The following is a 110500-nucleotide window of genomic DNA, read 5'->3' as shown; positions in this document are numbered from 1 at the left end:
GGCGGCGAGGAATTCGCCATTTTCTTCCAGGGGCTGGACCAGCAGGCCGCCGAGCAGCAGGTGATCGCCCTGTGCCGCCGGGTGCGCGAAGACAGCGCCGAGTACCCGGTGACCATCAGCATCGGCCTGACCGCGGTGGCCAGTGGCGACACCCTGACCATGGCGCTGATCCGCGCGGACCAGGCGTTGTACGCGGCCAAGCACAGCGGCAAGGATAGGTTCGTATTGTGGACACGACAGTTGGTGGCGAACTGAACCGCCATCGCGGGGCAAGCCCGCTCCCACGATGTTGGACTACCCCCAAGAAACTGGACATCAATCCAACCTAGAACTGTCCAACTTTTGGGGGGCAGTCCACTGTTTGCGTGGGAGCGGGCTTGCCCCGCGATGGGCAGCATCACCCCGCCGGCAATCGAATCCTGAACTGCGCCCCACCCAGCGCCGACTGCGCCACGGTCAAGGTCCCGCCCTGCCCCTCGATGGCTCGCCGGCTGATCGCCAGCCCCAGCCCGAACCCGCCGGTATTGCGATCACGGCTACGGTCCAGGCGGTAGAACGGCTGGAAGATCCGCTCGCGCTCCTCCACCGGGATGCCAATGCCGTCATCTTCCACCGTCAGCAGGCAGGCGCCGTCGTCTTCCAGGCGCAGGCGCAGCAGCAGGCTCTCGTCGCAATAGCGCATGGCATTGCGCACCAGGTTCTGTACCGCGCGGGCGGTCAGCCTGGGGTCGAGCACGAAGCGCGGCAAGTCGCCCTCGCAGCGCACTTCCCACTGGATCCCCCGGCCATCGAGCTCCTCGGCAAAACTGCCGAGCACGCTGTCGACCAGCTCCAGCAGCGACACCTCGACCCGCTCGCGGGCCTGGTTGGCATTCTCCAGGCGGCTGTAGGACAGCAGCTCCAGCACCAGTTCATCCAGCTCGCGCACATGGCCGACCAACTCCAGCAGGCGCTTGCGGCTGGCCGGCGGCACTTCGTCGTACAGCAGCACCAGGCCGAAGTCGAGCCGCGTCAGCGGTGTGCGCAACTCATGGGACACGGCATTGAGTAGCTCGCGCTGCTGATTGAGGTGGCGCTCCAGGTCGCCGGCCATGGTGTCGAACACCCCGGCCAGCTCGCCGATGTTCGAGCGCGGCGGGATGTGCGTGCGCTCGGCCAGGTCGCCCTGGCCCAGGCGCCTCGCGGTCTCCTTCAGCCGCTCCAGGTCACGCCAGTGCGGCCATACCCACAGCAGCAGGCAACCGAGCATGGCGGCGCCGATCAGCACCGTCACGCCCCACGACAGCACGTTGATGTCCAGCGGGTCGGGCGGTGAGTGCAGGCGCACCAGCCACTGCTTGTCCAAGGGGGCCAGCACCGTTTCGTAGTAACCCCAGTCGGCGATCCGCACCGCGTGCTGGCCGTGCTCCAGGCGGGCCCGCTCTTCCTGGTCGAGGTCGGCCTGGTCCATCGTCAGCAGCTGCACCTCCAGCGGCGCAAAGGCCTTGGCCAACTCCTGCTCCACTGCAGGCCATTGCTCGCGCGGGGCTTGCTGGAACTGGCGCACGATCAACGACTGCACGCCCTTGGCCTGGTCCAGGTTGTAGGCCATGAAGCGCTCGTGGAAGGCGCCGACAATGGCATCGGGGATCAGCAGCAAGGCGCCGGCATAGGCGGCGATGATCACCAGGTACAGGCGCACCAGGATCTTCAGCATGGCGTATCAGTACTCCCACTCGACGCGGCTGAACAGGTAGCCCTTGCCCCACACGGTCTTGATCTTGCGCGCTTCGCCAGCGCTGTCGTCGAACTTGCGGCGCAGCTTGGAGATGGCCACGTCCACCGAACGGTCGGTGCCGTTGAACTCGATGCCGCGCAGCTGCTGCAGGATGCGGTCGCGGCTGAGCACCTCGCCGGCGTTGCGCGCCAGCACCACCAGCAGGTTGTACTCGCCGCTGGACAGTTCCACCTCTTCGCCACGCCAGCTGACCGTGCGCTCGGCCAGGTCGATGTGCAGGCCGCCGATGAGGATCTGCTCGCTGTCCAGGCGTGGCTCGTGGATGCTGCTGCGGCGCAGCAGGGTGCGCACCCGGGCCAGCAGCACGCGGGGCTCGCAGGGTTTTGTCACGTAATCGTCGGCGCCCATCTCCAGGCCCAGCACCTGGTCGTGGCTGTCGTCGCGGGCCGTCAGCATGAGGATCGGCAGGCTCTGCGACTCCTGGCGCAGCAGGCGGCACACCTGCAGGCCATCGAGGCCCGGCAGCATCAAGTCGAGGATCACCAGGTCCGGCTTGAGCTGGCGGAACGCATCCAGCACATGGTCGCCACGGGCGATCACCCGGACATGGAAGTCGTTGCGTTGCAGGTAGCTGGCGATCAGCTCGGACAGTGCGCTGTCGTCCTCGACCAGGAGAAGGTTGGGCATAAAGGGCTTTGACGAAGGAGTGAAGAGAGGCAGGATATCGAATCCTGCGCCGGGTGCCGCCGCTGCTTCACACTTTTTCACATACAGCCTACAGAGCTTAACAGCGCGCCCGCGAACGCTTGCCTTAGCATAGGCCCGATCAACCCTGGAAGATCCGTATGTCCATTTTGAGCACTTCGCGCCTGCGCCCCTTGGCGCTATTGGCGCTGTTAACCCTCTCGCTTGCCGGTTGCGATGACGCTGCCGAGCAGGAAGACCAAGCGCCCGTGTCGCAAGTGCGGGTAGAAACCCTGCAGTTGCAGGCGCTGGCCATCAGCAGCGAACTCAGCGGGCGCATCCTCGCCCCGCGCACCGCCGAGGTGCGCGCCCGGGTAGCCGGGGTGGTGCTCAAGCGGGTGTACCGCGAAGGCAGCGACGTCAAGCAGGGCGATGTCCTGTTCCTGATCGACCCGGCGCCGTTCAAGGCCGACCTCGACAGCGCCCGCGCTACCCTGGCCAAGGCCGAGGCCACGGTTTACCAGGCCCGCCTGCAAGAGCAGCGCTATCGCCAACTGGTCGACGACAAGGCGGTCAGCCGCCAGGAGTACGACAATGCCCGCGCCAGCTTCCTGCAGGCCGACGCCGCGGTGGCCGAAGCCAAGGCCGCCCTCGAGCGCGCCCGCCTCAACCTCGGCTACGCCACCGTTACTGCGCCGATCGCCGGGCGCATCGGCCGCGCACTGGTGACCGAAGGCGCACTGGTCGGCCAGAACGAGACCACGCCGCTGGCGACCATCCAGCAGCTGAACCCGATCCACGCCGACGTCACCCAATCTACCCGCGAGCTCAATGCCCTGCGCCGCGCGCTGCGGGCCGGCGAGCTGCAGCAGGTCGGCCAGGGCCAGGTCAAGGCCACCTTGATTCAGGACGATGGCAGCGCCTACCCGCTGCCCGGCAAGCTGCTGTTCTCCGACCTCAGCGTGGACCCGAGCACCAACCAGATCACCCTGCGCAGCGAGTTCCCCAACCCCGACCTCGACCTGTTGCCCGGCAGCTACGTGCGCGTGCGCCTGGACCAGGCCGTGCAACCCCAGGGCATCAGCGTGCCGCAACGGGCGATCCTGCGTGACAGCGCCGGCGTTCCCAAGGTGCTGGTGGTCGACCAACAGGACCGTATCAGCGAGCGCCAGGTGCAACTGGGCAGCGCCCAGGGCGACCGCTGGATCGTCAACGACGGCCTCAAGCCGGGCGAACGCGTCGTGGTCGAAGGCCTGCAGCACGTCAAGGCCGGTGACCAGGTGCAGGTCGACGAACAACCGGACGCACTCCCCATCGTCCAGCACAACGGCCAGTGAGGGCCTGATCCATGCCGCAGTTCTTCATTGACCGCCCGGTCTTCGCCTGGGTGGTCGCGCTGTTCATCCTGCTGCTCGGCGGCCTGGCCCTGCCGCAGTTGCCGGTGGCCCAGTACCCCGATGTGGCGCCGCCGCAGGTGGAAATCTACGCCGTGTACCCGGGCGCCTCGGCGGCGACCATGGACGAAAGCGTGGTCAGCATCATCGAGCAGGAGCTCAATGGCGCCGACAGCCTGTTGTATTTCGCCTCGCAAAGCAGCCTGGGCAGCGCCACCATCACCGCCAGTTTCCAGCCCGGCACCAACCCCGACCTTGCCCAGGTGGACGTGCAGAACCGCCTCAAGGTGATCGAGTCGCGCCTGCCGCGCCCGGTCACCCAGCAGGGCCTGCAGGTGGAAAAGGTGTCCACCGGTTTCCTGCTGCTGGCCACCCTCACCTCCGAGGACGGCAGCCTCGACGAGATCGCCCTGTCGGATATCCTCGCGCGCAACGTGATGAACGAGATTCGCCGGGTCAAGGGCGTGGGCAAGGCGCAGCTGTATGGCTCGGAACGGGCCATGCGGATCTGGATCGACCCGGCCAAGCTGGTCGGTTTCAGCCTCACGCCCAACGATGTGGCCGAGGCCATAGCCGCGCAGAACGCCCAGGTGGCGCCGGGCAGCATCGGCGACCTGCCCACCCGGCCGACCCAGGAAATCACCGCCAACGTGCTGGTCAAGGGCCAGTTGAGCACCCCCGAAGAGTTCGCCGCCATCGTGCTGCGGGCCAACCGCGATGGCTCGGCGGTGACCGTCGGCGATGTTGCCCGGGTCGAGATCGGCGCCCAGGAATACCAGTACGGCACCCGCCTCAATGGCAAGGCCACCAGCGCCTTCAGCGTCAAGCTGGCGCCAGGCGCCAACGCCATGGAAACCGCCACCCTGGTCAAGCAGAAGCTCGATGAGCTGTCGCGCTACTTCCCGGCCGGGGTGAAATACGACATCCCCTACGACACCTCGCCGTTCGTCAAAGTGTCGATCAAGCAAGTGATCAACACCCTGGTCGAGGCCATGGTGCTGGTGTTCGCGGTGATGTTCCTGTTCCTGCAGAACTTGCGCTACACCCTGATCCCGACACTGGTGGTGCCGGTGGCGCTGATGGGCACCTTCGCGGTGATGAACGCACTGGGCTTCTCGGTCAACGTGCTGACCCTGTTCGGCATGGTGCTGGCCATCGGCATCCTGGTGGACGACGCCATCGTGGTGGTGGAGAACGTCGAGCGGATCATGGCCGAAGAAGGCCTGCCGCCCAGGGAGGCCACGCGCAAGGCCATGGGCCAGATCAGCGGCGCCATCGTCGGCATCACCCTGGTGCTGGTGGCGGTGTTCCTGCCGATGGCCTTCATGAAAGGCTCGGTGGGGGTCATCTACCAGCAGTTCTCGGTGTCGATGGCGGTGTCGATCCTGTTCTCGGCGTTCCTCGCCCTGAGCCTCACCCCGGCGCTGTGCGCCACCCTGCTCAAGCCCATCGGCAAAGGCGAGCACCACCAACGCAAAGGCTTCTTCGGCTGGTTCAACCGCCGTTTCGACGGCATGAGCAACGGCTACCAGCGCTGGGTCACCCACGCCCTGGCGCGCAGCGGCCGCTACCTGCTGGTGTATGCCGCGCTGGTGGGGGTGCTGGTGTATGGCTTCAGCCAGTTGCCCAGTGCGTTCCTGCCCACCGAAGACCAGGGCTACACCATCACCGATATCCAGCTGCCGCCGGGCGCCAGCCAGGCGCGCACCATCGAAGTGGCGCGGCAGATCGAGGCGCACAACGCCGAAGAGCCGGGCGTGGCCAACACCACGCTGATCCTGGGCTTCAGTTTCTCGGGTAGCGGGCAGAACGCGGCGCTGGCCTTCACCACGCTCAAGGACTGGTCCGAGCGCGGCAGCGACGACAGCGCTCAGTCCATCGCCGACCGCGCGACCATGGCCTTCAGCCAGCTCAAGGACGCCATCGCCTACTCGGTGCTGCCACCGCCGGTCGACGGCCTGGGTGAGTCGAGCGGCTTCGAGTTCCGCCTGCAAGACCGCGGCGGCATGGGCTACAGCGAACTGATGCAGGCCCGCGACCAACTGCTGGAACAGGCGCGCAAGAGCAAGCTGCTGGTCAACGTGCGCGAAGCCTCGCTGGCCGAAAGCCCGCAGGTGGCGCTGGAAGTGGACCGCCGCCAGGCCAACGCGCTGGGCGTGTCGTTCGCCGCCATCGGCGAGGTACTCAACACCGCAGTGGGCTCCAACTACGTCAACGACTTCCCCAACCAGGGCCGCATGCAGCGGGTGGTGGTGCAGGCCGAAGGCGACCAGCGCAGCCAGGTCGAGGACCTGCTGAAGATCCATGTGCGCAACAACAGCGACAAGATGGTGCCCTTGGGCGCCTTCGTCACCGCCCACTGGCAGAGCGGCCCGGTGCAGCTGACCCGCTACAACGGCTACCCGGCGGTGTCGATCTCCGGTGAACCGGCGCCCGGCTACAGCTCGGGTGACGCCATGGCCGAGATCGAGCGCCTGGTGGCGCAACTGCCTGCCGGCGCAGGCCTTGAGTGGACCGGCCTGTCGCTGCAGGAGCGGCTGTCCGGCAGCCAGGCACCGCTGCTGATGGCGCTGTCGCTGCTGGTGGTGTTCCTGTGCCTGGCGGCGCTGTACGAAAGCTGGTCGATCCCCACCGCGGTGCTGCTGGTGGTGCCGCTGGGCGTGCTCGGCGCGGTATTGGCGGTGACCCTGCGCGGCCTGCCCAACGACGTGTTCTTCAAGGTCGGCCTGATCACCCTGATCGGCCTGTCGGCGAAGAACGCCATCCTGATCATCGAGTTCGCCAAGGAACTGGTCGACCAGGGCGTCGATGCCACCCAAGCCGCGATCCAGGCCGCCCGCCTGCGCCTGCGGCCGATCGTGATGACCTCGTTGGCGTTCATCCTCGGCGTGGTGCCCTTGGCCATCGCCAGCGGCGCCAGCTCGGCCAGCCAGCAGGCGATCGGCACCGGGGTGATCGGCGGCATGCTCAGCGCCACGTTCGCCGTGGTGTTCGTGCCGGTGTTCTTCGTGGTGGTGATGCGCCTGGCCGGGCGTGACCGGGCCAGGGAGAGCAAGCCAGTGGCCAGCGAAAGCTGACTGGACAAGCCCCTGGGTTGAATGAGAGGGTTCCCGGCATTGACTGCCCGGAACCCTTTTTCATGCCCGCTGCCCTGCCCCCCTGCTCGATCCTCATCCTCGCCGGCGGCCGTGGCCAGCGCATGGGCGGCCGCGACAAAGGCCTGGTGCCGTGGCGCGGCGAGCCGCTGGTGGCCCATGTGCAACGTGTGGTGCGTGGGTTGTCCGACGATGTGGTGATTTCCTGCAACCGCAACCAGGAGCTGTATCGGCCCTATGCTGATCAACTGGTTGGCGATGCCGAGGCCGACTTCCCTGGGCCGCTGGCCGGGGTGATTGCCGGGTTGGCGGTGGCCAGGCATGAATGGGTGGTGCTGCTGGCGTGCGATGCGCCCTTGGTTGATCAGGTGCTGATAGAGGACCTGCTGAAGCTGGCTGTAGAGCACGACAGTGCGGCGATGGTCCGTCAGGGGGGGTATTGGCAGCCGATGTTCAGTGTGCTGCCGCGGCGGGTGCTGCCGGTGCTGGAGCAGGCTTGGGCGGCGGGTGAGCGGAGTTTGCAGAAGGCGCTGTTGGTTGAGGCTGTGCAGGGGCTGGAATGTGCGGCAGGTGATCAGCGGCTGAGCAATTTCAATAGTCCTGAGTTTTTGCGGTGAAGTGATTGGGTTGATCGCCTTGGGGTCGCATTTGGGCGAACAGGTGCAAGGCGATAGATTTGCAGTGCCTATGAGATCGAGCGCCGCCCGCGCGGCGCATCGCGGGACAAGCCCGCTCCCACATTTGTTTCGGGCCAGTCTTTCCTGTGCCATTACCTGGTCCGCCTTGTTGGTACGACGCGGTTTTGGCGTGGTCGCTAATGCTGCTCCACATGACTCAAGACATGCACCAAGGCAGGCGCCGATACTTTCACAGAAATAATTGGCCCGAAACAGATGTGGGAGCGGGCTTGTCCCGCGATGCGCCGCGCGGGCGGCGCTCGATCTCATAGGCGCTGCAAAAACACCGGCGAGCACCCAGTGGCCATTACCCAATACCCCGCCCTGTTTCCATCGAACCACCTCAACGCGCAAGCTCCCCGATACTGATCTCACGCATCCGAAACTTCTGCACCTTCCCCGTCACCGTCATCGGGAACTCATCAACAAACCGGAAGTGCCTCGGCACCTTGAAATGCGCTATCCGCGCCCTCGCCCACTCACGCAGCTCGTCCTCGCTGGCGCCGTGCCCTGGGTGGAAGCGAATCCAGGCGACAATCTCCTCGCCATACTTGCTGCACGGAACACCGATCACCTGCACATCAGCCACCGCCGGGTGGGTAAAGAAGAACTCCTCCAGCTCGCGCGGGTAGATGTTCTCGCCGCCCCTGATGATCATGTCCTTGCTGCGCCCGACGATGCGCACATAGCCCTGCTCGTCCATCACCGCCAGATCGCCAGTGTGCATCCAGCCCTCGCCATCGATACTTTCGGCACTGGCCTTGGGGTTGTTCCAGTAGCCGAGCATCACGCTGTAGCCACGGGTGCACAGCTCGCCGATCTCGCCGCGCGGCAGCGTGTTGCCCTCAGCGTCGACAATCTTGTTCTCCAGCCGTGGCTGGGTGCGGCCGACACTGGTCACCCGGCGCTCAAGATCATCATCGGCGCCGGTCTGCAGCGACACCGGGCTGGTCTCGGTCATGCCGTAGGCAATCTGCACTTCACCCATGTGCATCTCGCCGATCACCCGGCGCATCACCTCGATCGGGCAGGTGGCGCCGGCCATGATCCCGGTGCGCAGGCTGGACAGGTCGAACTCGCCCCGGCGTGGGTGATCCAGCTCGGCGATGAACATGGTCGGCACGCCGTAGAGTGCGGTGGCGCGCTCTTCGGTCACGGCCTGCAGGGTCAGCAGCGGGTCGAAGGCGTCGTTGGGGTAGATCAGCGTGGCGCCGTGGGTCATGCAGCCGAGGTTGGCCATGACCATGCCGAAGCAGTGGTACAGCGGCACCGGTACCACCAGGCGGTCGTGCTCGGTGAGGCCGAGGCTTTCGCCGACCATGTAGCCGTTGTTGAGGATGTTGTGGTGGCTGAGGGTGGCGCCCTTGGGGAAACCGGTAGTGCCGGAGGTGTACTGGATGTTGATGGGGTCGTCCGGGCGCAGGCTGGCCTGACGGGCGGCCAGTTGCTCGCTGCCGACCTCCCCGGCCCTGGCCTGCAAGGCCGGCCACGGCAGAAAACCTGCTGGCGGCGCGCTGGCCAGGCTGATCACGCCACGCAGCTCGGGCAGGCGCTCGCAGGCCAGAGCACCGGGCTGGCTATCGCCCAGGCCGGGCACCAGCCCGAGCAGCATCGCGTGGTAATCGGAGGTCTTGAAGGCATCGGCGCAGATCACCCACCGGCAGCCGGACTGGCCCAGGGCGTAGTCCAGCTCGCTGCTGCGGTAGGCCGGGTTGATGTTGACCAGGATCGCGCCGACCTTGGCGCTGGCGAACTGGGTGATGCACCACTCGGCGCAGTTGGGCGCCCAGATGCCCAGGCGCTCGCCCGCCTGCACACCAAGGGCCATCAGTGCCCGGGCGTGCTGGTCGACCGCTGCGGCCAGTTGCCGCCAGGTGTAGCGCAGCTGCTGGTGACGGACGATCAGGGCCTCGCGGTCGGGGAAACGGGCGACGGTGGCGTCGAAGGCGTCGCCGATGCAGTGGTTGAGCAAGGGTTTGTCGGGGTTGCCTTGGGAATAGCTTGGCTGGGTCATGGGTATCTCTTGTAGTTCTGGTCTACCTGAACCATCGCCATCGCGGGGTAAGCCCGCTCCCACAGGGATCGCGCCAGCCCTTTGAATTGTGAGCAAGACAGTTGCTCCCACGTGGGAGCGGGCTTGCCCCGCGATGGGGTTACCTGACGAACACCTGCGGCGTGGTGGTCGACATGTCACCGCCTGGCAGCTTGATGTTCTTCACCTTCTCCAGCGTATTCGGGTCGAACACCGCCAGGTCATTGAAGGTGCCGCCCAGGTACAGCTTGTCGCCCGCCTTGTCGAAGGTCACGCAGTAGTAGGTATGTTCCAGATTGGCGGCCTTGACCAGCTTCTTCTGCTTGATGTCGTAGCGCGCCAGGCGGTTGAGCACGCCGTACATCTGGTTACCATCCTTCGGCGAGCGCAGGCCGGTGAAATACAGCTCGGTCAGCTCGGCGAATTCCTCGGTGTGGGCCTTGCCGGTCTTCAGGTCAATGCTCAGGTAGCCGTACAGCGGCTCGGCGGTGGCCGGGTCCTGCTTGGCATCCTTGAACTTGGCAATGGTGTAGAGCATCGAGAACTCATGCCGCGAGCTCTGGTGCGGCCAGAAGTACAGCACGTCAGGTGCGCTGTAGCCGGGGCGGTTCCAGTTGCGCAGCGGCAAGGCGACGGTGTATTTGCCGGTCTTCACGTCCATCTTGTAGATGTCCGGCCCGGCCACGTACAGGCTGCCGTCGTCGGCGGCGCGCATCAGGTACACCTGGCGCGGCATCGGGAAGGTTCGCACCGGCTTGGCGTCCAGCCCGTCACTGGTGCGGAACACCTCCAGGCGCGGCGGCTTGACCACGTAATGGTCGTTCAGGCGCTGGCTGGGGTTGACCGTGGCATAGACTTCCTTGCCGTCGGGGCTGATGGCGAAGGAGTACATGGCCTTGCCCACCTCGCCCGGCACGCTGGACAGGTTGGCGTGGAAGGTGGTCTTGCAGCTGTCCAGGTCGATGCCATAGATATCGGCAAAGTGGTTGTTGAGCACGTAGGCGGTGCGGTTGTCCGGCGCCATCATCGCCGTGCCCGGGCCAAACGAATCGGGCATGCGGCAGGTCTTGTACAGGGTGTCGCTGGCCACCTCGACCACATGCAGGTTGTTCGGGTAGTTGGTGGCGATCAGGTATTCGTGGCCGGCCTGCAGGGCTTTGCCTGCATCGTCGGCCTGGGCCGCCCAGGCGCAGGCCGTAGCGGCGACGCTAAGCGCGAGTTGCGCGCAGAATCCAGGTTTCATGCGGTTTCCCCTTGTCGTTCTATTTGTCTTTCGGGAATACGGTGCCGAGGTTGCGCCAGTCTTCGGCGGAGTTGGTCGCCTGGGCGTTCCAGTCCTGGTAGGTGCTCATCATGTCCGGCACCTGGGCCGGCCACCAGCAAGGGTCGGAACAGCCATACAGGTCGGCCTCCATCGGCTGGCACAGCGAGCTGACGCCACCAAAGGCGTCCACCTCCCAACCCGGGTCGGTGGTGGCGGTGCAGCCGGCCACGGCGCTCATCGCCAGCACTTCTTCGACGCGGTCCTCTGCGGCAGCCTGCTCAAGGATGCGCGCCTTGTTGTTCAGCGGTTTGAGGTGCTTCATGTCAGTGCGCCTTCCTGGGGGTGATGTAGCGATCGATGAAGGCCGGGTTGGCGGCCATGATGCGGCTGTAGACCTCGATGCCGAAGTCGACCCAGTCGCGCATCAGTTCGCAGTAGTGGTAGGTCGGGTGCTGCGGGTCGCCGTAGCGGGCGTAGCTTTCGTGATAGCAGCCGCCGGAGCACAGGTTGCGGATGCGGCAGCTGTCGCAGCCGGTGCCACTGCGGTCCAGGCGCTGCGACAGGAAGTCGTTGAGCTGTGCCTGCTTCACGCCCTGGTGCACGTTGCCGAAGGTCGGCAGGCTGGAGCCGGTGAAGCGGTGGCACAGGTTCAGCTCGCCCTGGTGGTCCACTGCCAGCATCTTCAGCCCGGCACCGCACGGCAGGGCCTTCTTGTGGCCCTCGTGGATGTCGGTGATCAACTGGTGCAAGTTGGAGAAGCCGATGTTGCGGTGCTCCAGCGCCGCCTCCAGGTAGCGCCGGCCGAGGGCCTTCATGTTGTCGAACACCTGCACCAGCTCTTCGCCAGTGAGGTTGAAGTCAGCCATGTCACCGGAGGTCACCGGGGCGAAGCCCACCTCGGCAAAGCCCATCTCGTTGAACAGGTGGTTCCAGATGGTCTCCACATCGGTGATGCCACGGGTCAAGGTCACGCGGGCCCCCACCGGCCGGCTGTCATAGCGCGACAGCAGCATGTCGGCCTTGCGCCGCACCACGTCGTAGGTGCCCTGCCCGCCCACGGTGATGCGGTTGCGGTCGTGCACGGTCTTGGGCCCGTCGATGCTGATGGACAGCCCGAAACGGTGGGCGTTGAGCCAGTCGACGATCTCTTCGGTGAGCAGCGTGGCGTTGGTGGTCATGATGAACTCCACCTGTTTGCCGGCCTCGGCGAAACGCCGCTCGCAGTAAGCCACCATATGCTCGATCAGCGGCCGGTTGGACAACGGTTCGCCGCCGAAGAACACCACGCTGTAGCGGGTTTCGTCGGGCGACTCCTTGAGCAGCATCTCCACCGAGGCCTCGGCGGTGGCGGTGCTCATCTTCTTGCCGGCCGAAGGCTTGTCGAGGTCTTCCTTGTAGCAATAGGTGCAGCTGAGGTTGCAACCGGTGTTGACGTTGAGCACCACGGTGTTGAGCGCCGTGCGCTCGACCTGCTTGAGGGCGATCTCCGGGGTCAGCGGCGAGCCGTCGCTGACCACTTCCAGGGCGATCAGCTCGAGCAGGGTTTCCTGTATGTCCTGCCCGTCGAACTGCTGGCCGAGCTGCTGCATCAACTCCTCGGCAGAGCAGCCTTGGCGGCGCAGGGTGTCGATGATGCCGCCGGTCACCGCATCGGTGGCGAACAGCGAACTGCTGGGGATATGGAACAGCATGCGGTCGGCATCCACCTGCACTTCGTGCAGGTTGCGTTCGACCAGGTTCAGTAGTGCGCCCATGGCGACCTCCCGATAATCGATTCGTCAGGTGTTTACGCGCTTCGCCTCTGCCCTCAAGGCAGCGGCGGGTTGTTCCAGCGCTGCACGGTGACGATCATGTGGCCCTCGCCGGTCTGGCCGCCGTCCGCCAGGGTGGCGATCACCTTCAAGTTGCCGGCGTTGTTGGTCATCATCTTGCGTTCAGGGTTGGGCCCTGCACCGCCAGGTACGAACACGCCGTCGGCCTGCATCTGCCCGGCGAACTTGACGTCTTCGTCCTCGACCGCCCGCTCGTTGAACGGCTCGACTTTCCAGGTGGCCGGCAGGTAGCCGATGCGCAGCGGCTGGCCGCTGGCGTCCTTGCCCCAGGCCTCGGCCTCGAAACGGCCCTGGACCTTGGGCACCGAAGCGCCGTTTTCGCCGATGCGGGCGATGGAGAACGCCGGCACCACCTTGACCTCGTCGACCTTGTCGTACACCGCCAGTTGCAGGCCCTTGAGCGCGCCCACCGACACCTCGCGCTGGCCGGCGGCGGCATCCTTGGCGGCACGCGCCTTGACCCGGATCAGCGTCGGGGTCGACTCCAGCACTTCGGTCACGGCCACACCCGCGCCCAAGTCCGGCTTGCCGGACAGGTCGCTGCCCACCAGGGTGATCTCGCTGTCGCTGCCAGCCTTGATGAAGGCCGGCTGCACCGCCAGCAAACGCCCTTGGCCAGCCTTGGCGGCGTTGAAGTCCAGACCGCGCTCGTCATGCTCGGCCTCGAACATGCGGCCCTTCATCTGCCCGTCGATGGCGGCGAACACCTGGCGCAGGTTGGCCTCACCGACCTTGACGTTGCCACGCCACTCGTAGCCGTTGTAGAGGATCGCCGAGCCGCTGCCGTTGAACGGCGTACCGTCGGCATAAGCCCCCTTGACCTCGACCTTGAAGGTGTCGCCCTCGCCTGCGCTGACACTCATCACCCCGCGCACATCGCCCTTGGCGAGCATATGGCCGCTGAACGCCCACTGCCCCACCAGCGCGTCGGCCTTGGGCCGGGCCTTGAGCCATTCGGCCCAGGCCGGGTTGTCGAGGGGGAAGCGCTTGGCCAGGTCCGGCACCATCTGCTTGAGGGCGATGTCCAGCCAGTCGCGGTCGCGGGCCTGGGCCTGGTACTCGAGGGACGGCCACTGGCTCAGGTGGAAGTTGACCAGGTGCTCCCATTCCTGGGCCGGGCGCCGTTGCAACGCAACCCGGGCACCGGAGTGGCAACGCCCGCACATCTGGCTGAGCTGATCGTCGAAGTGCTCGACGGTGTTGAGCCTGCGCTCCATGGCGTAGCGAACGCCGTCGGTCTCGCTGGGTGCCAGGCCCTGCTTGTCGGCCAGGTACTTGACCAGGGTGCGGCGGTCGTCGTCGCTGATCGAAAGGCCGTGCATCACCTGCATGCGGGCGATGCTCATCAGCCAGCCTTCGGGGGTCTTGCGCTGGTGGCTGATACGGCTGTAGCTGTCGTTGCCCTCGGGGATATGGCACCCCATGCACTTGTTCTGCAACAGGCTCGGGCCCTGCTCGGCCGCCATGGCCTGGGCGGACAGCAGTGCGGTGGCGACCAGCGCCAGTGTGCCCGCCTGCCGCCGGAGTCGAGTCGTCTTCAAGGTCAGACCTCCACGGTGTTGTTCTTATCGTTATTGCACGCTTGGGTACTGCGGTGTGCATGTGACAGTTGCGATACAGGAAGTGTGCCAGTTGCAGCAAAAATGTTTTGGATCAGTGAGTTGTCTGGGTTTTGCGGGTATGGACCAGCGATTGGGATTGTAGGTGAACGTCCCATTTCGCGACTGGGTGTTTCACCTTGAGACAACCGCCGGGGGCTGGCAATGCCAGCGCCGCCGTGCGGCCCTTTCGCGGCACAAGGCCGCTCCTGCAGGAGACCGCGATCCTCTGTAGGAGCGGCCTTGTGTCGCGAAAGGGCCGCAAAGCGGCCCCAGCGCCCGTGAATCTGTGTCACATGCCGTCTCACCCGATCTCAATATGCAACAGATCACCCCTGATTCCTTCTACTCCCAATCAGGCAAAAGCCATCGCTAGCTGGGCCTCACCCAGCATCTGAGTCCTTTGGCACGCCCATTGCCCCTGCCCTGCTCACAACCATGACAAGAGGCACCGCCCCATGCATTCCGAACTGCCGATCCTCCCCGCCACACGCGACTTCCTCGCACGCAAGCTCAGGATGCGCATCGGCGCCGACTGGCAGGACGCCGTCAGCGGTCGCACCTTGAGCTTTCGCAACCCGGCCACCGGCGAAGTCCTTGGCGAGGTGCCCGCAGCCGAACCGGAAGATGTCGACCGCGCCGTGCGCGCCGCGCGCCAGGCCTTCGACGATTCGGCCTGGAGCCGCACTCGCCCGCGTGAACGGCAGAACCTGCTGTGGCGCCTGGCCGACCTGATGCAGCGCGACGCCCAGCAGCTGGCCGAACTGGAATGCCTGAACAACGGCAAGAGCGCCGCCGTGGCGCAGGTGATGGACGTGCAACTGGCCATCGACTTCCTGCGCTACATGGCCGGCTGGGCCACCAAGGTCGAAGGCAGCACGGTCGAGCCTTCGCTGCCGCTGATGCCCAACGACCAGTTCCATGGCTTCGTGCGCCGCGAAGCCGTGGGCGTGGTCGGCGCCATCGTCGCCTGGAATTTCCCGCTGCTGCTGGCCTGCTGGAAGCTCGGCCCGGCCCTGGCCACCGGCTGCACCATGGTGTTGAAGCCCGCCGACGAAACCCCGCTGACCGCGCTCAAGCTCGCCGAGCTGGTGGATGAAGCCGGCTACCCGGCCGGGGTATTCAACGTGGTCACCGGCACTGGCCTGAACGCCGGCGCTGCGCTGAGCCGCCACCCGGGCGTGGACAAGCTAACCTTCACCGGCTCCACCGAGGTCGGCAAGCTGATCGGCAAGGCGGCCATGGACAACATGACCCGCGTCACCCTGGAGCTGGGCGGCAAGTCGCCGACCATCGTGCTGCCCGATGCCAACCTGCAGGAGGCCGCCGCCGGTGCTGCCACGGCGATCTTCTTCAACCAGGGCCAGGTGTGCTGCGCCGGCTCCCGGCTGTACGTGCACCGCAAGCATTTCGACAACGTGGTGGCCGACATCGCCGGCATCGCCAATGGTATGAAGCTCGGCAACGGTCTGGACCCGTCGGTGCAGATGGGCCCGTTGATCTCGGCCAAGCAGCAGGACCGGGTCACCGGCTACATCGATCTGGGTCGTGAACTGGGCGCCACCATCGCCTGCGGCGGCGAAGGCTTCGGCCCGGGCTACTTCGTCAAGCCGACGGTGATCGTCGACGTCGACCAGCGCCACCGCCTGGTGCAGGAGGAAATATTCGGCCCGGTGCTGGTGGCCATGCCGTTCGATGACCTCGACGAGGTGGTGCGCATGGCCAACGACAACCCCTACGGACTGGGCGCGAGCATCTGGTCCAACGACCTGGCTGCCGTGCACCGGATGATCCCGCGCATCAAGTCCGGCTCGGTCTGGGTCAACTGCCACAGCGCCCTGGACCCGGCGCTGCCGTTCGGCGGCTACAAGCTCTCGGGCGTCGGCCGCGAGATGGGCGCGGCGGCAATCGAGCATTACACCGAGCTCAAGTCGGTGCTGATCAAGCTCTGATCATTTACCTGTACCGGCCTCTTCGCGGGTAAACCCGCTCCCACAGGATCACCACAGATCTGAAAACCCTGGGGTCCTTGTGGGAGCGGGTTCACCCGCGAAAGGGCCGGCACATGCCACCCCAAAAACAACAACAAAAACATGGAGCACACCATGAGGCACACACTCGCCTGCACATTGGCCCTGCTGTTGAGCGCACCCGCCACCCAGGCCTACGAGCTGTACAACCACAACGGCACCACCCTTGATGGCAACCTCGAAGCGCTGTTCGGCATCTTCCACAGCGACGAAAGCTTCAACCAGTTCGGCAACCGCCAGCCCGGCAGCAGCAACTGGCGCGAGGGCTACGTCAAGTACGGCCTCAGTGGCAGCCAGGCCATCGCCGACAGCGGCGCGCTCTACGGCGCGTTCAGCCTGCTCAGTTCCGCCACCTGGGGCGATGGCGACGCCGCCGGTTTCACCCTGGGCGACGAACGCCGCACCGCCGTCGAAGACCTGTACCTGGGCTGGCGCTCCGGCACCCTGTTCCCGGCGCTGGGCGAAGACGGCATTGATATCTCCGGCGGCCGCCAGCTGGTCACCCTGGGCGATGGTTTCCTGATCCAGGGCGACCCGGTCAACGCCGGCAACGTCGACCTGGGCGCCAACTTCGACCGGGGCGGCGCCTACTACCTGGCCGCGCGCAAGGCCTTCGACCGCACCGCCGTGCTGCGCCTGGGCGGCAAGCAGGGCTGGCGCGGCGACCTGATGTGGCTCAAGTCCGACAACCACTTCCAGGCCGACAGTTCCATGGCCGTGGCCAACCTTGAGCATGTGGCCGACGCCGGCACCGTCGGCCTGAGCTGGATCCACGGCCTGGACGTGGACCGGCGCTACGCCGAGATCCTCGGCCTCGAGCACCGCGATGGCATGGACACGGTGAGCCTGCGCGGGCGCGGCAACCTGGGGGTGAAGGACCTGGAGCTGGCAGCGGAATATGTCACCCAGGACCGCACCGGCGGGCGTGAAGATGCGTGGTACCTGGAGGGCAACTGGACCTTCTCCGGCCTGCCCTGGTCGCCCACCGCCACTTACCGCTACAGCCGCTTCTCGGAACACTTCGACCCGCTGTTCTATGGCCTGAGCCGCGGCTACGGCACCTGGTTCCAGGGTGAGGTGGCGGCCAACTATGCCGGGCCGTTCAACAGCAACAGCCAGGTCCACCATGTGGCGCTCAAGGCCACGCCCCGTGAGGGGCTGACCGTGGGCGCGCTGTATTTCGACTTTGACCCACTAAGCACCGGCAAGAACAATCTCGGGGGACGCGAGCTGGACCTGTACCTGGAATGGATGGTCAACGAGCACTGGCTGATCAGCCCGTTGGTGGGGTTCTACAAACCTGAGCGCAATGCCGACAACGGCGGCGTGCAACTGGGTAGCCGGGATACCGGGACCTATCTGCAGTTGGTGGTCGGGACCTTCTTCTGACGATACTTCGGCGTTGCCTATGCCATCGCCATCGCCGGCTTGCCGGCGATGGGGCGCAAAGCGGCCCCTGGTTATCCGCGATAACCTTGCTCGCCCAGCCAACGCCGCACCATGGCCTGCGACTCATCGGCCAGCACCTGCTCCAGCGTGAGCCCCGCGCGCAGGCCGCGGACCACAGGCGCCAGCTCAACCCCTTGCAAGTGCCACACCCCCAACGGCTGGTCTGCCGTCACCACCACCTCGGCCTCCTCCACGAAGCCATCACGCAACACCGGCCGACGCTCCACCGTCACCGCGCTCCAGGCGGCCTGGGCATGGATCGGCTGCGCATCCGGCCACGTGCGGCGCGCAGCCCAGAACGCGCCCGACGCCCTTGCCTGCTCCTGAGCGTAGAAATCCCGGCCAATGCGGGCAAAGCGCAGGAACAGCTGCTCGATACGCTCCTGATGAAAACGCTGCGCCAGCGCGGCGCTCTCAGGCCGCTGCAACAAGGTGTTGATCACCACCGGCGCCTGCAACGCCGACGACAACGACTGGAAAATCCCATTGCCCGACAGCGGGTCTACCGCCATCGCCGCATCCCCCACCCGCAGCCAATCGTCGCCTGCGCAACTGCCGGCCAGGATCGCCGTGCTGCTGCGCGCATGAACCTGGGCAGGGGCGAAAGCCTGTTGATCGAAGATTGCCCGTACCTGCGCCGAAGTACGCCGGCGTTCGGCGCAATACGCCGCCAGCTGCGCCTTGCCCGGCAGGCTGGCCGTGCCGGCATCCAGCGTTACTTGCCAGTAGCAACGGCCATCGGCCAGCCGTGCCATCCACGCCCAGCCATCGTCCAGGCTCTCCACGGCCGAGGCCGCTGCCCCTGGCGTGCCCTGCCAGAGGTTCAGCAGGCTGACGGTCTCCGGCCCGCGCAGGCGCCCTTCGGCCAGCGGCGCCTGGCGGCCACGGGCCTCGACCAGAAAGTCGCCATGCACCACCTGGCCATCGTCCAGGCGCACCCGATGGCCGCCATCGCGCAGCACCTCGCGCACCCGGCCTTCGATCAGCTCGACCCCGGCCCGGCGCAGGTCGTCACGCAACGCCCGGTCGAAACGCTGGCGATCGAGCAAGCACTCCTGGTTCAGGCGCAGCTGTTCACCATTCCAGTGCACCTGCCGCTCAGCGGGGGTGGTGGCCTGGGCGAGTGCTGCGCCCAGCCCGGCATGCTGCAACCCATCGAGCACGCGCTGGGAAACCCCTTCTATGGCGGCGAAGCGGCGCCAGTCGCTGACCACGGTCACGGCGTAACCCAGGCGTCGCAACCCCAGGGCCGTGGCGGCGCCGGCAGGGCCCGCACCGAGTACCACAATGCGCGCGTCAGCCATCAGCCTGCCCCTTGCGCTCGGGGCCGGTGAACGCCGCGTGGTGTTTGAACCAGTGGATCAACGCCAAGTGTTCCAGCTCTGGCCGGTTGCGCAATACGCCAGCAACCAGACCGCTGAACGCGCCACAGGCAAGGCTGGCACCCGCCCCGCCGCTGGTGCCGACATGCGCGCCGAAATCGGCCTGGGCGGTACCCAGCCATGACCATTCACCCGGCGCACAGCGGGCATCACCCGTTACCCGAATCACCCCCGGGTAGCTTGCCGGATACACCGGTTCGCCCCGCGCCGGGCTTGCGGCACACAGCAGCACCCCGGCGGCCTGGGCTTCGGCGCAGGCCTGGCGCAGCACCGGGCGGTCCTGGTGCAGGCCCAGGCTCAGGTTGATCACCGCGGCGCCCTGCTCCACCAGCCACAGCAGCGCGGCGGCCACTTGCAGGGCGCTGGTACTCCATTGGCGGTCGAACACCTGGGCCAGCAGCAGCGGCATGGCACCGGCCTCAGCGCAAATACGCTCGAGCACGGCGCTGCCATGGCCAAGGGCATCGGGCAGCGCTTCGCCTTCCTGCAACACGCCGTCGGCCAGCCAGAAGCGCCGGGCATCGAGCAGCATGGCGGCCTGCCCGGGCGAGCAGCCGCTGTCGATCAGACCAACGCGCAGTTCACTGGTCATGCCCAGCTGGCTCCTTGCTGCGCAGCAGGCCGTCGCTCAAGTGCAGGTGCACATCGGCATCGGCCAGGGTCGAAGCGCGGTGGCTGATCAGAATGCGCGTGCGCCCGGCAAACAGCTGGTCGATGGCGGCGATCACTTCACGCTCGGTGGCTTCGTCCACCGCCGAGGTGGCCTCGTCGAGCACCAGGATCGCCGGTTGCTGCAGCAGCGCCCGGGCGATGGCGATACGTTGCTTCTGGCCACCGGACAACTGCTGACCACGCTCGCCGAGCATCCCGTCCAGGCCCAGCGGCAGGCTGCCGACCAAGCTGTCCAGGCGGGTCAGGCGCACCACTGCTTCGAGCTGTTCACGGGTCGCTTCGGGCGTGCTGTAGGCGAGGTTCTGCGCCAGGGTGCCACGGAACAGCACGATGTCCTGGCTGACCACCGCGATGCGCCGGCGCAAGGCCTGCAAATCCAGTTGGCGCAGGTCGATGCCGTCGAGCAGGATGCGCCCGGCATCGGGGTCGTAGAACCGCTGCAGCAGGTCGATCAGGGTCGATTTGCCGACGCCCGAGGCGCCGCTGATGGCGACCTTGAGCCCCCCAGGCAGGCTGGCATCGACGCCGCGCAGCACGCCGCCCTGGCGCTCATCGTGGGCAAAGTGCACTGCCTCCAGGCGCAGTTCGCCGGGCCCGTCGGCGATCGGCAGCGGCGCTTCGGCTGGCTGAACCGCGACCGGCTCACGCTTGAGTTCCATCACCCGCCCCAGGCTCACGGCCATGCGCTGTACCGCCACGTACAGCCCCAGCAGGCTCTGCACTGGCCCGACCGCCATGCCCAGGTAAGTGGAAAACGCGATCAGTGCGCCAAGCTGCCAGGTGCCTTGGATCACCCACCAGCCGCCGACCAGGAAGGCGCAGGCGCGGCACCACGAGGTCAGGGTGCCGGGCACCGCCTGGGTGAAGAATTCGGTGAGCTGTACCTTCAGCAGCTGGCTCATGTAGCCCTGCCCCAGGCCTTCCAGGCGCTCGGCCTCGCGGCGCTGCTGGCCGGCGGCCTGGATGAACTTCATCGCCGGCAGCGTTTCGACCAGGAACGACGACACGTCCGCCGAGCGCTCGCGCAGGCTGCGCACCTCGCGCTCCACCTTGCGCCGCATCCAGCGCAGCCACAGCACTTCCAGCGGGATGAGCAGCGCCAGCAGCAACGACAGTTGCCAGGACAGCAGCAACATCAGGGCCAGCGCGCCGACCAGGCCGATCACCGCCGACACCGCCGAGAACAGCGAGTCCACGGCAAAGCGCTGGATCTCGGCGACGTCACCGTCCAGCCGCGAAAGGATATCGCCGGTGCGCCGCCGCCCGTAGAAGGTCGGCGACAGCTGCTGCAGATGCCGGTACAGGTCATCGCGCAGGGCAAACAGGATGCGCCCGGACAGCCGCGTGTGCAGGTAGCGGTTCACCCCCGCCAGCACGGTGCCGAGCAGGCCGGCGCCGATCATGATCGCGGCCATGTGCCAGAGGGTCTGGTAATCCTTGGCCAGCAGGCCCTCGTCGATCAGGGTCTTGACCAGCCAGGGTTGCGCCAGGGCCAGCAACGAAGCGCCCAGCGACAACCCCAGCAATACGCCGATGGCGCGCCGTTGCGGGCGCACGAAGCCGTACAGCCAGGCCAGGGCCTGGCGCATCAGCAGCGGGTCACTCGATTCGATCAAGCGTGAGAACAGTCCGCCCATGGTTCAGCCGCGCAACTGTTTGAGTTTGCGGTACAGGGTGGCGCGGCTGATGCCCAGCGCCTCGGCCGCCGCCGAGACATTGCCCTGGTGGCGTGCCAGGGCGCCGCGGATCAGTTCCAGTTCGTTGTCGCGCAGGCTGCCGGAGGGCGTCGCGCCGCTGGCCAGCTCGTCGAGCAGACAGTCGGTGAGGTGGTCGAGGGTCAGCACCTGCTCGCCGTCCTCGCGCATGGCCAGGGCGGTGCGCAGCACCATCTCCAGCTGGCGGATGTTGCCCGGCCAGTCGAAGCCTTCGAGCAGGCCGGCCAGCGCCGGGTCAAGGCTCACGCCGCGGGCGCCGAACTTGCCCAGCAGGGTTTCGATGATGCTCGCCAGGTCGTCGCGCTCGCGCAGCGCCGGCAGGCGCAGGGACACGCCATTGACCCGGTAGTACAGGTCTTCGCGAAAATGCTGCTCGCTGACCAGGCGCTTGAGGTCGCGGTGGGTGGCGCAGATCAACGCCACGTCGATCTCCTGCTCGTCACCCGCGCCCAACGGCGCCACCCGGCGTTCCTGGAGCACGCGCAGCAGCCGTGCCTGCAGGGCCAGCGGCATATCGCCGATCTCGTCGAGGAACAGCGTGCCGCCATGGGCCTGCATCAGGCGCCCGACCATGCCGCCACGGCGCGAACCCGTGAAGGCGCCTTCGCGGTAGCCGAACAGCTCCGACTCGATCAGCCCCTCGGGGATCGCCGCACAGTTGACCGCGATGAAGGCTTTGTCGCCACGCGGGCTGGCCTGGTGCAGAGCCCGGGCGATGACTTCCTTGCCGGTGCCGGTTTCGCCCAGCAACAGCACCGGCAAGCCATTGGCCAGGCCCTGGCGGGCCATGCGCAGGCCACGGGCCAGGCGCGCATCAGCGCCGGCCAGCGCTTCCAGGGCCTGGGCCCGGGCCGGTTCTGCTGGCCTGGCGTTCGCCGTGGCACCGTTGAGCTTGGCGTGGCGCGGTAGCTGCACGGCGCGGAAGAAGAAATCGCCCTTGGCGGTCTGCACGCTGCTGACGCCGCCTTGCCACAGGCGAGAGATGAAGGCTGGCGAACGTTCGCCGAGCAAGTCGCTGCAGCGCCTGCCGAGCAGCGCTTGCCGGCTCAGCTGGAGCAATTGGCAGGCGTTGTCGTTGGCGGCCAGCACCTCGCCGTCCAGGCTCAGGGCCAGCAGCCCCTGCCAGGCACTGGCCAGGTATTGTGGGCGGCTGTGAAAAGCCAGTACCAGATGCTCGGGGTGGCACAGCCCGAACAGGCGGCACTCGATGTTGCCGGCGGCGAGCATCAGCGCGGTGAGGCTGTCCTGGGGCTGGGCCATGACCCCTTCGCGGGTCACGTCGAGCACGCCGATCACTTCGCCATGGGGGTCGCGCAGCGGCACCGAGGTACAGGAAAACGGGCTGAGGCGGTCGAGGTAGTGCTCGCCGCAGTTGATCAGGGTGGGCTGGCCTTCGACCACGGCCGTGCCGATGGCGTTGGTCCCGCGCAGCGCCTCGCTCCAGCAACTGCCGGGGTGCAGGTCGCGCAGGCCCTCGCGCTCCAGCGCATGCTTGTGCCCTTCGATGGCCAGCACGTTGGCCTGGGCGTCGCCGAGAATGACGATGCCGCTCTGGCCCTGGCGGCGCACCAGGTAGTCCAGCTCGGGGGTGACCGCGTCGATCAGCAGCCGGTTGTGTTCAAGCAGCGCGCGCAGGTCGAGGCCGTGGCGAATGCCCAGGCCTACCTGCTCACCCTGCAGGCAGTCCAGGCCATGGCTGAGGCTGCGCCGCCAGGAGGCGTCGATTTCGTCGCGCAGCATTCCCGAGGGCAGTTCGCCCTCGTTGGCCAGCTTCAGGCGGACCAGGCGGGATTGCTGTAGCGGGTCATGGGCGTTTGTTGTGAGTGTTTGTCGCGCCATTGCGTGCTCCAGCTGTGCCCCGGCAAAACGGGGCATCGGGCATCGGAATTTTCGGCAGTGTGCGTCAGAATTCGTCGGCCGTCATCAGGGGGGCAGGCAAAAAGGGGGTGTGGGGCGGGAGGTTTGCGGCATTCTCAAGTGGGATCGCATGTGGGCCACGAGGTGCAGGGCGACAGATTTGCAGCGATCTCAAGTGGGATCGCATGTGGGCCATGAGGTGCAGGGCGACAGGTTTGCAGCGCTCTCAAGACCGAGCGCCGCCCGCGCGGCGCATCGCGGGACAAGCCCGCTCCCACATTTGTTTCGGGCCAGTCTTTCCTGTGCCATCACCTGGTCCGCCTTGTTGGTACGACGCGGTTCTGGCGTGGTCGCTAACGCTGCTTCACATGACTCAAGGCCTGCACCAAGGCAGGCGCCGGTACTTTCACAGGAATAATTGGCCCGAAACAGATGTGGGAGCGGGCTTGTCCCGCGATGCGCCGCGCGGGCGGCGCTCGATCTGATAGGCGCTGCAAAAACACCGGCAAGCACCTGTCAGCCCTCACTCAATCCCCCCGCGACTAAAACGCCGCCTTGAAGATCGCCTCGATCTCCGCCTGGCTAGCCACCCGCGGGTTGGTCAACCCACAGGCATCCTTCAGCGCATTGCCCGCCAACACCGGCACATCCTCAACCTTCGCCCCCAGCTCGGCGAGCCCGGCCGGGATGCCGATCGCCGCCGCCAGATGCTCGATGGCAGAGATCGCCGCCCCAGCCCCCTGCTCCGCCTCCAGCCCACACACTTTCACGCCCATGGCCTTGGCCACATCGCGCAGGCGCGCAGCGCTGGTCTTGGCATTGAAGCGCTGCACATGAGGCAGCAGCACCGCGTTGCACACCCCATGGGGCAAGTCGTAGTAACCCCCCAACTGGTGCGCCATGGCATGCACGTACCCCAGGGAGGCGTTGTTGAAGGCCATGCCGGCAAGGAACTGCGCGTAAGCCATGTTCTCCCGGGCCTGCAGGTCGCTGCCGTCGGCCACCGCCTGGCGCAGGTTGTCGCTGATCAGGCTGATGGCCTTGAGCGCGCAGGCGTCGGTGATCGGCGTGGCGGCAGTCGACACATAGGCCTCGATGGCGTGGGTCAGCGCGTCCATGCCGGTGGCAGCGGTCAGCGACTTGGGCATGCCGACCATCAGCGCCGGGTCGTTGACCGACAGGATAGGCGTGACGTTGCGGTCGACGATGGCCATTTTCACGTGGCGCGCCTCGTCGGTGATGATGCAGAAGCGGGTCATTTCGCTGGCGGTGCCGGCGGTGGTATTGATGGCGATCAGCGGCAGTTGCGGCTTGCTCGAGCGATCCACCCCTTCGTAGTCGCTGATATGCCCGCCGTTGGTGGCGCACAGCGCAATGCCCTTGGCGCAGTCATGGGGCGAACCACCACCCAGCGAGACCACGCAGTCGCAACGCTCGCGCTGCAGCACGGCCAGGCCGGCCTCGACGTTGGCGATGCTCGGGTTGGGCTTGGCGCCATCGAACACCACCGAGTCGATATCGCGCATGGCCAGCAGCCCGGCGATGCGTTCGGCCACGCCAGCGCGGGCCAGGCCCTGGTCGGTCACGATCAGCGCCTTGCGCAGGCCGTAGCCGGCGATGGCGGCCATGGCTTCGTCCAGGCAGTCGATGCCCATGATGTTCACGGCTGGGATGAAGAAGGTGCTGCTCATGGCCGGGTCCTCTCAAGCTGTCGGTAGGGCTTGAGCATCCGCCTGAAGCAGTGGCCGGGTGTTGATCCAGAGCAAAGGGTGCGCGGGAACGGGCCTCAGCGGATCTGATGCTTGTGCAGCAGCCGATAGAAGGTCGGCCGGGAGATCCCCAACACCTTGGCCGCGATGCTGAGGTTGTCGCTGTGCCGGTTGAGTACGTCGCACAGGGCCTGGCGCTCGGCGCGGTGCTTGTAGTCCTCCAAGGTGCCCAGCAGCGCTTCCTGGGCCACCTGGTCGAGCAGGCCCAGGTCCGGGGCTTCGATCTGCCGCCCTTCGGCCAGCACCAGGCCCCGGCGCACACGGTTGGCCAGCTCACGCACGTTGCCCGGCCAGTCGTGCCGGCCCATGGCCGCCAGCGCGCTGTCGCTGAAGGAGCGCGGCCGGCGGCCGGTCTCCAGGCTGTAGAAACGGGCGAAATGGCTGGCCAGCATCGACAGGTCGCCATGCCGGTCGCGCAGCGGCGCGGTCACCACCTGCAGCACGTTGAGCCGGTAATACAGGTCTTCACGGAAACGGCCGAGGGCGATGGCCTTTTCCAGGTCGACGTGGGTCGCCGCCAGCACCCGCACATCCACGGCGATCGGCTGGGTGCTGCCCACCCGTTCGATGTGCCGCTCCTGCAGAAAGCGCAGCAGGTTGGCCTGCAGCTCCAGCGGCAGGTCGCCGATCTCGTCGAGGAACAGGGTGCCGCCATTGGCCGCCTCGATGCGCCCGACCTTGCGCTGGTGGGCGCCGGTGAAGGCGCCCTTCTCATGGCCGAACAGCTCGGACTGGATCAGGTGTTCGGGAATCGCGCCGCAGTTGATGGCGACGAACGGCTGGTCATGGCGCTGCGACAGGCGGTGCAGAGTGCGCGCCACCAACTCCTTGCCGGTACCGCTCTCGCCACGGATCAGCACCGGCGATTCGGTGGGTGCCAGCTTGCCGAGCAGTTTGCGCAGTTCGCGGATCGGCCGGCTCTCGCCCAGCAGTTCGTGCTCGGGCTCGGCCTCACCGTCGCGCACCGCGCCGCGGCCACGCAGGCGTGCCATGCCGAAGGCCCGGCCGAGGGTGACCTGCACCCGCGACACGTCGAACGGCAAGGTGTGGAAGTCGAAGAACCATTCACAGACGAAATCGCCGACATTCTGCATGCGCAGTTCTTCGGCGCTGAGCACGGCGATCCATTCGGTATTGCTGCGTTTGATCATGTCCTTGACCGCGTCGGGGTGACGCAGGTGCGAGGCCTGCAGGCGCAGCAGGCCGACATCGCAGGGGTGCTCCAGGGCAACGTCCAGGCTGCAACTGCGCACATCCCAGCCGACGCCGCGCAGGCCCGGTAACAATCGATGGCAATCGTCACAGGGGTCGACGATCAGCAAGCGACGTTGGGCGGCAGGCTCGAGCATGACCATTCCTTGGCGCCGGAATAGGGTTTTTTATCTATAAACAGTAAGTTGCGACGCCAAAAGTAACAGTAGCAATGAACTTGACAGCTCCCACTACCGTTGGTCAGCCCGATACGGCCGTGTTTGAGCCGTCCGGGAATTTTCGTATTTTATTGACGTCACAGACGGCACGCAGAAATACCTTGCAATGCGTCCAGATAAAAAAATTCTTGGATTGTGTGACTCATCCCCTGACCTGGAGCATCAGTACGATTAACACCGCGCTGTAACCTGTACCGGAATAACACCGCGGAAACACTTTTCGCTGTTTGGGACCATAGAGAGACCGAACCCATGAACGCCCCGCTCCGTGTCAACGAAGCACTGCTGATTGCCGACCACGCCTTCGAACCCTTCCAGTGCGTCGCCTGGGATGCACCCAACGGTACTGGCGAACTAAGCCTGGCAGTGATCGACCGGACCAGCGCCCGCATCGGCGCCAAGCAAGTCTCTTCGCGGGTCTATTCGGACCCTGCGCAGTGGGCCAGCCTGATCGAGGAAGTGCGTGCCGAACTGTGCCAGAAAGGCTATGACCTGCAACCCTGGTCGATGCCTGAATAAGCAAACCACGGTGATTCCTGTGCGTGCCCTGCACGCACAGGTGTAACTTCAAAGTTCCCCTCGCTACAACTTTCATTCATGCGACATCCCGTCGCAGTTATTCCATTCAATTGACGGTATCGAACTGCTCGATATGCCGATAATCGGCATGAAGTTGTTCGGCAAGTTGCCGTGCGCGGCCCACACGTACCGCCGCCAATTCCATATCCACCAGCAATGTACTGCACGGTAGCGGTTGCGCTGCTTGCCACCCCTGCAGCCGACCATCGGTCAGCAACAGGCAGCGCTGCACCTCGTGGGGCAGCCGTTTGCCCCGCGCCAGCAACCACTGCCGTGCCTCTTCCAGAGCCGCAAACAGCGGTGTGCCACCGCCGGCGCCCAGCTGCTGCAGCCAGGGCTGGAGCGCCTGCGAAGCCTTGAGCCCGTGGCGTTGCCACTGCGGTTTGCTGCCACTGGCGGTCAACAGCGCCAAGCGCGCACGTTGCCGGTAGGCCTGGTCGAACACCCCGGCCAGCAGGCCCTTGGCCTGGGCCAGCGCCTGCTGGCGACGGGTGGAGGCCGAGGCATCGACGATCACCAGCCACAGTTCCGGCGCCTGGGCCTGGCGCTGCTGCCAGCACAGGTCGCGGCGCTGGCGGGGGCGGCCTTTGAGCAGGGTTGGCAGCCAGGCGATACGGCCATCTTCGGCTGCCCGGGCGCGGCCACGGGATGCACCGTTCAACTGGCCGACGCGGGGTCTGGCATCTGCCGCCTGGGCGTCGCGGCGGCGGATGCTCAGGGCTTTTTTGCCCAGTTCGGCACCTCGCGCCGAGCACCGCTGGCCACCGGCTGCGGCGGCAAGGCGCCCCAGTCGCCCTGCCCCTGGGCCTGACCCGGTGCCTGCGACTGCTCGGCGGCACCTGGCGGGGTGGCCTGCGGCTGCGCAGAGTCCTGCCGACGACGGTGACGCAGGGCAAATTCGGCGACGGCGTCCACATCCTGCTCTTCGATGGCCAGCTGGCCACGCCAGGCCGCGTGGGCGCGGGCGGCGCGCAGCCACACCAAGTCGGCGCGCAGGCCATCGACCCCGGCGGCGAAACAGCGTTCGGTGATCCAGGCCAGCGCCTGGTCGTCCAGGGCGATCGCCGCCAGGCGCTCACGCGCGGCCCGGCAGCGCTCGCGCAACTCCGTCTGGGCAGTGGCCCACTGGGCGCAGAAGGCTTCAGGGTCGCTGTCGAACGCCAGGCGCCGGCGAATGATCTGCTGGCGCGCCTCGGGTGCCGGCAAGCCGTCGAGGGCGACGTTCAGGCCAAAGCGGTCGAGCAATTGCGGGCGCAGCTCGCCCTCCTCCGGGTTCATGGTGCCGATCAGCACGAAGCGCGCGGCGTGGCGATGGGAGATGCCATCGCGCTCGATGCGGTTGGTGCCGCTGGCGGCCACATCCAGCAGCAAGTCCACCAACGGGTCGGGCAGCAGGTTGACCTCGTCCACATACAGCACGCCGCCATCGGCGTGAGCCAGCACGCCCGGGGCGAAGCGCGCCTGGCCCTGGCCCAGCGCGGCGTCCAGGTCGAGGGTGCCGACCAGTCGTTCCTCGGTGGCGCCGAGCGGCAAGGTGACGAACGGCCCATCGCCCAGCAGGTCGGCCAGGCCTCGGGCCAGGGTGCTCTTGGCCATGCCGCGCGGGCCTTCGATCAGCACACCGCCGATCTTCGGGTCGATGGCGGTCAGGCACAGGGCCAGCTTCAGTTCGTCGGCGCCCACCACGGCGGCCAGGGGGAATTGCACAGGTTCGTTCATGTTCAGCAGTCTTCCTCGCCTTCGAGCAACTGTTGCTCGAGGCTCTCGCGGTAGTCGCCCGGGTCCTGCCACAGGCCGCGCTGCTGGGCTTCCAGCAGGCGCTCGGTGAGGTCGCGCAGGGCTTCGGGGTTGTGCTCGCGCATGAAATCACGGGTCGCCGGGTCGAGCACGTAGGCGTCGGCCAGGCCTTGGTAGTGATGGTCGTCGATCAGCCCGGTGGTGGCGTCGAAGGCAAACAGGTTGTCGACCGTCGCCGCCAGCTCGAAGGCACCTTTATAGCCATGGCGCTTGGCGCCGTCGATCCACTTGGGGTTGAGCGCACGGGCGCGGATCACCCGGTTGAGCTCTTCCTTCAAGGTACGGATACGCGGCCGGTCGGCCTGGCTGTGGTCACCGTGGTAGCTGGCCCGGGTGGTGCCAGCCAGGGTCTCGGCGGCGGCCAGCATGCCGCCCTGGAACTGGTAGTAGTCGTTGGAGTCGAGCAGGTCGTGCTCGTGGTTGTCCTGGTTCTGCAGCACCGCCTGCACCTGGCTCAGGCGCTGGGCGAAACGTGCGCGGGCCGGGGTGCCTTCGTCGCTGGCGCCGTAAGCGTAGCCGCCGTGGTTGAGGTAGACCTCGGCCAAATCGTCGCGGCTGTGCCACAGGCGCCCGTCGATGGCGTTCTGCACCCCTGCACCATAGGCGCCGGGCTTGGCGCCAAACACGCGCCAGCCGGCCTGGCGCGCCGCCAGCGCTTCATCCAGGCCGTCATCGAGCAGCGCCTGACGCTCGGCACGCACGCGGGCGGCCAGCGGGTTGAGGTCATCCGGCTCGTCCAGCGCGGCCACCGCCTGCACCGCCGCGTCGAACAGGCGGATCAGGTTGCCGAAGGCATCGCGGAAGAAGCCCGAGACCCGCAGCGTGACATCGACCCGTGGGCGATCGAGCAGGCTCAGCGGCAAGATCTCGAAGTCGTCGACGCGCTGACTGGCGGTTGCCCAGACCGGGCGCACGCCCATCAGCGCCATGGCCTGGGCAATGTCGTCGCCGCCGGTGCGCATGGTGGCCGTGCCCCACACCGACAGGCCCAACTGGCGCAGGTGGTCGCCGTGGTCCTGCAGGTGGCGTTCAAGAATCAGGTTGGCCGAGGCGAAGCCCAGGCGCCAGGCGGTGGTGGTGGGCAGGTTGCGCACATCGACGGTATAGAAGTTGCGCCCGGTGGGCAGCACGTCCAGGCGGCCACGGCTCGGTGCGCCGCTGGGCCCGGCGGGGACGAAACGCCCGGCCAGGGCCGCCAGCAGGCCGTCGATTTCGGCAGCGCCGCAGGCGTCCAGGTTGGGGGCGACCTGCTCGACCAGCGCTTGCAGCACCTCGCGTACCGGTTGCCAGTCAGCCTGCCCATCAAGTGGGCAGTCGCCTTCCAGCGCCCGTTCGATCAGTGTCAACGCCAGCAGTTCGAGCCGTTCACGGGTATCCCCGGCGGTGCGCCACAGCGCCGCGTCCAGTTGCTGCAGCAGCGCCGGGCGCGGCCCGTGCCAGGCCTGGCCGAGGTCGCAATCGAGCGGGTCGAAGCCCAGCCCCAGCGCCCGGGCCAGGGCGCGGATCAGGCTGGCATTGCCGCCCTTGCCGTCGCCACGCTCCACCCGCAGCAGCGCCAGCAGCGTGTCGCTGCGCAGCCGGCCCTGGGGCGACTGGCCGAACACGTGCAGGCCATCGCGGATCTGCGATTCCTTGAGGTCGCACAGGTAGGTGTCCAGTCGCGGCAGCCACACCGCCGCGTCGTCCAGCTGGCCTTCGAGCTGCAGGTCGCGGTCGATGTGGTTGGCCTTGAGCAGTTCGAGGATGTCGCGCTGCAGCTCCTGGGCACGGCGCGGGTCGAGCAGCTGCGCTTCGTAATATTCGTCGGCCAGCTGCTCCAGCTGGCGCAGCGGGCCGTAGGTCTCGGCACGGGTCAGCGGCGGCATCAGGTGGTCGATGATCACCGCCTGGGTGCGCCGTTTGGCCTGGGCGCCCTCGCCCGGGTCGTTGACGATGAACGGGTAGATGTTCGGCAGCGGGCCGAGCAAGGCGTCTGGCCAGCATTCATTGGACAGGCCGACGCCCTTGCCCGGCAGCCACTCCAGGTTGCCGTGCTTGCCGACGTGAATCAGCGCATCGGCGGCATAGCCGTTGCGCAGCCAGAAGTGGAACGCCAGGTAGCCGTGGGGCGGCACCAGGTCGGGGTCGTGGTACACCGCGCTGTGGTCGACCTGGTAGCCGCGCGCGGGCTGGATGCCGACGAAGGTCAGGCCGTAGCGCAGGCCGGCCACCATCAGACGCCCGCTGCGGTACATCGGGTCCTGCTCGGGCGGGCCCCAACGTTCCAGCACGGCGCGCTGGTTGGCCTCGGGCAAGGCGGCGAAGGCGCTGTGGTAATCGGCCAGGCTCAGGCTCTGGGCGCAGGGGCGCTGGTCGAGGTGGTCGAGGTCGTTGGTCACCCCGCCGAGCAACTGGTGGATCAGTTCGGTGCCGCTGTCGGGCAGAGCGGCCACCGGGTAACCCTGCGCCTGCAAGGCCTTGAGGATATTGAGTGCGGCGCCGGGCGTATCCAGGCCGACGCCATTGCCGATGCGCCCGTCGCGGGTCGGGTAGTTGGCCAGCACCAGCGCCACGCGCTTCGCCTGGTTGTCCAGGCGCGCCAGCTCGACCCAGCGCCGCGCCAGCTCGGCGACGAAGTCCATGCGTTCGGGGTGGGCCCGGTAGCAGACCACGTCGGACTGGCTGCGCTCGCTGCGCCAGGCCAGGTCCTTGAAGCTCACGGGGCGGGTGATGATGCGCCCGTCCAGTTCCGGCAAGGCGATGTGCATGGCCAGGTCGCGAGCGCCCAGGCCCTGTTCGCTCTGCTCCCAGGCCGGTTGGTTGTCCTGGGCGCAGATCGCCTGCAGCACCGGCACATCGCGGCGCAACGGGCGCAGATTGGGCTGTTCGGGGCTGGACAAGGCAAAGCCGGTGGTGTTGATCACCACTTCAGCCTGCACCTCATCGAGCCAGGCCTCGACCTGGTCGAGGCAGGCGCGCTCCTTGAGGCTGGCCACGGCAATGGGCAGTGGGTTCAGGCCACAGGCTTGCAGGCGTTGGCAAAACACGTCGATGAAGGCGGTGTTGGCCGCCTGCAGGTGCGAGCGATAGAACAACAGTGGCGCCACCGGTTGCTCGGGGTGCCACTCGGCGTACCAGTCCTGTAACTGGGCGCTGGCCTTGGCCGGGTGGTAAACCGCAGTACGCGGCAACGGCTGCGGTTCATCCCAGGCGTAGTCACGCCCCAGCCACTGGCTGGCCAGACAATTGAACAGGTTGACCGCGTTGGCCTTGCCACCCTGGCGCAGGTAGTGCCAGAGGCGTTCGGCCTGCTCGCCACGCACCGTGCCCAGGTCGGTCAGCTCCGGGTCGGGGCGGTCATCGCCGGGTACCAGGATCAGTTGCACGCCGCGCTGGCTGAGTTCCACCAACTGCTCGACGCCGTAGCGCCAGTAACCGACGCCGCCGTGCAGCGACACCAGGATCACCTTGGCGTGGCGCAGCACCTGGTCTACATACAGGTCGACCGAGGCGTGGTTCTGCACCTGCATGGGGTTGGCCAGGCGCACGCTGGGGAAGTCGTCCGGCAACTGCTCGGCGGTTTCGGCGAGCAGCGCCAGGTGCGAATCGCCGCTGCAGAGGATCACCAGCTCGGCGGGAGTCTGGCCGAGGTCGGCAATGCTGTCGTCCGGCACGAAGCCGCCGGGCTGGGTCCGCAGCAGGTGCATGGGTCAGGCGCCCAGGGCTTGGCGCAGGCGCGCTTCCAGGTGCACGGCATCGAGGTCCTGGCCGATCAGTACCAGGCGGGTGATGCGTGGCTCGTCACTGCGCCAGGCGCGGTCGAAGTGCTTGTCGAAGCGCGTGCCCACGCCCTGGATAAGCAGGCGCATCGGCTTGCCGGGGATGGCGGCGAAGCCTTTGGCGCGCAGGATGCCGAACTCGGTGACCAGTTGCGTCAGGGCATCGAGCAGCAGGCTTTCGTCGGCCTCTGGCAGGTCGATGGAGATCGAGTCGAAGGCGTCATGGTCGTGATCGTCGTGGTCATCGCCGTCGTGGTGCGAATCGTGGTGGGTGCGACGGCCATCGATGTGCGCCTCGGATTCGGCACCGACGCCCAGCAGCACTTCCAGCGGCAGGCGGCCACTGCTGGCTTCGATTACCTTCACCGCTGGCGGCAGTTCTTCGGCGACTTCGGCACGAACCTTGGCCAGGCCTTCGGCGTCAATCAGGTCGGCCTTGTTCAGCACCACCAGGTCGGCGCTGGCCAGTTGGTCGGCGAACAGTTCATGCAGCGGCGATTCGTGGTCCAGGTTGGGGTCGAGCTTGCGCTGGGCGTCGACCTGGTCCGGGTAGGCAGCAAAGGTGCCGGCGGCCACTGCCGGGCTGTCGACCACGGTGATGACCGCATCGACGGTGCATGCGTTGCGGATTTCGGGCCACTGGAAGGCCTGCACCAGGGGCTTGGGCAGGGCCAGGCCGCTGGTTTCGATGAGGATGTGGTCGAGGTCGCCGCGGCGCGCCACCAGTTCGCGCATCACCGGGAAGAACTCTTCCTGCACGGTGCAGCACAGGCAGCCGTTGGCCAGCTCGTAGACGCGGCCGTTGGCTTCCTCTTCAGTGCAACCGATGCTGCACTGCTTGAGGATTTCGCCATCGATGCCGAGCTCGCCGAACTCGTTGACGATCACCGCGATGCGGCGGCCCTGGGCGTTGTCGAGCATGTGGCGCAGCAAGGTGGTCTTGCCCGAGCCGAGGAAGCCGGTGACGATGGTGACGGGGAGCTTGGCCAGTGTTTTCATGTCGCGATGCCCTTGGCAGCAATGGCGCGGGCATGCGGGACGACTGCCTCGGGCGTTGCCGGCCGGGCGCGTTCGCCACCGGATCACCCCGCCCGGTTGATAGTCGAAAACGTTGCGAGGCAGGTCTCCTGGCTTGCACTGTTCCGGCAGCGATGCCGGTGGGATGGCGCCTTCCCGCGTTTGCGCAGTGGCTGTGCCGATCCTTTTGAGTGCTTACAGTTGCGGGGGCAGCCGCGGCTTGGACCGCGTTCCCGTCTTAGCTCCGGCCTGGGCCGGAGAACCTCGAAGCGGCAAGGCTACGCATCCGCCCGACACCGGTCAACCGCTGGGGCGATTGACGCAAGCCACGCCCCATGATTTGCTAGCGCACTGCGTTCAGGTGCCCCATTGGGGGTGAAACGGGAAACCGGTGCGTCCAGCGTCTTTAATAGACAGCGGACAAGGCCGGTGCTGCCCCCGCAACGGTAAGCGAGTAAAGCGTCTTGACCACTGTGCCGGCTCAACAGGCATGGGAAGGTGACGCCGATAGATGGAGCCCCGCTCCACCTCGCCAGCCCGGAGACCGGCCTGACACCACATCAACACCCCGCGGTGGGCGGGCGCTGTCGTATTCCCTGGGCTGTCCTGCCCGGGAGCGCCGCGCCTGCCCGTTGCCCCAATAAAAGCAGCAGAGGAACGCGTCATGCCGATTACCAGCACAAAACACAGCATCGCCACCCCCGCCACACTCAGCCAGCGCATGGTCATCGCCATCGGCGCCAGCCTGCTGGGCCTGTGCCTGGTCTACTTCGCCGGCTTCTCGCACATCGAGGCGGTGCATAACGCTGCCCACGACACTCGCCACAGCGCCGCCTTCCCCTGCCACTGAGTAGCCCCGCATGATTACCCGTATTGCCCGCACCGCGGGCTTCAGTGGGCTGCTCGCGGCCCTGCTGCTGACACTGCTGCAGAGCTTCTGGGTCGCCCCGCTGATTCTTCAGGCAGAGACCTATGAAAGCGCCGCCCCGGCAGCCGAGCACCATGAGCATGGCGAAGCCGCCGCCGCCCACGAACATGAGCACAGCGCCGAAGCCTGGGCGCCGGAAGACGGCTGGCAGCGCGTGCTGTCCACCACCGGTGGCAACCTGGTGGTAGCCGTCGGCTTTGCGCTGATCCTCGTCGCACTGTATAGCCTGCGCGAGCCGGGCCGGGTCAGCACCGGCGCGCTGTGGGGCCTGGCCGGCTTTGCGGTGTTCTGCCTGGCGCCGACTCTGGGCCTGCCGCCGGAGCTGCCGGGCACCGCCGCCGCCGACCTGGGCCAACGCCAGACCTGGTGGATCGGCACCGCCGCCGCCACCGCCGCTGGCCTGGCATTGCTGGTGTTCGGTCGCAACTGGCTGTTGAAGGTACTGGGCGCTGCGCTGCTGGTTGTGCCCCACGTGATCGGTGCGCCGCAGCCAGCGGTGCATGAAAGCCTGGCACCCGAGGCACTGGAAACCCAGTTCAAGATCGCTTCCTGGCTGACCAATGCCGCCTTCTGGGTGGCCCTGGGCCTGCTCAGCGCCTGGCTGTACCGTCGTTCCAGCCAAGCCTGATGCTGGAATCTGCAAAGCCGCCGGCGGTGTATGCCGGCTTTGGGTGCCGCCGGGGTTGCCCGGTGGAGACCCTGGCGGTCCTGCTGCGCCAGACCCTGGCCGAGCACGGCCTGCCGCTCAGCGCGCTGCGCGGCATCGCCAGCATCGCGCCAAAGGCCCGGGAGCCAGGCCTGCTGGCCTTGGCCGAGCGCCTCGGGCTGCCGTTCATCTGTTTCGAAGCCGAGCAACTGCTCGGCTTCGAGCCGCTGCTCAGCCAGCGCTCGGCCATCGCGTTCGCCCAGACCGGCTGCTGGGGTGTGGCCGAAAGTGCCGCATTGGCCCTGGCTGGCCGCGAATCGCTGCAGCCTGGCCTGCGCGTACCGCGCCAGCGACTCGGCGGCGCTACCCTGGCGCTGGCCATCGGCGGATAATCCGCCCTTTTACCTGCAAGGACTCCCCATGACGGTCTACTTCATCGGCGCCGGCCCCGGCGATCCGGAACTGATCACGGTCAAGGGCCAGCGTTTGATCCGCCAGTGCCCGGTGATCATCTATGCCGGCTCCCTGGTACCCGCTGCCGTGCTCGAAGGGCACCGTGCCGAGACAGTGATCAACAGTGCCGAACTGCACCTGCAGCAGATCGTCGAGGCCATGCGCCAGGCCCACGCCAACGGCCAGGACGTGGCCCGGGTACATAGCGGCGACCCCAGCCTGTATGGCGCCATCGGTGAGCAGATCCGCCACCTGCGCGATCTGGGCATCGACTACCAGATCATCCCCGGCGTAACGGCCACCGCCGCCAGCGCCGCGCTGCTGGGTTGCGAGCTGACCCTGCCAGAGGTGTCGCAGACAGTGATCCTGACCCGTTACGGCGACAGCTCACCGATGCCGGCCGGCGAACAACTGGCCGACCTGGCCCGGCATGGCAGCACCCTGGCCATCCACCTGGGCATCAAGAACCTGGCGCGGATCGTCGAGGAACTCCTGCCCCATTACGGCGCCGACTGCCCGATCGCCGTGGTCCATCGCGCCACCTGGCCCGACCAGGACTGGGCCAGGGGCACCCTGGCGGACATCGTCGAGCGCGTGACCAGCAAGGGCTTCCGGCGCACGGCGCTGATCCTGGTCGGCCATGTGCTGGGTGATGCACCGTTTGCCGAATCGGCGCTGTATCGCGCTGGCCACGCCCATCTGTACCGCCCGGGCAACTGAAGCGATTGCCGCCAGACGTGGCGACGGCGCACACTGCCCTTCCACGTCACGGAGCCACGCCCATGCTCGAACTACGCCCCAACTGCGAGTGCTGCAACAGCGACCTGCCGGGCGACAGCCCGGACGCCTTGATCTGCTCGTTCGAATGCACCTTCTGTCGCAGCTGCAATGACCAGCACTTGCACGGCCGCTGCCCCAACTGTGGCGGCCCGCTACTCAGCCGCCCGCCCCGGTTGGGCCAGGCCCTGAAGAACAACCCCGCCTCCAGCGAGCGCATCCTCAAGGCGCATCCCGCCTGCAGCTGACCCGCCTGCCTCAGTGCCTGTCCTGGGGCGTTCCCGCGCCCCTTTTGTAGTCCTTTTCTACAATTCCTTGTTGTCTTTTCAACGCACCTATACTCGCCTATTACCAAGGGTTCGGAATCACCGTAATGTGCGCGCTGCCCAGTTGATCCGCAGGCGTGAGCCCGATGGAAGATTGGACATGGGCTCAATCCGACAGGAGTTTCACATGACATCCGTGCTGTTGGTCGATGACCATCACATTGTTCGCCTTGCTGTACGCATGCTGCTTGAGGGCGAGCGCTTCACCGTCGTGGGTGAAACCGGCAAGGGCAAGGATGCCGCCCGCCTGGCCGAGCAGACCAAGGCGGAAGTGGTCATCCTCGATATCGGCCTGCCCGACCTCGATGGCATGGAAGTGATCAAACGCCTCAAACTGCTCAACCCCTCCCCCAGGATCATGGCGCTGACCGGGCAACCGGCCGATCTGTACGTGCGCCGGTGCATGGACGCCGGCATCTCGGCCTTCGTCAACAAGGACGAGGACCTCGACGCCCTGGTCTTTGCCCTCAAGGCACTGGTGAAAGGCTATTCGACCTTCCCGCAGATGGCAGTCAACAGCAACACCCTGGAAAGCGAGGGCGAACGACTGGGCAGCCTGTCAAACCGTGAAATGGAAGTGCTGCGCCGCCTCTGCGCAGGCCAGAGCAACAAGCTGATCGGCGAGCAGATGCACCTCAGCGCCAAGACCATCAGTACCTACCGCGGTCGGATCATGGAGAAGCTCAAGGTCGAATCACTGGTGGAAATGGTCGACCTGGCCAAACGCAACAACGCGGGCTGAAGCATGAGCAAGGGCACACTGCTGTGCCTGGTGCTGACCTTGCTGGTGCCCGTGCAGGGACTGTCCCAGACCACCAGCGAGGACCGTCACCTGCTGGCCCGTGCCCAGAGCGCCGCCGCGCCACTGCCCCTTGACGACAACGACCGGCAATGGCTGCGCGAGCGCCAGGTACTGACCTTGGGCGGCTCGCGCCCCGACTACCCGCCTTTCGATATCAACACCAGCCAGGACGACTACGAGGGCCTGAGCGCCGATTACGCCGGCCTGATCGCCGAGCAACTGGGGATACCCATCAAGGTACGGCGCTACCCTACCCGCGCGCAGGCCATCGCTGCCCTGCACCGTGGCGAGATCGACCTGCTGGGCACCTCCAACGCTTTCGAAGCCGCCGACGCCGAACTCGCCCTGAGCCTGCCCTATGCCGACGACCTGCCGGTCCTCGTCAGCCGACAGGGCGGCGCCCTGCTGGAGGGCAGCGATCTGGCCGGCCAGCGCCTGGCCCTGGTCGATCACTACCTGCCCCTGCAAGCCGTGCAGCAGCTCTACCCCAACGCCCAGATAACCCTGTACCGCTCTACCCTGGCTGGGATCGCGGCGGTTGCGCTGGGCCAGGCAGATACTTACCTGGGCGACGCCATCAGCAGCGACTACGTGATCAGCAGAAGCTACCAGGGTGCAGTCAAGGTCGATCACTTCGTCAAACTGCCGGCCGGCACTTTCGCGTTTGCCCTGGACCGCGACAACCAGCGCCTGCGCGCACTGATCGACCAGGCCTTGGGGCGCATCGCCGACAGCGAACGGCTGAACATCCTGCGCCGCTGGACCAGTGGCAGCACCAGCATCCTGCTCGATCGCCGGCTGGACGCCCTTACCGCCGAAGAGCGCGCCTGGATCACCCAGCACCGCACGGTGAAGGTGATGATCAATACTGCCCTCGCTCCGCTGACATTCACCGACAGCCAGCAGCAACCACGCGGCCTGGCCATGGACGTGCTGGAGCAAATCAGCCTGCGCACCGGCCTGCGTTTCGACGTGGTCGGGGCACAGTCGTTCGGCGAGATGGTCGATGCCGCAACGCAGGGCAAGGTCGACATGCTCGGCGCCATTGGCTATGACCCGCGGCTGGCCACTCGCTTGCGTTACAGCCGCCCCTACCTGGCCAGCCCGCAGGTGCTGGTGATGCGCGCCAGCTCACCGCCATTGGACCCGGCACAGCCGCTGAGCGACCAGCGGGTGGCGCTGTTGCGCGGCTCGCCGCTGCTCGACGGGCTCCTGCAGCAGGCACCTCGCGTGCGCCCGGTCGAGGTGGACAATCCACTGCAACTGATGGAGGCGGTGCTCCAACGCAATGCCGATGTCGCGCTCAGCCCCTATATCAACGCCAGCTACTTCATCAGCCAGGTGTTCAAGGGTGACCTGCGGGTCGCAGCGCAACTGGGTGATGAGCCCGCGCTCGCGGCCTTCGCCGTCGACCCTGCACAGCCCCAGCTGCAGGCCATCCTCGACAAGGCGTTGTTGAGCATTGCACCTGACGAGCTTGAACAACTGGTCAATCGCTGGCGTACCAGTGCGGTGGTCAGCGACAGCCCCTGGCGCAACTACCGGGCCCTGGCACTCCAGGTGCTGGTACTGGCCAGCGTGCTGCTGGCGGGCGTGGTGTTCTGGAACAGCTACCTGCGCAAACTCATCCATCAGCGCACCGAGGCCCAGCATGCGCTGCAGGATCAACTGCAGCTCAGCCGCGGGCTGTTGGAGCAGTTGCGCCAGGCGAAAGAGGACGCCGAACAGGCCAACCAAGCCAAAAGCACGTTTCTCGCGGTCATGAGCCATGAAATCCGCACGCCGATGAACGCGGTCATCGGCTTGCTCGAACTGGCCCTGGAGGACAGCCGTCATGGCCGCATCGATGGCCAGGCGCTGGAAACCGCCCATGGCTCGGCGACCGGACTGCTTGAGCTGATTGGCGACATTCTCGATATTTCGCGCATCGAAGCCGGGCACATGACCCTGCAACCGGTGGCCGTCGAACTGGTCGGCCTGGTGCGCGCGACACTGCGGGTATTCGAGGGCAATGCGCGAACCAAGGGCATTCACCTGCGTGCCGCGCTGCCCACCGAGCACTGCTGGGTGCTGGGCGACCCACTGCGGCTCAAGCAGGTGTTGTCCAACCTGTTGAGCAACGCGATCAAATTCACTGAGGAGGGGCGGATAGACGTTGCATTGGAGGTGACTGCGCACGGCGAGCAATCGATGGGCGTCATGCTGCAGGTGAAGGATAGCGGCGTGGGCATCAGCAGCGCTGACCAGGCGCGACTGTTCCACACCTTTGCCCAGATGGACGGACGCCAGGCCCGCCAAGGCGCGGGGCTAGGCCTGGTGATCTGCCGCGACCTGTGCGAGCTGATGGGCGGCACCCTGACCCTGCAAAGCCTCGAGGGCCTGGGCACCCAGGTGGATGTCCACCTCGATCTGCCGGTCGCCGTTGCGCCCGTGGGCCAATCACCCAAGCCTCCCGCGCCCCCGGCCGACAGCCCCGCATTGAGAGTGCTGGTGGTCGATGACTACCCTGCCAACCTGTTGCTGCTCGACAAACAGTTGCGCACGCTGGGCCATAAGGTAGTGCTCGCCGAACAGGGCCAGGACGCGCTGGCATTGTGGCGAAAGCACCCTTTCGATGTGCTGATCACCGATTGCAACATGCCGATCATGGACGGGCACGAACTGACCCGAAGCATCCGCGCGCTGGAACGTGACCAGGGCCTGCCTGCCTGCTTGATCATCGGCGTCACCGCCAATGCCCAGGCGCAAGAACGTCAACGCTGCCTGGACGATGGCATGGACGAGTGCCTGTTCAAGCCCATTGGCCTGCAAGCCCTGCGTGCAGGCCTGGCGCCGGCGAGCGTGCTCCCGGCGGCGGCTGTCGCCACGGTTGCCGCGCCGCAGCCTGGCCACAGCGGTTTTGCGCTGGAGCAATTGCGCCATCTCACCCAGGATGACGAGCAACTGACCCTGCGCCTGCTGAGGCAACTGGCCGAGAGCACTCGAGAAGACCTGCAAGCGCTGCACGAGCTGGGAGCTTCGCCGCCCCCTGATGCCCTCGCCATGGCCGTTCACCGCATCAAGGGCGGCGCCAAGATGCTCAAGGTGCGGGGCGTGGTGAAGGACTGCGAGGCCATTGAGCGGGCCATGGCCCTGGGCCAGCCAACCGAACAATTGCTTGCCCGCCTGCTGGCCAGCCTGCAGAGCCTGGAGCTAGAGCTGCGCCAGGGTATCAATGCAATTGAAGGGTCGAACTGATCTGGCTGATCGCATCCACCACGTGCCGTGAGCCCTGCTGGATTTCCATGATCACCGTGCCCGCTTCATTGGCCAGCTCCACCCCAAGCCCGGTGCGGGTCAGGCTCGACTGCATGCTGGCCACGGCATTCAATGACAGGTCATGGTTCTGCCGCACCACTTCGACGATTTCCAGCGTTGCCTTGCTGGTGCGCGCGGCCAGGCTGCGCACTTCATCGGCGACCACGGCAAAGCCACGCCCGTGCTCGCCAGCCCGAGCGGCTTCGATCGCTGCGTTGAGTGCCAGCAGGTTGGTCTGGTCGGCGATGCCACGGATGGTCAGGACAATCTGGCCGATCAACTCGGACTGCTTGCTCACCGCATCGAGGCTGAGCGCAGCCTGGTTGAGCTCGGCAGAAATCTGCTCGATCACCTCGACCGTCTGCTGCACCACCTGGGTGCCCTTGCGCGCGCAGGCGTCGGTTTGTACCGAGCTTGCGTGGGCGGCATCGGCAGCGGTCTGTTGGGTGCTGACCTGGTTGGTGATGTCGCTGGCGAACTTCACCACTTTGGTCAATCGTCCCTTGTTGTCGAAGATCGGGTTGTATGAGGCCTCCAGGTACACGGTCTGGCCTTGCTTGTTGACCCGTTCGAAGCGGTGCGAGTGGTATTCGCCGCGGTTCAGCGAAGCCCAGAACTCGCGGTACTGGGCCGATTCACGTTCGTGGGCCAGGCAAAACAGGCCGTGGTGGCGGCCCACCACTTCCTCCAGGCGATAACCCATGGTGTCGAGGAAGTTCTGGTTGGCCTTGATCACTCTGCCGGCAGGGGTGAACTCGACCACCGCCATGGAGCGGCCAATGGCCTTGAGCAGGCTCTCGCTCTCGTGCTCTTCGATCACATGGCGGGTGATGTCGGATGCCACCTTGATGACGCTGGTGACTTGTTGGCGGTCGTCGATCACTGGCATGTAGCTGGCTTCGAGCCAGACTTCGCGGCCGGCCTTGTCGAGCCGTTCGAAGGTGCCGCTGATGGCCTTGCCCTGCCCCAGCTCACGCCAGAGTTGCTGGTACTCGGCGCTTTTGGCGTAGGTGGGGTCACAGAAAATTCGGTGGTGCTTGCCGCGGATCTCGTCAGCGCTGTAGCCCATCGTCGTGCAGAAATGGTCGTTGGCATCGAGGATGGTGCCATCGGGGGCGAACTCGATCATGGCCATGGAGCGGCTGATGGCGGCGAGCTTCGCTTCCATGGTTGCCAGGGCCTGGCGGCAGCGCTGGATTTCGACCAGGTCGGACTTGCGGTGGTACTCGAACATGCGCTGGGACTCCTGTGCCCCTCGGGATGTCCTGAGCATAGATGGGCGTTATCGGCGTGCAAGCGCTTTGATATCACTTTTGGATTAGGTATTTGAGCCGTTGGTCGGGATCGGGATCGGGATCGGGATCGGGATCGGGATCGGGATCGGGACTCAGTGTGTTTGTTTTGATGGATGTATGCGCATTCATTGGTGATGTCGACGCTTAGTCACCTTTCCGCCCTTACGGCGGCCTACTTTTTTCTTGGAAAAAGTAGGCAAAACCGCCTGCTCCCATCATACGGCCCCTACTGTAAGCGCGCGAGACATTTGGCATTGCGCGGCAAGCTATTTGGCACACGTCAGGCTAGCCGCAATCGCGCCGATTTCGCGAGACATTTGGCACCTTGAAACCTCGCTGGTGCACCTCCATCTTGGTAGTGCCCCACCTTGGGAGGCACTGAGGAGATCACATGTCGGAGATGGAAAAGCTAGCTGCGCTTCTGCAGCGGCAAAAGGATGATGAAATCGATGCCCGAGCGAAAGCGGAAGTCGAGCATGGCCTCTGGATAAGCTCTCTGCACGAACTGTTCAAACAATTGGAGCTTTGGCTTGCGCCGCTCGTCACCAACCAGACGGCTCAGGTAAAGCGGGGCTGGGTGAGTATCTCGGAAAAACCAGTTCCAGCCTTGGAGAGGACCTATGAGGCACCGATGATGGGCCTCATGATCAAGGACAAAGCAATCGAAATTAAGCCAGTTGCGCGCTATGTGATCGGCGCCCATGGCTTGGTAGAGTTTGGAAATGAGGCGCAAGGCTGGAAGCTAACACGACATCTGCTGGATGGCGTCGAGTGCTGGAAAATCAGGTATGTGTTCATGCGACAGCCTAGCCCGAACAATGACCTCACCTCTGACTCCTTCGCACAAGCCATTGGGCAGCTCCTGCAAGGGATAAAATAAGCTCTACCTCTGATATCGCTGGCGTCCGGCGAGACGGACGCCGCACCACATGAGCCATGCTCTCCAGCGCGCTACCCCGCTGGAGCATAGGGCATTGAAAAACACCTTGTCAGATGCCTTTCGGCTCAGCTCACCAGTCGTATAGAGCCGATCATGGATCGTCGCAGCAGCGTCGCCATAGCCGACCACGCTCGCATACAGCGCGAGGGCACCGTAGCCAAGCGATCCGATGCATGCTCCAACCTCAGCCCAAACCACGCCAACAGCCAGGCTCGCGCCAAGCAGCGTCCAGGCGATGGTCCTAAGCGGCCTGACGCTGGCGAAGTCTGTCTTGAAGCCAGTGGGCACTTGCACCGCACCATGTTCGGGGTCTTGATAGACGAAGCCCCCGAGCAATCGAGCCTGACTACCACGGATCGACAGTTCCGCCTTCAGCGGGAGTGGAAAGCGCTCCATCAGGGCCACCACTTGTCGTCGGCATAATCGACAGGAATTGGGCTCGAGTCTTTGAGATCCCGACCCGCGAAGACAAGCATCTGCTTGCGCTCTGCTGCCACCTTGCCGAATGCAACGACTGTTTGTGCATCCATCCTTACAAGGCTGTTGTCAGTCGCAATCCAGGCATAGTCTTCGCCTGGATTGGACCAACGAAGGTCACCAGGTTGTGCACCGGCCACCACAGCCATAAAGCCGAGCTGAGCAGCGCCAGCTATGTTCTCGCGATCCGTAGCGCGGGATTGGTACATCACCCCCTGGAACATCACCCCTGCATCAATCCTGCGATCTCGCTCCGCATCGACTTCCGACGCACCGATGCTTACAGGCAGTTCTGGCTGCTCTTCGGAATAGTGCTCGTCCCCAAGCAAGTCATCCGGCCCATCTACGGCTCGCCAGCCTCGCAAATCATTCCTTACCGCAAAGCTCATAGGTTGTCCTCCCACCCCAATACTGAAATCTTGCTGCCGCTCGCAGTGCTGTAGCCGTAAATATTCGAAGACTCCAGCTGGACCCTGAATTGCTGCGCGGCCGTACCGCTTCCCGATGGCAGATAGACATAAGCCACTCCATAGGTGTCATAGCTTGCATTGGGAGCAACGCTGCAGATTACGTTGGAGTTCTGGATACGGCCTGAAATCGCGACCGCCGTGGCTGGCACGAAGTTACCGACAGCGATTGCCGTCCACTGCGCCAGAACACCCGAGGCCATGTCACGCAACGCCAGCAACTGAACACTGCGCCCATGCTGTACGAAGCCCAATGGGTACTTGTTCGCGCTCCCGTCAGTCCGCGCCCAGCCAATCCTGGCGCGATGGGTGTACCCCTCAGGTGCTGTAGGAGCAGTGAAAGATAGGTCCAGCGTGGCGCACACGGCGCTCCCGTTCCACCACACCCAAATCGCGTACCAGGTGTTGGCAGCCAAAGCACCTGACGACAGGCCGTTGGCACCCGCTGCGGCTGAATTGATCGTGAGATTGATGTTTCTGAGCAGACGCTGCTGACCAACTGCATCTTCAACCACCAGGGCGTCCGCCGATATGCTGACCTGTGCAGATGTTCCTGTAGTGCTGACTTTCAATGCCCGATGCGCGCCTCTCAGCCCAACTTGCGGGAGTGAGGTCGCCCCCACTTCGAACCACTTGCCCGCACCGTTCGAGCGAAGGTGTACCCAGCTACCCGCAGATGGCAATTGCACACTGCCTGCGCCCGTTGGCTGCGACTGCATATCGGAATGGATCTTGTCCCCCGCCGATGCTGAAACACTACACGTCGTCGTGGCACTGTCAGTTCGGCGCAGAATGACATCCACCACCCCGAGGTCAGCATCAGCCGCAGGGAGCGTTACGGCACGATTCCCCCCCGCAGCGTCAACGAGCACCAACCCCATTTGACCTTGGCCAAGCACGGTATCGACGCTGATTGAGGTAACGATCTGACCCGGCACTTTGAGTGCGATCAAGGCCTCCAGGGCCACGAGCAGTTGCCCATCGTCATCCTTGTCCAGGTCAATACCTGCTGCCTGAATCACGTTTACCAGCTCGCGCTGCAGCATATTGAAATACTCAGCCTTCATCGGTGTCGCACGCAGGCCGGACTGCACATCACCGCCTTGCCATTCACCCTCTGCTGTCACCCGTTCGGTGTAAGCACCTACCTTTTCCATTACGCCTCCAGATACCCAATTTGCAGGACCAGCCAGCTCGGTGCGGCATGCCGCAGCGAGCATTCAATAAGTTCGTCGCCCCAAGATCGGAGCGGATCGCCGATGACGGCTTCGTTGATGATCGACTCGCGGATCACGCCAGGAGGCAACAGGACCCGCCAAGTCAGATCCCAGTCGGCGCTGTTCATGTCGTCGCCTATGACTGCTCCCCGGTGCCCTGTTGCGGCTTCAACCTCGACCGTAGCCTCCCGGAACTCCAGCACCTTCGCCCCGGCGTAGCCGAGCCCTTCGGCCAGATCCAAGTAATCCTGGATCGTCATGCCGCCCCGGCCGATGATCCGGCCGATCAGCGCGGCACGCCGATCGGCCATGGACTGCTCTGCCGGCGCACAAGCGGACGGCAGACCGTAACTGGCCTCCCACTCTTCGAAAGTCTCCGAGGCCTGGCGCGGGTCAGCCTCGACCAGGAGCGCACCGGCCCGCTCATCGATCCGTGCGGGCTCTTGCGCTTCACCCGCCAGCAACCGCTGCAGGTTCGAGTCCGGGTCAGTGGCCCACACAATGCCCTGGGGCAAGAGTGCAAAGAGCTGCTGCCGGTAGTCGGTCGCCTTTAAGGCAGCCACACGGCACCTCCCCACAGCGGCAGTTCACCGTGGCCATGGGCAACGCTCGCCGTCGGCCACTCCAGGTCGTAGTCGGTGAGGTTCGCAGCAGTGCCAATTGCCGTGCGAATTTGCGAGATCGATAGTGGCTTGCCAGGCTCACCCGTTCGCAGAATCAAGTCCTGCAGGCTCTTCTCAACGGCGCTACGGACCTGGCTGTTGTCCGGGGTAACACGTAAGCGAGGCTCGAAGTACTTCGGAATGCACGACACGACATAGACGTGGGCAGTCACGTTGCGCTGCGTTTCGATGTAGTCGAAAACGTCCTGCAGGAGCTGCAGGGATGGCATTGGACCGCCTGCAGCGTCGTCAGCCATGATGCGTAGCACGACGGTGCCCAACCCCATCCCTAGCGGGTCTTCCCACGCCCTGGTCACACCTGGGACTTGCAGCGCCCATTCGGCCCAGTCGCCCTCCGCGCCGCCACGCGGGATACGGGCACGACGAAGCATGATGCGATCTCTCCAGGTGCTGAACTCTTCAATGTCCGCGCCCCCGGTAATCCCGCCTGCAGCAACCTTTGCCTTGCTGTTGATCCCGGTCACCGGGGAAATCAGCGTCAGTTCGGCGCCGGCCGGAAGCTCTCCGGCAGCACCGGCTGTATATGCCTCTACATTCACCTGGGCGGCCCCGGCCTGGATGACTACGTCAGTCGTGGTCCGATACTCTGCACCCTCGTACTGCCACACCGTGCCGGCATCCAGCGGGAAACCGTTGACGCCCCCAACGATGATCAGGCCGCTGTTGGTCGACTCTTCTCGACGCGGCACGCCAACGCTGTGCAGGTAGAGCAAGTCGTCATCACAGGTCTCCGGGAAGAGCTGACGCTCCATCCACTGCAGATAGCCATAGAGGCCATGGGCCAAGCCAGCCTGGCCGGTGGCCAGCGCCTTGGTCATCCGTTGAGCCAGGACGGCCTGGGCGCCGGGTAAGCGCGAGACCAGGTCGTTGTCCACCCGTGCGATCAGCTCGGGCAGTGTTGGTCGGCTAAAGGCCATTGGTGGCTCCCCAAACATAGTCATAACGGCCTTCCAGGACGGAACCATCTATCCGCTGGATGCCGACAATCAGCTGCATCACGCCGCGTCGTGCATGGATGGCCTCAACGTCCACAGCGCTGGCGATACCGTCTTCGATGACCCAGGTCAGCGCTTCGCGGGCATATTGCTCAGCGCGTCGCAGGACCTGGTCCACGTCCTTCTCACGGCTGATCAGCCACAGACGCGACCCGATCGGCCGTACGGTGTACGCGTCAAACCACCAGCCGCGACGGTCGCTGCCGCCATCGGGTAGTACGTCTTCGTCCAGGGCGCGACGATCCGTGTACAGCGAAAGAAGCACGGCCGTTTCCAGAGTGGCGTCCGGTGCCAGGTCGCCATCGACGATCGCCAGGTCGTAGCACTTAGCATCAGCGTCATAGCTCAGTCCGATATCCATAGCGCTACTCCGCTTCCGCTGGCGCCATCAGTTGGTCGGGCTTCGGCCCGTTGGCATGCTGGTGCTGGTTGTAGATATCGCGCATCACCTGCATGGTGCTGGTGTGGTCGCGCACTTCGCCCGCGACCTCGAGGTCGCCGTCCATGGACACCTTGGGGCAGTCGACGAAAGCCAGTGGCTTTCCGGCGCCATTGATCACGATGCCTTCACGGGTCAGGTGTACGGACAGGCCCTCGTCGTCATGGATGGCCACCTCTCCATCCTTTAGGGAGGACATGCGATAACGCCTGTCGTCGATCGCGATGACTGCGAGGTGAGCGCGAGCACCACCCACAGCGGCTACCACAGCCTCAGCACCAGCGTGCGGCACCGAGGTAAAGCCGTAGTTCTGGAAGCGCTCGGCCCAGGCCGGGGACTCGCCCAGCAGCGTGACCTGTACCGACTGCATTTGCTGGCCATCGTCGGCCATCTGCAGCACGCCACGGCTGATCATCAGGCGCATGCGACGCCAGAGCGGGCCGAGCATGCGTGCCCATGCACGTTGGCTTACCATCCGAGATCTCCCGACTTGGAGCCTGAGCCCTTGGCGTCCTTCTCTTTGATTGGCACAGGTTCAAACGCGGCAGGCGGCGCAACACGTAGTTCGGCGCGGCGCCCGTCCAGACCCTCGATCAATTGCACATCACTGATCAGCATCTTTTCGTCCAGGGCCAGGTACGGGTCACGCACGTGCACCAGGTCGCCGGGGCGCCAGACACCCTGTTCGTGCTCCCAGGTCAACACGGTGTAAGTCACTCCGCGCCCTTTGGCCCACCGCATACGTGCTTCCAGTTCGGCCCGAGAGGAGCAGTCTTTGCCGTCTGCAGGTGTGTCGCAGACAACCAGGATTGTGCGGGGCCGACGTACACGCGGATCGCTCGCAGTGCCCCGAGGGCTGGATGCTTGCGCGCCGTTCCAGTCATTGTCGCCAGGGGTTTGGCCCTCAATGATGTACTGGTTAAACCGGTCTCGATCGCTGAACGTGCCAGATGCTTTCCAGATGTTCTTGCCCAGCTCCAGGACGGTGCTGATCTCTCGCTGTACCGAGTGGACAATCACCAGTCGGCCCTGGGCGTCACTGACCACTCGGGCACCACGCAACTGAGCGGCGCGCTCGATCGCTTCGGCCATGGGCTGACCATCTTCCAGGACGAACGCTTTGAACGGCTTACTATCGCCGACTTTGTCGACGACCTCGATGCCGTAGGGCTGTGCCAAATCCGTTGCGATTTGCGCCAGAGTCCGGCCGTCGAGGCGCTTTTCCTTGCCGGAGCAGTCGACCAGGTCGGCAGCACGGCTGCGGCCGTTCGCGACGATCGAATGAGACTGGGCGTCATAGTCGGGCAGCACTTCGTCCAGGTAGCCGGTGAGCACCAGCTCGCTACCCACCTTCACCGTGCAGGCCTGGCCAGGCATTACTGGGCGGACTTCCCCGGACTCGGCCCAACGCTCGGTCAGGGTCAAACTGAACTCGTCGGCGATCTGCTCCAGGGACAGGCGGATGCTGACTTCCTGCCAGCCCGTGTGCATCAGGCTGCCGACCTGCAGTACGACCGGGGCTACTTCACTCACTCAATACCTCCAGAGCCATCCCGCCGCGCAGAGCACCAGGATGACGAACATTGTTTCGAACGCAGATCTCGTCGGCGCGCTTGGCATCGCCGTAAAGTCGTTGAGCCACCACCAGCGACGGCAGCGTGGTTTGTGGGGTGAAGCTGGCCAGGTTAGGAAGCGCCGTTGCCCGCTCACGAAGGTCAGTCACCAGGGCGGCTCGCAGCGCCGCCAGGGCGTTGTAGACGTCATCGTTGATCGCTGGGCTGGTCTGCAATTGGTGGTCGATCAACGCCAGCGCATCCTTGCCGGCGTCGTCGGCGTCCTGGCGCGACAGCCAGTCCGTCTCGGCCACGACCCGTGCTGCAGTAATCGCGGCCAGGCGGGCGTTGAGCTGCTGCGCAGCCTGAATGTCTGCCGCTCGCTTTGCGTTCTCCGGGGTGTCACCCTCGGGCAGAACGACCGCGTCACCGGCCAGGCCGGCCTGGCGCAGCATGCGTACTGCTCGAACTGGCGGACCTGGTGGGAGACGCAGATGGCCACCACCGCTGTCATTGCTCGAAAGCACGCTGCGCCCGCTGTACAGGTCCAGGGCGTTGATCGGACGCATCACTGCATTTCGCAGTCGGTTGTAGCCGCCCAGGACAATCCCCACGATGTTGACCGGGAAGCGGATCGCACTGGCGATGCCATCAGCGATGCCGCCCACGAACCGCTCCAGTCCGCCCATAACCGAAGTCAGGTCACGTTCAATCGCCGTCAGCGACCAACCCGTAAGACCTTCAACGCTCCAGCGATCGAAGAAGTCTTCCTCGGTCTTGGCCTGGCAGGCGTCGGCGGCCTGGCCAACCTCGCGCTGCGTGTCGACCTTGACCGAGGGGAGCAACTTCTGGCCACTCTCAACAAACGTCACTTCAAAGGTGCAGGTGCCACCTTCGCGGTTCGACTCGGTCCAGGTCGGTTCGAAAGCAACCGCCGACACACTGCCGACGTAGGGGTGCACCAGCGTTGCTGCACCTGGTGCGTCCAGGGCCTCGATCAGCAGGTCGCGCTGCAGGTCGTAGTCGTCGCCGGCAACGAAGAACGACAAGCGCCATTCACGCTTACGACGGCCCATGTCTTCGGCATGCGGAATATCGCGGCGCGGGTACTCATGCACCAGCCAGCGGCGACCGCCGTTGGTGCCGGACTGCTCTACGTGGAACTCGACTCCCCGGTAGCTGCCCCGCAGCTCAGGGTCGATTCGATCACGCCAGGACATGTGCTAACCTCCCTGAATCTTTGATTTGGTCACTGGGGAAAATGGAATGAAACCGTCCGACAAAATCCTTATCTCGGTTGTGCTCACTGCTGCGGTTGTTACTGGTCTGCTCTACTGGTGGAAGCCGGATATGCATTGGGCTGTTTATCTCGGCGCTTGGTTCTTCTTGTCAGCAGCTGGTTATGGACCAGCTCTTAAAGATGCTGCGAACGAAAAGATCGTTAATGGAGATAGCTCCAGGAGCAGTTCCTAACTCACGGAATCACTCCCAGCGGTCCGCTCTCAACTCGGTAACCCATTCCCCCGTTCGGCTTCATTGACTCAACGCGGGCACGCCCCTCCGAATCGATCTTGATCCGAAGCTCTCCACCGACATCTGTCTTTTGCCCCTGCAGCGCCAGGGGTGAAGGACGTCCAGTCATTGCTGGACCGCCCAGCGAGGTAGTGGGTGGTGCACTGGCGATCGGCGCCGATACTCGCGCACTGAGCCCTCCGCCGGTCATCCAGTCCGGCAACCACCCAGTCACGGCGTCAACGCTATTCTTGAGCCAGCCCGTGAACGCTTCGAACTTCAACTTCACACCGTCCCAAAGACCACCGATCCACTCTGCACCCAGCTCGCTTAGTGGTCGCAGCCCGAACACCTCAAAGACCGCGTCGATCGCTTTCAGCAAAAGCCCTGCTGGGCTGAATTCCAGCAGCGACTTAATAACCTCGCCGATACCTTGATCAAAGAACGCCAGCACGCTTTGCCACATTCCACTAAACCACTTGGCGATGCTGCTCCAGTTTTTGTATATGAGATAAACAGCAGCGGCCAAACCAGCAATAGCCGTTATGATCAGCCCGATGGGTGTAGTGACAAGTGCTAAAGAAAAGGCCCGAATCCCCATAATTGCCGCTGGGATTGCACGTGCTGCGATTCCAATAAGTGCGCTTGAGCATAGGAATAGCGCCCTGACCAATTGACCTCCGAGACTAAGCGAAGACAAAACAACCGTTTTTCCGAACTTCGCCATTGCCATCGCTGATACTGCAACCGAAAAGAGGAACTTTCCGGCCATTAACGCTGCAACTATGCCAATTAGGTTTCCAAAACCATTGACCATATCGGCTGCCTTGGAGGTCCAACCCCAGACCTCCTGCAGGCCCTGCCAGAACTCTCTGATGCGGCCCAGGATCTCCGAGGAGATCGCCTCGCGGTTTGCCTTCGACAACTCCTGGACACCGCCTAGCCACTGATTGATTGCTGGCAGCAATGCACCAACGACAGTCCGCTGGATGGCGAACAGCGAGGTGCGCAGGTCGCCCATCTGCTTGGTGTAGATACGTGACTGCTCGATCTCTTCATCAGAGAAAATGGCACCACCCTCGTGCCCGGCCTTTATCAGCTTGTTCAGTTCCTCGCGGGATTTGCCAAGCATGGCGACCATCTGCTCACCACCCGTACCGCCAAACACTTCATCAAAGATCCGCTGACGGGCCGCGTCGTTCTCGATTTTGCCCATCCGCGACATGACTAGGTCGAGGATCTTGTCAGTCTCACCTGCTGTCTTGCGCAGATCCTTGACCGTGATTCCAAGGCGCTGGAACGACTCGGCTGCGCCACCCTGGCCAGTTTTCACGAACTCATCCGCCCGCAGGCCCAACTCCTTGAAACCATCGACCAAGGCGTCGTTGTCGACACCGAACTGCTTGCCGACGTACATCCATTCCTGCAGCCAGCGCGTGCTAACGCCCAGGCGTTCTGCACTGATCCTCGCTTCATTGCCCAAGTCAGCGACACCACTGACCATCTTCTCTACACCCCACGTCGCCGCAGCTGCTGTACCACTGATCCAGAGCAGGTTGTCGCGTAGGCCTTTGGCACTTTCCGCCACGCCTTTGAACGACTCCTGAACTCGCTTACCAGACGACACAAGACGGTCAAGCCCCATACGGCGCCCCAGCCCGGATACAGACTGGGTAACGCGACGCAGCGGAGAGGTAATGCGGTCGACCAGGTCAAGAATGACTGAGGTTCTAAGTTCACCCGCCATTGTCCTTCATCTCCTCAGCCAGCCTTTCGGCCTGCTCGAACCACCAGCGCAGGTCTTCCAGCTCCATATCCAACAGGTCCAGCGGATTGAACCCGCCGAACGCCGTCGCGACGACGCGAATCAATCCCGCCCAGTCCGACGGGATTTGGGCAAAAAAGGGTCCATGATGGTGGTAATCAGCTCCAGGTCGCGGGCGTCCAGCTCATCGAAGGCGTGAGTTGGCACGTTGGCCAAGCCGGCCATCAGCGCCAGGCTCGCGCTCACTTCTCCTTTCACGGTGTCCAGCTTCTTGAGGTGTTTGCCCTTGACCTTCTTCGGCAGGCTCAGAGCCTCAACGGTGCGCATGCCATCCAGCTTGCTCTGCTGGAAGGTCAGCGGCTCCAGGAGCGTCACCTTGATTGCATCGCCCAGGTCCTCGACGCGACTACGCTCGTCGTCGTCCAGCTCAGCGAGAGCGGCTTCGAGAGTCCCAGGAGTTACTTGTGTGGCCATATCAGTTGATCCTTTCGCAGGTGCGGGCGGCCATGTTCAAACGGACCTGGCCCTCGCCGGTGTTGAGTTCAGGGGTTTCGGTGACAAAGGCACCGGTCAGCATGTAGTCCTGGCCGTTGTCGCACTCGACCAGGACGGTGGCATCGCGGATCGCGCCCAGCTCAATCAGGTCGATTTCAGGTGTGTGCAGTACGGTGCACTGCAGCGTCGGCGCCACCGGTTCCTCGTTGTAGTAGGTCCGGCGGCCCGCCATGCGCGGCGTTCGGGTGACCCCGCCGGGGTTGAGGGTTGCCCCTCGCTCGCTTGGGATCTCGCCGCCATCGATACGGATGGTGGCGACCCCGGTAACTTGTCCGCCCATGCGGTTCTCCTTCTATCTATTAACGCCGGAACTGCGTTTGCTGAGCATGCGTGCGGTACTGGCCGATCAGCTTCGGCGAGTCGATCACGTTCAGTCGCGTTGGGTTGTCTGGATCGATGCTGACATGCAGGCTTTCCTTGTAGCCGGCGTAGTCACGCACCCACGCCCGATCACGCATGAACGTGTCCTTGTAGAGCCCCAGCAGTTCGGCCTTGGCCACCTTCGGGGTCATGACCGACTGGCTGGGGTCGTACATCAGGCGATCGGCATCGTCGGCCAGCTTGTGGCGCGGGTACTTGCGGGCGAACGTGCTGATGGTTTCGTATCGGATACGCTCCAGCGTTTCCGGGGTCTCAATGTCCAGGTAGCTGTCGTCTTCCACGCCCGCCGAGTTACGTTGGTACATGGTGATCTGGCGCTCGATCTGGACCGTGCCATCGGTGGCCACCGTGTACGTGGCGATGCCGTCATACAGCAGCATGTTGCGTTCGGCTTCGTCCCAGCGCTGCGCTTCGCGCGGCCCGATCAGCCCAGGCAGGGCGAGGCGCTGCACCGGTTTGGCCGGATCGATCGCAAGTGATTTGGCACAGACGATCGAGTCGACTGCCGCCCAGATCCAGGGCGCACTGAATGCCGCGCCCATGCCCATGGTCGACACGTGTGGCGTGTTGCGCCCGTTGCCCAGGGTTGCCGTTGCACTGTGAGTGCCACGGAAGGCCGCGAAGGCCCGGCCGCCTTTCTGACGCATTGGCCCATACCGGCTGGCCAACTCGGCCTCGATCACTTCCAGGGACGTGGTGTCGGTATAGGGCAGGCAGATCCAGTTCCACCATTCGTTGCCCAGGGCGGCCACGGCCGGGACCAGGTCAGGGTTTACCGCGCCACCTGCAGGCTCGCTCAAGGTCACGCCCAGCCCGGTAGGCCGCTGCTCGCCCTTGAGGCTGTCTGCCAGCGAGATGCTGTTGCCCGTCTCGCCGCCCCAGCGGCAAGTGAGCTTGACCTGGGTCGCGTCCTGGTCGTCGACAGCCGCGGTCACCGGCATGCGGTCATCGGCCTGGATCGCCTCGGCGATGGCCCGCGCCGTCACTTCCGGCGAAGCACCGGACACCATCTCGCACCACACGCGGTAGCCCGCGATGTACAGCGCCAACGGACGGGTTTCGGTTGGGCCGGTCGTGACCTTGATGCTGCCTTCTGCTTCCTTGCCCTGGTCGGCATCGAGCAGCGGCAGCGCCCAAACCTCGGTGTACAGGTCCACGGCCTTGATGGCGCGCAACTGCTCAGCGAGCATCGAACCACGGCCGAACAGCTCGTCGGCCTGCTCGACGCGTGTCACCCGCACCGGGTGCAGCACATCGGCATTGCCGCTTGCCAGCATCTGCCCGAGTACCAGGAGCTTGCCGTTGAACACGGCGTTGCCGGCGAGGCGGTTGTCAAACTCGACGAACCACCCAGGCAGGCGCAGCGCGGCCGGAATGTCATTGAAAACGGTTGAACTGATGGCCATTACTCGGTCACCTCGGAGCTAGCAGGCTTGCCCAAAGCCGGGCTCGCCTGCGGTTTAACTTGTGGCGCGGTGTTTGGCACCGGTTCCGCCTTCACGATGGAGCCGTCGTCCAGGCGCTTCTGCCAGAACGGCGACCAGGTCACGGTGTCCCCATCTGCAGGCAGGCGCTTGAAGTTTTCCGGCCGGCGCACGACCAGGTCTTCGCTGGCGGGTTTGATGAATTGCTGCGTCATGGCGTTGCCTCGTTGCCATTGGGGAACACGTGGTGGCCCTCAGTATCTGGGCCGTCCGGCACCTTGCTGGTGGTATGGAAGATCTCGAAGTCGGCCAGGCTGCTGGCGTCCTTGGCGGCTGGGAATGGCATCTTGTCGATCGTGAAAACGGCGCCATAGACGATGACCCCTTTCTTGTCGCCCTGATCCGAGTACAAGTTGTCCACTCGCTCCAGGCGCAGCGTGCCCACCCCGTCAACCGACAAGCCGTGGAGTCCTGGCACTACTCGCTCCAGGATCTCGTAGGCACCAATGTCACGACCATTGCCCCGGCGTCTGGCTCGTTCGCCACTGGCATGGCCGGTGACGACATACACGGCATAGCGGCCATTGATCATTGGTCGGCCCGAGGTGACAGCCGAGCCGCCCGACCAGGCGATATAGATGCCTGGCACGTTGCGCCGCGCAGCCGCGAGAGTCGCCTCGTCCCAGTTGCCCGGCAGGTCTTCGATGGCCTTAAGCCGGTCACCGACCAGCTCGCGGCAGCGCTCGATCATTGCGTCTTCAACCTTGGCCAGCATCAGAACACCCCACCAGGGAAAGCGCGCCGTCCAGGAACGAAGCTCACTTCACCCGCACTGGTGACTTCGTCGTCAACCTTCGGCGCACCTAGCTTGAGGCCACCGCTGGCAACCTGGCGCAGGAAGCGAATAGCGTCGTCGTAGCGTTTGGTCACCTGCTCGGTGGCACGATCGCTGTACAGGCGATAACGAGCTATGTCGCAGCCGTAGGCCGTGACCACTGGCGGCACGCTGGCCAGCGGGAGCTTGTAGCCCCCGGCCGACAGGCTGCTGTCGATCTCGCCGGCCGCGTCTTCGCAGGCGCGATTTACGGTCTCGGCATTGATCTCGTCGCCGGTCTCATCGGGTGCGATATCCAGGATCTCGTCACGGCCGAAGCGCTTGACCAGGTCGTCCAGGGTCACGTAGGACATGATCAGCTCCTATCAGGCTGCGGTAGGCAGCCAAGGGTTGAGGATCAGTTTCGAGGTGCCGGCCCATTCGTTGGTCGCGCCGTTGGCAGTCTGCGCGTTGTTCAACACGCGCCGGGCCGCGCCCTCGAAGTTGTTAGGCACCATGGTGTGGCTGTGACGCAGGGCCAGCGGGCGCCCGTGATCGCCTTTCAGCTCGGTCAGGCGAGCGCGGGCCGCTTCGTACGTCTCGGCGTTGAGCGGCTCTTTGCAACGCACCACCAACTGCCAGAGACCGGCGCCCGCGTTGACACGGGCGTCCACGCCAAACTTGAACACGTCGGTATCGAACACGGCGTCGCTGTTCAGGTTGGTCAGAGCACGGAAGTTGTAGTCGCGACGGTTCTGGAACACGACCGGTTTGATAACGCGGGTCAGGTCCATCACGTACCAGGCCGGGCCGTTTCCGCCCATGTCGTTGCTGACGTTGACTTCCTTTTCCTTGTCGTTGAGCACCACATGGGTGCCGAACAACGAACGGCCGTCGTAGCACTTCGGGTTGGCCGCCAGCACCTCACTGGTCAACACGTTCGGGTGCTCGCCACTGGAACGGCCGAATTCCTGGAACATTGGACCGTACAGGCCGTAGGTGTCGTCATCGATGGCGTCGCGGTTGATGCCGTAGGTCAGCTCGAACTTGCGGTTCTTGATGCTGAAATCACCGCCTTCCAGGCCGTGAACGACTCGATCACCGATCCACTCGCGCAGTTGCGCCAGTTGCTGGAGCCAGGGGTAAACCTCGACGGCAGTAGTGGACGGGACCACCGTAGCGAACAGCTTGTACAGCTCGGCATCATCGCCTAGCTCAGAAAAGCCCCGCTGGAACAGGGTGTTGTAGGCGCGGAAAACCACCTGCAGGTTGGCGGAAGTGAGATCCATTGAAGACTCCTAAGATCAAATAAAGGGGGCTGGCTCAGCCAGCGGATGCGGCGGCGAGATGCACACCGCTGGTGGGGTCGATCAGCACCCACACACCGACGTCGTCGACGCCATCGACGATGCCCGCAACCGAACGAGTGCCAGCACCATCGGTCTTGGCCACGGTCTGGTCGTCGACCAGGTAACAGGCCTGGCCGATCTCGGCCGAGGTGATCGCGTCGGCGGCGGCGCTGTTCTCCAGGCGGAAGAAACCGCGCAGCACTTCAGCGGTTTGGTCACCTGCAGCACCGGCGTAGTTGTCCGCCAGGTGCTCGAAGACGCCGACTGTGATCAGGTCGAGGCCGGTCTTGCCCGGCTGCGCCAGGCCGGTGGCGTCGATGACCGCCACAGTGCCGGCGAAGCAACGGGCATTGGCTGCCACGGGATAGCCGCGACGGTGGCCAGGGGTTTGTGGGGTGTTACGGTTCTTGGTCGCTGCAGCCATGGGTTAGGCCTCCACGGGGTTGGCTTTGCGGTACGCCTCGGGGGAAAGCCCCATCGAGCGGCAGACCGCCAGTTCGGCATCGGTGAGCTTGTTCTTGTCGCCCTTGTCATCGGGCATACGGGTCTGGGTTTGGCGGGTGGTCAGCGCGGCGATGCTGGTGGCGCCTTCCAGGTGTGCTTTGCAGGCCGCCAAACCCTGGGTTTTGAGCCAGTCGGCGGTGGCTTTGCCGGGGATGCGGCCATCCTTGAGGCCTTCTTCGAGCAGCTTGTCCAACTCGGCGGCGCTGCCGTTGGCGCTCAACGCTGCCAGTTGGGTCTGGGCTTCGTTGTACACGGCACGCGGCACGTACTGGCTCAGGTCAGGAGCAGAGCCCGCCTTGGCGGCAGCCACTTCCTGGGTTTTGGCGGCGATCTGCTCGTCCTTGGCCGCCAGCTCGTCCTGCAGCTTCTTGATGGCCTCGGCGATCTGCTCGTCGGTGGCGTCATCGGCCAGCTTGAGCAGCTTGATCAGTTCTTCGCGGTCCACAGTGTTGTCCTCTTGGGTAGTGGGATATGCGCCACTACCCATGCGGGCAGCAGCAAGGGCGATATCAGTGTCGATCGCCGGGTTGTTGGTCAGGGCGACGTGCAGCAGATCGAGGACGTCGCCCGACTCGGCGTCGTAGGGGAAAACGGGGGATAGGTAGCGGTATTCGTCTTCGGCGATGGCTTTGGCGGCGGCACGGTTCCACTTGACGCGGCCATAGATGCCGTCGTCGCGCCACTCCAGGGAGGTGCGATCGATCCAGCCCGAGGCCGGGGCCTGGCCGCCACCCAGGGTCTGGTGCTCGTAGTCGATGACGATGTCGGTGCTACGCAGCGCAGCACGCTCAATGATCGGCTTGGCCAGGGACTCGTTCAGGAACCAGGGGCCGCTGCCCGACATGGCGCCACGGGGCGCGTCGAACTTCCCGGCAGGGATGAGTCGGGTCAAGCCACCTTCGCTGGTGACCTGCAGGGCCAAGGTGCAAGCGGCTACGGCCACGTTGCGGGCCGAGCTGCAGATTGCGAGAGGGTGTGGGGTAGTCGTTTTCATGTGCCCATGGTCGGGCACGTTGAAAAGAGTGTCAGAGTGCGGCTCCCCTAACCCAGCTGAGGGGCTGGCGGGGACGGAACATCATAAGAAGTGAATGCGGAATCGTACATGAAAAGCGGATGACGGCCGTAGCCTTCCATCCCCACCGCCCGTCGAAGCGCCTCTAACGCACCTCTAACGGGCCTATCCATCAAAACCCGCCCTCACGTATAGCCCGCATGGCAGATCAACGTCATACGGGCTTATTTTCAGCCACCCAGCGGGGCTGCCAGATGCTCCTGCAGGATCTCCAGGGCGACGCGCTCGTCTTCGTCGGATATGCCCAGGTATGGACGGGCCGGAATATCGCCCCACAGGTGCGGATAGGCTGACTTCAATCCACCGTTTTGCTGCATGCCGGCATAGACCAAGCTGCTGCCCCAGCTCACCGACTTGTTGCCGACGACGGGGTGGATCTCGTTGGACAGGCGGCGGCTTTCACCGATAAGGGGCTGGTCATGGCCTTTGCGCTCGACCGTGGTATCGGCGTTGTCCTTCCACCGAGTGCCGTCCGGGGCCGTCCTGGTCGCAAAGCGGCGCTTAGTGGACTCGACGAAATACTCCCCCATGTCCTGCAGGGCCGGACGCAGGTTGCCGCTTTGATTCAGTAGCCCGTTCATGGCGGCCAGAACGCGCTTGTTGTCGATCTTGGATTCGATCATCGCTTGCCCTCTCGAATGTGCAGCGACTGCAGAACGAGGCTACGCGTAGCTCGCTTGGCCTCAAATGTCGCGATGAAGGTGACGCCGCCTAATTCCAGCTCGCGCTGCAGCAGTGGATTACCGGTCGGGGAGCGCCCGGCGTCTTTCAACGGCCCGCCGGCACTCAGCAGTCTGGGCAGGAGTGCGAAGTCCTCGACCTGGACCGGACGACTTGTTGCACTACGTTTGGCACTCAACTCCACCAGGGATGCCCTGACAGCAGCGGCATCCAGAGCGAAGTCGAACCCGGCAGCCTTGAGGTCGGCCAACTTGCTCACCTGGTCTATGTCGGCCATGGTCAGGGGGCCAAGGGTGCGCGACGCCGGCAGCCTCGCTGCGCTCTCGCCCTTGAGAACCCGCTGGGCATAGCGCCTGGCGTCATCTGCAACACTGGGCAGCGCCCGGTAGCTGATGGCCATACTGTCGCGCAAATGATCTGGCACGCCGCCCATGTACGCCTTGGCGATCTCGGCGGGCCAGGCTTGCGCCTTTTCCGCCATCAGGTTCACGGTCTGCGCTACACGGGCGCCAGGCTGGTAGTCCCAGCCGTCATCGATCCCCGGCGCCTTGTCCGCATCCCAGCCTTCGGGCAACGCCTTGTCAGGGTCGCCACCCAGTCGACGTGCACCAGCTGCAGAACGCGCCCCCACGACATAGCACTGGCAACCCCAGCCATTCGGCGGGTAGTAGCGCTTCCACAGCGGGTGGTTGGCAGGCAGCGTTAGTCCGTGGAGCTTCTGGTGCTCCGGCCGGGGATAGCGTACCGAATCGTTGTGTTTGTAGACCCAGAGGTCGAAACCGCCCTCCTGCAACTGCGCCAGTCGGCCGGCCGAATAGCTGGTCATGGCGTTGGTCTGGTAGATCGTCCTGGTGCGCCAGCGCTGGCCGGCCGCCGTCGATTCACCGGTCCAGCCGTGCCAGCCGTTGCGCTCGACGATCGACCGAAAGTCCTTGCGGAACTCGCCCAGGCCTCGGCCCTCGGTGATCGCCCGGTCGACCGCCACGGCCAGGTCGGTCAGCAGGTCGGCTTTGGCGGCGCCCGCAACCATAAAGCCCGCGTCATGGGCATCCCGCTGGATGTCATCCCAGCGCTCAGTAGGCACCAGGTTGCCCAGCTTGTTGCGAAAGAACGCCGCCTGCTCGGCAAATGGCTTGCCCAGGACGGCACGCATGACCGGCTGCCCGTTAGCCATTGGCGCTCTCCGAAGCGTCTTCAAGGTCGACACGCCCAGCCAGGTCGGCCACGGACAGCCCGGTGCCAATCAACGCGGCGAGCTGGCTTTCGTCCAGGTCGGCCTGGGCGGCATACAGCATCTCGCGAAACTCCTCCAAGCTACCCGCCGCCTGCAGCATGGCTTCGATCCTCTCCAGCCAGGCCGCGACCTGGGGATCGCCCTCACGTGCAATACGAGCCGCGATGGCGTCGGCCGGGGTAGCTGGGCGCTGCGCCTGGCTCAGGATCGCCAGTGGCTGGCCGGGCTGCTGACGCAGCATGGCGGTCATTGGCTGCTGCGGCCGAGGCTGCAGCACCTGGTCCTCTTCCGAGGCCTCGGGAATGCCGGTCTTCTCATGCAGCCACCACACCGGCACCCTGGCCCCCATGTCGACGAAGGTCGGCAATGAGCTGGCCAGGGCCTGGAAGTCTTCGGTCTCGCCCATGTCCAGGCGGAAACGCGGGACACGGTTCGCGTCCTCAATGCCGAAGTTCAGCGCCGCCAGTGGCCAGAGGATCGATCGGCGGATACTGCTGCAGTATTGACGCACGTCCGATCGGATCAGGCTGCTCTGGCCACGTTCATGGACGTTGCCCAGGGCGTTGGTGTTGGTGCCGTCGCCAGTGCCACTGGTCAGCGTACCGCCCAGGATTACCCGCGACTTGGAGCGCTCGCACCAGTTCATCATGGCCAGGTACACGTCGCTACGACCCTGCGCCGCGTCGAGGAAGTCGATCGACATGCCTTCCGGGATGATGCCGGCCGCATCTTTACCCATGCTCACCACGGCCCGCAGCAGTGTGGCCTTCTCTTTGTCGGTGGCGTTCTTCGGGTATTTGCCGAGTCGCGCCGGCATCCCGTAGATCTCCAGCAGCTGGGCCAGGTCGCCCAGGGCGTAGTTCTGGAACAGGTACGGCCAGGCCAGCATGCGGTGCAGGCCTGAGCGGGCAACGTAACCTGGTCGAGCACGGTGCCGGTGCGCGACCCAACCCAGCGGCCACAGTTCGGCCCCAGTCGCGCTCATGTCCCGCAGGGTCAGCACGTTCTGGTCGTCCGGGTGCAGGCGGAACCAGCGGTGGGGGCGCAGGGTCGGCTGCTCGATGTAACGCATGCTGCCGTCCAGTTGCCAGGACAGCTCCAGGTTGGCGTAACCGTGACCCAGGCCAGAGCCGAGATCGAGCACCAGGTCTTCCACCTCCATGGCCGAGAACAGCTCGTTGGCCTGGTCGGCGGCACGTTTTTCCTGGGCTGACGGGTTTTCGGGCGGAATGATCTGCCATTCCAGCTCGGCCGCCAGTTGGCGGCGCTTGAGCATGTCGGCGCCGATCTGCGGGTCTTTCTCTTCCATGTCCTCGAACAGGTCGGACTGAGCCAGCAGGTCGCCCTGTTCGGCGCTTTCCAGGATCTGGTACAGGCGCGAAGGCGTCAGACCTTTGCTCGGGTGATTGGCGAACTCGTGCTTGATTTGGCCTACGCGGGCCTGATCGTCGGTTTGCGACTCGCTGAGTGCGGCAGTGCCGCCACCGAAGATACGTTTGATAAAGCTGGGGACTACCATGCGCCGCCTCCAAAACCGCCGACCATGTCGTCATGGTCATCCGTGTCTGCGCCCGTGCCCGCCTTGGGAACGGCTGTGAATTCAATGGGGCTTGCCTCTAGCATCGAGGCGTAATAGGCCATCACCAGGGCGATCGCCGCGTCGCCGTGGCGGTTTTTGGCACTGCCGGTCTTGCCTTCGGGCAACCGGGGGATGCCCTTGACCACTTCAATGGCTCGCAGATCGTCGCCGACTTCCCGATCACGGGGGATACTCAAGCCGTCATCCTCAAGGGCTGCCTTGAACTTGGGCATGGCGTCCAGATACCAGGCTTGCGAGATCATCACCGCCTGAACGATCGATGCGCCGTAACGCTCGACGGCCTGCTCGGCCAGGTACTGGCCATTGCCGCGAGCATCCAGCGCGCCACCCTGCAGGCGTGGCAATCGATCGACGATGTAGAACAGCACCTGCTCCTGCTGCTTGAATGGAACGTTGCGCAGTTCGACCAGGAACGGCACGACCCGCCGCAGCAGTGGCGTGATCGCGATCGGCGCGATGACAGTCAAGTCACCACTACGGCCAAAGTCCTCGCCGAAGGCGTGTTGATCGGTTGGATCGAGCGCTTCCAGGTGCGGCTTGAGCATCAGCTCGCACCAGTCGCCAATCTCGGCTGCCCGCAGATACTCGGGCATCGCGTTGAACTCGGCGCTGCCCTCGAACCGAATAACGGGTGCCTCGGTCATGCGCGCCTCGATCAGCGCCCGCGACAAGTAGGCACCACCACCCGACTTTGGCACGCAGTAATACTCTTCCTCGGCGTCCTCGCGGGTCGCGGTATCGGCCAGCAGGTTCGCCTTCCATTGGTCTTCGGCCTCTTGCGACCACTCGCGCCCTTTGACCTGGCAAATGCGCTTGTAGAGGCCTTGCTCACAAGCGTCATCCAGGGTGATGCGGTGGATGCTGTAGCGTTTCTTGCCGGCCCGGCTGTCCTGGATCAGCTCGTTGAACAGGTTCTCAGCACCGTTGTGGGTCGAGATCAGCCGTACCTTGGCGCCCCACATCGTCAATGCCAGCGCGGCTTTCAGCACCTCGGCCAGCTCTTCGTGGAAGGCGGCTTCGTCGATGGTGACATTGCCCTGACGCCCCCGCAGGTTCGACGGCCGAGAGCTAAGAGCCTGGATTTTGAAGCCGCTGGCGAAATGGATGTTGAAGGTCAGGATGTCCTTGTCTTCGTCCTTCAGGACTTCTTCCTGGATCGTCGAGGCGGCGCGGTCAAAGGCTTTCGCCCACATCGCACAAGCGTCGATGAACTCGATGGCCATCTCTTTGTTTGAGCCCACATAGAAGTGGTTCGTGCCCCCGGCCGACTTGGCCGCACTGGCGCAGAGGACGGCGTCGGCCGCCTCGCCCCAGGTGATACCGGTTCGCCGGCTTTTCTCGGCGATCTTGAGGTCTGAGTCGTCCTGTATCCAGGCTTTCTGGTACGGCAACAGGACGGACTCCGGGAGTTCTGCTGTCATCCTGCGATCCCCAGAATGTCGCGCTTGATGGCGTCGATCGCCTCCTTACTCATGCCCTGGCTGGCCATGGCGCCTTCTGCGACAGTGGCCGCTTCCTGCACGGCAGCTCGACGAGCCTCGACCTCCGAGGCCCATTTCTTCTGGGTCAGGCTGAGGCGGCCGACCTGGGACAACGCTTTGGTCACGCTGGCCAGGTGCTTGGCAGCCTTCTCGGGTTCGTGCTCGGCCTTGCGCATGGCGATCGAGATACGCAGCAGTTGGTCCTGGACGATCCGCGCCGTGGCGTCGATCAGCGCTCCAGACTCGTCTTCCTGCTCGGAAACCATGGCGCGGGCCAGCTCTTGCGTCTTGCGCACGTCGCCCATGGCTTCCTCGAAGTCCTGCTGCAGGTCTTGGCCGTAGCGATGGACCGACGACCTGGACACCTTGAAGCCGCGTTCCTCCAACCACTTGGCCAGCCCGGCGTAGCCCTGGAACCCATTGCCGACCAGGCGCGCATTCAGCTCCTCGCGAACCTCGGTCGGCAGGTCGTACACGCTGTTGCGAGGTGGCATGTCAGGCCTCCGGCAGCGGTGCGGCGACGCCCGGCACGCGGGCCAGGCCGGTGGCCACGTCGTGGCCACGCGAAGTCAGGGTGATGATTCGGCCCGCACGCGGGGTCTGGACGATCACCAGGCTTTGCTCCTCCAACCAGGCCAGGTCGGTGTGCAGCCGATCGCGGGGCACGCGGTGCGCGTAAGAGCCGACGAGTTCGTCGTTCAGCGAGTATTCGTTGGTGGTGAATTGGGTCCGGCGCATCAGGATGCGCAGGATGGACAGGCGGCGGCCTTCGGTTTCGTAGTCCTGGTAGTTGCTCATTACTTGCTCCGTTCCGTCAGTAGGTAGTCGTGCAGCCGGTTCACCAGATTTGAGGTGGCGCGCTGTGTGGCGTTGATCTCGGCCAAGAGCCGGTTGGTCTCGGCCATCTCGTCGCGCAGTTCTTCAAGGTCTTTGTGGCCAGGCTGCCGCGCAATGGTCTGTTCCATCTGGGCGATCTTCCCGTCGACGCCGTCAAGGCGGCGGTTGATGTCATGGATGGTGCTTTCGCTGGCCCGGTTACGGCTCGACCACCAGACGTAGGCCGAGAACGCGACGACCACCAGTGCCTGGCCCACATCCCAGATCACCTTTACTGCGCTCCAGTTGATTTCCATGTCTTTTCCTTGTTGAGCCGCTGGCAGTCGCGGCTGTCTATTGCGATTTGTTCGACCCGAGCCCAGCCCGCCGCGCCCCAGGCATGGAGTTCAACCAGGTAATCGGCGACGGCCTTTTGGCCGTAGTTGCCGGTGGGCTTGGTAGGTGATGAATCAATGCCCGTCAGGCCTGCAGGCACCGCGCAGTCAGCAGGTGTCTCGACAGGCGTAGGGGTTGGCCGGCTCTCAGGCTGGTGAGCGCAGCCGGCCAACAGCACCAGGACAAGGGGGAGCAGGCGCGTCATGGCAGCAACTCCAGGGCGTTACGCAGCACGGGGGCGACAGGGCCATCGTCTGCAGGGGGCGACGCCCGCACAGCCTGGCGGGCTGGCTCATGCTTCTTGCCCAGGTCGCCCAGGCGCTCCTGCAGGTCGATTACCGACTTCTCGGCCTGGGCTCGGCGGATGGTTGCAAGCTGCAAGTCCAGGGCGCGCTGCTCGGCGGTGTTGATCCAGCCGTCGCGTTCGCCCTTGTAGAGGGCGGCCAGGCGCTCTTGGTCTTTTGCGTCTTTTTTGGCATTGGTCGCATCCTGGGAGAGGAAGGCCACGACGACCAGCAGCGCAAAAATACAAACGGTCTGGATCTTCTCGATCACGGACATGGCGAGCCTCCCGGCCAGCCTGCCTCGATATACAGCGGGGTATGCGTGTACATGATCCGGCTGACGTACTGGCGGTTCTCGCGCCGCGCCCAGTCGGCACGGTTGGTGTAGCGTTCGACGCTGCCCCACCAGGTGCGGGGATCAGCGCCGGCTGCCTTGGCCAGGCGCTGGTCACGCTGCACCCAGCCCAGCCCGCCGTTGTAGGCCGACAAGGCCATGGACCAACGGTTACAGCCGTCGGCCGTGTTGGCCAGGCGCTGCCAGTTCCATCGGTTGTAGCGGGCCATGGCGCGCATGGCCCAGCCTGGTGAATAAGGCGCGGCCTGGCCCAGATCAGGGTAAGCCTGAGCCATCCAGCTCGCGGTATCCGGCATGAACTGAGCCAGGCCCTGTGCCCCGGCCGGGCTGCTGACGCCGGCACGCCAGCCGCTTTCCTGGTGGATCTGCGCAGCGTGCAGCGCTACGGGGCCTCCGAGGCCCCATTCTTGGCCAACAATGCGGGTCAATTCGCGCTTGTAACGCGCCGCCTCCTGGGGCACATCGCCCCAGGCCAGCGGGCACGCCAGCAGGCTGACCAACAGAATCAGAGCGGCGCGCACGATCAGATCCCCAGGCCGATGGCCATGATGGCGGACGCCATGATGATTGCGCGGCGAAGGGCGGCAGCGAATGCCAGGCGCGCAAGGTACTTGGCTTTCGGCATGTCGCCCTGGTCGCGGGCGATTTCGCCGGCCGTGTACAGGTCACGTGGGCGGGCGTAGCTGTAGACGCCGCGATCGATCCAGTAGCCCAGATAGGCAGCGAACGACAACTTGCTCAGCGCCCAGGCCAGCAGGCCGACTTGTTGAGGGGCAACGTTGTAGACGACGACGGTAGAAAGACAGGCTGCAAGCAACCAGGGCCAGCAGCGAAGTTTGTCCAGGAAGGAGTGGCGTTTGATAGTCATGTACAGGCTCCAAGTGAATGCGAGAGGCAATCGAGAAAGGAGCACTGACAATAAGTATTAAGGGCTAAAGCGGGAGAATGCGGTCCCCCTTACAAAAAAGCCCGCCATAAGGCGGGCCGTAGAGAACCTGATAATTGAACGCGGTAGATACACGTTCTGTAAAGTCCAGCCTGTCTAAAACAGTGAGGGCTGCACACGCCTTCTATGTAATGCACGCTGTTCGGCAAGGATTGTGTATACCTGCCTGGCCGATAGTTTGTACTTCGCCATCAACTCGTCGGCGTTATCGCCCGAGAACTCAGCCCAAATATCCCTGTCCCGTAGCGCACGCTCCAGCCTCTTGTCTCCTGGTAGATACAAGGGACGGCCTCCGGCATAGCGAGCCAGAGCGCGAGTGACAACGATAGCGTGCTCTTTTGCAAAGGCCGGCTCATAGCCCTTGTTGATGCTGGCCACCTCGATTACGTCGATCAACTCGACCAGGAGCTTGGGCCATTTGGATTTGATCTCGGGATCTTGCAGGTAATCCAGTGCATCATCCGGCACTTCGTCACCAAACATGTCCTGCTCACTCATACAGTCCTCCCATGGCGCCGGGCGTCATAGGCCAGCGCAGCAACAAGGCGGCGCAATTGCTCGGGGTCGCACCACTCGACGCGCTCGACCTGGAACATGCGGGCTGCCATGGCGTCGGCATAGGACCACGGTCGAGCGGCTTCGGTGAGTTGCGCCTCGATCTTGCCGATCAGGGCTTTGCGCTCGTCGCTAGGGTTCGGCGCAGGACGGCTCTTGGCCTTGGCTGCTGGCTTGGGCTGGAAGCCCAGGCGCTCGAACTCACGCAGCACCGCGCCGATCTGGCGAGGGCCAAGGTCTTTCGCGGAGCGTACGCCAGCCACGCGGGCCAGCAACGCTCGATAGGTGTCGTCGTCCATGCCCAACTGGGCCTTGGCAATATGAATCTTGGCCATCAGTCGGCTCATGTTGGGTTCCTCGGGTCCATGGCTGCAAGGAATGCAGGTGCATCGCGCCGGGCTAGCCCGGCCATCCAGCGCAGGGCCAGGCTGATGGCCTCGTCCTGCTCAAATCCGCCCACCTGCTGCATCACGGCGATGTCATCCCGCGTGCTCTGCGAGCTGGTGAACTTCGTTTTTTGCGCCCCGATCCGTTGACGGCCGGCGGCTTCACGGTCGCGGCGGGCCTGTTGCCGGGCTGCGTCCTGCTTTCGAATTCGATCTGTTCGTACTTTCTTTGGCATATCGGCTGCTCATCAGTACCGGGCCACCACGCCCGGCAGACCATCCCGGCCAGACCGGGGTGGTTTCGCTCAGTTGAGGGGAACGTCAGTCGTCGTAGCCATAGGAAAAGTCGTCTGGCTCGCAGTCGATCACCAGGATGGCGTTGCCGAAGTACAGGGATGCCAACATGCGCTCCCACTTCGTGCGGATGCGCATGTTGATCGCGACCTTCTTGTCATCCAGCTTCGCGCTGATTACTTCGCCGAACTGCTCTGTTGGGCGGAAATGCTCACCAGTTTCGCGAGAGCCTTTGATGTGGACGTGCAGCGAGTGTTTCAGGCTGTACTTGCTGCGCTTATCGCTGTCGAGCATGAACCGGTCGCGGCTATCTTCTGGCTCTGGGTCGAACGCGATGTAGAGGAAATCGGAGGAGTGCTCGCTCTCTTCGAATCGAATATCCGGGCGACCCCAATGTCCGTCAGCAGCTTCCTCCTGGTGCGCGCCGATGAACTCATCAAGCAGCGCTTTGAGCGATACCTCACCAGTCAGGAGGCCACTACTGTCGAGAACTTCGGCGATTGCCTTGTCTGCTTTTTCCAGAACGGTGGTTTGCAGGGCTGCCGCTTCCCAGCGCTCGCGCAGAGCATTGGCCACCAGGGCGTTGTAGCGCTGCAGCTCGAACATGTCTGAAACGTTGGCCGGAAGCGCAGCCTTTATCGCCCCCTTGATCGCATCACCGAAATCGCCATAGGAGCGGAAAGTGTCTTTAACCACCTCCTTGAACAGCTTTTCGATGCCCTCGTCGATCAGTTCGCGCGGACGGTCGGACTGGGCGTATGCGGTGACGCGCTCGGCCAGCAGCGCTTGAAGGGTTGTATCGCTCATTTGATGCTCCATGTTTGCTCGGTTGCTCGTCAGTGCCGGACCACCACGTCCGGCAGACCATCCCGGCCAGGCCGGGGCGGTTTCGCTTAGTTGAGAACGCGGTCTGCGGCAGGCATGTCTTTCTCAGCACGTCGTTGCTCGCACTTTGGGCAACTGCACTTGGCTTTCCCCGACAGCTTGAAAGCAGCGCGAGAGACGATTGCCGGCAGGACGGCGGTCAGCTCATCGGACACCAATTGCGCAAGCGGCCTGGACTCTTCCGGGCTACTGAGCGTGATACCGATCACGCCGTTTTCGTCAGTGACCTTGATGGTGAACTCAGACATGGATTGGTCTCCTTAGCGCTGTCGGGTGAAGTTGATGCGGAAGTCGCGGGCGATCTGCCTGGCTTGCTTCTCGGTGATGCCGATCGCGTTAGCCGCGGCTGACGGCGACGCGCCAAGTGCCACCTGCGCCATCAGCCGCGCAGCCAACTGATCAGTAGGCAGGAGCTGCGCAGGCTGGGGACGCTGTGGCTTGGCTTGAGCTGTCAGGGGCTTTGGCATCGTTTGTGGACGGGTTGTCGTCGGCTTGCCTAGGAGGCGTTCAAGCGGGGTCGCCTTAGCTGGCGACACGGTGAACTTGCTGGACGGCTCACGCATCTGGTGCCCGACTTGTTGAACCTGGCCGCCTGCAGCGAGGAATGCCTCGGTTTGCTCAGCCAGCACTTGTCGCAGCTCGTCGCGCTCGTCGGACCGGGTCGGGTTGTTCTCGAACTTGATTTCTTTGCGTTCATCGAAGTCCACGTCATTCATCCTCTTCGAGTTCATCATTGGTGTTCTTTTCCAGCGTCAGCGGGAGCTTGCGGAACATCTGCAGGGCCACATCGACACCGAGCAGCAGACCGGTGCGCATTTCCTTGGTGAGGACGAGAGGCTGACCATCTGGTCCTCGTGCCTGGATTTCCGCCCCAGGCTCGGCGCTGGCGATCAGTTCCAGCTGCTCGACGCGGCTGCCGTGCCACTGCTGCAGCATCTCAACCATGGCGACGATTCTTTCGTCGTTGGTGTAGGCAACAGAGTCGCCCTCGGCCGTTTTCGGCTCCGGCGAACGCAGGCGATCCAGCAGCTCAGCGGCCTGCACGGCCTTGTCGCCGGTCATGACGGCAATGAGGTAGTCGAGGCCGGAGTTCAGCTCCAGGTGCACGACATCGCAGATTTCGCCGTCGATCAGTTCCGCGTCATTGAGCAGATCCAACAGCGTGGTCTTCGGCCAGGTCATCTCAGTGAGCAGCCCCATCACTTCACCTCCAGGGCAGCGATAACGGCGATGTCCAGGCTGATCGGGCGGTACAGCTCGCTGTCCGCGATGCGCTCATAGATGCGCACGTACTCTTTCGAACTGGTGACCTGGACGGCTTCGCTGATCGCCTTCATGGCGCGCTGCCAGCGCACGTCGGCGATCTCCAGGCGGCGAAGGGCCAGAACGCTGGCGGTACGGATCTCGCCCTTGGTGTCGGTTCGGAATGCATCGTTGACCAAGGTGACCACTTCGGGGCGGGCGCCCTCGGTCCACTCAGCCAGGCACTCGTCGATCAGGGAGCGGGCCGCCTGCAGGCGCTCGTCGAAACTGATGCTGTCCTGCACGGCAATTTGCAGCTTGTAGCGGCCGTCAAAGCTGAGCAGCGTGACGTTGCCTTTCTTGCCGCCGACCTTGGCGCCGTACTCTTCGAAGCTCATCTCGACGAAGGCCCGAACATCGCCGAACACCTTGGCCTTGAAGGTGGCCAGCATGGTGTTGAGGGCTCGGGCCGAGTTGACCAACTCCAACACCAGGCGGTCGCGCTCCTGGTCGATCGGCTTGATCATGGTTTCGTGGATCAGTCGGCCTTGAGCGTCTCGGCGGTAGCCTTCTGGAATGGTTTGTGTGTGTGGCATAGCGCGTTCCTTAGATCTGGTAGTTGCGGTACGTGATGGACTCGTGCCAGTCGAGGGTGACCCCTTGGAACTGCACGGTGAAATGTGTGCTGCCTGCGGAGGCTGCACGGTGGAAGCCGCTGACCAGGCGCTCGGCCAGCAGCTTCTGGCCGCCCTCCGCAGTGACCTGCAGGCGGTTTTCGTTGGGGAAAAAGCCGGCGATCTTGACCCCCAGCCGCTGCAGCTCGCGGGCGGTTTCGTTGAACGTGCCCAGGCTCTTGGCAAGTTCAGGCGTCAGGACTTTCAGGCTGTCAGTGGTGGCCATCGGGTTGCTCTCCACATGCAGGGTTGTGCGGGCAGTGCTGGCATGCGCGCCAGCCCGGCATCGCGTGGGGGTTGTGAGTTGGGGCGGGTTTTTCGCGGAAGTTTTGGCACTGCTCGACGGTGACGACCTCACCGACTGCCACGCAGTCGATGCGCCCCAGTGCCTCGATCACACGACGCTCTACGCCCGCAGTGGTCGTCGCTGGGTAGCGGTTGAGCAGGACCAAGGTGACAGCGGTGCGGCTCATGCCAATGCGAGCACCGGCACGGGTGCGGTTGGACTGCTCGACCTCGCGGGCCAGCAGCGTGACAAACAGCGGTGGCTGATCACCCCAGGCGCTCAGGTCAAGGCGGGCGGGCTGGGTCATACCTCGATCTCCAGCTCTTTCTCAGTGCGGGCGACCAAGTCACGGGACGCTCCCCCCGAGCGTTCGTCCACCAGCCACTCACGCAGCAAGGCACGCATACGCTCGGCCTCGATCCGGTAGCCGTTGAGTTCAGCCAGGTTCGGTTGCTCGCCCTTGGTCCAGACCACGCGATCAATGTTCGGATCGAACAACTGGCCGGTGTCGATGCGCTGGTAAACCGGGTGCAATGGGCCGGTGTTACGCGAGGCAATGAGCGTGTAGCGCGCAGGTTTACCTGGGATGCCATCGGTGCGAGCGAGATAACCCGCGTTGGCCAGGTATTGCAGGTAGACGCGGGCACTCTGCTCAGTGATCGACGTTCCACCTGCAGCAGCCATGGCGACAGCTTCTTCGGCGTTCAGCTCACCCGTGATGCGCAGCGCCCGCCAGATGCACTCGTAGCCATCGGGGGCAAGTCGTTGACCGTCTTTGTTGACCCGTGGGGCTTCGACGCCTTCGTCCTTGAGGAGCAGCCAGGTGCCTGGCTCGCTGGACCTGGCCAGCACGCCCGCCCGCTCAAGGGAATACAGGTAGCAGCGAACAGTGTTGTCTGTCTGGTTGCTGCGCCGAGCGACGGTGTAGGTATCAGCCTTGCCGTCTGCCTTGATCAACTTGCGCAGCGCTTCCCAGATCTGTTGGCGCTGGGACTTGCCGCCAGTCATCGACAGGTGGGTCGGTCTCTTACCGGAAGGCATTACGCGCTCCTCCGATCAGGAGCCTGGCCAGTGAACCAGCCGCGCTTACCCCAATCCGCCAGGTCGACGTGATCCTTACCGGCCGCTGCAGCTTCGCTGTTAACACGGTGCAGGTTCACGGTGATGCGACGCAGGCAGCCCTTTACGGCCTTGTTCAGGTCATTGAGCAAGTCTTCGGAAAAGGCCACGCCTGGGTAGGTTGCTGTTGCAAGGCGCTGGATATCGCCCAGCGATGCAGGCTGTGCGGGCACCCATTCCAGGACTCGGTTGTGCAGTCGCTCAAGCTTGCCCAGGCTGTTCGAAACGCCTTCCTCACCAATCAGCACAATGGTGCCTTGGCTGGCGTTGTAGAGGTCCGTCAACACGTCGGCTGCGGACTTGGCCAGCAGGTACTGCACGTCGTCGACGATCAGCGGGCGACCGCTACGGCTCAGTTGCTCGGCGACCTGATCGACCATCTGGTACAGGGTACTTTCCGGCTTGATGGACATTTCGCGGAGGATCGCCTGCAGGAAGGCTTTCTTCGTCCAGGTGTGACGGCACTCAACGTAATACGCACGGTACTGGTTGGCGGCGTAAGCAGCGGATACCGACTTGCCGAGGCCGCTTGGCCCATACATCACTACCAAGCCAGGCAGGCCGACAGGGCGTTGCAGGGCGCGACCGATTGCAGCCGACAGCAGACCGACGTTGGTCAATGGAACAATTTTCGTGATCACGGTGTTACTCCCTGATGGTCAAGCGCGGGCCTGTTCGGCCTCGAAGTGGTCGTACATGCGCTGAATGGATTTGAAGTCCGGGTGATTGGGGTAGGAGGCGTGCCAGCGGGCCTCGTCGTCGCTCAGGGCTTCGCCCAGGCGCTGCCGGCTATCGAGCTGTTGCCACCGGTCGTAGCGAGTCATCTCGTTGTCCGGCGCCTTGAACGCGTCGGCTTCCGGCTCATGTGCCAGGGCGACGAACTTCTCGGCCTCCAGCAAGTGCTGCTGGAAGCGGTCGTCTTCGGCTGGACGCTCGATGACACGCAGCTCGACGTCCTTCCCGGTGAGCGTCTTGCCCTTCTGAACGAGCTTGGCGAGCTGGCCGCTCACCCGGCGGTCCTGGTCCTTCACGATGCGAGGCATGGCATCAGATGCGTTGCCATCCAGGATCGCTTGTCCGATCAGGTCGCCATCCAGGGTGAACACCGCCACCGTGCTGGCGTCGCGGTAGTCCCACGCCACCCGCACCTTATCGCCGTGCAGGGGCACCAGATCCTGCAGGAAGTAGTTGGCACCGTTGGTACGCACTACGCCTCGGTAGGTAAAGCGCTCATCCTGTGGGCGTACCAACAACATCGACAGCTCAGTCGATGGTTTCAGTGCCGCGAAGCCTTCCGCTTCGGCTTGGCGCCATGCCTCCATCGGGGAGGGATGGCGGAACCGGCCAGTCTCGCTGTCGCGGATCTTGGTCAGGCCACGGTGTGGCTTATGGTTGTACTCGTCCAGGGCGATGGCCAGGCGTTCGTAGAACTCGTTCAGCGTTGGGATGTGGCGGGGCTGGCTGCCTTTCTTGAGGTCTGCCCGCGAGATCCGGTGCACCTTGTTGCCGGCCTCGCCATCCATGTCAGCGCCGATGTAGCTGTCGAAGTCCTTGGCCAGCCTCACCAAGATGGTTCGGTGGGCACGCTCAATGACGCCCCGTGCTTGCGAGTTATAGGGCAGCGAGTGAGTCATCTCGCCCCCGAGTCGCTCGACCACTTCGCGGATGGTGTCGTTGGCGAAGCCACTGCCGTTGTCCACGTAGAAGACGCGGAACATTCCGACACGGCTGATGCCGCTGTGCAGCGCGTCCAGCGTGGCCAAGGTGGACTCCGCCACGTTGATGGCGAAGCCCACGATGCGGCGGGTTGCCCAGTCGATGATGCTGGTAACTTCCGGTCGGAAGATCTGGCCGCTGTTGGGGTTGATGACCTCGGCGTCGAACTTGTGCCCGTCAGCGACCCACACGTCGTTCGGCCACATGTGATCGGTGAGGCGCTTGTTATATGGCAGCAGTGCCTTGGCCTCGCGTGGCCCCATTCGGCCTATTTCACGTGCCTGCGGGGATAGCTTGGCCAGGAAGCGCTGCACCGCATGCAGACTCGGCGCCCCAGGGTATTCGCGCTGGAATGCCAAATATGCCGCTTGGGCGGTTGGCTTCTGGGGACGCTGGTAGTGCTTGAGGAAGTCGGCTGCCCAAACCGGAACACTCATGTTCGGCTTGCGTCGGGCCGGCGCCAGGGCAATTTCCCCGTGCTTGCGATAGTCCGCCAGCCAGCGCTTGAGGGTGCGCTCGCTCAGGGCGCGGTCGGCGTTCTTGCGGTCATTCGCACGCTCGGCCCGCTCGGCCAAGTAGGGGCTCAGGCCGCCAGTGCGCGCCAGGCCTACCAAGGTATCGATGGCCCGTTGCTGGGAGACGACCTTGCTCATCCGCTCGATTTCGCGGATCAGCACCAAGCGTGCCGCCATCACCGAACGCTGATCATCATTCAAGCGTGACTCTGTATAGGCGTCACGCTTAGGTGAATTAACAACTTGGGCTGCGCCTGGCTGTTGCAGCTGTTGCGCCGGGGCTGGCTCTTGTTGCGCAACTTCGCGCATCAGCAAAGCGACCTGAGTTGCCTCGGGTAACACGGCAAAGCGGTACTCGACAGCTTTACTACCCAAACGGCCCTGGCCTTCCCAGCCCTCACGCAACGCCGCTTTTTTCACGCCGCGCTCAGAGCCTGGCATTCCTGGCAACCCGGCAAGCTCTTGCGCTGTGAACCAGTTACGCATGATCACCTCCGAGCATCCGCTTGAGGTCGCGGGCTTGGCGCCCAGCCTCCTCACGTGTGCGTTCCAAACGACCCAGCTCAGCCAACAGGGCGTCACGCCCGTAAGCCACTCGGCCGCCACGTTGAGCAACCAGCCAGTTGGTGAGGATGTGGGTAGCGCAGACCTCTTCGAGGAGGGCAACTCTATAGAAAGGCAGGTTGTGGTCCGTGCGGGCCGGGCTCGACCAGGCGTCCAACATGGCCTTGCTCACATCGTCGCCAGACAGACGAGACATGCGTGCAGCGACTTCGTAACGGTCGATATCGGTGGACTTGAGCATCTCCGCCACCAGCTCGCTGACCTGAACCGAGTAGTTGCCCTGGCCAGGCACAGCCAGGACTGGCTGCGGGATCGCGAAGAGATCGAGGGTACGATCATCCTTGAGGGTGCGCATGTTCAGCCCCTCCGCACTTTTTTACAGTGTCCAAGGTCATAAGCTGCGCTATCCTTTAGCACTTTCGCTGGACGAGTCTCACTAAGGTTCGGCCGATACCGAACTGGTGCGCCGTTGGATTCCCAGCGCTCTGGCCAAATTTGGCCAGGCGCCAGGCCCAACGCAGCTGCGATAGCACGCTCGACGCTTGGATACGGCAAGCGCTTAGCGTTCTTGACAGCGCTACCGGTGACGTTGAGATCCCTGGCGATCTTGGCCAGCGACGTGCTTTTCATACGGAGTTGAAACTTGATCCACTCCCAGCGGCAATCTGGGTCAGTGGGGATGTCAGCTATGTTCATGTCTACGTCCATTGGACCGCCCGGCAAGGCGGTTTTTTTGGGGTGTCTAACGTGTCCTAGGACATAAACATAGCTAACCAGGAATGCGGAATCAAGCTAAACAGCTAGTTCCGTTTGGTTTTTTCACTAGCCAAAGTTAGCGAGATAGCAAATCCCAATGAAATCAGGCGGTTACACCCAATCGGAATTCACGGAACAAGGAGAGGTATCGGTTCCGTTTAGCCCGGTAGCAATCGGAACTCGGATTGAGGAGCTTGCTGCGCGTGTAGGGGGTAAGCGAGAGCTAGCTAACCTGTCAGGCATTCATGAAACTCAGCTGTACAAGTACATCAAAGGCGCCAATGCCCCGAGCATAGCCGTTGCGGTAGCCCTAGCTAACGCGACAGGAGCCAGTTTGGACTGGTTGTTACAGGGCAAGACCGGCCCCGCTGTTGCAGTTGGGGCGGAAGATGAGGCCTATGCCTTCGTTCCGCTGTACGACGCCCGCTGCAGCGCTGGTAACGGCGCGTGGAACGAGCGCAGCCGCGTACTGGTCAACCTGTCATTCACGCGCTACAGCCTGCGCAAGAAAGGGTTTAACCCATCAGATCTGGCTTGTTTGAGGATCGATGGGGATTCGATGACCGGACTGCTTGAGGACGGCGACACCGTCATGGTGGACCTGAGCCGCAACTCGCTTGAGGGTGAGGGTGTCTATGTGGTGATGCTAGATGACCACCTCTACGCGAAACGCCTACAGCGGCAGTTCGACGGCTCTGTGCTGATCATCAGCCACAACAAGGCGTACAAGGAAATGACCGTGCCTAGAGATCGCCTGGACGAACTCCAAATCATTGGGCGCGTGGTATGGGCTGGCGGCTGGATGACCTGAGAGGTGATGGGGGATGGGCCAGAATCGACCGACACAGCGGCTGCGCCGCGAACTGCTCGACCTGGCCTGTCACCAGGAAGCCCTGGCAGGTAAGCTCGCCCACATTGCTGAGGCGCTACCAGGTCGACAAGGTCTGCCGCTTCTGGAGTTATTGGCCGAGATTCACGCTGACGCCGACCAGCTCAAGACGCTCGCTGATGAAGTGAAGCAAGGTCGGGTTTCTCGCCTCAAACCCTAGTGCCAAATACCCCCGCCAAAACGTCCGCCAGGCTGTTTTACGAGATTTGGCACTACTCTATCCCTCCCTGGCACTACAACCCTTCCGAACCCCGCGCCCCGCCTGGTCTGCCCGGATTAACCCAGGTCATCCCACAAAGACCCACCACTCCTTTGACATATGCCATCTCTACCGCTTGCCCACACCTACGCTGCGCTCCGGGGTCCCCTCGCTCCGGTGCCTTCCGGGCCCGCGCGGCCTACGACTTGCTGCGCAAGTCTACATCTCGCGCCTTCGGCTACGCCGAAGGGTGCTGCGCACCAGGGCCCTCCAGTCACCTCCACTCGGCCTCCTGAAGTCGCAATTTGTGTTGCCTGGACTATTGCGCGCTTAGAAGCAAGAGCAAAAACAGATCAAAAACAGATCAAGAGCAGATCAAGAGCAGATCAAGAGTAGTAATGCGGCTATCTAGATTTGGCTGTTGTATATGTGTTGTTTATTCGGGCCCTATCGCCGGCAAGCCGGCTCCCACAGGTACAGCGCAAGTCAAAAATTTCGCACTAACCTGTGGGAGCTGGCTTGCCAGCGATTGCAATCCTGAGTTCCCAACCAATCCAACTAGCGACAGCTAACGCCAGCCCAGGCGCCGCCCCTAACTTCGCGACTTCAGGAGGCTGAGCGCAGGCGTCTGGAGGGCCCTGGTGCGCAGCACCCTTCGGCGTTAGCCGAAGGCGCGAGATGTAGACTTGCGCAGCAAGTCGGAGGCCGCGCGGGCCCGGAGGACGCCGGAGCGAAGGGACCCCGAAGCGCAGCGTAGGGGCCGTATGATGGGAGCGAGCGGCTTTGGTTACTTTGGCCAAGACCAAAGTAACCCGCCGTAAGGGCGGAAAGGTGACTATGCGTCGATAAAGCTAATGAATGCGCATACCTTATAAAAACAAATCAATCACCAAACAAACAATTCAACATTCAACATTCAACATTCAACATTCAACATTCAACATTCAACATCCAACATCCAACATCCAACATCCAAAATTCTCAGCCCGAGTCAAACCACATCAACGATCAAGAACTCTCCCGCTGCATCAACTCAAACCCCAGATCCTGCTGCTCAGCCACCACCCGCTTACCATCAAGCATCGCCAACAACGCCTGCGCCGCCCCCCGCCCAACCGCCGCCCGCGGCGTACGAATCGACGTCAACGGCGGCACCATGTGCGCCGAAGCCGGCAAATCGTTGAACCCGATCATCGCCACCCGCCCAGGCACCGCAACCCCCTCACGCAGCGCCTGCAGCACCGCCCCCTGCGCCAGGTCGTCGTTGCAGAAGAAAATCCCATCCACATCCGGCGCCTGCGCCAGCAAACGGCTGAACAACTCACCACCCAAACCAATCGATGAAGGCTGCGGGTCGAGCATCTCCAGCTCCGGCGCCTGCAAACCAGCCTCCGCCAGAGCCTGACGGAAGCCCTCGGCACGCTGCATCACCCTCGGGTCCAGTTGCGCCGCGATGAACCCCAGCCGCCGCCGCCCACGCGCAATCAGATGCTGCGCCGCCGCACGCCCGGCCTGGTGCTGAGAGAACCCAACCGACAGAGCCCCCGCTTCACCACCCAGCTCCATCATATGCACGCAGGGCACATGGCTGGCCGCGAGCAACTGCCGCGACCCCTCACTGCGCTCAAAACCGGTGAGCAACATGCCGCAAGGTTGATAGGCCAGATAGTTGCGAATCAGGTTCTCTTCCTCGGCAATATCGTAGTGATAGTTGCCGATCAGCACTTCCAGGCCACGCGGGCGCATCACCTCGTGAATGGCTTCGAGGGTGTCGATGAACAGCTGGTTCGACAATGACGGAATCAGCACCACCACCGATTGGCTGCGCGCCGAGGCCAAGGCCCGCGCCGCCGGGTTGGCAACGTAGCCCAGGCTGCCTGCTGCCGCCATGACTTTGGCCACCAATTCCGGGGCGACAGTGCTGACCCCGCGCAGGGCGCGGGAAGCGGTAATAGGGGATACCCCGGAAAGCCTGGCGACTTCCGCCAGAGTGGGACGACCTGTGGTACGCGAGCCGATGCGAGACATGAATGTTGTAATTTTACTACTTGCAGGAATGGGGAACGGTCACTAAGGTAGCGCTGTCTCTGGATGCAGGCAATGCAATCTTGGTAGCAGCCATGCATGCAGCGTCCATACTGCCTAAGACAAAATCAATAACACCCGGGAGGGTGGCGCTCGCACTCTCGTTTCGCCTCGGCCGAGACAGCGCTATCTCACCCAGCAGGAGGTACCGATGAACTTTCCCCTGTCCGCGATAGTGGTGATGGGTGTGGCTGGATGCGGCAAAAGCAGCATCGGCGCCGCCATCGCTGCGCGCAGCGGCGGTCGCCTGGTCGAAGGCGATGCTTTCCACCCCGCCAGCAACATTGCCAAGATGAGCGCCGGCATCCCCCTGGACGATGACGACCGCGCCGGCTGGCTGGTGCGCCTCGGCGAAGAGCTTCAGGCCATCATCAAAGCCGGCGAACGCCCGATCCTCACCTGCTCGGCACTCAAGCGCCGCTACCGCGAAACCTTGCGCCAGGCCGTGCCAGAGCTGGGCTTCGTATTCCTCGAACTGACCCCGCAGGAAGCCGAAAAGCGCGTACTCGCCCGCCCCGGCCACTTCATGCCGGCCAGCCTGATCGACAGCCAGTTCGCCGCCCTGGAATCACCGCTGGGCGAACCCCTCACCCTGGCGCTGGATGCCACCCGCCCGATCGAAGCCCTGGCCGAGACCGTGCATGACTGGCTAAAGCCCTGCGGTGAGCGGCCCCTGGCGCGGACTGCCTGACCCGGCGGTTTTCCGGCTCACCAAAGATAGCGCTACCTCGCCACCTGAAAGTGGCGAACGCTCAAAACCAAGCTACGCCAAAACAACAACGACAAGACCGAGGCTTACGAACCATGTTCGGACTGGCTACTGATACCTTCCTGTTGCTCGACGCGATGGTCACCATCATCGGGCTGATCCTGCTGATCACCCATTTCAAGGTCCACCCCTTCGTTGCCCTCACCCTGGCCGCAGGCTTTCTAGGCCTGACCTCCGGCATGCCGGTGGCCAAGGTGATGAAATCGTTCCAGGACGGCTTTGGCGGCGTGCTGGGCTTTGTCGGCATCGTCCTTGCGCTGGGCACCATGCTCGGCAAGCTGATGGCCGACTCCGGCGGTGCCGACCAGATCGCCCAGACGCTGATTCGCGCGTTCGGCAAGCAGAAAGTGCACTGGGCAATGATGTTCGCCGCCTTTCTGGTGGGCATCCCGCTGTTCTTTGAAATCGGCTTCGTGCTGCTGATTCCCTTGGTGTTCATCGTCGCCCGCCGCTCCGGGGTGTCGCTGGTGAAGATCGGCATCCCGCTGCTGGCCGGCCTGTCGGTGGTGCACGGCCTGGTGCCGCCGCACCCGGGGCCATTGCTGGCGATCGGCATCTTCCATGCCGACATCGGCAAGACCATCTTCTACGGCCTGCTGGTGGCCCTGCCCACCGCCGTCATCGCCGGCCCGCTGTTCGGTAACTTCATCTCGCGCTACATCCCCGGCAACCCTTCCCAGGAGCTGATGGACCAGATCGCCCGTGAGTCCGACCAGAAGAACCTGCCCAGCTTCAGCGTGACCTTGATCACCGTGCTGCTGCCAGTGGTGCTGATGCTGCTCAAAACCTTCGCCGACGTGGTACTGCCGGCCGAGCACATCGTGCGCCAGTGGATGGACCTGATCGGCCACCCGATCACCGCACTGCTCGCCGCCCTGCTGCTGGCCTTCTATACCTTCGGCTCGGCGCGCGGTTTCAGCCGCCAGCAGATCATGAAGATGCTCGACCAGAGCCTGGCCCCCACTGCCGCGATCGTGCTGATCGTCGGCGCCGGCGGCGGCTTCAAACAGATGCTGGTGGATACCGGCGTGGGCAACGTGATCGGGCAAATGGCCGTGCAGGCCGAGATTTCGCCGATCATGCTGGCCTGGCTGGTGGCTGCGGTGATCCGCATTGCCACAGGTTCAGCGACAGTCGCCACCATCACCGGCGCCGGCATCGTCGCACCGGTGATCGACCTGGTGCCGGGCGTCAACCGCGAACTGCTGGTGCTGGCCACCGGCGCGGGCTCGCTGATCCTGTCCCACGTCAACGACGCCGGCTTCTGGCTGGTCAAGCAGTACTTCAACATGACCGTGGCCGAGACCTTCAAGACCTGGAGCATGATGGAGACCATCCTGTCGGTGGTAGGCATCATCTTCATCATGTTGCTGGCCCAGGTGGTGTGACCGTTGATCAGGGCCATGGCAACTTGCTGACGAGGGCGTGGCCCAAGTGAGACAGCGGCCCCGCGCAAGCGGGGCCGATTTCTTTCTGTCGCAAGGAGCTTGCCCGATGAACCGATCCTTCCTGTTCGCCGCCCTGCTTGCATCGCCCCTGGCGTTCGCCGCCGGTACCGGCGCCACCTACCCCGACGATCCGCACAACCCAGCACCACAGCCGGGCGTGGACAGCACCCTCAACCCGATCGAGAAACCCATGCCTCGGGACACCGACCCGCGGATCAAGGGCTATGACACGGACAGCCCTGCGGCCCGGCAGAATGATGATCAGGATCTGCCGGGGCTGGGGGAAAGTGGCTCAGAGGGCATGGGGCGCCAAGGTGAAGGTGCCAGCGGCAAGCCTTGAGGCAATAGCCTGCCCCGCGGCTTGCTTGGCGTGGCCCTGAGCCAACCGGTAAGGCCAAAATCGTGGGACAAGCCCGCTCCCACGGTCTCTGTCAGGGCCCATACGGCGCATCACCACTGCCGCTTGTCTGGCCGCGTCAACCCCAGTTTTTCGATCTTGTAGCGCAGCATGTCCCGCGACAGCCCCAGCAGGCGTGCCGACTTGGTGACATTCCAGTCGGTGCGGTCGAGGGTGCGGCACACCATGTCGCGCTCCATGTCCGGCAGGCTGCCAGCGGTTTCCGGTTCATGCCGAGGCAGCTCGAAGATGGCCGCTGGCGCCGGCTGGGCTATGGGTTCGTCAACCAGGGTCAGGCACAGGTTCAACTGGTGCGCACCGATCACCTCGCTGGGTGCCAGCAATACGGTCTGCTCAAGCATGTTGCGCAGTTCGCGGACATTGCCCGGCCAGCTGTAGCCGAGCATCATCGCCTCGGCCTCGGCGGAAAAGCGCAGCCCAGGCTTGCCGTAGCGTCGCCCGTGGTGGGCGAGGAAGTGCCGCGCCAGGCGCAGGATGTCCTGGCCACGGGCATACAGCCGGGGCACCTTGAGGGCGATGATGCGCAGGCGGAAGAACAGGTCGCGACGGAACTTGCCCTGCTGCACCATCTGCTCGAGGTTGCAGTTGGTGGCGCTGATCACCCGCAAATCGACCTTGCGCTCCTTCACCGCGCCAATGCGGCGAATACTGCGGTCTTCGAGCAGCTTGAGCAGCTTGGCCTGCAACACCAGGTCCATCTCGCCGATCTCGTCGAGGAACAGGGTGCCGCCATCGGCCGCCTCGACCAGGCCCACGCGGCGCTCCTTGGCATCGGTGAAGGCGCCCTTTTCATGGCCAAACAGTTCGGCTTCCAACAAGTTGGCCGGGATCGACGCGCAGTTGAACTCGATGAAAGGCCCCTTGGCGCGGCTGCCGTCGAAATGCAGGGCGCGCGCCACCAGCTCCTTGCCGGTGCCGGTTTCGCCTTCGACCAGCACAGGCGGAAGATCGTCGCTGGCCATGCGCCGTTCGGCATCGAGCACCTGGCGCAGGGTGTGCTTGAGCTCGAGCATGACCGGCGATTCGCCGATCAGCGCCTGCAACCCCGACTTCTGCGCCTCGCGTTCCTGATAGAACGACAGCGTACGCTCCATGCGCTCGGTGGCCAGGGCCTTGTCCAGCATCAGCTTGAGCTCGGCCAGCACCACCGGCTTGGTGAGGTAGTGGAAGGCGCCCTCCTTCATGGCCAGCACGGCGTCCTCGACGTTGCCGTAGCCGGTCATCATGATCACCTTGAGCTCCGGGGCCTGGGCCACCAGGGTGCGCAACAGGTCATGGCCGCTCATGCCGGGCAGCGAGTTGTCGGTGATGACCGCGTCAGGCTGGGCCCGCTTGATCTGCTCCAGGGCCAGCTCGGCGCTGTGGCACACCGTCACCTCGAAGCCTTTGAGTTTCAGGTAGGTGCAAATGTTATCGGCGAGGATTTCGTCATCCTCTACCACCAGGATGCTCTGATCCATGGTCCCCTCCCGCTGCAAGATTGAAAGTAAGGCTGACGCGGGTTCCTTCCTCTTCGCGGCTGCTCAGTTCGACCGAACCGCCAAAGCGCTCCATGATGCGTTTGACCAACGCAAGGCCGACACCCAGGCCGCCCTGCTTGGTGGTGAAAAAGGGTTTGAAGACCATGCGTTTCTGCTGCTCGGTCATACCTTTGCCGGTATCGCTGAGCAGCAGCTGGGCCTGCTGCCCATCCAGCGTCAGCACCTCGGCACGCAACTCGCCGCCCTGGGGCATCGCTTCCAGCGCGTTGGCGAACAGGCTGTTGAGGATCTGCGTCAGTTGCAACGGCTGGCTGGCCACCCACTGCTCAGCGGGCCCGCTGAAGCTGAAGCACACAGCGTTACGCTGGATCTGTGGGGTGAACATCTGCCGCGCATCCTCGATAGCGGCGACCAGGTCGACGGCCTCGGGCTCGTCACTGGCCGGGCGCAGCGACACCAGCAGGTCGCGCACCCAACGTGACATGCGGTCGACCTGGGTAACGATGTCACCGATATTCTTCTGCGCCGCCGGGTTGGCGATCTCCTGGGCCAGCTCGGCGCTCGAGCGTATGTTGGCCAGCGGATTGCGCAGGCTGTGGGCCAACGCCGAGGACATCTCGCCAAGGGCGGCATAGGTTTCGCTCGCCACCAGGCGATCCTGCTGGTGGTGCAGCATGCCCGCAGCCCGGCGCACGATCCAGAACAGCCCGAAGTAGATCAGCCCACCACCTGCCAGGGTTGAGCCCCAGATCAGCACATAGCCACGCTGGATGCGCCGCACCAGGTCCTGTGGCTCCTTGTAGATCTCGACCATGGCCAGCACTTGCTCGCCCTGGCTGTCGAACAAGGGAATGTAGTTCTCGATGAACAGGTGGCGCGGCTCGCGCTCGAACTTCTGCTCTTCGCGATCCTCGTCTGCCTTGTGGTAACTGGCCGAGACCGATTTGCGCGAGCGGAATGCATGCTCGAGGTCGTCATCATCATCGATGCGCTTGCCGATCAGTTGCACATTGGTCGACCAGACCACCGTACGGTCACGGGCATAGACGTTGGCCAACAGCGTGTCGGGCAGGTGCTCGACATGATCGAGGAACTCCACCCGGGTCGACTCGGCGAGCTGCGGGGTGAACTGCAGGTGCTGCTGGTCGAGCCGTGGGTCGAGCAGCTCGCCCATGGTGATGCCCGGCGGCAATTGCGAATGGCGTACCTCGGCCTGGGCCATGGCCTGGATGAACTGGGCGGTGAGCATGGCATCGCGCTCGACGCTGTCACGCACCACGAAGCGTGTCGACGCATAGCCAAGGCCAATGGCCACCGAAGCGATGATCAGCAGGCTGACCAGTGAAAACCAGCGCAGCAGGTTGAACTCGCGTAACGGCGCAGCCTGCCCGGTCGAGGGCGCAGCGGATTTGTCGGGGGCTTCGTCCTGCAGTGTCTGCATCGCCTGATTCCCGCCTGGATACTGCCGAGGATGGCCTGCGCTACGCGCAGTAGCACATTGATGGCTGCCGACCATGGTGCCGGCCTTGGCCGAAGGTTAGATGATGGAAAGCAAGATTTTGGCCAGTACTTAGCTCATTCAAATATTCATTGATAATCAGGTAGTTAACGAACACTCATAAAGTAAGTTGGATAAATGTTCCCCACATTTGGGTAATCTTCACCCAACATTTGCAACCCCAATGAAATCACGTGCTTGCGCAATGCCACCGGTATCCATGTCATGACTGGGCCAGGCGGAAGTTGAGCGACACCCGGGTACCGACACCTTCATAACTGCTCAACCTCACCGAGCCGCCAAAGCGCTCCATGATCCGCTTGACCAGCATCAACCCCACCCCCAGGCCACCCTGCTTGGTGGAAAAGAACGGCCGGAAGGCCAGGCGCTGTTGCTGCTCGCTCATCCCCCGGCCGGTGTCCGAAAGGCGCAGCGTCAGGCTGCGTCGATCGTGGCGCACCAGCTCCACCCGCAGCTCGCCGCCCTGCTCCATCGACTCCAGGGCATTGGCGATCAGGCTATTGAAAATCTGCCCGAGCAACACCGGCTGCCCAAGCACCTGCACTTGCGGCAATTCGGCCAGGCGCACCTGCACGCTGTTGCGCCGCAGCGCCGTGTCATAGGCTTGCAGGCTGGTCTGCAGGGCCTGGCCCAGGTCCACCGGCACCGCCTCTTCACTCAACGGGCGCAGCGACTGCAACAGCTCACGCACCCAGTGCGACATTCGGTCGACCTGGTTGATGATGTCATTCACATGCTTTTGCGCCGGGCCCTCGTCGAAGGCCTGGGCCAGCTCGGCGCTGGAGCGGATGCTGGCCAGCGGGTTGCGCAGGCTGTGGGCCACCGCCGAAGACACCTCGCCCAGGGCAACGAAAGTCTCGTTGCCGATCAGCCGCTTCTGCTGCACGGCCAGCAAGCGCGCGGCCCGGCGCATGATGCCGTACAGCCCGGCATAGACCAGGCCGGCGCCCACCACCACGGCCAGCCAGATCAACAGCAGGCCATGCTCGATGCGCACGATCAGGTCGTGGGGCTCCTTGTAGATCTCCACCATGGCGGTGACTTGATCGTTATCGGCATCGAACAGCGGGATGTAGTTTTCGATGAACAGCTGTTCAGGCGGGGTGACGAACTTCTGCTCACTGCGCGCTTTATCGAAATCGTGGTAACTCGCCGACACCCGCATCTTGTACTCGAAGGCCCGGTCGAGGTCGTCGTCGCCCTCGATCAGCTTGCCCACCAGCGCCGGGTTGCTCGACCAGATCACCGTGCGGTCGGGGGCATAGATGTTGGCCAGGAGCATGTCCGGCAGGTGAGCGATATGGTCGAGAAATTCGCCTCGGGCCCTGCGCCGAGCCTCGGGGTCGACATCCGGCATGCCGTGATCGGTACGCGGGTCGATCAGCTCGCCCATGGTGCGCACATTGGGGATCGATACATGGCGTACTTCGGCGTCGGCAATCGAGGTGATGAATTGGGCGGTCAGCAACGCATCGCGCTCGACGCTCTCGTCGATGATGTAGCGGCTGGAGATCAACCCCAGCCCCACAGCCACCGAAACGATGAACGCCAGGCTGACCCAGGCATACCAGCGCAGCAGGTTGAATGGCCGGCGCGCCGTGCTGGCCTCGGCGGCGGGCATGAGTGTGTCGGGACGGGGGGCGAGGTCCATGGCGGGCTCCGCGGCTGGGCACCTGATTCAAGGTTATAGCCCAGTGTTGGGGAAACCATGATGGTTTTACGCCACTGCCCGCTACTTTCGCGACCAAGGGGCCCGCCAGGCCACCAGGCTACAGCGGCGAATCTTCGGCCAACCCCCGCAACAGGCGGTAATCACGCAGCACGTTGGGCACATAACGCCGCGTCTCGGCAAACGGCGGCACCACCTTGCCGCGGCTGAGCACCGCTTCGGGCCCGGCGTTGTAGGCGGCGACGGCCAGGGTGATGTCGTTGTCGAACAGGGTCAGCATGCGTTTGAGATAGCGTGCCCCGCCCTGCACATTGGACTTCGGGTCGAGCACGTCCTTGACCCCCATCTCCTTCGCCGTATCCGGCATCAACTGCATCAGCCCCGCCGCGCCCTTGGGCGAACGCGCCTTGGGGTTGTAGCCCGACTCGGCCTTGATCAGCGCATGCAGCAGTGCCTGGGGCACATCGTTGGCCAGGGCGGCGGCGGCCACCAGGTCGGCATAGGGCCGGCCCGTGACCAGTTGTGCATTGGCCGGCCCGCCGTCCGCTGTCGACTCACTGATCACCCGCTCGTACTGCCGGCCTGGCCGGTGCACGTTGGACAGGATGAAGCCGCCCTTGCCGTCGCTGGCGATGTACACGTCGGCTATCGCCTCCGGCATCACCACTGCCGACATCAATCCCGCTGCCAGGCCTAGAAAACTCAGTCCACGCATGTCGTTCGCCTCCCACCGTGGCCCCCGATGTGGGGGAAATGCCCCGGAAAACCCGGGTGTACGGAGCACGACGCAAGCAGCGTGCCGCTTGCCATCCCGCATGGCGCAAGGCCCCGGCGCAGACGTGCACGGCTGTTGCATGGCAGCTGTGCACACGCAACGGAGGGTTTCCCCATGCAGCGCAGAATCCATGCCCAACAGGGTTTCACCCTGCTCGAACTGCTGGTGGTGCTGGTGGTACTCGGCTTGCTGGCCGGTATCGTCGCGCCCAAGTACTTCAGCCAGCTCGGCCGTTCCGAGGCCAAGGTGGCGCGAGCGCAGATCGAGGGCCTGGGCAAGGCCCTGGACCTGTACCGCCTGGAAGTCGGCCATTACCCCAGCAGCGAACAGGGCCTGCAGGCGCTGACCGTAGCCCCCAGCGGCGAGGCGCGCTGGTCCGGGCCCTACCTGCAGAAAGCCGTGCCGCAGGACCCCTGGGGCCGCCCCTACATCTACCGGCAACCCGGCGAGAACGGCGGCGAGTACGACCTGCTGTCGATGGGCAAGGACGGCCAGCCCGGCGGCGATGGCGAGAACGCCGAGATCACCAGCTGGCAATAAGGAGCCCGGCCATGCGCTATCAGCTCAAGGCCCTGGGCAGCCAGGGCGTGGTGCAACTGCAGGTGGAGGCCGAAGACCTCGAACAGGCGCGGCGCCAGGCCGAGGACCAGGGCCTGCGGGTACTCAGCGCGCGCAGCATGGGCCTTGGGCTGCGCGCCCTGCCCTGGCGTCGCGCGCCGGCGTTCGACCTGGTGCTGTTCAGCCAGGAGCTGACCACCCTGCTCAATGCCGGCCTGCCGCTGATCGACGCGCTGGAAAGCCTGGCCGAGAAATCACCCGCAGGCAGCGCACGCAAGACCCTGGAACAGCTGGTGCGCCAGCTCTATGAAGGGCGCTCGTTGTCCCAGGCCCTGGCCCAGCAGCCACGGGTATTCCCCACGCTGTATGTGGCGCTGGTGCAGTCCAGTGAGCGCACCGGGGCGCTGGGCGATGCGCTGACGCGCTATATCGGCTACCGCCAGCGCCTGGACCTGGTGCGCCAGAAGCTGGTGGGCGCCTCGGTCTACCCGCTGCTGCTGTTGCTGGTGGGCGGTGGCGTGGTGCTGTTCCTGCTCGGCTACGTGGTGCCGCGTTTCAGCCTGGTATTCGAGGGCATGGGCACCGAGTTGCCGTGGCTGTCACGGGTGCTGATGCAGATCGGCCTGTTCCTGCACGCCCAGCAACTGCCCCTGGGGCTCGGTACGCTGGGCGCCATCACCCTGCTGGTCACCCTGCGCCGCCACCCGGCCGTGCGCCGCTGGGCCAGTCGCCAGCTGCGCCGTGTCCCGGCCCTGCACCAGCGCCTGGTGATGTACGAACTGGCGCGTTTCTACCGCTCGCTGGGGATTCTGCTGCAGGGTGGCATCCCCATCCTCACCGCCCTGGGCATGGCCCGGGGGCTGCTGGGCAGCGCCGCCGCCGAGGGCCTGGAACAGGCCAGCCAGCGCGTGGCCGAAGGCTTGCCACTGTCCGATGCACTGGAAGCCGGGCTACTGGTGACACCGGTGTCGCTGCGCCTGCTGCGGGCCGGCGAACAGTCGGGCAACCTCGGCGAAATGCTGGAGCGCTGCGCCGACTTCCACGACCAGGAGATCGGGCGCTGGGTCGAGTGGTTCGTCAAACTGTTCGAACCGCTGCTGATGACCTTCATCGGCTTGTTGATCGGCCTGATCGTGATCCTGATGTACATGCCGATCTTCGAACTGGCGTCGAGCATTCACTGAGCACGGTAGCAAATGGCCACACACCTGGCTTAGCATTCGCGGTTTATCCCAAGAGCCCCGCCACGTGCCGCTTAGCCTGCCGACCCTGATGCTGGTCGCCGTGTTCATCTTCACCCTGATGAGCATTCTCACCCTGCACGCCTGGCGGCGCTGCGCCGGCGACCCGAGCCTGGGCTACCTGGGGGCGATGCTGCTGGCCTCCACGGTTGGCGTGGGGCTGACCAGCCTGCGCGGCCTCGGCGTGGACTACCTGGCGCTGGTGCTGGGCAACAGCGTGCTGTTGGCCGGTGCCGGCCTGGGCTGGACGGCCATGCGCGTGCTCGGTGGGCGCACACCGCACTGGCCGCTGCTACTGGCAGGGGCCGTGTGGTGGTGGCTGTTCAGCCTGTGGCCGGGCTTTCATGACGATCTTGGCCTGCGGGTGAAGGTCTATTCCATCGTGACCCTCGGCTATACCCTGCTGAGCATCGCCGAGCTGAAACGACCACTGGTACACCTGCAGGTGTCGTACACCCCCGCGCTGATTCTCACCAGCCTGCATGCGCTGATCTACTTCACCCGCATCTGGGTCGACGAGGGTGACGCCCTCGACCGGGCGATCACCCAGCAAGCCGGCTCCCCGGCGCTGTTTGCCTTCATCCTGTTTGAATCGATGTTGTTCGCCATCGGTATTTCCTACGTCATCCTGGCGATGGTCCGTGAACGCGCCGAGGTTCAATTGCGGGCCGCGGCCTACAGCGACCCGTTGACCGGCATCGAGAACCGCCGGGCATTCATGGAAGGTGGCGAGCAGCTGCTGCGCGAATGCGCAGCCCGCGGTATGCCGGTAACCCTGCTGCTGTGCGATCTCGACCACTTCAAGCAGATCAACGACCACTACGGTCACCCCATAGGGGACGAAGTGCTGATCGCGTTCGCCAACGAGACGGCGAGCCACCTGCGCCGCGACGATCTGTTCGCACGGATCGGCGGCGAAGAGTTCGCTTGCCTGCTGCGCGGCAGCGACGCCGCTGCGGCCGATGCCGTGGCGCAACGGATCTGCGCCGGGTTTGCCGGGCTGCCGATGCTGGAGCCCGGGCGGCTGGGGGTGAGCATCGGCATCGTCAGCCGCCCGGCACAGGAGTGCGACCTGTCACGGCTGCTGTCGATGGCCGACCATGCGCTGTATGAGGCCAAGCAACAGGGACGCAGCCGGGTGTTGCAATACGCCGGGGCGTGAGCGCCCCCTGCGTAAGATGATCCTGTGCGGGCGACGGTCTTGGCTTGCCTGCACTGGCCTCATCGCCGGCAAGCCGGCTCCCACACAATGAACTTGCACGCTCACTGTAGGAGCGCACAAAGGGTGGTCAGCACGGTCGAGGTGGGAGCTGGCTTGCCAGCGATGGGGCCAGCAGCTGGGCCGACCGGTACTGCTCAATAGTCGAAGCGCTCCACCGCCCGTCGCCGCTCGTTGTCATCGCGCCGGTCATAAATCGCCGTGGTCTGGATATTGGCGTGGTGCGCCAGCTTCTGGGCGATCGACAGGTCATGTTCCTCGATCACCCGAGTGATAAACGCCCGGCGAAAGTCGTGGGGCATGATCTTCGCCCCCACCTGCGCCCCGCGCTGGCGGGCGATGTAATAGATGGCGTGCTTGGTGATGCGCGCGCGGGTGATATGGCTGCCGCGGCGAATGCGGTTGAACAGGAAACTGTCGTCACGCTCGCCGGCCGGCAGGTGCTGGCGGCGCAGCTCGAGCCAGGCCGAGAGTTTATCGAAGGCCCAGGCCGGGGCGTACTTGAGCAACTGGCGATTACCCTTGCCCAGCACCTGCACGCAGCGCTCCTGGAAGTCCACCTGGGCCAGGTCGATGTCCACCGACTCCGACTTGCGCATGCCGGTGCCATACAGCAGCGCGAGGATCGCCGCATCGCGCACGCCCTGTGGCCGCGGGTCGGCGGCGCAAACCTCCATCAGCTCACGGATCAGGCTACGCCGCAGGTTGCGCCCCGGGGGCAGGCGGCTGCCGCTGGCAGGCTTGATCTCGCGGATCTTCAGCAGTTGTTCATGCTCGATCAGCCCCAGCCGCCAGGCCTCGTTCATCACCCCGCGCACGGCATTGACGTACAGCGAAGAGGTGTTGGGGGCATAGCCGTCGGCACGCAGGGCGGCAACCAGGGCGATCACATGGCCGGGCTCGAGGTGGTGCCAAGGCACATCGGCGATGTCGGCATCGACGAAGCCCAGGCGGTCAGCAGCGTCCTGGAGGATATAGCGCATGGTCAGCTGACTGGACGGGGCCAGGCGGGCCAGGTACTGCAGCAGCGGGTTGCGCGCGAGGTCAATCACAACGGGGATCCTGTAGCGAAGCGTTGCTCGTGGTGAAGCAAAGCGTAAAGCGAGTCGTAATGACACACTAAGAAGTCAAAACGACAACAAAATAATCTGGTCAATATGACTCAGCGATGTGCCATCACCTTGATATTCAAGGGGTTGAGCGCTGGCACGGATCGTGATGTTACCCCATTCAACCTCTCTGATCGAACCAAGGGTCCCGCCATGCTTGTCCAGCCGATTGCCGCCCGTCCGCGCCAGGCCCTCTGGGCCCTGGCTTTTCGACCATTCTTCCTCGGCGGCAGCCTGTTCGCGTTGCTCGCCCTGTTGCTATGGGCCGGCGTGCTCACCGGCGCACTGCAGATCACAGCCCCTGGCGGCATGCTCGCCTGGCACCGGCACGAAATGCTGTTCGGCTTTGCCGTGGCGATCGTCGCCGGCTTCCTGCTCACGGCAGTGCAGAACTGGAGCGGCCTGCCCGGCCTCAGCGGGCGCTGGCTGCAGGGGCTGTTCCTGCTCTGGCTGCTGGGTCGCGCCAGTTGGTTCCTGGCACTGCCGCCAGCACTGCTGGTGGCCGTGCATGGCGCATTCCTGCCACTGGTGGCGCTGGCCCTGGCGCGGCCGATCATCCAGCGGCGTTTGCGCAACAACTACCCGATCGTGGCGCTGGTGCTGCTGCTCGCCAGCTGCCAGTGGATCACTCTGCTCGGCTGGCTGAACCAGGACGAGGCCTGGCAACGGCGTGGCGTGCTCGCCGGGTTGTGGCTGGTGGCGGCGATGATGAGTGTGATCGGCGGGCGGGTCATCCCGTTCTTCACCCGCCGCGGCCTGGGCAACATGAGCCCCGCCCCGGCCCGGCCCTGGCTCGACCGCGCATGCCTGCTGGGCAGCGTGGCCCTGCCGATCAGTTACGTGCTCGGCCTCAACGACACGCCACAACCCGCCATGGCGGTGCTGTTCGCTGCCCTCGCCGTGCTGCACGCGGTGCGCCTGGCGTTGTGGCACGACCGTGGCCTGTGGCGGCTGCCGCTGTTGTGGTCGCTGCACCTGGCCTATGCCTGGCTGATCCCGGCTTGCCTGGGCCTGGCCCTGTGGCATGCGGGCGTTGCGCTCAACCCCAGCCTGCCGGCCCACGCGCTGACGGTGGGGGCGATGACCGGGCTGATCGTGGCGATGATGGCGCGGGTCAGCCTGGGGCATACCGGGCGGCCTTTGCAGGTGCCGCGCAGCATCGGCTGGGCGTTTGCCCTGATCCAGCTGGCCGCGGTGGCACGGGTGCTGGTGACGCCCTTCACGTCACTGGGGCTGGGGCTTTCGGTGGTGTTTGGCTGCGCAGCGTTGCTGCTGTTCGTTTGGCACTACCTGCCTATTCTGATGCGGCCCCGTGTAGATGGGATGCCGGGTTAGTCCTGCTGCTGGTTGGTCAAGCCAGATTGGGGCTGCTTCGCAGCCCTTCGCGGGCAAGCCCGCTCCCACAGGTACAGCGTACAGGTCAGGAGATACGCCCCCTGTGGGAGCGCCGAAGCACCGCGAAGAGCGGCAGACTGGGCTACAGTTGAACGGCATCCTTCTCCAACAACGAGACCGCATGGCCTTCCACCACCTGACCCGCACCCACCCCCGTCTCACCCTCGCCACCTTGGCCGGCCTTGCCGGCGCCTGGCTGATCCCGGCCGACGACACCGTGCAGCACATCCTCGCCGGCTGGAACCTCGGGGTCTGGCTGTACCTGCTGATGGTCCTCTGGCTCAGCCTGCGGGCCACGCCCGACAGGGTGCGCAGGGTGGCCCGCGTCGAGGACGAAAACGCCGGCCTGGTGCTGATCACCGTGAGCGTCGCCGCCATCGCCAGCCTCGCCGCGGTGACCCTGCAACTGGTTTCAAGCCGGGGCCTTGCGGGCAACGCCCTGGCCCTGCACTACCTGTACACCGGCCTCACTGTCGCCGGCTCGTGGCTGATAATCGGCTGCATCTTCAGCCTGCACTACGCCCGGCTGTTCTACACCGGCAACCGCCACGAACCACCGCTGCGCTTCGCCGATGGCGAGCGCAACCCGGACTACTGGGACTTCCACTATTTCTCGTTCACCATCAGCGTCGCCGTGCAGACCTCGGACGTGGGGGTCGGCGGGCGCGCCATGCGCCGGGTGGTGCTGGCCCACTCACTGGTAGGCTTCGTGTTCAACACGGCGATCCTCGGTTTCACCATCAACATCGCCGCTGGCCTGCTCGGCTAGCAGGCGCCGCGCACAGGCGGCGATCCGCCGGCATACCTGCTCCAGCACCTCGGCTTCCAGCACCAGGCCCAGGCGTACATGCCCGGCAGCGCTCGGCCCGAAGGCATCCCCCGGCAGCAGCGCCACACCTTGCTCGTCGAGCAGGCGCTGGGCGAAGGCCTGGGCGCTGAGCCCGGTGGCGCGAATGTCCAGCATCACGAACATGCCCCCGGCCGGCCGGTGGGCCTGCACGCCCGGGCAGCCTTCGAGCACCGCGCACACCCGATCGCGCCGCTGGCGGTAAGCCTCGCGCATGCACGCCACTTCGGGCAGTTGCTGCTGCAGCGCCACGCAGGCGGCCTGCATGACGAACTCCGGCAGGCCGAACAGCATCGCCATCGCCAGGTTGGTCAGGTGCTCAGCCAGCGCCAGCGGCCCGATCACCCAGCCAATCCGCCAGCCACTCATGGCATGGGTCTTGGACAGGCTGTCGATCACCACGCAGCGCTCGGCCATGCCCGGCAGGCCCAGCGGGCTGGGCGCCTCGCCTTCATACAGCAGGCCCCGGTAGACCTCGTCGCACACCAGCCACAGGTCATGCTTGCGGCACAGTTGCGCCAGGCGGCGCAGGTCTGCCGGGGGGATCACCGCACCGGTGGGGTTGTGCGGGCTGTTGAGCAGCAGCCCGCGGGTGCGCGGAGTGATGGCTCGGGCCACCGCTTCGGGGTCGAGGCGAAAGCCCTGCTCCGGCCGCACGGCCACCTGCACCGCCTGCGCCCCGCAAGCACCGAGCACGCCGTGATAAGTGACGTACATGGGCTCGGCGACGATCACTTCGTCACCGGCCTCGAACAGGCACTGGAAGGTGGCGTACAAAGCGCATTGGGCGCCAGCGGTGACCACCACCTGGTCCGGGTGCAGCGCCAGCCGGCGCTGGCGCACGATCGCCTCGCGCAGGGCCTGGCTGCCGCGCACATCGCTGTAATGGGTGTCGCCCCGGCGCAGGCTGCTCACGGCGGCTTCAACCACCGCTGCGGGGGTATCGAAATCCGGGTCGCCCACCGACAGCAGAAATACCTCACGGCCTTGCTTGCGCAGGGCCTGGGCCTGGTAGTGGATGTCCCAGGCGGCAGTCGCGTCGCCGGCGATACGTTGGGTGAGCGTGGCGTAACGCATGACTGTCTCCCTGTCTGCCCGGCAGCGCCGCTGGTCCGAAACGCGCTGTCGGTAAACATAGCAGAGCAAGCACTGGCGTCAGCCCCCGCCCCCGCGGGAAAACGTTTGCCCGGGCAGGCGGCCGCCAGCCGGTCGTCAACAGGCCACTGTGACGGCGGTCATGCATTAACACATTTGTCATGTTTTGCGCGGAACGTTGCCGTGGCGACTGCTATGGTTAGATTCCGACGGCCAGGTAAGGCTCGTCTGACTTCTAACGTCGACATCACCCCGTTCAGCAACGAACAAGGAGGCTGGCATGAACAAGATGACGTTCCCCAACGCCTGCCAGGTGATGCGCTGGCATTTCCATCCTCTGGGTTTCGAAGCCAGCATGGATGCGCCACGCAGCATGGTCGCCCGTCTTTTCGACCGCGCCAGCGGTGAAACCCTGCTGGCCATCGCCGGCATCCCCTGCGCGGCAATCATGGCCGCCACCGATGTCGAGCGCATCATCGAAGCGGTAGAGGCCGAGATGGAGACCTTCGACCTGCGCTTCAATCCTCTACGCGACGCGGTCTAGCCTACCGTCTCACGCCGCGCGTCCAGCCGGTTCAAGAACTGCTCGGGCGGTACCGGCTGGCCGAGCAGGTAACCCTGCAGCGAGTCACAGCCCAACCGGGTCAGGAAATCCTGCTGACGGTCCGTCTCCACCCCCTCGGCAACGATCCGCAGCCCCAGTGCCTGGCCCAGCGCAACGATGGCCGAGACGATCGCCGCGTCATCGCTGTCCTGCTCCAGGTCGCGGACGAAACCTCGGTCGATCTTCAGTTCGTTGGCCGGCAGGCGCTTGAGGTACATCAGGCTGGAATAGCCGGTGCCGAAGTCATCGATGGACAGGTCCACGCCCATGTCCGACAGGCGCTGCAGCACCATCAGGCTGGCATCGGCGTCACGCATGGCGGTGGTTTCGGTGATCTCCAGGGTCAGCCGGTTGGCCGGCAGGCCGTTATCGGCGAGGGCCTGGGCGACGCTGTCGACCAGCCCGGCATGGCAGAACTGGATCGCCGACAGGTTGACCGCGATACGCCAGTCCTCCCGCCCCTCACCCAGCCATTGGCGCATCTGCCGGCAAGCCTCGCCCAGCACCCACTCGCCGATGGGGATGATCAGCCCGGTCTTTTCGGCAAGGCCGATGAAGCGGTCCGGCAGCATCAGGCCATGTTGCGGATGCTCCCAGCGCAGCAGTGCCTCGGCGCCGATGGGTTGGCGCGCGACGGCGTCGAATTTGGGCTGGTAATGCAGGCGGAACTGGCCATGCTCCAGCGCCGTGCGCAGGTCCTGCAGCAATTGCAGCTGCTGGCGTGCGTTACTGTTCATCGACGCGTCGAAGAAGCTGTAGCCGTTCTTGCCGGCACTCTTGGCGTGGTACATCGCAGCGTCCGCGTTGCGCAGCAGCTCATGCTGATCCAGGCCGTTGCCCGGGTAGAGCACGATGCCCAGGCTGGCCGACAGCATCAGGTCATGCTCGGCCACCCGGAACGGCTTGGCCATCAGGTTGACCTGCTTGGCCGCGACGTTCACGGCATCGTCCGGCTCGCCAAGCTCGACCAGCAGCACGAACTCGTCACCGCCGATACGCGCCAGGGTGTCCTGGCTGTGCAGGTGGCCGCGCAAGCGCGCCGCCACCGCCTTGAGCAGCAGGTCGCCGATATGGTGGCCAAAGGCATCGTTGACCGGCTTGAAACCGTCCAGGTCGATGAACATCAGGGCGAAGCAGCCGCCCTGCTCTGCCACCCGGCCCATGGCCTGCTCGATGCGGTCGGCCAGCAGTGTGCGGTTGGGCAGCCCGGTGAGGGTGTCATGCAGGGCCAGTTGGGTCAGCTCCTGGTTGGCCAGCGTCAGCGAACGCGCCAGCTCCGCCGTGCGCGCTTCCAGGCGCGCATCCAGCACCGAGGTGAGCAGTGCCACGGCCAGCACCGCCAGGGTGGTGATCAGCACCAGGTAATCGAGGCCATCGCCCGCCAGGCCATCGGCCAGCGCGCCGCAGAAGCTGCCCTCGGGGAAGTTCGCCGCCGCCATGCCGGTGTAGTGCATGCCAACGATGGCGATACCCATCACCACCGCCGCCACGCCACGCACCTGCCGTACATACGGGGTGTGCTGGCGCAGGCGGAAGGCGATCCACAGTGCCGCAGCCGATGCGCCTACCGCTATGGCCAGGGAGGCGCCGAACAGGGTCGGGTCATAGTCGATCCCAGGCTGCATGCGCAACGCGGCCATGCCCATGTAGTGCATGCAGGCGATGCCGGTGCCCATGATCAGCGCCCCGAAGCCCAGCTGCAGCCACGGCAGCTTCGGCTGGCTCACCAGCCACAGGGCAAAGCCCGACGACAGCACCGCGATCAGCAGGGACAGCGCCGTCAGCGTGGTGTCATAACCCAGGCTGATCGGCAGGCTGAAGGCAAGCATGCCGATGAAGTGCATCGACCAGATGCCAATGCCCATGGCCAGTGCCCCGCCCCCCATCCACAGATGCACGGCGCGCCCTTTGGCCGTGGCGATGCGCCCGGTCAGGTCGAGGGCCGTATAAGAGGCAAGAATGGCCACGCACAGCGAGATCAACACCAGCGAGGAGGAGTAACTACCGATCAGCATTTGCACTTCCAGGAGCAGGGCGAAGGGGGGCCCGGAAAAGCCGATGATTGTACTCAAGCTTTGACGAAACGCACGGGGTTTTCGCCAACGAGAATGGATCCAATGATTAGCTGAAAGCGGCGTAATAGCTGCGTTAGAGCCTTTGCAATAGCAGATACCGGCAGATTGCCACTTGTCGTCTGTTGCACCACTGCCAAAGCCATCCGCCATTGCCGGGCTTGCACTTGGCGGCGTTGGTCGGGCACCCTCACGCGCCAAGCGAAGCGACTCCAGCTAGTCTGTACAAGCCGCCACAACCTTTCACCACTGTTTCAGGAGCTCACGATGGCCACCAGGTCCGGGCACATGCCCTTGCTCGCCCTCCCCCTGCTCGCCCTGAGCCTGGCGCTCACAGCCGGCTGCTCGAGCAAACATGCCAGTACCCGCTATGCCGCCCAAGGCTCCAACTGTTACGCCAAGGCCATGCCCAGCAGCGGCGAAGGCGGCCTGGCGTTCGGCCCGACCCTGGCCACGGCCAGCCGCAAGTCGCTCGACAGCTGCATGCGCTATGCCGGCCGCTCGGGCGGTGCACCCAAGACCTGCCAGGTAGTGCTGGCCAAGTGCAAGAGCTGAACGGCTAACCGAGCGCTTCCTCGATCAGTGCCGCAACCTCCCGTGCGTGGGACGCCAGCGAGGCATGGCTGGCGTCCAGGGTGATGACCTTGCGGGGCTTCATCCGCTCCGACATCATCTGCTGGTTGGCCGGTGCGATCATGTGGTCCTGGCTGGAGATCTGGTACCACGAGGGCTTGTGCCGCCACGCCGGGTCGCTGACGTTGTCGCCAAAGGTACTGGCCAGCGGCGCCTTCTGCGTCACCGCCATCACCAGTGCATCGTCAGCCGACAGGTCCTGGCAGAAGCTTTCGTGGAACTTGTCGGCCTTGATCCACAGGTAGCCGTCGCTGTCCGGCTCAAGGTTCGGCGCCGCCACCGGCAGGTGCTGTTGCGTCAGGCCGCCGGGGCTCTCCCCGGCATCGGGTGCGAAGGCGGCGATATAGACCAACCCCATCACGTTCTGCGCATTACCCGCCTCGGTAATCACCGCGCCGCCGTAGGAATGCCCCACCAGCAGCACCGGCCCCTGTACCTGCGCGACCATCTTGCGCGTGCGCTCGGCGTCGTCGGCCAGGGAAGTCAACGGCAGCTCCACTGCCCGGACCTCACTGATCCCTCTGCGTGACAGTTCGATGATCACCCTGCCCCAATGGGCGGCGCCGCCCCAGAAACCGTGGACGAGAACAACTGTAGGCCTGGTGCTCATGGGCTTGCCTCTTCGCTGGGTGATCAAGGGACTTGGAGGTCGCTGAAACAGCATAGGTGACCGCCAGCCACGCTTTAGATGAAAGGTGGCAGGCGCCAGCCCTGCTCATGACCAAAGCGCTGCTTCACTCCCCTGCTTGCTGACGTTTCCAGCGTTCCAGGTTCTCGGTCATCAGTTGCTCTGGAAGCGGCCCTGCGACCAGCGCTTTGAGCTTGAGCGCCAGTTGCTCACGCAGTTCGGGGGTGTTGCAGGGGGACTTGTGCGACAGCGCCAGGTACAGCCCTTCGCTGGAGATCGGCGGCTCCAGTACCTCCAGCTGCTGTTCCTGGTCCAGGGTACGGGCCAGGGCCAGGCCCGGATAGCGTTCGAAAATCACGTAGTCATTGCGTTTGCGCAGCAGCTTCTCGAAGGCCTGGGTGGCGCTGGGCACCGCTTCGAGGCTGAGTTGCGCGCGGGCATAGTCGTCGAATGCCTGACCATGGCTGTTGTTGACCAAGGTGCCACCGCGCCGCCCCTTCAGGTCGGACCAGTCGCTATAGGCAAAGCCTTCGCCCTTGCGAACCCAGACCACGCTGGAGTTGAACAGGAACGGCGGGCTGACGAAATCGACCCACTGCTCCCGGGCCTGAGTACGAAAGTAGCCAGCCATCAGGTCGATGCGCCCGGTGTTCAGCTCTTCCTGGGCCCGCGACCAAGGGCCGGTGTAGAGGATCTGCACCGCCAGCCCGAGTTCGCTGGCCAGGTGCTTGAGCAGGTCGGCATTGGCACCGATCAGTTGCTGGGGGTTATGTGGATCGCGCCAGAGGTAGGGTGGGTATTCCGGGTTGCCGGTGGCGGTCAGTTGCCGGCACGGCTCATGTGCAAGGGTGAAGGTCGGCAGCAAGGCCAAGGCGAGCCATAACACCGACCGGTACCGACGTTGTGCGCTCATCGCGACCCTCTCGCTCCTGCGTGCCTGACAGAAATGGCCCTGGGGCGCTCCATGCACCGGCCTGGTCAACGTGCCCAAACTGCAGTGGCAGTAAGTCAAAACGGGCCCGATACAGTGTGCACCAGAAATGGCAGATCGCCACGCACTCATTTGGATTGGCGGCGCTCGTTCTCGAAGTCACTACCGCCCGCTCGTCATGCATCAGCATGGGAGTCCCTTTGCTACGCTTGGCTCACCGATCAGCTCAGTCCCCTTGGTCCGCCAGCGCCTGCTGCTCATCCCAGCCGCCCCCCAGCGCCGCAATCAACTGCACACTCGCCAACAACCGCCCCTGCAGCAGCGACAGTACACTGCGCTCATTGCTCAGCGCCGTAGTCTGCACGCTCACCACATCCAGGTAGCCGATCAAGCCGGCCTTGTACTGGTTCTCGGTCAGGCGCAGCGACTCGCGCGCCGCATCCAGTGCTTCCTGGCGCACCACGGCCTCGTCGCCGTACACCTTGAGCTGCACCAGGAAATTCTCGACCTCCTTGAACCCATCCAGCACGGTCTGTCGGTACTGGGCCACGGTCTGGTCATAGACGGCCACGGTGCGGTCCACTTCGGCGCTGCGCTTGCCGGCATCAAACAGCGTCAACGCCAACTGCGGCCCCACGGACCAGTAGCGGTTGGGCAACTCGATCCAGTTGTTGAAGCTGCTGCTGGAATAGCCGCCGCTCATGCTCAGCGACAGGTCGGGGAAGTAGGCCGCGCGGGACACGCCGATGTTCGAGTTGGCGGCCATGACCTTGCGCTCGGCCGAAGCGATGTCCGGGCGACGCTCCAGCAACTGCGACGGCAGCGCCACCGGAATATCGGGCAATGCCGGAATCGCCTCGGTCGCTGCCAGGGCAAAGTCGGCCGGCGCCTTGCCCATCAGCACCGCGATGGCGTTCTCGTACTGGGCCCGCTGCCAGGCCAGGTCGATCAGGTCGGCCTGGGTGCTCTTGAGCTGGGTGCGGGCCTGGGCCACGGCGTCCGGCCCAGCCACGCCAGCGCGGTACTGGTTTTCGTTCATCTTCAATGAACGCGCATAAGCGGCGACGGTCGCTTCGAGCAGGCGTTTCTGCGCATCGATCACCCGCAGTTGCAGGTAGTTCTGCACCAGCTCCGACTGCTGGCTGAGGCGGATCGCGGCCAGGTCGGCGAGGCTGGCCTGGGCGCTGGCCTCGTTGGCATTCAGGGTTTCGCGCAACTTGCCCCACAGGTCGATCTCCCAGCTGACACCAAGCTGGGCGTTGTAGGTGTCGCGGATACCGCTGCTGTTGTTCGACAGGCTGGAACTGGAGCTGCCGGTGCCCTGGGCCGAGCGGGTCTTGCCCACGGACAGGTCCAGCGAGGGGAACAGCGACGCGCGGCTGCTGCGCACCAGGGCCTGGGCCTGGCGATATTGGGCCGCGGATTGCGCAACGGTCTGGTTGCTGCGGTTGAGTTCCTCGACCAGCGTATTGAGCTGCGCGTCGCCGTAGATCTCCCACCAGGCGCCGCGGGCGATGGCGTCGGACGGCTTGGCCTGGGTCCAGCCTTCGGCCTGCTTGAACTGCGCCGGGGTGCTCAACTCAGGGCGATGGTAGTCGGGGCTCAGGGTACAGGCGCTGAGCATCGCCACGCACAGCCCGGCGCCAACCAGGCGCGAGCCGCGCCCCTGGGTCAGGCGCATGAGGGCACGGTGCAGGCGGGTATGGGCAAAGTTCATAGCGGAGTATCCAGGGCAGCGTCGGTGCGCACGCCGCGCCAACGGTTGAAACGGTGGCGCAGGCGGTCGAGGTAGAGGTAGACCACAGGCGTCGTGTACAGGGTGAGCATCTGGCTGAAGACCAGGCCGCCGATGATGGTCAGGCCCAGCGGCTGGCGCATTTCGGCGCCTTCGGCCTGGCTGAGCAACAGCGGCAGCGCGCCGAGGATGGCGGCAAGGGTGGTCATCAGGATCGGCCTAAGGCGCAGCAAGCAGGCACGGCGGATCGACTCTTCCGGCGACAGGCCGTCGTTGCGCTCCAGTTGCAGGGCCAGGTCGATCATCAGGATGGCGTTCTTCTTCACCACGCCGATCAGCAGGAACAGCCCCAGCAGCGAGATCAGGCTGAACTCGCCGCCGGTCAGGTACAGCGCGAGCAACCCGCCGACGCCGGCCGAAGGCAGCGTGGACAGAATGGTCAGCGGGTGGATGTAGCTCTCGTAGAGAATGCCCAGCACCAGGTACACCAGCACCAGGGCGCCGAGGATCATCAGCGGCTGGCCTTCGGTGGTCTTGGTGAAGGCATCGCCAGTACCGCCCAACTTGGCGATCACCGATTCCGGCAACCCCAGCCTGGCCACTGCACGCTCCAGCGCAGCCAGGGCCTGGTCGGTGCTGTAGCCCTCGGCCACATCGAACGAGATGTCTTCGGAGGCGAACTGGCCTTCGTGGCTGACGCGGTCGTTGGCCAGGCTGTTCTCGTAACGGGCAAAGCTGGACAGCGGCACGCGGGCACCGTCGGCGGTGATCACCTGCACCTGCTCCAGGGTGCTCGGGTCCCAGGCGTATTTGGGATTGATCTCCAGCACAACCTGGTACTGGTTGAGGCTGTCGTAGATGGTCGAGATCTGCCGCTGGCTGTAGGCGTTGTTGAGCACCGAGGTGACCATGTTCATGTCGATGCCCAGGCGCTTGGCCTGGTCACGGTCCACCACCAGGGTCACTTGCTGGGTGCCGGCGCCGTCGCGGGCATCGATGGCAGTCAGTTCGGGCAGCTTGCGCAGCTCGGCGGCCACCTTCGGGAACCATTCGCGCAAGGCGGCCAGGTCACCACTCTGCAGGGTGTAGAGGTACTGCGAAGTACTCTGGTCGCGGCCACCACCGCCCAGTTGCAAGTCCTGGTCGGCCATCAGGAACAAGCGGCCGCCGGGCACCTTGGGCATTTCCTTGCGCAGGCGTTCGATGACCTTTTGCGCGTTCTCCTTGCGCTGGGCGATGGGCTTGAGCCGCACCAGCATGAAGGCGTTGTTGGTGCCGCTGTTGCCGCCGATGAAGCCGGCGACGCTCTCCACGGCCGGGTCCTTGAGCAGCGCCCGGCGGTAGATCTCCATCTTCGGCTGCATCACGCTGAACGACAGGCCGTCGTCGCCACGTACGAAGCCCTGCAACTGGCCGGTGTCCTGCTGCGGCATCAGCGTCTTGGGCACCACCACATACAGGGCGACGTTGAGGGCGATGGTAGCCAGCAGGCTGAACAGCGTCAGGCGCTTGTGGCGCAGCGCCCAGCCCAGGCTGCGGTCGTAACCGGCGACCATACGCTGGTGGATGCGGTCGCTGAAGCGCTGCAGGCGGGTCTGCTGCTGCGGACCATGCACCTTCAACCAGCGCGAACAGAGCATCGGCGTAAGCGTGAGCGACACCACCAACGAGACGATGATCGCTGCCGCCAGGGTGATCGAGAACTCCTTGAACAAGCCGCGCACGATGCCGCCCATGAACAGGATCGACACGAACACCGCCACCAGCGAGACGTTCATCGACAGCAGGGTGAAGCCGACCTCCTGCGCCCCCTTGTAGGCGGCGCGCATGGGGTTCTCACCGTTCTCGATATGCCGGGAGATGTTCTCCAGCACCACGATGGCATCGTCTACCACCAGGCCGGTGGCCAGGATCAGCGCCATCAGCGACAGGTTGTTCAGCGAGAAGCCGCACAGGTACATCACCGCAAAGGTGCCCACCAGCGACACGGGCACGGCCAAGCTTGGAATCAGCGAGGCGCGGAAGTTGCCGAGGAACAGGTACACCACCAGTATCACCAGCGCCACGGCGATCAGCAGGGTGTGCTCGGCCTCCTTGAGGGTGGCCTTGATCACCGGCGAGCGGTCCATGGCCACGTCCAGCTTGACGCTGGCCGGCAGCAGCGATTGCAGGGCCGGCAGCTCGGCCTTGATCTGCTCGACGGTCTGGATGATGTTGGCGCCGGACTGGCGGTTGACCACCAGCAGCACCGCGCTTTCGTCGTTGAAGAAGCCGCTGTTGTAGCGGTTCTCCACGCCATCGGTGACCTTGGCCACGTCGGACAGGCGCAGGATCGCGCCGTTCTGCTGGCGGATCACGATCGGCTTGTAGTCTTCGGCTTTCTCCAACTGATCGTTGGCGCGCACCTGCCAGTTGCGTTCCTGGTCCTCGACAAAACCCATGGGCCGGCGCTGGTTGGCGTTGGCCACGGCGGTGCGCACATCGTCCAGGGCCAGGTTGTACTGGTTGAGCAGCTGTGGCTCCAGCTCGATGCGCACGGCGGGCAGCGAACTGCCGCCGATCTGCACCTCCCCTACCCCGCTGACCTGGGACAGGCTCTGGGACAGGATGGTGTCGGCCAGGTCGTACAACTGCCCCTTGGACAGCACTGAGGAGGTCAGCGACAGCACCATGATCGGCGCTTGCGAAGGGTTGATCTTCTTGTACGTGGGCATGCTGCGCATGCCACTGGGCAACAGGTTGCGGGTGGCGTTGATCGCCGCCTGCACTTCACGCGCGGCGCCGTCGATGTCACGGCCCAGGTCGAAGCCGATGATCACCCGGGTCGAGCCCTGGTTGGAGCTGCTGGTCAGGGTGGTGACACCGGCAATCGCACCGAGCTTGCGCTCCAGCGGCGTGGCCACGGTGGACGCCATCACCTCGGGGCTCGCACCGGGCAAGCTGGCCTGGACCACGATCACCGGGAAGTCCATCTGCGGCAGCGGCGACACCGGCAACAGGCCGAAGCTCACCCCACCCAGCAGCATGATCGCCAGGCTCAGCAGCATGGTCGCCACCGGCCGGCGGATGAAAGGACCGGACAGGTTCATGCGTCGGCCTGCTGTGCGTCAGCCGCTGGGCGCCAACGGCGGGCCAGGCGGTCGAAGTACAGGTAAATGACCGGGGTGGTGAACAGGGTCAGCACCTGGCTCACCAGCAGCCCGCCGACCATCACCAGGCCCAGCGGCTGGCGCAGTTCGGCACCGGAACCGGTGGCGAGCATCAAGGGCACGGCGCCGAACAGCGCGGCCAGGGTGGTCATCAGGATCGGCCGGAAACGCAGTAGCGCCGCCTGGTAGATCGCATCGCGCGGGCTCATGCCCTGGTGGCGCTCGGCCTCCAGGGCGAAGTCGATCATCATGATCGCGTTCTTCTTGACGATGCCGATCAACAGGATGATGCCGATGATCGCGATCATCCCCAGGTCATTGCCGCTGAGCAGCAATGCCAGCAAGGCGCCCACCGCCGCCGAGGGCAGCGTGGAGAGGATGGTCACCGGGTGGATATAGCTCTCGTAGAGCACCCCCAGCACGATGTACATGGTCACCACCGCGGCCAGGATCAACAGCAAGGTGCTCGACAGCGAAGCCTGGAACGCCGCGGCGGCACCCTGGAAGCGGGTCTGCACGCCGATCGGCATGCCGATCTCCTGTTGCACCTGCTCGATCACCTGCACCGCCTCGCCCAGGGACGCGCCATGGCCGAGGTTGAACGACATCATCACCGCCGGGAACTGGCCGATGTGCGAGATGGCCAGCTGGGCCTGGCGCTGTTCGATGCGCGCCAGCGCCGACAGGCGCACCTGGCCGCCGTCGGTGGCCTTGACGTGGATCGACTCCAGGGCCTGCGGGCCAAGGCTGGCAGCGGTCTGCGATTGCAGCACCACGCGGTACTGGCTGGCCTGGGTGTAGATGGTCGAGATCTGCCGCTGGCCGAAGGCGTCATACAGCGCGTTGGTAATCTGCGACACGCTGATGCCCAGGCGGCTGGCCATGTCACGGTCGATCACCAGGTACACCTGCAGGCCCTTGTCCTGCAGGTCGCTGGCCACGTCCTGCAATTCGGGGCGCTGCTGCAGGGCCTGCACCAGCTTGCCGCTCCACTGCGCGAGCAGCTCGGCGTCGGGCGAACTGAGGCTGAACTGGTACTGGGTGCGGCTGACCCGATCCTCGATGCTCAAATCCTGCACCGGCTGCATGAACAGGCGGATCCCCACCAGCCGGTCGAGCTGTGGCTGCAGGCGGTTGATCACCTGGCTGGCGGTGACGTCGCGCTCGCCGTGGGGCTTGAGGTTGATCAGCAGGCGGCCGCTGTTGAGGGTGGCGTTGTCGCCGTCCACGCCGATGTACGAGGACAGGCTCTGCACCGCCGGGTCCTTGAGGATCACGCCGGCCAGTGCCTGCTGGCGCTCGCTCATGGCGGCAAACGAGGTGGACTGCGGGGCTTCGGAGATGCCCTGGATCACGCCGGTGTCCTGGGCCGGGAAGAAGCCTTTGGGCACCGCCAGGTACAGCACCACGGTCAGCGCAAGGGTGGCCACCGCCACCAGCAGCGTCAGTGGCTGATGCTTGAGCACCCAGGTCAGGGCGCTGCCGTAGTGCTTGATCAGCCAGTCGATCCAGGCGCCGCTGGCACGGTAGAAGCGGCCCTGCTCTTCTGCCTTGGGCTCGCGCTTGAGCAGGCGCGCGCACATCATCGGCGTCAGGGTCAGCGATACCACCAGGGAAATCAGGATCGCCACCGCCAGGGTGATGGCGAACTCGCGGAACAATCGCCCGACCACATCGGCCATGAACAGCAAGGGGATCAATACCGCAATCAAGGAAAACGTCAGCGAGATCAGGGTGAAGCCGATCTGTTTGGCGCCCTTGAGCGCAGCCTGGAAGGGTGTCTCGCCCTCTTCGATATGCCGGGAGATGTTCTCCAGCATGACGATGGCATCGTCCACCACGAAACCGGTGGCGATGGTCAGGGCCATCAGCGTGAGGTTGTTGACCGAGAACCCGGCCAGGTACATCACCCCGAAGGTGCCGATCAGCGACAGCGGCACGGCGATGGACGGAATGATCGTCGCGCTGACCCGGCGCAGGAACAGGAACGTGACCATCACCACCAGGGCGATGGCGAACAGCAGCTCGTGCTGCACGTCGCGCACGGCGGCGCGGATGGTCTGGGTGCGATCGGTGAGCACCATGACGTCGAGGCCGGCGGGCAGGTTGTCGGTGATCGACGGCAGCAGTTCCTTGATCCGGTCGACCACTTCGATGACGTTGGCACCGGGCTGGCGCTGGATATTCAGCAGCACCGCCTCGTTCTGGTTGGCCCAGGCGGCCAGGCGTTCGTTTTCGGCGCCATCGACGATCTCGGCGACGTCCTTGAGGCGCAGCGGCGCACCGTTGGCGTACTTGAGGATGAGGTTGGCGTATTCCTCGGGCGAACGCAGCTGGTCGTTGGCGTCGAGCATCGACACCCGGGTGGGGCCATCGAAGTTGCCCTTGGGCTGGTTGACGTTGGAAGCGCCGATCAAGGTGCGCACGTCATCCAGGTTCAGGCCGTTGGCGGCCAGGGCATCGACGTTGACCTTGATCCGTACGGCCTGGCGCTGGCCGCCGGCGATGCTGACCATGCCCACGCCGCTGATCTGCGCGATCTTCTGCGCCACGCGGGTGTCGACCAGGTCGTTGAGCTTGGGCAACGGCATGGTTTTCGAGGAAATCGCCAGGGTCAGCACCGGGGTGTCGGCCGGGTTGACCTTGTTGTACACCGGCGGTGCCGGCAGGTCGCTGGGCAGCAGGTTACTGGCGGCGTTGATCGCGGCCTGCACCTGTTGCTCGGCAACGTCCATGTTCATGTCTAGGTTGAAGCGCAGCGTGAGGACCGACGCGCCACCGGAGCTGGTCGAGGCCATCTGCTCCAGGCCCGGCATCTGCCCGAACTGGCGCTCCAGCGGTGCGGTGACGGCACTGGTCATCACCTGCGGGCTGGCGCCGGGGTACAGGGTCATGACCCGGATGGTCGGGTAGTCGACCTGGGGCAAGGCCGCCACCGGCAGCATCTTGTAGGCGATCAGGCCGGCCAGGACGATGGCCAGCATGCTCAGCGTGGTGGCGACCGGCCGCAGGATGAACAGGCGGGAAAGGTTCATGCGCCCGCCTTGGAGCTCGATTTACCGGTGGTCTGTGCCGCGCCCTTGGCGTCCTGGCCCTGCAGGTGCTGGCCGGGGGTGGTGGGCACTTGCGAGCTGTCTTCGACCACATCGACCTTGGTGCCTTCGCGCAGGCGGTCGGTGCCTTCCAGCACCAGGCGATCGCCCGCGGACAGGCCTTCGAGGATCACGCTGTGCTGGCCATCGCTGGCCCCTACCTTGAGCTTGCGGATGTTGACCTTGCTGTCCTGGTTGACCACGTAGGCGAAGGTGCCGTCGTTGCCGAACTGGATCGCCGCGGCCGGGGCCAGCACCACCTGCTTGAGGGTGTCGGCCAGCAGGCGCACGTTGACGAACTGGTTGGGGAACAGCGCGTGGTCCTTGTTCGGGAACGTGCCCTTGAACTTCAGGGTACCGGTGGTGGTGTCGATCTGGTTGTCGAGGCTGCCCAGCACGCCGCTGGCCTGGAGCTTGCGATCGCCACGGTCCCAGGCTTCGACCGGCAGGCTGGCACCGCTGCGGTAGCGGGCAAGCACGGTGTCCAGTTCGGTTTCCGGCAGGGTGAAGGCGACGTTGATCGGCTCGGTCTGGGTGATCACCACCAGCGCGGTGGTGTCGTTGGCGGCGACCAGGTTGCCCAGGTCCAGTTGGCGCAGGCCCAGGCGGCCGTTGATCGGTGCACGGATCTGGGTGAAATCGAGGTTCAGGCGGGCATCGTTGACAGCGGCCTGGTTGGTCTTGACCAGCCCCTGGAACTGCGCCACCTGGGCTTCGGCGGTGTCGAGGGTCTGCTTGGCGATGCTGTCTTCGGCGTACAGGCCTTTATAGCGGGCCAGGTCGACCTGGGCGTTCTTCAGTTGTGCCTGGTTCTGCGCCAGGGTGCCTTCGGCCTGCTGCAGGGCAATGCGGTACGAGCGCGGGTCGATCTCGGCGAGCAGGTCGCCGGCCTTGACCTGCTGGCCTTCCTGGAAGTGGATCTTGACCAGCTCGCCGGCCACCCGGCTGCGCACGTTGACGGTGTTGGTCGCGGTGACGGTACCCAGGGCCTTGTAGTACAGCGGGAAGTCGCCGACGCGTACAGGCTCCACGCGCACCGGCACCGGGTCGCTCGAGGCGCCGAATCCCGGGCGCCCGCCCATGCCCATGCCTTTGCCCGGCCGGCCACCGCCAGTCGCTTCCGTGTGGACGGCCGCTGCAGGCCACAGCCACCAGGCCAGCAAGGCCACCAGCAGCAGGATCAGCAGGCCGAACAGCCAGCGACGAGGGGAACGGGAATTGGACACTTGCATGGGACGAACGAACCTTGTTCAGAGAAAGACGGCGGGAAGAGCGTGAACGATAAGCACTGGCATCGGATTAGCAAAGGAGCTTTACCCGTGCTTTACCTTCGGCTGACGTTGGTCAGGGGATGCACTTTAAATGAAAACGGCCTGGAACGTTGTCCAGGCCGTTACCGGGTGTAACCCAGTCGTGGGAGCGGGCTTGCCCCGCGATTGTGCCTTGAAGGCTCACATCACACCCTGACAAGACGCCATCGCGGGGCAAGTCGCATCGGCGCACCGCCGCTCCCACGCCGCCCCAACGGGCGCGCGGTGTTACTTCAGAACAGCCAGCGCCGCGTCGTAGTTCGGCTCATCGGCGATCTCGCCCACCAGCTCGCTGTGCAGCACCTTGTCGTTTTCATCCAGCACCACCACGGCGCGGGCAGCCAGGCCGGCCAGCGGGCCGTCGGCGATGGCCACGCCGTAGTTTTCCAGGAACTCGCGGCCACGCAGGGTCGACAGGTTCTTCACGTTCTCCAGGCCTTCGGCGCCGCAGAAGCGTGCCTGGGCGAATGGCAGGTCGGCGGAGATGCACAGCACCACGGTGTTGGCCACGTCGTTGGCCTGGGCGTTGAACTTGCGCACCGAGGTGGCGCAGGTCGGGGTGTCGACGCTTGGAAAGATATTCAGCACCTTGCGCTTGCCGGCGAAGTCTTTCAGCGAGGTGTCAGCCAGGTTGCCGGCAACCAGCGAGAAGGCAGGCGCCTGGGCGCCGACTTGCGGCAGATTACCGCTCACCTGAACCGGGCCGCCTTTGAGAGTCACTTGAGCCATGGGAAATCATCCTTAGTATGGGGTTGGTAAAAGACCCCGAGTTAAGCATGAAGCTGCGCAAGTGCCTATAAGCAAACATGAAATTGTTCTATTGCCAGACAATTCTTGTGGACAATAAAAAGCCCGGGTGGCGACAACCGACCCGGGATCTTGTGCTTTTCAGCAGTGAATCAGCCCATCAGGCCATACACCACCGAGGTCAGAGCCACCAGGCCGATGACAACCACGAACAGGTTCGACAGCGCACCGCTGTACTTGCGCATCGACGGCACGCGACGGATGGCGTACATCGGCATCAGGAACAGCAGCACGGCGATGATCGGGCCACCGAGGGACTCGATCATGCCGAGGATGCTCGGGTTAAGGGTGGCGACGATCCAGCACACCACCAGCATCAGTGCGGCGACCATGCGGTCCAGGGCCTTGGCGCCCGGGCGCAGGCCGGTCTTGACGATCATGCCCTTGAGGCCTTCGCTGGCACCGATGTAGTGGCCCAGGAACGACTTGGCGATGGCGATGAACGCGATCAGCGGCGCGGCAAAGGCGATGGTCGGCTGGTCGAAGTGGTTGGCCAGGTACGACAGGATCGACAGGTTCTGCGCCTTGGCTTCGGCCAGCTGGGCGCTGCTCAGGGTCAGCACGCAGCTGAACACGAAGAACAGCACCATCAGCACCATCAGCAGGTGGGCGCGGCGCAGGATCTGGCCGCTGCGCTCGTCGGCATGGTCACCGTAGCGGCGCTTCTGGTCGACGGCGAAGGCCGAGATGATCGGCGAGTGGTTGAACGAGAACACCATCACCGGAATGGCCAGCCACACGGTGTGCAGGAAGGCAGAGCCCGACGGCACTTGCGAGGCGGTGTCGAGGATGCCGCCGGTCCAGTGCGGCACCAGGTACAGGGCCAGCAGCGCCAGGGCGACGATGAACGGGTAGACCAGCAGGCTCATGACCTTGACCGTGGCCTGTTCACCGCAACGCACGATCGCCAGCAGGCCGAGGATCAGCACGAACGACAGGATCGCCCGCGGCGGCGGCGCGATGTGCAGCTGGTGCTCCATGAAGCTGCTGACGGTGTTGGTCAGGGCCACGCTATAGATCAGCAGGATCGGGAAGATGGCGAAGAAGTACAGCACGGTGATCAGCGCACCGGCCTTGATGCCGAAGTGCTCTTCCACGACCTGGGTGATGTCGCCGCCGCTACGCCCGGACAGCACGAAACGGGTCAGGCCGCGGTGGGCGAAGTAAGTCATGGGGAACGCCAGCGCCGCGAGGATCAGCAGCGGCCAGAAGCCGCCGAGGCCGGCGTTGATCGGCAAGAACAGGGTTCCGGCGCCGATGGCTGTGCCGAACAGGCCCAGCATCCAGGTGGTGTCGTGACGCGACCAGCTGCCAAGGGTGGCGGGGGTCGATTCTGCAAAGCGTTGTTCAACGCTTGGGGCCTGCTCATTCATTCCGGGTGAAGCTCCACTCGCAAGACTGCAACAGGCTGAGAATGGCGAAATAGACGTTTCGCCCAACTCAACCGGGGAAGAGGGGCGCGATTGTGCATGCAAAGGTTGCACTTGGGGAAGCCCCGTCCGAGGGACGGTTGCACTTGTCTGTACAAGAGACCCGGTTTTACGAGGGTGAAAGCATCGCGGGGGGGGGGGGGGGGGGGGGACCAAGAAAAAAAGGAGGGGGGGGGGGGGGGCGCGGAG

General features: G+C 64.6%; 107 protein-coding genes, 2 other RNA genes, 2 pseudogenes and 2 riboswitches (1 of these 113 cut by a window edge). Of the genes and pseudogenes, 28 read left to right on the top strand and 83 right to left on the bottom strand.

From position 1 onward, the window contains the following. Positions 1–255, top strand: the 3' end of a protein-coding gene (locus tag ACO6VM_RS00810) for a GGDEF domain-containing protein (protein ID WP_422402584.1). Its footprint begins 834 nt before the window's first position; the window shows 255 of its 1089 coding nt (coding positions 835–1089); its start codon lies off the left edge, out of view; the stop codon is at positions 253–255. 142 nt (positions 256–397) lie between these two features. Here ACO6VM_RS00810 and ACO6VM_RS00805 read toward each other — a convergent pair whose 3' ends face one another. After that, positions 398–1696 carry an ATP-binding protein gene (locus ACO6VM_RS00805; protein WP_422402583.1) on the bottom strand — a complete coding sequence of 433 codons (1299 nt, stop codon included), beginning with the start codon at positions 1694–1696 and terminating at the stop codon, positions 398–400. A gap of 6 nt (positions 1697–1702) precedes the next feature. Beyond that, complete coding sequence (locus ACO6VM_RS00800; RefSeq protein ID WP_110994497.1) at positions 1703–2404, bottom strand: response regulator transcription factor; 702 nt, start codon at positions 2402–2404, stop codon at positions 1703–1705. A gap of 158 nt (positions 2405–2562) precedes the next feature. Between ACO6VM_RS00800 and ACO6VM_RS00795 the strand changes: the two genes are divergently transcribed. From ACO6VM_RS00795 to mobA, 3 genes are all read left to right on the top strand, one after another. Then, positions 2563–3738, top strand: coding sequence for an efflux RND transporter periplasmic adaptor subunit (locus ACO6VM_RS00795; protein WP_401059140.1), 1176 nt, complete (start codon positions 2563–2565; stop codon positions 3736–3738). An 11-nt stretch (positions 3739–3749) separates the two neighbouring features. After that, positions 3750–6872, top strand: a complete 3123-nt coding sequence (locus tag ACO6VM_RS00790; RefSeq protein WP_422402582.1) for a multidrug efflux RND transporter permease subunit — start codon at positions 3750–3752, stop codon at positions 6870–6872. A gap of 62 nt (positions 6873–6934) precedes the next feature. Further along, positions 6935–7507, top strand: coding sequence for a molybdenum cofactor guanylyltransferase MobA (mobA, locus tag ACO6VM_RS00785; protein ID WP_422402581.1), 573 nt, complete (start codon positions 6935–6937; stop codon positions 7505–7507). Positions 7508–7910: 403 nt separating this feature from the next. Here mobA and ACO6VM_RS00780 read toward each other — a convergent pair whose 3' ends face one another. From ACO6VM_RS00780 to peaA, 5 genes are all read right to left on the bottom strand, one after another. Beyond that, positions 7911–9581 (bottom strand): fatty acid CoA ligase family protein, encoded by a 1671-nt coding sequence (locus tag ACO6VM_RS00780; RefSeq protein ID WP_422402580.1) that lies wholly within the window; start codon positions 9579–9581, stop codon positions 7911–7913. Between the two features lie 139 nt (positions 9582–9720). Next, the gene (gene peaD, locus ACO6VM_RS00775; protein ID WP_323830983.1) at positions 9721–10842 is read right to left on the bottom strand and encodes a quinohemoprotein amine dehydrogenase subunit beta; all 1122 of its coding nucleotides are present in this window, start codon (positions 10840–10842) and stop codon (positions 9721–9723) included. A gap of 19 nt (positions 10843–10861) precedes the next feature. Further along, positions 10862–11185, bottom strand: a complete 324-nt coding sequence (gene qhpC, locus ACO6VM_RS00770) for a quinohemoprotein amine dehydrogenase subunit gamma (RefSeq protein ID WP_046855356.1) — start codon at positions 11183–11185, stop codon at positions 10862–10864. A 1-nt stretch (position 11186) separates the two neighbouring features. Then, on the bottom strand, positions 11187–12617 hold the full coding sequence (gene peaB / locus ACO6VM_RS00765; RefSeq protein ID WP_422402579.1) for a quinohemoprotein amine dehydrogenase maturation protein: 1431 nt from the start codon (positions 12615–12617) through the stop codon (positions 11187–11189). Positions 12618–12670: 53 nt separating this feature from the next. Beyond that, positions 12671–14236: a quinohemoprotein amine dehydrogenase subunit alpha gene (gene peaA / locus ACO6VM_RS00760; RefSeq protein ID WP_401059130.1), complete on the bottom strand. Its 1566-nt coding sequence runs from the start codon at positions 14234–14236 to the stop codon at positions 12671–12673. Positions 14237–14751: 515 nt separating this feature from the next. Between peaA and ACO6VM_RS00755 the strand changes: the two genes are divergently transcribed. Together ACO6VM_RS00755 and ACO6VM_RS00750 are read left to right on the top strand one after the other, a co-directional pair. Further along, positions 14752–16245 carry an aldehyde dehydrogenase family protein gene (locus tag ACO6VM_RS00755; RefSeq protein ID WP_422402578.1) on the top strand — a complete coding sequence of 498 codons (1494 nt, stop codon included), beginning with the start codon at positions 14752–14754 and terminating at the stop codon, positions 16243–16245. A gap of 153 nt (positions 16246–16398) precedes the next feature. Further along, positions 16399–17712 (top strand): hypothetical protein, encoded by a 1314-nt coding sequence (locus tag ACO6VM_RS00750; protein WP_422402577.1) that lies wholly within the window; start codon positions 16399–16401, stop codon positions 17710–17712. A 71-nt stretch (positions 17713–17783) separates the two neighbouring features. Here the strand turns inward: ACO6VM_RS00750 and qhpG are convergent, their stop codons facing one another. The 6 genes from qhpG to ACO6VM_RS00720 form a co-directional block, all read right to left on the bottom strand. Next, a complete protein-coding gene (gene qhpG, locus ACO6VM_RS00745; RefSeq protein WP_422402576.1) occupies positions 17784–19076 on the bottom strand; it encodes a flavin-dependent monooxygenase QhpG in 1293 nt (430 codons plus the stop codon). Further along, the gene (qhpE, locus tag ACO6VM_RS00740; RefSeq protein ID WP_401059122.1) at positions 19069–19746 is read right to left on the bottom strand and encodes a subtilisin-like serine protease QhpE; all 678 of its coding nucleotides are present in this window, start codon (positions 19744–19746) and stop codon (positions 19069–19071) included. Before qhpE ends, qhpG begins: the two co-directional genes overlap by 8 nt. After that, positions 19736–21463 carry an ABC transporter ATP-binding protein gene (locus ACO6VM_RS00735; protein ID WP_125464202.1) on the bottom strand — a complete coding sequence of 576 codons (1728 nt, stop codon included), beginning with the start codon at positions 21461–21463 and terminating at the stop codon, positions 19736–19738. The genes qhpE and ACO6VM_RS00735 overlap by 11 nt, the downstream gene beginning before the upstream one ends. 3 nt (positions 21464–21466) lie before the next feature. Further along, complete coding sequence (locus ACO6VM_RS00730; protein ID WP_422402575.1) at positions 21467–23380, bottom strand: sigma-54-dependent Fis family transcriptional regulator; 1914 nt, start codon at positions 23378–23380, stop codon at positions 21467–21469. Between the two features lie 560 nt (positions 23381–23940). Then, entirely contained in the window at positions 23941–25089 is a 1149-nt protein-coding gene (yiaY, locus tag ACO6VM_RS00725; RefSeq protein WP_422402574.1) for an L-threonine dehydrogenase, read from the bottom strand. 95 nt (positions 25090–25184) lie between these two features. Continuing rightward, a complete protein-coding gene (locus ACO6VM_RS00720) occupies positions 25185–26516 on the bottom strand; it encodes a sigma-54 dependent transcriptional regulator (RefSeq protein WP_401059117.1) in 1332 nt (443 codons plus the stop codon). A 333-nt stretch (positions 26517–26849) separates the two neighbouring features. Here ACO6VM_RS00720 and ACO6VM_RS00715 point away from each other — a divergent pair, with 333 nt between their 5' ends. Beyond that, positions 26850–27116 (top strand): hypothetical protein, encoded by a 267-nt coding sequence (locus tag ACO6VM_RS00715; protein ID WP_110994481.1) that lies wholly within the window; start codon positions 26850–26852, stop codon positions 27114–27116. Positions 27117–27222: 106 nt separating this feature from the next. Here ACO6VM_RS00715 and ACO6VM_RS00710 read toward each other — a convergent pair whose 3' ends face one another. Genes ACO6VM_RS00710 through cobW form a run of 4 tightly spaced genes read right to left on the bottom strand, consistent with a single transcriptional unit; the run spans position 27223 to position 33730 of the window. Then, positions 27223–27837, bottom strand: a complete 615-nt coding sequence (locus ACO6VM_RS00710) for a vWA domain-containing protein (RefSeq protein WP_401059115.1) — start codon at positions 27835–27837, stop codon at positions 27223–27225. A 53-nt stretch (positions 27838–27890) separates the two neighbouring features. Continuing rightward, on the bottom strand, positions 27891–28895 hold the full coding sequence (locus ACO6VM_RS00705; RefSeq protein ID WP_422402573.1) for an ATP-binding protein: 1005 nt from the start codon (positions 28893–28895) through the stop codon (positions 27891–27893). 2 nt (positions 28896–28897) lie between these two features. Beyond that, entirely contained in the window at positions 28898–32659 is a 3762-nt protein-coding gene (cobN, locus tag ACO6VM_RS00700; protein ID WP_401059111.1) for a cobaltochelatase subunit CobN, read from the bottom strand. A 3-nt stretch (positions 32660–32662) separates the two neighbouring features. Next, on the bottom strand, positions 32663–33730 hold the full coding sequence (cobW, locus tag ACO6VM_RS00695; RefSeq protein WP_153788907.1) for a cobalamin biosynthesis protein CobW: 1068 nt from the start codon (positions 33728–33730) through the stop codon (positions 32663–32665). Between the two features lie 101 nt (positions 33731–33831). After that, positions 33832–34030, bottom strand: a riboswitch (cobalamin riboswitch). Between the two features lie 60 nt (positions 34031–34090). Continuing rightward, positions 34091–34315, top strand: a riboswitch (cobalamin riboswitch). A gap of 97 nt (positions 34316–34412) precedes the next feature. On the opposite strand from cobW, the gene ACO6VM_RS00690 reads away from it, so the two are divergent. The 7 genes from ACO6VM_RS00690 (at position 34413) to ACO6VM_RS00660 (ending at position 40917) form a co-directional block, all read left to right on the top strand. Next, entirely contained in the window at positions 34413–34598 is a 186-nt protein-coding gene (locus ACO6VM_RS00690; protein WP_110994477.1) for a CbtB domain-containing protein, read from the top strand. Positions 34599–34608: 10 nt separating this feature from the next. Further along, positions 34609–35304, top strand: a complete 696-nt coding sequence (locus tag ACO6VM_RS00685) for a CbtA family protein (RefSeq protein WP_401059110.1) — start codon at positions 34609–34611, stop codon at positions 35302–35304. Beyond that, on the top strand, positions 35304–35714 hold the full coding sequence (locus ACO6VM_RS00680; RefSeq protein ID WP_422402572.1) for a cobalamin biosynthesis protein: 411 nt from the start codon (positions 35304–35306) through the stop codon (positions 35712–35714). Before ACO6VM_RS00685 ends, ACO6VM_RS00680 begins: the two co-directional genes overlap by 1 nt. 28 nt (positions 35715–35742) lie before the next feature. After that, complete coding sequence (gene cobM, locus ACO6VM_RS00675; RefSeq protein ID WP_401059107.1) at positions 35743–36495, top strand: precorrin-4 C(11)-methyltransferase; 753 nt, start codon at positions 35743–35745, stop codon at positions 36493–36495. Between the two features lie 62 nt (positions 36496–36557). Further along, complete coding sequence (locus ACO6VM_RS00670; protein WP_401059106.1) at positions 36558–36800, top strand: DUF1272 domain-containing protein; 243 nt, start codon at positions 36558–36560, stop codon at positions 36798–36800. Between the two features lie 205 nt (positions 36801–37005). Further along, a complete protein-coding gene (locus ACO6VM_RS00665; RefSeq protein ID WP_401059104.1) occupies positions 37006–37620 on the top strand; it encodes a response regulator in 615 nt (204 codons plus the stop codon). 3 nt (positions 37621–37623) lie between these two features. Continuing rightward, positions 37624–40917, top strand: coding sequence for a transporter substrate-binding domain-containing protein (locus ACO6VM_RS00660; protein WP_422402571.1), 3294 nt, complete (start codon positions 37624–37626; stop codon positions 40915–40917). Here the strand turns inward: ACO6VM_RS00660 and ACO6VM_RS00655 are convergent. Next, positions 40892–41326: pseudogene (locus ACO6VM_RS00655) on the bottom strand (methyl-accepting chemotaxis protein); the annotation flags it as partial. The gene ACO6VM_RS00660 and the pseudogene ACO6VM_RS00655 sit on opposite strands and share 26 nt — an antisense overlap. Positions 41327–41428: 102 nt before the next feature. After that, positions 41429–42145, bottom strand: a pseudogene (locus ACO6VM_RS00650) (PAS domain-containing protein); the annotation flags it as partial. Positions 42146–42663: 518 nt separating this feature from the next. On the opposite strand from ACO6VM_RS00650, the gene ACO6VM_RS00645 reads away from it, so the two are divergent. Next, positions 42664–43152 carry a hypothetical protein gene (locus ACO6VM_RS00645; RefSeq protein WP_422402570.1) on the top strand — a complete coding sequence of 163 codons (489 nt, stop codon included), beginning with the start codon at positions 42664–42666 and terminating at the stop codon, positions 43150–43152. A gap of 3 nt (positions 43153–43155) precedes the next feature. On the opposite strand, the gene ACO6VM_RS00640 is transcribed toward ACO6VM_RS00645, so the two are convergent. Genes ACO6VM_RS00640 through ACO6VM_RS00600 form a run of 9 tightly spaced genes read right to left on the bottom strand, consistent with a single transcriptional unit; the run spans position 43156 to position 50263 of the window. Then, a complete protein-coding gene (locus ACO6VM_RS00640) occupies positions 43156–43608 on the bottom strand; it encodes a DUF1353 domain-containing protein (RefSeq protein ID WP_422402569.1) in 453 nt (150 codons plus the stop codon). Next, a complete protein-coding gene (locus ACO6VM_RS00635; RefSeq protein WP_422402568.1) occupies positions 43608–44078 on the bottom strand; it encodes a hypothetical protein in 471 nt (156 codons plus the stop codon). The genes ACO6VM_RS00640 and ACO6VM_RS00635 overlap by 1 nt, the downstream gene beginning before the upstream one ends. After that, positions 44075–45313: a hypothetical protein gene (locus tag ACO6VM_RS00630; RefSeq protein WP_422402567.1), complete on the bottom strand. Its 1239-nt coding sequence runs from the start codon at positions 45311–45313 to the stop codon at positions 44075–44077. Before ACO6VM_RS00630 ends, ACO6VM_RS00635 begins: the two co-directional genes overlap by 4 nt. Continuing rightward, positions 45313–45936 (bottom strand): YmfQ family protein, encoded by a 624-nt coding sequence (locus tag ACO6VM_RS00625; RefSeq protein ID WP_422402566.1) that lies wholly within the window; start codon positions 45934–45936, stop codon positions 45313–45315. The genes ACO6VM_RS00630 and ACO6VM_RS00625 overlap by 1 nt, the downstream gene beginning before the upstream one ends. Next, a complete protein-coding gene (locus ACO6VM_RS00620) occupies positions 45924–46973 on the bottom strand; it encodes a baseplate J/gp47 family protein (protein WP_422402565.1) in 1050 nt (349 codons plus the stop codon). Before ACO6VM_RS00620 ends, ACO6VM_RS00625 begins: the two co-directional genes overlap by 13 nt. Next, positions 46963–47412 (bottom strand): phage GP46 family protein, encoded by a 450-nt coding sequence (locus ACO6VM_RS00615; RefSeq protein WP_422402564.1) that lies wholly within the window; start codon positions 47410–47412, stop codon positions 46963–46965. The genes ACO6VM_RS00620 and ACO6VM_RS00615 overlap by 11 nt, the downstream gene beginning before the upstream one ends. Positions 47413–47416: 4 nt before the next feature. After that, positions 47417–47965, bottom strand: a complete 549-nt coding sequence (locus ACO6VM_RS00610; RefSeq protein ID WP_422402563.1) for a phage baseplate assembly protein V — start codon at positions 47963–47965, stop codon at positions 47417–47419. Then, entirely contained in the window at positions 47959–49023 is a 1065-nt protein-coding gene (locus ACO6VM_RS00605) for a phage baseplate assembly protein (protein WP_422402562.1), read from the bottom strand. Before ACO6VM_RS00605 ends, ACO6VM_RS00610 begins: the two co-directional genes overlap by 7 nt. After that, on the bottom strand, positions 49016–50263 hold the full coding sequence (locus ACO6VM_RS00600) for a DNA circularization protein (RefSeq protein WP_422402561.1): 1248 nt from the start codon (positions 50261–50263) through the stop codon (positions 49016–49018). The genes ACO6VM_RS00605 and ACO6VM_RS00600 overlap by 8 nt, the downstream gene beginning before the upstream one ends. Positions 50264–50309: 46 nt before the next feature. Here ACO6VM_RS00600 and ACO6VM_RS00595 point away from each other — a divergent pair, with 46 nt between their 5' ends. Then, complete coding sequence (locus ACO6VM_RS00595) at positions 50310–50516, top strand: hypothetical protein (protein WP_271673845.1); 207 nt, start codon at positions 50310–50312, stop codon at positions 50514–50516. A 1-nt stretch (position 50517) separates the two neighbouring features. On the opposite strand, the gene ACO6VM_RS00590 is transcribed toward ACO6VM_RS00595, so the two are convergent. The 39 genes from ACO6VM_RS00590 to ACO6VM_RS00400 all read right to left on the bottom strand — a co-directional run bounded on the left by ACO6VM_RS00590 (position 50518) and on the right by ACO6VM_RS00400 (position 75144). Next, the gene (locus ACO6VM_RS00590; protein WP_422402560.1) at positions 50518–52302 is read right to left on the bottom strand and encodes a hypothetical protein; all 1785 of its coding nucleotides are present in this window, start codon (positions 52300–52302) and stop codon (positions 50518–50520) included. Beyond that, positions 52292–52426: a hypothetical protein gene (locus ACO6VM_RS00585; protein WP_271673847.1), complete on the bottom strand. Its 135-nt coding sequence runs from the start codon at positions 52424–52426 to the stop codon at positions 52292–52294. The genes ACO6VM_RS00590 and ACO6VM_RS00585 overlap by 11 nt, the downstream gene beginning before the upstream one ends. Then, positions 52423–52794: a phage tail assembly protein gene (locus ACO6VM_RS00580; RefSeq protein WP_271673848.1), complete on the bottom strand. Its 372-nt coding sequence runs from the start codon at positions 52792–52794 to the stop codon at positions 52423–52425. Before ACO6VM_RS00580 ends, ACO6VM_RS00585 begins: the two co-directional genes overlap by 4 nt. A gap of 1 nt (position 52795) precedes the next feature. Beyond that, the gene (locus ACO6VM_RS00575) at positions 52796–53155 is read right to left on the bottom strand and encodes a phage tail tube protein (protein WP_422402559.1); all 360 of its coding nucleotides are present in this window, start codon (positions 53153–53155) and stop codon (positions 52796–52798) included. Positions 53156–53174: 19 nt separating this feature from the next. After that, the gene (locus ACO6VM_RS00570) at positions 53175–54662 is read right to left on the bottom strand and encodes a phage tail sheath subtilisin-like domain-containing protein (RefSeq protein WP_422402558.1); all 1488 of its coding nucleotides are present in this window, start codon (positions 54660–54662) and stop codon (positions 53175–53177) included. After that, a complete protein-coding gene (locus tag ACO6VM_RS00565; protein WP_422402557.1) occupies positions 54662–54895 on the bottom strand; it encodes a DUF2635 domain-containing protein in 234 nt (77 codons plus the stop codon). Before ACO6VM_RS00565 ends, ACO6VM_RS00570 begins: the two co-directional genes overlap by 1 nt. Next, positions 54892–55455, bottom strand: coding sequence for a phage protein Gp37 (locus ACO6VM_RS00560; protein WP_422402556.1), 564 nt, complete (start codon positions 55453–55455; stop codon positions 54892–54894). The genes ACO6VM_RS00565 and ACO6VM_RS00560 overlap by 4 nt, the downstream gene beginning before the upstream one ends. Beyond that, a complete protein-coding gene (locus ACO6VM_RS00555; protein WP_422402555.1) occupies positions 55455–55868 on the bottom strand; it encodes a gp436 family protein in 414 nt (137 codons plus the stop codon). Before ACO6VM_RS00555 ends, ACO6VM_RS00560 begins: the two co-directional genes overlap by 1 nt. 12 nt (positions 55869–55880) lie before the next feature. Further along, on the bottom strand, positions 55881–56783 hold the full coding sequence (locus tag ACO6VM_RS00550; RefSeq protein ID WP_110995443.1) for a Mu-like prophage major head subunit gpT family protein: 903 nt from the start codon (positions 56781–56783) through the stop codon (positions 55881–55883). Positions 56784–56817: 34 nt separating this feature from the next. After that, positions 56818–57267, bottom strand: a complete 450-nt coding sequence (locus ACO6VM_RS00545; protein ID WP_422402554.1) for a hypothetical protein — start codon at positions 57265–57267, stop codon at positions 56818–56820. 3 nt (positions 57268–57270) lie between these two features. Next, positions 57271–58239 (bottom strand): phage protease, encoded by a 969-nt coding sequence (locus ACO6VM_RS00540; RefSeq protein WP_422402553.1) that lies wholly within the window; start codon positions 58237–58239, stop codon positions 57271–57273. Positions 58240–58589: 350 nt separating this feature from the next. Beyond that, positions 58590–59042: a phage virion morphogenesis protein gene (locus ACO6VM_RS00535; protein ID WP_422402552.1), complete on the bottom strand. Its 453-nt coding sequence runs from the start codon at positions 59040–59042 to the stop codon at positions 58590–58592. Next, positions 59039–60253, bottom strand: a complete 1215-nt coding sequence (locus ACO6VM_RS00530) for a phage minor head protein (RefSeq protein ID WP_422402551.1) — start codon at positions 60251–60253, stop codon at positions 59039–59041. Before ACO6VM_RS00530 ends, ACO6VM_RS00535 begins: the two co-directional genes overlap by 4 nt. 13 nt (positions 60254–60266) lie before the next feature. After that, positions 60267–61853 (bottom strand): DUF935 domain-containing protein, encoded by a 1587-nt coding sequence (locus ACO6VM_RS00525; RefSeq protein ID WP_422402550.1) that lies wholly within the window; start codon positions 61851–61853, stop codon positions 60267–60269. Then, positions 61847–63355, bottom strand: coding sequence for a terminase large subunit domain-containing protein (locus ACO6VM_RS00520; RefSeq protein ID WP_422402549.1), 1509 nt, complete (start codon positions 63353–63355; stop codon positions 61847–61849). Before ACO6VM_RS00520 ends, ACO6VM_RS00525 begins: the two co-directional genes overlap by 7 nt. Beyond that, entirely contained in the window at positions 63352–63909 is a 558-nt protein-coding gene (locus ACO6VM_RS00515) for a DUF3486 family protein (protein ID WP_422402548.1), read from the bottom strand. Before ACO6VM_RS00515 ends, ACO6VM_RS00520 begins: the two co-directional genes overlap by 4 nt. 1 nt (position 63910) lies before the next feature. Continuing rightward, positions 63911–64213, bottom strand: coding sequence for an ArsR family transcriptional regulator (locus ACO6VM_RS00510; protein WP_271673861.1), 303 nt, complete (start codon positions 64211–64213; stop codon positions 63911–63913). Beyond that, the gene (locus ACO6VM_RS00505) at positions 64213–64548 is read right to left on the bottom strand and encodes a DUF2730 family protein (RefSeq protein WP_422402547.1); all 336 of its coding nucleotides are present in this window, start codon (positions 64546–64548) and stop codon (positions 64213–64215) included. The genes ACO6VM_RS00510 and ACO6VM_RS00505 overlap by 1 nt, the downstream gene beginning before the upstream one ends. After that, positions 64524–64832 carry a hypothetical protein gene (locus tag ACO6VM_RS00500; RefSeq protein ID WP_422402546.1) on the bottom strand — a complete coding sequence of 103 codons (309 nt, stop codon included), beginning with the start codon at positions 64830–64832 and terminating at the stop codon, positions 64524–64526. The genes ACO6VM_RS00505 and ACO6VM_RS00500 overlap by 25 nt, the downstream gene beginning before the upstream one ends. Then, a complete protein-coding gene (locus tag ACO6VM_RS00495; RefSeq protein WP_422402545.1) occupies positions 64829–65188 on the bottom strand; it encodes a hypothetical protein in 360 nt (119 codons plus the stop codon). Before ACO6VM_RS00495 ends, ACO6VM_RS00500 begins: the two co-directional genes overlap by 4 nt. Then, positions 65179–65787, bottom strand: coding sequence for a transglycosylase SLT domain-containing protein (locus ACO6VM_RS00490; protein WP_422402544.1), 609 nt, complete (start codon positions 65785–65787; stop codon positions 65179–65181). The genes ACO6VM_RS00495 and ACO6VM_RS00490 overlap by 10 nt, the downstream gene beginning before the upstream one ends. Positions 65788–65789: 2 nt before the next feature. Next, on the bottom strand, positions 65790–66134 hold the full coding sequence (locus ACO6VM_RS00485; RefSeq protein WP_271673865.1) for a putative holin: 345 nt from the start codon (positions 66132–66134) through the stop codon (positions 65790–65792). Positions 66135–66308: 174 nt separating this feature from the next. Next, on the bottom strand, positions 66309–66710 hold the full coding sequence (locus ACO6VM_RS00480; protein WP_110995455.1) for a Mor transcription activator family protein: 402 nt from the start codon (positions 66708–66710) through the stop codon (positions 66309–66311). Further along, positions 66707–67114 (bottom strand): gp16 family protein, encoded by a 408-nt coding sequence (locus ACO6VM_RS00475; protein WP_110995456.1) that lies wholly within the window; start codon positions 67112–67114, stop codon positions 66707–66709. The genes ACO6VM_RS00480 and ACO6VM_RS00475 overlap by 4 nt, the downstream gene beginning before the upstream one ends. Next, positions 67111–67389 carry a hypothetical protein gene (locus ACO6VM_RS00470; RefSeq protein ID WP_422402543.1) on the bottom strand — a complete coding sequence of 93 codons (279 nt, stop codon included), beginning with the start codon at positions 67387–67389 and terminating at the stop codon, positions 67111–67113. The genes ACO6VM_RS00475 and ACO6VM_RS00470 overlap by 4 nt, the downstream gene beginning before the upstream one ends. Then, positions 67389–67460, bottom strand: an RNA gene (locus ACO6VM_RS00465) — hammerhead ribozyme type II. The genes ACO6VM_RS00470 and ACO6VM_RS00465 overlap by 1 nt, the downstream gene beginning before the upstream one ends. A 14-nt stretch (positions 67461–67474) precedes the next feature. Continuing rightward, on the bottom strand, positions 67475–68254 hold the full coding sequence (locus tag ACO6VM_RS00460; RefSeq protein WP_422402542.1) for a hypothetical protein: 780 nt from the start codon (positions 68252–68254) through the stop codon (positions 67475–67477). 16 nt (positions 68255–68270) lie between these two features. Next, an RNA gene (locus ACO6VM_RS00455) (hammerhead ribozyme type II) lies at positions 68271–68342 on the bottom strand. Further along, entirely contained in the window at positions 68341–68580 is a 240-nt protein-coding gene (locus tag ACO6VM_RS00450; RefSeq protein ID WP_422402541.1) for a hypothetical protein, read from the bottom strand. The genes ACO6VM_RS00455 and ACO6VM_RS00450 overlap by 2 nt, the downstream gene beginning before the upstream one ends. 12 nt (positions 68581–68592) lie before the next feature. Further along, positions 68593–69039, bottom strand: coding sequence for a hypothetical protein (locus ACO6VM_RS00445; protein ID WP_422402540.1), 447 nt, complete (start codon positions 69037–69039; stop codon positions 68593–68595). 1 nt (position 69040) lies between these two features. After that, a complete protein-coding gene (locus ACO6VM_RS00440; protein ID WP_422402539.1) occupies positions 69041–69532 on the bottom strand; it encodes a hypothetical protein in 492 nt (163 codons plus the stop codon). Then, positions 69532–70170, bottom strand: coding sequence for a DUF3164 family protein (locus ACO6VM_RS00435; protein WP_422402538.1), 639 nt, complete (start codon positions 70168–70170; stop codon positions 69532–69534). The genes ACO6VM_RS00440 and ACO6VM_RS00435 overlap by 1 nt, the downstream gene beginning before the upstream one ends. A gap of 10 nt (positions 70171–70180) precedes the next feature. Beyond that, the gene (locus tag ACO6VM_RS00430) at positions 70181–70474 is read right to left on the bottom strand and encodes a hypothetical protein (RefSeq protein ID WP_422402537.1); all 294 of its coding nucleotides are present in this window, start codon (positions 70472–70474) and stop codon (positions 70181–70183) included. Next, a complete protein-coding gene (locus tag ACO6VM_RS00425; protein ID WP_110995465.1) occupies positions 70461–70841 on the bottom strand; it encodes a hypothetical protein in 381 nt (126 codons plus the stop codon). The genes ACO6VM_RS00430 and ACO6VM_RS00425 overlap by 14 nt, the downstream gene beginning before the upstream one ends. Further along, positions 70838–71575 (bottom strand): hypothetical protein, encoded by a 738-nt coding sequence (locus ACO6VM_RS00420; protein ID WP_422402536.1) that lies wholly within the window; start codon positions 71573–71575, stop codon positions 70838–70840. Before ACO6VM_RS00420 ends, ACO6VM_RS00425 begins: the two co-directional genes overlap by 4 nt. Continuing rightward, positions 71575–72294 (bottom strand): AAA family ATPase, encoded by a 720-nt coding sequence (locus tag ACO6VM_RS00415; RefSeq protein WP_422402535.1) that lies wholly within the window; start codon positions 72292–72294, stop codon positions 71575–71577. The genes ACO6VM_RS00420 and ACO6VM_RS00415 overlap by 1 nt, the downstream gene beginning before the upstream one ends. 18 nt (positions 72295–72312) lie before the next feature. Continuing rightward, positions 72313–74370 (bottom strand): DNA-binding protein, encoded by a 2058-nt coding sequence (locus ACO6VM_RS00410; RefSeq protein ID WP_422402534.1) that lies wholly within the window; start codon positions 74368–74370, stop codon positions 72313–72315. Beyond that, positions 74363–74803, bottom strand: coding sequence for a hypothetical protein (locus ACO6VM_RS00405; protein ID WP_422402533.1), 441 nt, complete (start codon positions 74801–74803; stop codon positions 74363–74365). The genes ACO6VM_RS00410 and ACO6VM_RS00405 overlap by 8 nt, the downstream gene beginning before the upstream one ends. A 2-nt stretch (positions 74804–74805) precedes the next feature. Continuing rightward, entirely contained in the window at positions 74806–75144 is a 339-nt protein-coding gene (locus ACO6VM_RS00400; protein WP_422402532.1) for a helix-turn-helix domain-containing protein, read from the bottom strand. Positions 75145–75301: 157 nt separating this feature from the next. On the opposite strand from ACO6VM_RS00400, the gene ACO6VM_RS00395 reads away from it, so the two are divergent. Both ACO6VM_RS00395 and ACO6VM_RS00390 read left to right on the top strand, forming a co-directional pair. Next, positions 75302–76015 carry an XRE family transcriptional regulator gene (locus tag ACO6VM_RS00395; protein WP_422402531.1) on the top strand — a complete coding sequence of 238 codons (714 nt, stop codon included), beginning with the start codon at positions 75302–75304 and terminating at the stop codon, positions 76013–76015. Between the two features lie 13 nt (positions 76016–76028). Then, positions 76029–76253, top strand: coding sequence for a hypothetical protein (locus tag ACO6VM_RS00390; protein WP_422402530.1), 225 nt, complete (start codon positions 76029–76031; stop codon positions 76251–76253). A gap of 1047 nt (positions 76254–77300) precedes the next feature. Here the strand turns inward: ACO6VM_RS00390 and ACO6VM_RS00385 are convergent. After that, on the bottom strand, positions 77301–78320 hold the full coding sequence (locus ACO6VM_RS00385; RefSeq protein WP_422402529.1) for a LacI family DNA-binding transcriptional regulator: 1020 nt from the start codon (positions 78318–78320) through the stop codon (positions 77301–77303). A 208-nt stretch (positions 78321–78528) separates the two neighbouring features. On the opposite strand from ACO6VM_RS00385, the gene ACO6VM_RS00380 reads away from it, so the two are divergent. The 3 genes from ACO6VM_RS00380 to ACO6VM_RS00370 all read left to right on the top strand — a co-directional run bounded on the left by ACO6VM_RS00380 (position 78529) and on the right by ACO6VM_RS00370 (position 80934). Beyond that, the gene (locus tag ACO6VM_RS00380; RefSeq protein ID WP_401060041.1) at positions 78529–79068 is read left to right on the top strand and encodes a gluconokinase; all 540 of its coding nucleotides are present in this window, start codon (positions 78529–78531) and stop codon (positions 79066–79068) included. Positions 79069–79181: 113 nt separating this feature from the next. Next, positions 79182–80534 carry a GntP family permease gene (locus ACO6VM_RS00375; RefSeq protein ID WP_125464219.1) on the top strand — a complete coding sequence of 451 codons (1353 nt, stop codon included), beginning with the start codon at positions 79182–79184 and terminating at the stop codon, positions 80532–80534. A gap of 106 nt (positions 80535–80640) precedes the next feature. Further along, positions 80641–80934: a hypothetical protein gene (locus ACO6VM_RS00370; protein WP_401060040.1), complete on the top strand. Its 294-nt coding sequence runs from the start codon at positions 80641–80643 to the stop codon at positions 80932–80934. A 110-nt stretch (positions 80935–81044) separates the two neighbouring features. Here the strand turns inward: ACO6VM_RS00370 and ACO6VM_RS00365 are convergent, their stop codons facing one another. From ACO6VM_RS00365 to ACO6VM_RS00350, 4 genes are all read right to left on the bottom strand, one after another. After that, entirely contained in the window at positions 81045–82472 is a 1428-nt protein-coding gene (locus tag ACO6VM_RS00365) for a sigma-54-dependent transcriptional regulator (RefSeq protein WP_401060039.1), read from the bottom strand. Beyond that, positions 82441–83934, bottom strand: a complete 1494-nt coding sequence (locus ACO6VM_RS00360; RefSeq protein WP_401060037.1) for a sensor histidine kinase — start codon at positions 83932–83934, stop codon at positions 82441–82443. Before ACO6VM_RS00360 ends, ACO6VM_RS00365 begins: the two co-directional genes overlap by 32 nt. A gap of 280 nt (positions 83935–84214) precedes the next feature. Further along, complete coding sequence (locus tag ACO6VM_RS00355) at positions 84215–85663, bottom strand: sensor histidine kinase (protein ID WP_401060036.1); 1449 nt, start codon at positions 85661–85663, stop codon at positions 84215–84217. A gap of 118 nt (positions 85664–85781) precedes the next feature. Beyond that, positions 85782–86396, bottom strand: a complete 615-nt coding sequence (locus ACO6VM_RS00350; protein ID WP_125464224.1) for a lytic transglycosylase domain-containing protein — start codon at positions 86394–86396, stop codon at positions 85782–85784. 174 nt (positions 86397–86570) lie between these two features. On the opposite strand from ACO6VM_RS00350, the gene gspG reads away from it, so the two are divergent. The 3 genes from gspG (at position 86571) to ACO6VM_RS00335 (ending at position 89417) form a co-directional block, all read left to right on the top strand. Beyond that, positions 86571–86996: a type II secretion system major pseudopilin GspG gene (gene gspG / locus ACO6VM_RS00345; RefSeq protein WP_110994457.1), complete on the top strand. Its 426-nt coding sequence runs from the start codon at positions 86571–86573 to the stop codon at positions 86994–86996. Between the two features lie 11 nt (positions 86997–87007). Continuing rightward, positions 87008–88198, top strand: a complete 1191-nt coding sequence (locus ACO6VM_RS00340; protein ID WP_401060032.1) for a type II secretion system F family protein — start codon at positions 87008–87010, stop codon at positions 88196–88198. Positions 88199–88262: 64 nt separating this feature from the next. Further along, complete coding sequence (locus tag ACO6VM_RS00335; protein ID WP_401060030.1) at positions 88263–89417, top strand: GGDEF domain-containing protein; 1155 nt, start codon at positions 88263–88265, stop codon at positions 89415–89417. Positions 89418–89611: 194 nt separating this feature from the next. On the opposite strand, the gene ACO6VM_RS00330 is transcribed toward ACO6VM_RS00335, so the two are convergent. Then, entirely contained in the window at positions 89612–90526 is a 915-nt protein-coding gene (locus ACO6VM_RS00330) for a site-specific integrase (RefSeq protein WP_125464226.1), read from the bottom strand. Between the two features lie 210 nt (positions 90527–90736). On the opposite strand from ACO6VM_RS00330, the gene ACO6VM_RS00325 reads away from it, so the two are divergent. Both ACO6VM_RS00325 and ACO6VM_RS00320 read left to right on the top strand, forming a co-directional pair. Continuing rightward, positions 90737–91918 carry an NnrS family protein gene (locus tag ACO6VM_RS00325; RefSeq protein WP_422402528.1) on the top strand — a complete coding sequence of 394 codons (1182 nt, stop codon included), beginning with the start codon at positions 90737–90739 and terminating at the stop codon, positions 91916–91918. A 181-nt stretch (positions 91919–92099) separates the two neighbouring features. Then, positions 92100–92747 carry a DUF1345 domain-containing protein gene (locus ACO6VM_RS00320; protein ID WP_401060027.1) on the top strand — a complete coding sequence of 216 codons (648 nt, stop codon included), beginning with the start codon at positions 92100–92102 and terminating at the stop codon, positions 92745–92747. On the opposite strand, the gene ACO6VM_RS00315 is transcribed toward ACO6VM_RS00320, so the two are convergent. Then, a complete protein-coding gene (locus tag ACO6VM_RS00315; RefSeq protein WP_422402527.1) occupies positions 92673–93902 on the bottom strand; it encodes a pyridoxal phosphate-dependent aminotransferase in 1230 nt (409 codons plus the stop codon). The genes ACO6VM_RS00320 and ACO6VM_RS00315 overlap by 75 nt on opposite strands. 298 nt (positions 93903–94200) lie before the next feature. Between ACO6VM_RS00315 and ACO6VM_RS00310 the strand changes: the two genes are divergently transcribed. Beyond that, positions 94201–94464: a DUF1652 domain-containing protein gene (locus tag ACO6VM_RS00310; RefSeq protein ID WP_110994451.1), complete on the top strand. Its 264-nt coding sequence runs from the start codon at positions 94201–94203 to the stop codon at positions 94462–94464. Here ACO6VM_RS00310 and ACO6VM_RS00305 read toward each other — a convergent pair. Beyond that, a complete protein-coding gene (locus tag ACO6VM_RS00305; protein WP_390970907.1) occupies positions 94461–96539 on the bottom strand; it encodes a putative bifunctional diguanylate cyclase/phosphodiesterase in 2079 nt (692 codons plus the stop codon). The two genes, ACO6VM_RS00310 and ACO6VM_RS00305, sit on opposite strands and share 4 nt — an antisense overlap. A 324-nt stretch (positions 96540–96863) precedes the next feature. On the opposite strand from ACO6VM_RS00305, the gene ACO6VM_RS00300 reads away from it, so the two are divergent. Next, the gene (locus ACO6VM_RS00300) at positions 96864–97151 is read left to right on the top strand and encodes a hypothetical protein (RefSeq protein ID WP_401060023.1); all 288 of its coding nucleotides are present in this window, start codon (positions 96864–96866) and stop codon (positions 97149–97151) included. A 4-nt stretch (positions 97152–97155) separates the two neighbouring features. Here the strand turns inward: ACO6VM_RS00300 and ACO6VM_RS00295 are convergent, their stop codons facing one another. The 8 genes from ACO6VM_RS00295 to ACO6VM_RS00260 all read right to left on the bottom strand — a co-directional run bounded on the left by ACO6VM_RS00295 (position 97156) and on the right by ACO6VM_RS00260 (position 110254). After that, on the bottom strand, positions 97156–97839 hold the full coding sequence (locus tag ACO6VM_RS00295) for an alpha/beta hydrolase (RefSeq protein WP_401060021.1): 684 nt from the start codon (positions 97837–97839) through the stop codon (positions 97156–97158). A gap of 124 nt (positions 97840–97963) precedes the next feature. Further along, on the bottom strand, positions 97964–98770 hold the full coding sequence (locus ACO6VM_RS00290; protein ID WP_401060019.1) for a substrate-binding periplasmic protein: 807 nt from the start codon (positions 98768–98770) through the stop codon (positions 97964–97966). Between the two features lie 244 nt (positions 98771–99014). Beyond that, the gene (locus ACO6VM_RS00285; RefSeq protein WP_422402526.1) at positions 99015–100505 is read right to left on the bottom strand and encodes an efflux transporter outer membrane subunit; all 1491 of its coding nucleotides are present in this window, start codon (positions 100503–100505) and stop codon (positions 99015–99017) included. Further along, entirely contained in the window at positions 100502–103612 is a 3111-nt protein-coding gene (locus ACO6VM_RS00280; RefSeq protein ID WP_401060016.1) for an efflux RND transporter permease subunit, read from the bottom strand. The genes ACO6VM_RS00285 and ACO6VM_RS00280 overlap by 4 nt, the downstream gene beginning before the upstream one ends. After that, entirely contained in the window at positions 103609–106707 is a 3099-nt protein-coding gene (locus ACO6VM_RS00275) for an MdtB/MuxB family multidrug efflux RND transporter permease subunit (protein ID WP_401060014.1), read from the bottom strand. Before ACO6VM_RS00275 ends, ACO6VM_RS00280 begins: the two co-directional genes overlap by 4 nt. Beyond that, positions 106704–107996, bottom strand: coding sequence for an MdtA/MuxA family multidrug efflux RND transporter periplasmic adaptor subunit (locus ACO6VM_RS00270; protein WP_401060012.1), 1293 nt, complete (start codon positions 107994–107996; stop codon positions 106704–106706). Before ACO6VM_RS00270 ends, ACO6VM_RS00275 begins: the two co-directional genes overlap by 4 nt. A 306-nt stretch (positions 107997–108302) precedes the next feature. Further along, positions 108303–108803 (bottom strand): thiol peroxidase, encoded by a 501-nt coding sequence (gene tpx / locus ACO6VM_RS00265; RefSeq protein ID WP_125464238.1) that lies wholly within the window; start codon positions 108801–108803, stop codon positions 108303–108305. 170 nt (positions 108804–108973) lie between these two features. Next, the gene (locus ACO6VM_RS00260; RefSeq protein WP_258641718.1) at positions 108974–110254 is read right to left on the bottom strand and encodes a serine/threonine transporter; all 1281 of its coding nucleotides are present in this window, start codon (positions 110252–110254) and stop codon (positions 108974–108976) included. Positions 110255–110500: the final 246 nt, after the last annotated feature.

The sequence above is a fragment of the Pseudomonas sp. GZD-209 genome (genome assembly GCF_049310485.1).
Classification (GTDB): Bacteria; Pseudomonadota; Gammaproteobacteria; order Pseudomonadales; family Pseudomonadaceae; genus Aquipseudomonas; species Aquipseudomonas sichuanensis.
This window is presented reverse-complemented; position numbering and strand designations above follow the sequence as displayed.

What these genes read in the sequence shown, in the direction of transcription:
- ACO6VM_RS00450 (WP_422402541.1), bottom strand. Translation starts at nt 68,580, where the DNA reads ATGTCTGAGTTCACCATCAAGGTCACTGACGAAAACGGCGTGATCGGT.
- yiaY (WP_422402574.1), bottom strand. Translation starts at nt 25,089, where the DNA reads ATGAGCAGCACCTTCTTCATCCCAGCCGTGAACATCATGGGCATCGAC.
- ACO6VM_RS00610 (WP_422402563.1), bottom strand. Translation starts at nt 47,965, where the DNA reads ATGGTAAGCCAACGTGCATGGGCACGCATGCTCGGCCCGCTCTGGCGT.
- ACO6VM_RS00590 (WP_422402560.1), bottom strand. Translation starts at nt 52,302, where the DNA reads ATGGCGGGTGAACTTAGAACCTCAGTCATTCTTGACCTGGTCGACCGC.
- cobN (WP_401059111.1), bottom strand. Translation starts at nt 32,659, where the DNA reads ATGCACCTGCTGCGGACCCAGCCCGGCGGCTTCGTGCCGGACGACAGC.
- ACO6VM_RS00310 (WP_110994451.1), top strand. Translation starts at nt 94,201, where the DNA reads ATGAACAAGATGACGTTCCCCAACGCCTGCCAGGTGATGCGCTGGCAT.
- ACO6VM_RS00630 (WP_422402567.1), bottom strand. Translation starts at nt 45,313, where the DNA reads ATGGAAAAGGTAGGTGCTTACACCGAACGGGTGACAGCAGAGGGTGAA.
- ACO6VM_RS00555 (WP_422402555.1), bottom strand. Translation starts at nt 55,868, where the DNA reads ATGTCCTACGTGACCCTGGACGACCTGGTCAAGCGCTTCGGCCGTGAC.
- ACO6VM_RS00715 (WP_110994481.1), top strand. Translation starts at nt 26,850, where the DNA reads ATGAACGCCCCGCTCCGTGTCAACGAAGCACTGCTGATTGCCGACCAC.
- ACO6VM_RS00535 (WP_422402552.1), bottom strand. Translation starts at nt 59,042, where the DNA reads ATGATCGAATCCAAGATCGACAACAAGCGCGTTCTGGCCGCCATGAAC.
- ACO6VM_RS00325 (WP_422402528.1), top strand. Translation starts at nt 90,737, where the DNA reads ATGCTTGTCCAGCCGATTGCCGCCCGTCCGCGCCAGGCCCTCTGGGCC.
- ACO6VM_RS00750 (WP_422402577.1), top strand. Translation starts at nt 16,399, where the DNA reads ATGAGGCACACACTCGCCTGCACATTGGCCCTGCTGTTGAGCGCACCC.
- ACO6VM_RS00665 (WP_401059104.1), top strand. Translation starts at nt 37,006, where the DNA reads ATGACATCCGTGCTGTTGGTCGATGACCATCACATTGTTCGCCTTGCT.
- ACO6VM_RS00380 (WP_401060041.1), top strand. Translation starts at nt 78,529, where the DNA reads ATGAACTTTCCCCTGTCCGCGATAGTGGTGATGGGTGTGGCTGGATGC.
- ACO6VM_RS00470 (WP_422402543.1), bottom strand. Translation starts at nt 67,389, where the DNA reads ATGCCAAAGAAAGTACGAACAGATCGAATTCGAAAGCAGGACGCAGCC.
- ACO6VM_RS00480 (WP_110995455.1), bottom strand. Translation starts at nt 66,710, where the DNA reads ATGAGTGAGCAGGACATGTTTGGTGACGAAGTGCCGGATGATGCACTG.
- ACO6VM_RS00460 (WP_422402542.1), bottom strand. Translation starts at nt 68,254, where the DNA reads ATGAGCGATACAACCCTTCAAGCGCTGCTGGCCGAGCGCGTCACCGCA.
- peaB (WP_422402579.1), bottom strand. Translation starts at nt 12,617, where the DNA reads ATGGGCGCACTACTGAACCTGGTCGAACGCAACCTGCACGAAGTGCAG.
- ACO6VM_RS00570 (WP_422402558.1), bottom strand. Translation starts at nt 54,662, where the DNA reads ATGGCCATCAGTTCAACCGTTTTCAATGACATTCCGGCCGCGCTGCGC.
- ACO6VM_RS00735 (WP_125464202.1), bottom strand. Translation starts at nt 21,463, where the DNA reads ATGGGCGGACTGTTCTCACGCTTGATCGAATCGAGTGACCCGCTGCTG.
- ACO6VM_RS00390 (WP_422402530.1), top strand. Translation starts at nt 76,029, where the DNA reads ATGGGCCAGAATCGACCGACACAGCGGCTGCGCCGCGAACTGCTCGAC.
- ACO6VM_RS00645 (WP_422402570.1), top strand. Translation starts at nt 42,664, where the DNA reads ATGTCGGAGATGGAAAAGCTAGCTGCGCTTCTGCAGCGGCAAAAGGAT.
- ACO6VM_RS00705 (WP_422402573.1), bottom strand. Translation starts at nt 28,895, where the DNA reads ATGAACGAACCTGTGCAATTCCCCCTGGCCGCCGTGGTGGGCGCCGAC.
- ACO6VM_RS00685 (WP_401059110.1), top strand. Translation starts at nt 34,609, where the DNA reads ATGATTACCCGTATTGCCCGCACCGCGGGCTTCAGTGGGCTGCTCGCG.
- ACO6VM_RS00635 (WP_422402568.1), bottom strand. Translation starts at nt 44,078, where the DNA reads ATGAGCTTTGCGGTAAGGAATGATTTGCGAGGCTGGCGAGCCGTAGAT.
- ACO6VM_RS00670 (WP_401059106.1), top strand. Translation starts at nt 36,558, where the DNA reads ATGCTCGAACTACGCCCCAACTGCGAGTGCTGCAACAGCGACCTGCCG.
- ACO6VM_RS00800 (WP_110994497.1), bottom strand. Translation starts at nt 2,404, where the DNA reads ATGCCCAACCTTCTCCTGGTCGAGGACGACAGCGCACTGTCCGAGCTG.
- ACO6VM_RS00435 (WP_422402538.1), bottom strand. Translation starts at nt 70,170, where the DNA reads ATGCCACACACACAAACCATTCCAGAAGGCTACCGCCGAGACGCTCAA.
- ACO6VM_RS00530 (WP_422402551.1), bottom strand. Translation starts at nt 60,253, where the DNA reads ATGCGTGCCGTCCTGGGCAAGCCATTTGCCGAGCAGGCGGCGTTCTTT.
- ACO6VM_RS00720 (WP_401059117.1), bottom strand. Translation starts at nt 26,516, where the DNA reads ATGCTCGAGCCTGCCGCCCAACGTCGCTTGCTGATCGTCGACCCCTGT.
- ACO6VM_RS00370 (WP_401060040.1), top strand. Translation starts at nt 80,641, where the DNA reads ATGAACCGATCCTTCCTGTTCGCCGCCCTGCTTGCATCGCCCCTGGCG.
- ACO6VM_RS00365 (WP_401060039.1), bottom strand. Translation starts at nt 82,472, where the DNA reads ATGGATCAGAGCATCCTGGTGGTAGAGGATGACGAAATCCTCGCCGAT.
- ACO6VM_RS00385 (WP_422402529.1), bottom strand. Translation starts at nt 78,320, where the DNA reads ATGTCTCGCATCGGCTCGCGTACCACAGGTCGTCCCACTCTGGCGGAA.
- ACO6VM_RS00510 (WP_271673861.1), bottom strand. Translation starts at nt 64,213, where the DNA reads ATGAGCAACTACCAGGACTACGAAACCGAAGGCCGCCGCCTGTCCATC.
- ACO6VM_RS00560 (WP_422402556.1), bottom strand. Translation starts at nt 55,455, where the DNA reads ATGCTGGCCAAGGTTGAAGACGCAATGATCGAGCGCTGCCGCGAGCTG.
- qhpC (WP_046855356.1), bottom strand. Translation starts at nt 11,185, where the DNA reads ATGAAGCACCTCAAACCGCTGAACAACAAGGCGCGCATCCTTGAGCAG.
- ACO6VM_RS00430 (WP_422402537.1), bottom strand. Translation starts at nt 70,474, where the DNA reads ATGGCCACCACTGACAGCCTGAAAGTCCTGACGCCTGAACTTGCCAAG.
- ACO6VM_RS00790 (WP_422402582.1), top strand. Translation starts at nt 3,750, where the DNA reads ATGCCGCAGTTCTTCATTGACCGCCCGGTCTTCGCCTGGGTGGTCGCG.
- mobA (WP_422402581.1), top strand. Translation starts at nt 6,935, where the DNA reads ATGCCCGCTGCCCTGCCCCCCTGCTCGATCCTCATCCTCGCCGGCGGC.
- ACO6VM_RS00730 (WP_422402575.1), bottom strand. Translation starts at nt 23,380, where the DNA reads ATGGCGCGACAAACACTCACAACAAACGCCCATGACCCGCTACAGCAA.
- ACO6VM_RS00500 (WP_422402546.1), bottom strand. Translation starts at nt 64,832, where the DNA reads ATGACGCGCCTGCTCCCCCTTGTCCTGGTGCTGTTGGCCGGCTGCGCT.
- ACO6VM_RS00260 (WP_258641718.1), bottom strand. Translation starts at nt 110,254, where the DNA reads ATGAATGAGCAGGCCCCAAGCGTTGAACAACGCTTTGCAGAATCGACC.
- ACO6VM_RS00680 (WP_422402572.1), top strand. Translation starts at nt 35,304, where the DNA reads ATGCTGGAATCTGCAAAGCCGCCGGCGGTGTATGCCGGCTTTGGGTGC.
- ACO6VM_RS00375 (WP_125464219.1), top strand. Translation starts at nt 79,182, where the DNA reads ATGTTCGGACTGGCTACTGATACCTTCCTGTTGCTCGACGCGATGGTC.
- ACO6VM_RS00575 (WP_422402559.1), bottom strand. Translation starts at nt 53,155, where the DNA reads ATGGGCGGACAAGTTACCGGGGTCGCCACCATCCGTATCGATGGCGGC.
- ACO6VM_RS00355 (WP_401060036.1), bottom strand. Translation starts at nt 85,663, where the DNA reads ATGGACCTCGCCCCCCGTCCCGACACACTCATGCCCGCCGCCGAGGCC.
- ACO6VM_RS00495 (WP_422402545.1), bottom strand. Translation starts at nt 65,188, where the DNA reads ATGTCCGTGATCGAGAAGATCCAGACCGTTTGTATTTTTGCGCTGCTG.
- ACO6VM_RS00550 (WP_110995443.1), bottom strand. Translation starts at nt 56,783, where the DNA reads ATGGATCTCACTTCCGCCAACCTGCAGGTGGTTTTCCGCGCCTACAAC.
- ACO6VM_RS00475 (WP_110995456.1), bottom strand. Translation starts at nt 67,114, where the DNA reads ATGAGCCGACTGATGGCCAAGATTCATATTGCCAAGGCCCAGTTGGGC.
- ACO6VM_RS00795 (WP_401059140.1), top strand. Translation starts at nt 2,563, where the DNA reads ATGTCCATTTTGAGCACTTCGCGCCTGCGCCCCTTGGCGCTATTGGCG.
- ACO6VM_RS00290 (WP_401060019.1), bottom strand. Translation starts at nt 98,770, where the DNA reads ATGAGCGCACAACGTCGGTACCGGTCGGTGTTATGGCTCGCCTTGGCC.
- ACO6VM_RS00780 (WP_422402580.1), bottom strand. Translation starts at nt 9,581, where the DNA reads ATGACCCAGCCAAGCTATTCCCAAGGCAACCCCGACAAACCCTTGCTC.
- cobM (WP_401059107.1), top strand. Translation starts at nt 35,743, where the DNA reads ATGACGGTCTACTTCATCGGCGCCGGCCCCGGCGATCCGGAACTGATC.
- ACO6VM_RS00595 (WP_271673845.1), top strand. Translation starts at nt 50,310, where the DNA reads ATGAAACCGTCCGACAAAATCCTTATCTCGGTTGTGCTCACTGCTGCG.
- ACO6VM_RS00425 (WP_110995465.1), bottom strand. Translation starts at nt 70,841, where the DNA reads ATGACCCAGCCCGCCCGCCTTGACCTGAGCGCCTGGGGTGATCAGCCA.
- tpx (WP_125464238.1), bottom strand. Translation starts at nt 108,803, where the DNA reads ATGGCTCAAGTGACTCTCAAAGGCGGCCCGGTTCAGGTGAGCGGTAAT.
- ACO6VM_RS00805 (WP_422402583.1), bottom strand. Translation starts at nt 1,696, where the DNA reads ATGCTGAAGATCCTGGTGCGCCTGTACCTGGTGATCATCGCCGCCTAT.
- ACO6VM_RS00295 (WP_401060021.1), bottom strand. Translation starts at nt 97,839, where the DNA reads ATGAGCACCAGGCCTACAGTTGTTCTCGTCCACGGTTTCTGGGGCGGC.
- ACO6VM_RS00505 (WP_422402547.1), bottom strand. Translation starts at nt 64,548, where the DNA reads ATGGAAATCAACTGGAGCGCAGTAAAGGTGATCTGGGATGTGGGCCAG.
- ACO6VM_RS00420 (WP_422402536.1), bottom strand. Translation starts at nt 71,575, where the DNA reads ATGCCTTCCGGTAAGAGACCGACCCACCTGTCGATGACTGGCGGCAAG.
- peaD (WP_323830983.1), bottom strand. Translation starts at nt 10,842, where the DNA reads ATGAAACCTGGATTCTGCGCGCAACTCGCGCTTAGCGTCGCCGCTACG.
- ACO6VM_RS00755 (WP_422402578.1), top strand. Translation starts at nt 14,752, where the DNA reads ATGCATTCCGAACTGCCGATCCTCCCCGCCACACGCGACTTCCTCGCA.
- ACO6VM_RS00600 (WP_422402561.1), bottom strand. Translation starts at nt 50,263, where the DNA reads ATGTCCTGGCGTGATCGAATCGACCCTGAGCTGCGGGGCAGCTACCGG.
- ACO6VM_RS00410 (WP_422402534.1), bottom strand. Translation starts at nt 74,370, where the DNA reads ATGCGTAACTGGTTCACAGCGCAAGAGCTTGCCGGGTTGCCAGGAATG.
- ACO6VM_RS00515 (WP_422402548.1), bottom strand. Translation starts at nt 63,909, where the DNA reads ATGCCACCTCGCAACAGCGTGTACGACCTGCCGACCGAGGTTCGCGAG.
- ACO6VM_RS00320 (WP_401060027.1), top strand. Translation starts at nt 92,100, where the DNA reads ATGGCCTTCCACCACCTGACCCGCACCCACCCCCGTCTCACCCTCGCC.
- ACO6VM_RS00440 (WP_422402539.1), bottom strand. Translation starts at nt 69,532, where the DNA reads ATGGGGCTGCTCACTGAGATGACCTGGCCGAAGACCACGCTGTTGGAT.
- gspG (WP_110994457.1), top strand. Translation starts at nt 86,571, where the DNA reads ATGCAGCGCAGAATCCATGCCCAACAGGGTTTCACCCTGCTCGAACTG.
- ACO6VM_RS00690 (WP_110994477.1), top strand. Translation starts at nt 34,413, where the DNA reads ATGCCGATTACCAGCACAAAACACAGCATCGCCACCCCCGCCACACTC.
- ACO6VM_RS00615 (WP_422402564.1), bottom strand. Translation starts at nt 47,412, where the DNA reads ATGGATATCGGACTGAGCTATGACGCTGATGCTAAGTGCTACGACCTG.
- ACO6VM_RS00340 (WP_401060032.1), top strand. Translation starts at nt 87,008, where the DNA reads ATGCGCTATCAGCTCAAGGCCCTGGGCAGCCAGGGCGTGGTGCAACTG.
- ACO6VM_RS00315 (WP_422402527.1), bottom strand. Translation starts at nt 93,902, where the DNA reads ATGCGTTACGCCACGCTCACCCAACGTATCGCCGGCGACGCGACTGCC.
- ACO6VM_RS00545 (WP_422402554.1), bottom strand. Translation starts at nt 57,267, where the DNA reads ATGGCTGCAGCGACCAAGAACCGTAACACCCCACAAACCCCTGGCCAC.
- ACO6VM_RS00565 (WP_422402557.1), bottom strand. Translation starts at nt 54,895, where the DNA reads ATGACGCAGCAATTCATCAAACCCGCCAGCGAAGACCTGGTCGTGCGC.
- ACO6VM_RS00525 (WP_422402550.1), bottom strand. Translation starts at nt 61,853, where the DNA reads ATGGTAGTCCCCAGCTTTATCAAACGTATCTTCGGTGGCGGCACTGCC.
- ACO6VM_RS00580 (WP_271673848.1), bottom strand. Translation starts at nt 52,794, where the DNA reads ATGGCCACACAAGTAACTCCTGGGACTCTCGAAGCCGCTCTCGCTGAG.
- ACO6VM_RS00350 (WP_125464224.1), bottom strand. Translation starts at nt 86,396, where the DNA reads ATGCGTGGACTGAGTTTTCTAGGCCTGGCAGCGGGATTGATGTCGGCA.
- qhpE (WP_401059122.1), bottom strand. Translation starts at nt 19,746, where the DNA reads ATGACCAGTGAACTGCGCGTTGGTCTGATCGACAGCGGCTGCTCGCCC.
- ACO6VM_RS00405 (WP_422402533.1), bottom strand. Translation starts at nt 74,803, where the DNA reads ATGCGCACCCTCAAGGATGATCGTACCCTCGATCTCTTCGCGATCCCG.
- qhpG (WP_422402576.1), bottom strand. Translation starts at nt 19,076, where the DNA reads ATGGCTGACGCGCGCATTGTGGTACTCGGTGCGGGCCCTGCCGGCGCC.
- ACO6VM_RS00360 (WP_401060037.1), bottom strand. Translation starts at nt 83,934, where the DNA reads ATGCAGACACTGCAGGACGAAGCCCCCGACAAATCCGCTGCGCCCTCG.
- ACO6VM_RS00285 (WP_422402526.1), bottom strand. Translation starts at nt 100,505, where the DNA reads ATGAACTTTGCCCATACCCGCCTGCACCGTGCCCTCATGCGCCTGACC.
- ACO6VM_RS00485 (WP_271673865.1), bottom strand. Translation starts at nt 66,134, where the DNA reads ATGACTATCAAACGCCACTCCTTCCTGGACAAACTTCGCTGCTGGCCC.
- ACO6VM_RS00280 (WP_401060016.1), bottom strand. Translation starts at nt 103,612, where the DNA reads ATGAACCTGTCCGGTCCTTTCATCCGCCGGCCGGTGGCGACCATGCTG.
- cobW (WP_153788907.1), bottom strand. Translation starts at nt 33,730, where the DNA reads ATGAAAACACTGGCCAAGCTCCCCGTCACCATCGTCACCGGCTTCCTC.
- ACO6VM_RS00520 (WP_422402549.1), bottom strand. Translation starts at nt 63,355, where the DNA reads ATGACAGCAGAACTCCCGGAGTCCGTCCTGTTGCCGTACCAGAAAGCC.
- ACO6VM_RS00270 (WP_401060012.1), bottom strand. Translation starts at nt 107,996, where the DNA reads ATGCAAGTGTCCAATTCCCGTTCCCCTCGTCGCTGGCTGTTCGGCCTG.
- ACO6VM_RS00395 (WP_422402531.1), top strand. Translation starts at nt 75,302, where the DNA reads ATGAAATCAGGCGGTTACACCCAATCGGAATTCACGGAACAAGGAGAG.
- ACO6VM_RS00275 (WP_401060014.1), bottom strand. Translation starts at nt 106,707, where the DNA reads ATGAACCTTTCCCGCCTGTTCATCCTGCGGCCGGTCGCCACCACGCTG.
- ACO6VM_RS00660 (WP_422402571.1), top strand. Translation starts at nt 37,624, where the DNA reads ATGAGCAAGGGCACACTGCTGTGCCTGGTGCTGACCTTGCTGGTGCCC.
- ACO6VM_RS00300 (WP_401060023.1), top strand. Translation starts at nt 96,864, where the DNA reads ATGGCCACCAGGTCCGGGCACATGCCCTTGCTCGCCCTCCCCCTGCTC.
- ACO6VM_RS00640 (WP_422402569.1), bottom strand. Translation starts at nt 43,608, where the DNA reads ATGGAGCGCTTTCCACTCCCGCTGAAGGCGGAACTGTCGATCCGTGGT.
- ACO6VM_RS00620 (WP_422402565.1), bottom strand. Translation starts at nt 46,973, where the DNA reads ATGGCCTTTAGCCGACCAACACTGCCCGAGCTGATCGCACGGGTGGAC.
- ACO6VM_RS00400 (WP_422402532.1), bottom strand. Translation starts at nt 75,144, where the DNA reads ATGAACATAGCTGACATCCCCACTGACCCAGATTGCCGCTGGGAGTGG.
- ACO6VM_RS00305 (WP_390970907.1), bottom strand. Translation starts at nt 96,539, where the DNA reads ATGCTGATCGGTAGTTACTCCTCCTCGCTGGTGTTGATCTCGCTGTGC.